Origin of the sequence: Sphingomonas sp. (assembly GCF_965227385.1) — a bacterium.
Taxonomy (GTDB): Bacteria; Pseudomonadota; Alphaproteobacteria; order Sphingomonadales; family Sphingomonadaceae; genus Sphingomonas.
Map to the genome: position 1 here is coordinate 457,323 of NZ_OZ245750.1, position 112,483 is coordinate 569,805.

Annotated in this window: 105 protein-coding genes and 2 tRNA genes (2 of these 107 only partly in view); 66 read left to right on the forward strand and 41 right to left on the reverse strand. The window is 66.7% G+C overall.

What is annotated here, in order from left to right:
* On the reverse strand, positions 1 to 678 hold the start of the coding sequence (locus ACO05N_RS02150) for an alpha-2-macroglobulin family protein (RefSeq protein ID WP_422055560.1). The gene continues 5,079 nt to the left of window position 1, outside the view; only the first 678 of its 5,757 coding nucleotides appear in the window; its start codon is at positions 676 to 678; the stop codon falls past the left edge of the window.
* 176 nt (positions 679 to 854) lie between these two features.
* Here ACO05N_RS02150 and ACO05N_RS02155 point away from each other — a divergent pair, with 176 nt between their 5' ends.
* Positions 855 to 1,391: an outer membrane protein gene (locus ACO05N_RS02155; RefSeq protein ID WP_422055561.1), complete on the forward strand. Its 537-nt coding sequence runs from the start codon at positions 855 to 857 to the stop codon at positions 1,389 to 1,391.
* 128 nt (positions 1,392 to 1,519) lie between these two features.
* Here ACO05N_RS02155 and phbB read toward each other — a convergent pair whose 3' ends face one another.
* The 4 genes from phbB to ACO05N_RS02175 all read right to left on the reverse strand — a co-directional run bounded on the left by phbB (position 1,520) and on the right by ACO05N_RS02175 (position 6,531).
* Positions 1,520 to 2,242, reverse strand: coding sequence for an acetoacetyl-CoA reductase (gene phbB / locus ACO05N_RS02160; protein WP_422055562.1), 723 nt, complete (start codon positions 2,240 to 2,242; stop codon positions 1,520 to 1,522).
* A 111-nt stretch (positions 2,243 to 2,353) separates the two neighbouring features.
* On the reverse strand, positions 2,354 to 3,358 hold the full coding sequence (gene hemH, locus ACO05N_RS02165; RefSeq protein ID WP_422055563.1) for a ferrochelatase: 1,005 nt from the start codon (positions 3,356 to 3,358) through the stop codon (positions 2,354 to 2,356).
* Positions 3,358 to 5,583, reverse strand: a complete 2,226-nt coding sequence (locus ACO05N_RS02170) for a molybdopterin cofactor-binding domain-containing protein (protein WP_422055564.1) — start codon at positions 5,581 to 5,583, stop codon at positions 3,358 to 3,360. The genes hemH and ACO05N_RS02170 overlap by 1 nt, the downstream gene beginning before the upstream one ends.
* Positions 5,584 to 5,739: 156 nt before the next feature.
* The gene (locus tag ACO05N_RS02175) at positions 5,740 to 6,531 is read right to left on the reverse strand and encodes an SEL1-like repeat protein (RefSeq protein ID WP_422055565.1); all 792 of its coding nucleotides are present in this window, start codon (positions 6,529 to 6,531) and stop codon (positions 5,740 to 5,742) included.
* Positions 6,532 to 6,664: 133 nt separating this feature from the next.
* Here ACO05N_RS02175 and ACO05N_RS02180 point away from each other — a divergent pair, with 133 nt between their 5' ends.
* The 6 genes from ACO05N_RS02180 to ACO05N_RS02205 all read left to right on the forward strand — a co-directional run bounded on the left by ACO05N_RS02180 (position 6,665) and on the right by ACO05N_RS02205 (position 12,184).
* Entirely contained in the window at positions 6,665 to 7,318 is a 654-nt protein-coding gene (locus tag ACO05N_RS02180; RefSeq protein WP_422055566.1) for a hypothetical protein, read from the forward strand.
* Between the two features lie 153 nt (positions 7,319 to 7,471).
* Positions 7,472 to 8,362: a prolipoprotein diacylglyceryl transferase gene (gene lgt / locus ACO05N_RS02185; RefSeq protein ID WP_422055567.1), complete on the forward strand. Its 891-nt coding sequence runs from the start codon at positions 7,472 to 7,474 to the stop codon at positions 8,360 to 8,362.
* Positions 8,363 to 8,451: 89 nt separating this feature from the next.
* A complete protein-coding gene (locus ACO05N_RS02190) occupies positions 8,452 to 9,516 on the forward strand; it encodes a class I SAM-dependent methyltransferase (protein ID WP_422055568.1) in 1,065 nt (354 codons plus the stop codon).
* Positions 9,513 to 10,037, forward strand: coding sequence for a GNAT family N-acetyltransferase (locus tag ACO05N_RS02195; RefSeq protein WP_422055569.1), 525 nt, complete (start codon positions 9,513 to 9,515; stop codon positions 10,035 to 10,037). Before ACO05N_RS02190 ends, ACO05N_RS02195 begins: the two co-directional genes overlap by 4 nt.
* Positions 10,034 to 10,801 (forward strand): peptidoglycan editing factor PgeF, encoded by a 768-nt coding sequence (gene pgeF, locus ACO05N_RS02200; protein ID WP_422055570.1) that lies wholly within the window; start codon positions 10,034 to 10,036, stop codon positions 10,799 to 10,801. The genes ACO05N_RS02195 and pgeF overlap by 4 nt, the downstream gene beginning before the upstream one ends.
* A gap of 57 nt (positions 10,802 to 10,858) precedes the next feature.
* Complete coding sequence (locus tag ACO05N_RS02205; RefSeq protein WP_422055571.1) at positions 10,859 to 12,184, forward strand: cystathionine gamma-synthase family protein; 1,326 nt, start codon at positions 10,859 to 10,861, stop codon at positions 12,182 to 12,184.
* Positions 12,185 to 12,314: 130 nt separating this feature from the next.
* Here ACO05N_RS02205 and ACO05N_RS02210 read toward each other — a convergent pair whose 3' ends face one another.
* Positions 12,315 to 13,250 carry an alpha/beta hydrolase gene (locus tag ACO05N_RS02210; RefSeq protein WP_422055572.1) on the reverse strand — a complete coding sequence of 312 codons (936 nt, stop codon included), beginning with the start codon at positions 13,248 to 13,250 and terminating at the stop codon, positions 12,315 to 12,317.
* A 135-nt stretch (positions 13,251 to 13,385) separates the two neighbouring features.
* On the opposite strand from ACO05N_RS02210, the gene ACO05N_RS02215 reads away from it, so the two are divergent.
* The 3 genes from ACO05N_RS02215 to ACO05N_RS02225 all read left to right on the forward strand — a co-directional run bounded on the left by ACO05N_RS02215 (position 13,386) and on the right by ACO05N_RS02225 (position 18,015).
* Positions 13,386 to 14,540: a tetratricopeptide repeat protein gene (locus ACO05N_RS02215; RefSeq protein ID WP_422055573.1), complete on the forward strand. Its 1,155-nt coding sequence runs from the start codon at positions 13,386 to 13,388 to the stop codon at positions 14,538 to 14,540.
* Positions 14,541 to 14,587: 47 nt separating this feature from the next.
* On the forward strand, positions 14,588 to 15,463 hold the full coding sequence (gene thiL / locus ACO05N_RS02220) for a thiamine-phosphate kinase (RefSeq protein ID WP_422055574.1): 876 nt from the start codon (positions 14,588 to 14,590) through the stop codon (positions 15,461 to 15,463).
* A gap of 458 nt (positions 15,464 to 15,921) precedes the next feature.
* Positions 15,922 to 18,015: a sodium-translocating pyrophosphatase gene (locus ACO05N_RS02225; RefSeq protein ID WP_422055575.1), complete on the forward strand. Its 2,094-nt coding sequence runs from the start codon at positions 15,922 to 15,924 to the stop codon at positions 18,013 to 18,015.
* A gap of 52 nt (positions 18,016 to 18,067) precedes the next feature.
* Here the strand turns inward: ACO05N_RS02225 and ACO05N_RS02230 are convergent, their stop codons facing one another.
* Positions 18,068 to 18,910 (reverse strand): endonuclease/exonuclease/phosphatase family protein, encoded by an 843-nt coding sequence (locus ACO05N_RS02230; RefSeq protein WP_422055576.1) that lies wholly within the window; start codon positions 18,908 to 18,910, stop codon positions 18,068 to 18,070.
* A 66-nt stretch (positions 18,911 to 18,976) separates the two neighbouring features.
* Between ACO05N_RS02230 and ACO05N_RS02235 the strand changes: the two genes are divergently transcribed.
* Positions 18,977 to 19,987, forward strand: a complete 1,011-nt coding sequence (locus tag ACO05N_RS02235) for a LacI family DNA-binding transcriptional regulator (RefSeq protein WP_422055577.1) — start codon at positions 18,977 to 18,979, stop codon at positions 19,985 to 19,987.
* A gap of 171 nt (positions 19,988 to 20,158) precedes the next feature.
* Complete coding sequence (locus ACO05N_RS02240) at positions 20,159 to 22,762, forward strand: TonB-dependent receptor (RefSeq protein ID WP_422055578.1); 2,604 nt, start codon at positions 20,159 to 20,161, stop codon at positions 22,760 to 22,762.
* Positions 22,763 to 22,783: 21 nt separating this feature from the next.
* Here the strand turns inward: ACO05N_RS02240 and ACO05N_RS02245 are convergent, their stop codons facing one another.
* Entirely contained in the window at positions 22,784 to 23,470 is a 687-nt protein-coding gene (locus tag ACO05N_RS02245; RefSeq protein ID WP_422055579.1) for an aspartyl/asparaginyl beta-hydroxylase domain-containing protein, read from the reverse strand.
* A 171-nt stretch (positions 23,471 to 23,641) separates the two neighbouring features.
* On the opposite strand from ACO05N_RS02245, the gene ACO05N_RS02250 reads away from it, so the two are divergent.
* A complete protein-coding gene (locus ACO05N_RS02250; RefSeq protein ID WP_422055580.1) occupies positions 23,642 to 26,545 on the forward strand; it encodes a M16 family metallopeptidase in 2,904 nt (967 codons plus the stop codon).
* 46 nt (positions 26,546 to 26,591) lie between these two features.
* On the opposite strand, the gene ACO05N_RS02255 is transcribed toward ACO05N_RS02250, so the two are convergent.
* Entirely contained in the window at positions 26,592 to 28,391 is a 1,800-nt protein-coding gene (locus ACO05N_RS02255; protein ID WP_422055581.1) for an AMP-dependent synthetase/ligase, read from the reverse strand.
* Between the two features lie 92 nt (positions 28,392 to 28,483).
* Entirely contained in the window at positions 28,484 to 29,455 is a 972-nt protein-coding gene (locus tag ACO05N_RS02260; protein WP_422055582.1) for a quinone-dependent dihydroorotate dehydrogenase, read from the reverse strand.
* Positions 29,456 to 29,562: 107 nt separating this feature from the next.
* Here ACO05N_RS02260 and ACO05N_RS02265 point away from each other — a divergent pair, with 107 nt between their 5' ends.
* From ACO05N_RS02265 to ACO05N_RS02300, 8 genes are read left to right on the forward strand one after another with little or no spacing between them, the layout of a single operon-like run.
* Positions 29,563 to 29,982 carry an SUF system Fe-S cluster assembly regulator gene (locus tag ACO05N_RS02265; RefSeq protein ID WP_422055583.1) on the forward strand — a complete coding sequence of 140 codons (420 nt, stop codon included), beginning with the start codon at positions 29,563 to 29,565 and terminating at the stop codon, positions 29,980 to 29,982.
* Positions 29,982 to 31,445 carry a Fe-S cluster assembly protein SufB gene (gene sufB / locus ACO05N_RS02270; protein ID WP_422055584.1) on the forward strand — a complete coding sequence of 488 codons (1,464 nt, stop codon included), beginning with the start codon at positions 29,982 to 29,984 and terminating at the stop codon, positions 31,443 to 31,445. Before ACO05N_RS02265 ends, sufB begins: the two co-directional genes overlap by 1 nt.
* Positions 31,442 to 31,927, forward strand: coding sequence for a hypothetical protein (locus tag ACO05N_RS02275; RefSeq protein ID WP_422055585.1), 486 nt, complete (start codon positions 31,442 to 31,444; stop codon positions 31,925 to 31,927). Before sufB ends, ACO05N_RS02275 begins: the two co-directional genes overlap by 4 nt.
* Positions 31,928 to 31,978: 51 nt before the next feature.
* On the forward strand, positions 31,979 to 32,722 hold the full coding sequence (sufC, locus tag ACO05N_RS02280) for a Fe-S cluster assembly ATPase SufC (RefSeq protein ID WP_422055586.1): 744 nt from the start codon (positions 31,979 to 31,981) through the stop codon (positions 32,720 to 32,722).
* On the forward strand, positions 32,719 to 33,864 hold the full coding sequence (locus ACO05N_RS02285) for a SufD family Fe-S cluster assembly protein (protein ID WP_422055587.1): 1,146 nt from the start codon (positions 32,719 to 32,721) through the stop codon (positions 33,862 to 33,864). Before sufC ends, ACO05N_RS02285 begins: the two co-directional genes overlap by 4 nt.
* Positions 33,865 to 33,920: 56 nt before the next feature.
* Complete coding sequence (locus tag ACO05N_RS02290) at positions 33,921 to 35,114, forward strand: cysteine desulfurase (RefSeq protein WP_422055588.1); 1,194 nt, start codon at positions 33,921 to 33,923, stop codon at positions 35,112 to 35,114.
* Positions 35,111 to 35,575: an SUF system Fe-S cluster assembly protein gene (locus ACO05N_RS02295; protein ID WP_422055589.1), complete on the forward strand. Its 465-nt coding sequence runs from the start codon at positions 35,111 to 35,113 to the stop codon at positions 35,573 to 35,575. The genes ACO05N_RS02290 and ACO05N_RS02295 overlap by 4 nt, the downstream gene beginning before the upstream one ends.
* Positions 35,575 to 35,931: a HesB/IscA family protein gene (locus ACO05N_RS02300; RefSeq protein ID WP_422055590.1), complete on the forward strand. Its 357-nt coding sequence runs from the start codon at positions 35,575 to 35,577 to the stop codon at positions 35,929 to 35,931. Before ACO05N_RS02295 ends, ACO05N_RS02300 begins: the two co-directional genes overlap by 1 nt.
* Before the next feature lie 144 nt (positions 35,932 to 36,075).
* Here the strand turns inward: ACO05N_RS02300 and ACO05N_RS02305 are convergent, their stop codons facing one another.
* Positions 36,076 to 36,495: a VOC family protein gene (locus ACO05N_RS02305; protein WP_422055591.1), complete on the reverse strand. Its 420-nt coding sequence runs from the start codon at positions 36,493 to 36,495 to the stop codon at positions 36,076 to 36,078.
* Entirely contained in the window at positions 36,495 to 37,490 is a 996-nt protein-coding gene (locus tag ACO05N_RS02310; RefSeq protein WP_422055592.1) for a 2-hydroxyacid dehydrogenase, read from the reverse strand. The genes ACO05N_RS02305 and ACO05N_RS02310 overlap by 1 nt, the downstream gene beginning before the upstream one ends.
* 98 nt (positions 37,491 to 37,588) lie before the next feature.
* Between ACO05N_RS02310 and ACO05N_RS02315 the strand changes: the two genes are divergently transcribed.
* Complete coding sequence (locus ACO05N_RS02315) at positions 37,589 to 38,077, forward strand: SH3 domain-containing protein (RefSeq protein WP_422055593.1); 489 nt, start codon at positions 37,589 to 37,591, stop codon at positions 38,075 to 38,077.
* Here the strand turns inward: ACO05N_RS02315 and ACO05N_RS02320 are convergent.
* Both ACO05N_RS02320 and ACO05N_RS02325 read right to left on the reverse strand, forming a co-directional pair.
* A complete protein-coding gene (locus ACO05N_RS02320) occupies positions 38,074 to 38,760 on the reverse strand; it encodes an RlmE family RNA methyltransferase (protein WP_422055594.1) in 687 nt (228 codons plus the stop codon). The two genes, ACO05N_RS02315 and ACO05N_RS02320, sit on opposite strands and share 4 nt — an antisense overlap.
* Positions 38,757 to 39,794: a Ppx/GppA phosphatase family protein gene (locus tag ACO05N_RS02325; RefSeq protein ID WP_422055595.1), complete on the reverse strand. Its 1,038-nt coding sequence runs from the start codon at positions 39,792 to 39,794 to the stop codon at positions 38,757 to 38,759. Before ACO05N_RS02325 ends, ACO05N_RS02320 begins: the two co-directional genes overlap by 4 nt.
* Positions 39,795 to 39,984: 190 nt before the next feature.
* Between ACO05N_RS02325 and ACO05N_RS02330 the strand changes: the two genes are divergently transcribed.
* Both ACO05N_RS02330 and ACO05N_RS02335 read left to right on the forward strand, forming a co-directional pair.
* Positions 39,985 to 40,058: transfer RNA gene (locus ACO05N_RS02330), tRNA-Gln, on the forward strand.
* Positions 40,059 to 40,307: 249 nt separating this feature from the next.
* The gene (locus ACO05N_RS02335) at positions 40,308 to 42,263 is read left to right on the forward strand and encodes a putative bifunctional diguanylate cyclase/phosphodiesterase (RefSeq protein ID WP_422055596.1); all 1,956 of its coding nucleotides are present in this window, start codon (positions 40,308 to 40,310) and stop codon (positions 42,261 to 42,263) included.
* A gap of 20 nt (positions 42,264 to 42,283) precedes the next feature.
* Here the strand turns inward: ACO05N_RS02335 and ACO05N_RS02340 are convergent, their stop codons facing one another.
* Positions 42,284 to 43,471, reverse strand: a complete 1,188-nt coding sequence (locus tag ACO05N_RS02340; protein WP_422055597.1) for an acetyl-CoA C-acyltransferase — start codon at positions 43,469 to 43,471, stop codon at positions 42,284 to 42,286.
* A gap of 54 nt (positions 43,472 to 43,525) precedes the next feature.
* Here ACO05N_RS02340 and ACO05N_RS02345 point away from each other — a divergent pair, with 54 nt between their 5' ends.
* From ACO05N_RS02345 to ACO05N_RS02355, 3 genes are read left to right on the forward strand one after another with little or no spacing between them, the layout of a single operon-like run.
* On the forward strand, positions 43,526 to 43,798 hold the full coding sequence (locus ACO05N_RS02345; protein ID WP_422055598.1) for a hypothetical protein: 273 nt from the start codon (positions 43,526 to 43,528) through the stop codon (positions 43,796 to 43,798).
* The gene (locus ACO05N_RS02350) at positions 43,791 to 44,534 is read left to right on the forward strand and encodes a prepilin peptidase (protein ID WP_422055599.1); all 744 of its coding nucleotides are present in this window, start codon (positions 43,791 to 43,793) and stop codon (positions 44,532 to 44,534) included. The genes ACO05N_RS02345 and ACO05N_RS02350 overlap by 8 nt, the downstream gene beginning before the upstream one ends.
* Positions 44,535 to 44,536: 2 nt before the next feature.
* Entirely contained in the window at positions 44,537 to 45,943 is a 1,407-nt protein-coding gene (locus ACO05N_RS02355; RefSeq protein WP_422055600.1) for a coniferyl aldehyde dehydrogenase, read from the forward strand.
* On the opposite strand, the gene ACO05N_RS02360 is transcribed toward ACO05N_RS02355, so the two are convergent.
* From ACO05N_RS02360 to ACO05N_RS02375, 4 genes are all read right to left on the reverse strand, one after another.
* Positions 45,940 to 46,632 (reverse strand): glutamine amidotransferase, encoded by a 693-nt coding sequence (locus tag ACO05N_RS02360; protein ID WP_422055601.1) that lies wholly within the window; start codon positions 46,630 to 46,632, stop codon positions 45,940 to 45,942. The genes ACO05N_RS02355 and ACO05N_RS02360 overlap by 4 nt on opposite strands.
* A gap of 82 nt (positions 46,633 to 46,714) precedes the next feature.
* Entirely contained in the window at positions 46,715 to 48,118 is a 1,404-nt protein-coding gene (locus ACO05N_RS02365) for an NAD(P)H-dependent flavin oxidoreductase (RefSeq protein ID WP_422055602.1), read from the reverse strand.
* Between the two features lie 60 nt (positions 48,119 to 48,178).
* Positions 48,179 to 49,309 carry a glycosyltransferase gene (locus ACO05N_RS02370; protein WP_422055603.1) on the reverse strand — a complete coding sequence of 377 codons (1,131 nt, stop codon included), beginning with the start codon at positions 49,307 to 49,309 and terminating at the stop codon, positions 48,179 to 48,181.
* Between the two features lie 405 nt (positions 49,310 to 49,714).
* Positions 49,715 to 50,590 (reverse strand): alpha/beta fold hydrolase, encoded by an 876-nt coding sequence (locus tag ACO05N_RS02375; RefSeq protein WP_422055604.1) that lies wholly within the window; start codon positions 50,588 to 50,590, stop codon positions 49,715 to 49,717.
* Between the two features lie 18 nt (positions 50,591 to 50,608).
* Here ACO05N_RS02375 and ACO05N_RS02380 point away from each other — a divergent pair, with 18 nt between their 5' ends.
* The 8 genes from ACO05N_RS02380 (at position 50,609) to ACO05N_RS02415 (ending at position 57,762) form a co-directional block, all read left to right on the forward strand.
* Complete coding sequence (locus ACO05N_RS02380) at positions 50,609 to 52,045, forward strand: protein adenylyltransferase SelO family protein (protein ID WP_422055605.1); 1,437 nt, start codon at positions 50,609 to 50,611, stop codon at positions 52,043 to 52,045.
* Positions 52,046 to 52,115: 70 nt separating this feature from the next.
* Positions 52,116 to 53,531, forward strand: coding sequence for a succinylglutamate-semialdehyde dehydrogenase (gene astD, locus ACO05N_RS02385; RefSeq protein ID WP_422055606.1), 1,416 nt, complete (start codon positions 52,116 to 52,118; stop codon positions 53,529 to 53,531).
* A 101-nt stretch (positions 53,532 to 53,632) separates the two neighbouring features.
* On the forward strand, positions 53,633 to 53,806 hold the full coding sequence (locus tag ACO05N_RS02390) for a hypothetical protein (RefSeq protein WP_422055607.1): 174 nt from the start codon (positions 53,633 to 53,635) through the stop codon (positions 53,804 to 53,806).
* Between the two features lie 66 nt (positions 53,807 to 53,872).
* Entirely contained in the window at positions 53,873 to 54,658 is a 786-nt protein-coding gene (gene cobA / locus ACO05N_RS02395; protein WP_422055608.1) for a uroporphyrinogen-III C-methyltransferase, read from the forward strand.
* Positions 54,655 to 54,951, forward strand: coding sequence for a DUF2849 domain-containing protein (locus ACO05N_RS02400; RefSeq protein WP_422055609.1), 297 nt, complete (start codon positions 54,655 to 54,657; stop codon positions 54,949 to 54,951). The genes cobA and ACO05N_RS02400 overlap by 4 nt, the downstream gene beginning before the upstream one ends.
* Before the next feature lies 1 nt (position 54,952).
* Positions 54,953 to 56,584, forward strand: a complete 1,632-nt coding sequence (locus tag ACO05N_RS02405) for a nitrite/sulfite reductase (protein ID WP_422055610.1) — start codon at positions 54,953 to 54,955, stop codon at positions 56,582 to 56,584.
* Positions 56,577 to 56,999, forward strand: a complete 423-nt coding sequence (locus ACO05N_RS02410; RefSeq protein WP_422055611.1) for a DUF934 domain-containing protein — start codon at positions 56,577 to 56,579, stop codon at positions 56,997 to 56,999. The genes ACO05N_RS02405 and ACO05N_RS02410 overlap by 8 nt, the downstream gene beginning before the upstream one ends.
* Positions 56,992 to 57,762 carry a phosphoadenylyl-sulfate reductase gene (locus ACO05N_RS02415; RefSeq protein ID WP_422055612.1) on the forward strand — a complete coding sequence of 257 codons (771 nt, stop codon included), beginning with the start codon at positions 56,992 to 56,994 and terminating at the stop codon, positions 57,760 to 57,762. Before ACO05N_RS02410 ends, ACO05N_RS02415 begins: the two co-directional genes overlap by 8 nt.
* Positions 57,763 to 57,766: 4 nt before the next feature.
* Here the strand turns inward: ACO05N_RS02415 and ACO05N_RS02420 are convergent, their stop codons facing one another.
* The gene (locus ACO05N_RS02420; RefSeq protein WP_422055613.1) at positions 57,767 to 58,438 is read right to left on the reverse strand and encodes a hypothetical protein; all 672 of its coding nucleotides are present in this window, start codon (positions 58,436 to 58,438) and stop codon (positions 57,767 to 57,769) included.
* Between the two features lie 109 nt (positions 58,439 to 58,547).
* Between ACO05N_RS02420 and ACO05N_RS02425 the strand changes: the two genes are divergently transcribed.
* A complete protein-coding gene (locus ACO05N_RS02425) occupies positions 58,548 to 59,399 on the forward strand; it encodes a hypothetical protein (RefSeq protein WP_422055614.1) in 852 nt (283 codons plus the stop codon).
* Positions 59,400 to 59,445: 46 nt separating this feature from the next.
* Here the strand turns inward: ACO05N_RS02425 and ACO05N_RS02430 are convergent, their stop codons facing one another.
* Entirely contained in the window at positions 59,446 to 60,972 is a 1,527-nt protein-coding gene (locus tag ACO05N_RS02430) for a replicative DNA helicase (protein WP_422055615.1), read from the reverse strand.
* A gap of 96 nt (positions 60,973 to 61,068) precedes the next feature.
* Between ACO05N_RS02430 and ACO05N_RS02435 the strand changes: the two genes are divergently transcribed.
* The 4 genes from ACO05N_RS02435 to dcd are packed head-to-tail and all read left to right on the forward strand — an operon-like array spanning position 61,069 to position 63,261.
* Positions 61,069 to 61,551 carry a UPF0262 family protein gene (locus tag ACO05N_RS02435; protein WP_066655590.1) on the forward strand — a complete coding sequence of 161 codons (483 nt, stop codon included), beginning with the start codon at positions 61,069 to 61,071 and terminating at the stop codon, positions 61,549 to 61,551.
* Positions 61,548 to 62,222, forward strand: coding sequence for a GH25 family lysozyme (locus ACO05N_RS02440; RefSeq protein ID WP_422055616.1), 675 nt, complete (start codon positions 61,548 to 61,550; stop codon positions 62,220 to 62,222). Before ACO05N_RS02435 ends, ACO05N_RS02440 begins: the two co-directional genes overlap by 4 nt.
* Positions 62,219 to 62,668 (forward strand): cytidine deaminase, encoded by a 450-nt coding sequence (locus tag ACO05N_RS02445; protein WP_422055617.1) that lies wholly within the window; start codon positions 62,219 to 62,221, stop codon positions 62,666 to 62,668. The genes ACO05N_RS02440 and ACO05N_RS02445 overlap by 4 nt, the downstream gene beginning before the upstream one ends.
* A 38-nt stretch (positions 62,669 to 62,706) precedes the next feature.
* Positions 62,707 to 63,261: a dCTP deaminase gene (gene dcd / locus ACO05N_RS02450; protein WP_422055618.1), complete on the forward strand. Its 555-nt coding sequence runs from the start codon at positions 62,707 to 62,709 to the stop codon at positions 63,259 to 63,261.
* 174 nt (positions 63,262 to 63,435) lie between these two features.
* Here the strand turns inward: dcd and ACO05N_RS02455 are convergent, their stop codons facing one another.
* The 5 genes from ACO05N_RS02455 to ACO05N_RS02475 all read right to left on the reverse strand — a co-directional run bounded on the left by ACO05N_RS02455 (position 63,436) and on the right by ACO05N_RS02475 (position 66,475).
* Positions 63,436 to 63,798, reverse strand: coding sequence for a tetratricopeptide repeat protein (locus ACO05N_RS02455; protein WP_422055619.1), 363 nt, complete (start codon positions 63,796 to 63,798; stop codon positions 63,436 to 63,438).
* Between the two features lie 170 nt (positions 63,799 to 63,968).
* Positions 63,969 to 64,397, reverse strand: coding sequence for an ExbD/TolR family protein (locus tag ACO05N_RS02460; RefSeq protein WP_422055620.1), 429 nt, complete (start codon positions 64,395 to 64,397; stop codon positions 63,969 to 63,971).
* Positions 64,398 to 64,421: 24 nt separating this feature from the next.
* On the reverse strand, positions 64,422 to 64,895 hold the full coding sequence (locus ACO05N_RS02465; RefSeq protein ID WP_422055621.1) for an ExbD/TolR family protein: 474 nt from the start codon (positions 64,893 to 64,895) through the stop codon (positions 64,422 to 64,424).
* A 102-nt stretch (positions 64,896 to 64,997) separates the two neighbouring features.
* Positions 64,998 to 65,762 carry a MotA/TolQ/ExbB proton channel family protein gene (locus tag ACO05N_RS02470; protein WP_422055622.1) on the reverse strand — a complete coding sequence of 255 codons (765 nt, stop codon included), beginning with the start codon at positions 65,760 to 65,762 and terminating at the stop codon, positions 64,998 to 65,000.
* 74 nt (positions 65,763 to 65,836) lie between these two features.
* A complete protein-coding gene (locus tag ACO05N_RS02475; protein ID WP_422055623.1) occupies positions 65,837 to 66,475 on the reverse strand; it encodes an energy transducer TonB in 639 nt (212 codons plus the stop codon).
* Between the two features lie 319 nt (positions 66,476 to 66,794).
* Here ACO05N_RS02475 and ACO05N_RS02480 point away from each other — a divergent pair, with 319 nt between their 5' ends.
* Positions 66,795 to 67,580, forward strand: a complete 786-nt coding sequence (locus ACO05N_RS02480; RefSeq protein ID WP_422055624.1) for a hypothetical protein — start codon at positions 66,795 to 66,797, stop codon at positions 67,578 to 67,580.
* 51 nt (positions 67,581 to 67,631) lie between these two features.
* Here ACO05N_RS02480 and ACO05N_RS02485 read toward each other — a convergent pair whose 3' ends face one another.
* The gene (locus ACO05N_RS02485) at positions 67,632 to 68,003 is read right to left on the reverse strand and encodes a dihydroneopterin aldolase (protein ID WP_422055625.1); all 372 of its coding nucleotides are present in this window, start codon (positions 68,001 to 68,003) and stop codon (positions 67,632 to 67,634) included.
* A gap of 67 nt (positions 68,004 to 68,070) precedes the next feature.
* Entirely contained in the window at positions 68,071 to 68,703 is a 633-nt protein-coding gene (locus ACO05N_RS02490; protein WP_422055626.1) for a glutathione S-transferase family protein, read from the reverse strand.
* A 93-nt stretch (positions 68,704 to 68,796) separates the two neighbouring features.
* Between ACO05N_RS02490 and ACO05N_RS02495 the strand changes: the two genes are divergently transcribed.
* From ACO05N_RS02495 to ACO05N_RS02510, 4 genes are read left to right on the forward strand one after another with little or no spacing between them, the layout of a single operon-like run.
* Positions 68,797 to 69,279 (forward strand): GNAT family N-acetyltransferase, encoded by a 483-nt coding sequence (locus tag ACO05N_RS02495; protein ID WP_422058689.1) that lies wholly within the window; start codon positions 68,797 to 68,799, stop codon positions 69,277 to 69,279.
* Between the two features lie 40 nt (positions 69,280 to 69,319).
* A complete protein-coding gene (locus ACO05N_RS02500) occupies positions 69,320 to 69,883 on the forward strand; it encodes a DUF1285 domain-containing protein (RefSeq protein WP_422055627.1) in 564 nt (187 codons plus the stop codon).
* Complete coding sequence (locus ACO05N_RS02505; RefSeq protein WP_422055628.1) at positions 69,880 to 70,482, forward strand: CoA pyrophosphatase; 603 nt, start codon at positions 69,880 to 69,882, stop codon at positions 70,480 to 70,482. Before ACO05N_RS02500 ends, ACO05N_RS02505 begins: the two co-directional genes overlap by 4 nt.
* Positions 70,470 to 71,675: a CCA tRNA nucleotidyltransferase gene (locus tag ACO05N_RS02510; protein ID WP_422058690.1), complete on the forward strand. Its 1,206-nt coding sequence runs from the start codon at positions 70,470 to 70,472 to the stop codon at positions 71,673 to 71,675. The genes ACO05N_RS02505 and ACO05N_RS02510 overlap by 13 nt, the downstream gene beginning before the upstream one ends.
* Here ACO05N_RS02510 and ACO05N_RS02515 read toward each other — a convergent pair.
* Together ACO05N_RS02515 and parC are read right to left on the reverse strand one after the other, a co-directional pair.
* On the reverse strand, positions 71,645 to 73,360 hold the full coding sequence (locus ACO05N_RS02515; RefSeq protein ID WP_422055629.1) for a putative bifunctional diguanylate cyclase/phosphodiesterase: 1,716 nt from the start codon (positions 73,358 to 73,360) through the stop codon (positions 71,645 to 71,647). The two genes, ACO05N_RS02510 and ACO05N_RS02515, sit on opposite strands and share 31 nt — an antisense overlap.
* A gap of 86 nt (positions 73,361 to 73,446) precedes the next feature.
* The gene (gene parC, locus ACO05N_RS02520) at positions 73,447 to 75,696 is read right to left on the reverse strand and encodes a DNA topoisomerase IV subunit A (protein WP_422055630.1); all 2,250 of its coding nucleotides are present in this window, start codon (positions 75,694 to 75,696) and stop codon (positions 73,447 to 73,449) included.
* A gap of 70 nt (positions 75,697 to 75,766) precedes the next feature.
* On the opposite strand from parC, the gene ACO05N_RS02525 reads away from it, so the two are divergent.
* From ACO05N_RS02525 to purC, 4 genes are all read left to right on the forward strand, one after another.
* A complete protein-coding gene (locus ACO05N_RS02525) occupies positions 75,767 to 77,047 on the forward strand; it encodes a tetratricopeptide repeat protein (protein ID WP_422055631.1) in 1,281 nt (426 codons plus the stop codon).
* A gap of 70 nt (positions 77,048 to 77,117) precedes the next feature.
* Positions 77,118 to 77,987, forward strand: coding sequence for a hypothetical protein (locus ACO05N_RS02530; RefSeq protein ID WP_422055632.1), 870 nt, complete (start codon positions 77,118 to 77,120; stop codon positions 77,985 to 77,987).
* Between the two features lie 335 nt (positions 77,988 to 78,322).
* A complete protein-coding gene (locus ACO05N_RS02535; RefSeq protein ID WP_422055633.1) occupies positions 78,323 to 79,093 on the forward strand; it encodes a hypothetical protein in 771 nt (256 codons plus the stop codon).
* 96 nt (positions 79,094 to 79,189) lie between these two features.
* A complete protein-coding gene (gene purC, locus ACO05N_RS02540) occupies positions 79,190 to 79,972 on the forward strand; it encodes a phosphoribosylaminoimidazolesuccinocarboxamide synthase (protein WP_257843451.1) in 783 nt (260 codons plus the stop codon).
* A 43-nt stretch (positions 79,973 to 80,015) separates the two neighbouring features.
* On the opposite strand, the gene ACO05N_RS02545 is transcribed toward purC, so the two are convergent.
* A complete protein-coding gene (locus ACO05N_RS02545; protein ID WP_422055634.1) occupies positions 80,016 to 80,180 on the reverse strand; it encodes a hypothetical protein in 165 nt (54 codons plus the stop codon).
* 133 nt (positions 80,181 to 80,313) lie between these two features.
* Between ACO05N_RS02545 and purS the strand changes: the two genes are divergently transcribed.
* Genes purS through ACO05N_RS02560 form a run of 3 tightly spaced genes read left to right on the forward strand, consistent with a single transcriptional unit; the run spans position 80,314 to position 81,912 of the window.
* Positions 80,314 to 80,544: a phosphoribosylformylglycinamidine synthase subunit PurS gene (purS, locus tag ACO05N_RS02550; RefSeq protein ID WP_066662225.1), complete on the forward strand. Its 231-nt coding sequence runs from the start codon at positions 80,314 to 80,316 to the stop codon at positions 80,542 to 80,544.
* A complete protein-coding gene (gene purQ / locus ACO05N_RS02555) occupies positions 80,541 to 81,206 on the forward strand; it encodes a phosphoribosylformylglycinamidine synthase subunit PurQ (RefSeq protein WP_422055635.1) in 666 nt (221 codons plus the stop codon). Before purS ends, purQ begins: the two co-directional genes overlap by 4 nt.
* Positions 81,151 to 81,912 (forward strand): Crp/Fnr family transcriptional regulator, encoded by a 762-nt coding sequence (locus tag ACO05N_RS02560; RefSeq protein ID WP_422055636.1) that lies wholly within the window; start codon positions 81,151 to 81,153, stop codon positions 81,910 to 81,912. Before purQ ends, ACO05N_RS02560 begins: the two co-directional genes overlap by 56 nt.
* Before the next feature lie 57 nt (positions 81,913 to 81,969).
* Here ACO05N_RS02560 and ACO05N_RS02565 read toward each other — a convergent pair whose 3' ends face one another.
* The 3 genes from ACO05N_RS02565 to ACO05N_RS02575 all read right to left on the reverse strand — a co-directional run bounded on the left by ACO05N_RS02565 (position 81,970) and on the right by ACO05N_RS02575 (position 83,541).
* On the reverse strand, positions 81,970 to 82,374 hold the full coding sequence (locus tag ACO05N_RS02565; RefSeq protein WP_422055637.1) for a hypothetical protein: 405 nt from the start codon (positions 82,372 to 82,374) through the stop codon (positions 81,970 to 81,972).
* A gap of 66 nt (positions 82,375 to 82,440) precedes the next feature.
* Positions 82,441 to 82,791 (reverse strand): hypothetical protein, encoded by a 351-nt coding sequence (locus tag ACO05N_RS02570; RefSeq protein ID WP_422055638.1) that lies wholly within the window; start codon positions 82,789 to 82,791, stop codon positions 82,441 to 82,443.
* A gap of 3 nt (positions 82,792 to 82,794) precedes the next feature.
* A complete protein-coding gene (locus ACO05N_RS02575; protein ID WP_422055639.1) occupies positions 82,795 to 83,541 on the reverse strand; it encodes a queuosine precursor transporter in 747 nt (248 codons plus the stop codon).
* A gap of 122 nt (positions 83,542 to 83,663) precedes the next feature.
* Between ACO05N_RS02575 and ACO05N_RS02580 the strand changes: the two genes are divergently transcribed.
* The 6 genes from ACO05N_RS02580 (at position 83,664) to ACO05N_RS02605 (ending at position 89,478) form a co-directional block, all read left to right on the forward strand.
* Positions 83,664 to 83,740, forward strand: a tRNA-Arg gene (locus ACO05N_RS02580).
* 40 nt (positions 83,741 to 83,780) lie between these two features.
* A complete protein-coding gene (locus tag ACO05N_RS02585) occupies positions 83,781 to 84,944 on the forward strand; it encodes an alpha-hydroxy-acid oxidizing protein (protein WP_422055640.1) in 1,164 nt (387 codons plus the stop codon).
* 109 nt (positions 84,945 to 85,053) lie between these two features.
* Positions 85,054 to 86,043, forward strand: coding sequence for a glycoside hydrolase family 5 protein (locus ACO05N_RS02590; protein ID WP_422055641.1), 990 nt, complete (start codon positions 85,054 to 85,056; stop codon positions 86,041 to 86,043).
* Positions 86,040 to 87,167, forward strand: coding sequence for a hypothetical protein (locus ACO05N_RS02595; RefSeq protein WP_422055642.1), 1,128 nt, complete (start codon positions 86,040 to 86,042; stop codon positions 87,165 to 87,167). Before ACO05N_RS02590 ends, ACO05N_RS02595 begins: the two co-directional genes overlap by 4 nt.
* 53 nt (positions 87,168 to 87,220) lie before the next feature.
* Complete coding sequence (locus tag ACO05N_RS02600; protein ID WP_422058691.1) at positions 87,221 to 87,994, forward strand: aldose 1-epimerase; 774 nt, start codon at positions 87,221 to 87,223, stop codon at positions 87,992 to 87,994.
* On the forward strand, positions 87,991 to 89,478 hold the full coding sequence (locus ACO05N_RS02605) for a tryptophan halogenase family protein (RefSeq protein ID WP_422055643.1): 1,488 nt from the start codon (positions 87,991 to 87,993) through the stop codon (positions 89,476 to 89,478). Before ACO05N_RS02600 ends, ACO05N_RS02605 begins: the two co-directional genes overlap by 4 nt.
* Before the next feature lies 1 nt (position 89,479).
* On the opposite strand, the gene ACO05N_RS02610 is transcribed toward ACO05N_RS02605, so the two are convergent.
* The 4 genes from ACO05N_RS02610 to ACO05N_RS02625 are packed head-to-tail and all read right to left on the reverse strand — an operon-like array spanning position 89,480 to position 96,169.
* Entirely contained in the window at positions 89,480 to 91,939 is a 2,460-nt protein-coding gene (locus tag ACO05N_RS02610; RefSeq protein WP_422055644.1) for a glycoside hydrolase family 3 N-terminal domain-containing protein, read from the reverse strand.
* The gene (locus ACO05N_RS02615; RefSeq protein WP_422055645.1) at positions 91,936 to 93,036 is read right to left on the reverse strand and encodes a tryptophan 7-halogenase; all 1,101 of its coding nucleotides are present in this window, start codon (positions 93,034 to 93,036) and stop codon (positions 91,936 to 91,938) included. The genes ACO05N_RS02610 and ACO05N_RS02615 overlap by 4 nt, the downstream gene beginning before the upstream one ends.
* Entirely contained in the window at positions 93,033 to 94,538 is a 1,506-nt protein-coding gene (locus tag ACO05N_RS02620; protein ID WP_422055646.1) for a tryptophan halogenase family protein, read from the reverse strand. The genes ACO05N_RS02615 and ACO05N_RS02620 overlap by 4 nt, the downstream gene beginning before the upstream one ends.
* Positions 94,535 to 96,169, reverse strand: a complete 1,635-nt coding sequence (locus tag ACO05N_RS02625) for a glycoside hydrolase family 43 protein (RefSeq protein ID WP_422055647.1) — start codon at positions 96,167 to 96,169, stop codon at positions 94,535 to 94,537. The genes ACO05N_RS02620 and ACO05N_RS02625 overlap by 4 nt, the downstream gene beginning before the upstream one ends.
* Positions 96,170 to 96,303: 134 nt before the next feature.
* Between ACO05N_RS02625 and ACO05N_RS02630 the strand changes: the two genes are divergently transcribed.
* Genes ACO05N_RS02630 through ACO05N_RS02650 form a run of 5 tightly spaced genes read left to right on the forward strand, consistent with a single transcriptional unit; the run spans position 96,304 to position 102,444 of the window.
* The gene (locus ACO05N_RS02630) at positions 96,304 to 97,443 is read left to right on the forward strand and encodes a fumarylacetoacetate hydrolase family protein (RefSeq protein WP_422055648.1); all 1,140 of its coding nucleotides are present in this window, start codon (positions 96,304 to 96,306) and stop codon (positions 97,441 to 97,443) included.
* 26 nt (positions 97,444 to 97,469) lie between these two features.
* On the forward strand, positions 97,470 to 98,903 hold the full coding sequence (locus tag ACO05N_RS02635; RefSeq protein WP_422055649.1) for an aldehyde dehydrogenase family protein: 1,434 nt from the start codon (positions 97,470 to 97,472) through the stop codon (positions 98,901 to 98,903).
* 33 nt (positions 98,904 to 98,936) lie between these two features.
* Complete coding sequence (locus ACO05N_RS02640; RefSeq protein ID WP_422055650.1) at positions 98,937 to 99,695, forward strand: SDR family NAD(P)-dependent oxidoreductase; 759 nt, start codon at positions 98,937 to 98,939, stop codon at positions 99,693 to 99,695.
* A complete protein-coding gene (locus ACO05N_RS02645) occupies positions 99,686 to 100,564 on the forward strand; it encodes an SMP-30/gluconolactonase/LRE family protein (protein ID WP_422055651.1) in 879 nt (292 codons plus the stop codon). Before ACO05N_RS02640 ends, ACO05N_RS02645 begins: the two co-directional genes overlap by 10 nt.
* Positions 100,561 to 102,444: a sialate O-acetylesterase gene (locus tag ACO05N_RS02650; protein WP_422055652.1), complete on the forward strand. Its 1,884-nt coding sequence runs from the start codon at positions 100,561 to 100,563 to the stop codon at positions 102,442 to 102,444. The genes ACO05N_RS02645 and ACO05N_RS02650 overlap by 4 nt, the downstream gene beginning before the upstream one ends.
* Before the next feature lie 41 nt (positions 102,445 to 102,485).
* Here the strand turns inward: ACO05N_RS02650 and ACO05N_RS02655 are convergent, their stop codons facing one another.
* The 3 genes from ACO05N_RS02655 to ACO05N_RS02665 form a co-directional block, all read right to left on the reverse strand.
* Positions 102,486 to 104,264 (reverse strand): IlvD/Edd family dehydratase, encoded by a 1,779-nt coding sequence (locus tag ACO05N_RS02655; protein WP_422055653.1) that lies wholly within the window; start codon positions 104,262 to 104,264, stop codon positions 102,486 to 102,488.
* Positions 104,257 to 105,360 carry a LacI family DNA-binding transcriptional regulator gene (locus ACO05N_RS02660; protein WP_422055655.1) on the reverse strand — a complete coding sequence of 368 codons (1,104 nt, stop codon included), beginning with the start codon at positions 105,358 to 105,360 and terminating at the stop codon, positions 104,257 to 104,259. The genes ACO05N_RS02655 and ACO05N_RS02660 overlap by 8 nt, the downstream gene beginning before the upstream one ends.
* 67 nt (positions 105,361 to 105,427) lie before the next feature.
* Complete coding sequence (locus ACO05N_RS02665; protein ID WP_422055656.1) at positions 105,428 to 107,440, reverse strand: alpha-glucuronidase; 2,013 nt, start codon at positions 107,438 to 107,440, stop codon at positions 105,428 to 105,430.
* Between the two features lie 125 nt (positions 107,441 to 107,565).
* Between ACO05N_RS02665 and ACO05N_RS02670 the strand changes: the two genes are divergently transcribed.
* The 3 genes in view from ACO05N_RS02670 to ACO05N_RS02680 are tightly spaced (at most 41 nt apart) and all read left to right on the forward strand, a layout consistent with a single transcriptional unit that may run on beyond the window.
* Positions 107,566 to 109,968 (forward strand): glycoside hydrolase family 3 N-terminal domain-containing protein, encoded by a 2,403-nt coding sequence (locus ACO05N_RS02670; RefSeq protein WP_422055657.1) that lies wholly within the window; start codon positions 107,566 to 107,568, stop codon positions 109,966 to 109,968.
* The gene (locus tag ACO05N_RS02675; RefSeq protein ID WP_422055658.1) at positions 109,965 to 112,346 is read left to right on the forward strand and encodes a glycoside hydrolase family 3 N-terminal domain-containing protein; all 2,382 of its coding nucleotides are present in this window, start codon (positions 109,965 to 109,967) and stop codon (positions 112,344 to 112,346) included. The genes ACO05N_RS02670 and ACO05N_RS02675 overlap by 4 nt, the downstream gene beginning before the upstream one ends.
* 41 nt (positions 112,347 to 112,387) lie before the next feature.
* Positions 112,388 to 112,483: the 5' end (the start) of an endo-1,4-beta-xylanase gene (locus tag ACO05N_RS02680; RefSeq protein WP_422055659.1), read on the forward strand. It continues 1,050 nt past the right edge of the window; only the first 96 of its 1,146 coding nucleotides appear in the window; it begins with the start codon at positions 112,388 to 112,390; the stop codon falls past the right edge of the window.

Below are 112,483 nucleotides of genomic sequence, written 5' to 3' on the forward strand. Positions count from 1 at the left end.
CAGCGCGACGACGTTCGACAGCACCCGCGCGCGATCCTCCGCCTTTTCCGGCAGTTCCTCGGCCATCCCGGCCTCGCTCAGGAAATTGCGCACTTCCCAGCGCTTGGGGTTCAAATCCTGCAGCAACTTGCCCGGCACTTCGGGCGCAAGCAGCTCGACCGGAATCTTCTCGCCGATCCCCTCGACCGCGCAATAGGCGTTGGCGGCGACCGACTGGCGCGTGGCGGGCATGTTGGTGCCGATCAGGAAGACCTGATCCTCCTCGATCTCCCCGCCCCAGCGCTGCGGCAGCATGGCCTTGACCGTCGGCCCACCGGCATCGATCATGAATTCACGCTTGCCCGCCACGGCATAGCCGGCAAGGCTCTTGAGCTTCTGTTCCAGCGCGACGGTACAGGTCGTCCCACCCGGCAACGGGCTGGCGAACTCCCAGACATAGGTCTGCTGATCGACCCAGCGCCCCTCGCCGCCCACGGCGCAGGTCACCTTGATCGGAGCGGCCGCGCGCGGATCGCCCAGCGGTACCATCGGCTGGCTGAAGCGCACGGTATAGCGCTCGATCGCGCCATCGCCCATGCCGGGGGTGGCCAGCACCACCTGCGGGCTCGAGTCGCCCCATGCCGCGATCGGCGTCAGTGCCAGTGCCAGAACCGCGGCAGCGCGTGCGAAATGCTTCATCGAACCCATTCCCCCTGACAGGTGCCCGGAACCTACGCCCCTCGTCGCGTGAGTCCAGTGTCAGCGGCCACGCATTCTCAGTTTCTGTCAGTGGTTCGGACGCGGCCGCTCCAGCACATCGATCTCACCGCGGCACGACGCCGCGTCGACATTCGATTTTGCAAGGAACGCATGACATGAAGAAGATCGCTCTGGCCCTCGCCGCCGCCCTCGCCACCGTCGCCACCCCCGCGCTGGCGCAGGACACCGAAGACTTCAGCGGTGCCAAGGCGACCGTGATCACCGGCTATGACGTGGTCGATCTCAACACCCCGGGCGTGCGCAACCCCGACGGCCTGATCTACGGCTTCGGCCTTGGCTATGACGTGCAAAAGGGCAGCACGGTGTTCGGGGTCGAAGCCGAAGTGTCTGACTCGACCGCGCGGCTCAAGGCCGGTGCCGCAACCGTCGCCGAAACCAGCCGCGACCTGTACATCGGCGGCCGCGTCGGCGTGGTGGCCGGCAAGACGCTGATCTACGCCAAGGCGGGCTATTCCAACTTCCGCCTGCTCACCGTCGCCGGCAACGGCAACGCCGACGGCTTCCGCCTCGGCGCGGGCGTCGAACACAAGCTGGGCGAGAAGGTCTTTGCCAAGGTCGAATATCGCTACAGCGATTACGAAGCCGGCATGACCCGCCACCAGGGCGTCGCCGGGATCGGCCTGCGGTTCTGATAGGGCTGTGATGAAGAAAAGGGCCGCTCTCGGATGCGAGAGCGGCCCTTTTTCTGTGTCAGCACGGGCAAAGCCCGTGCTCGGCGTCGGACAGGTTCCGCTTGCACGGCCCCGCCGCCCCTGCGCCCTTAGTACATATGCTGCCCGCCATTGATCGACAGCGTCGACCCGGTGACGAACCCACCCTCTTCGGAGCACAGAAACGCCACGCCGCGCGCGATCTCGTTCGCCTGGCCCAGCCGTCCGACCGGGATCTTCGCCACGATCTTCTCCAGCACTTCCGCCGGGACTGCCGCCACCATGTCGGTGTCGATATAGCCCGGCGCGATCGCGTTGACCGTCACCCCAGCGCGCGCGCCTTCCTGCGCCAGCGCCTTGGTAAAGCCGTGGATGCCGCTCTTCGCCGCAGCATAATTGACCTGACCGTACTGGCCGGCCTGGCCGTTGATCGACCCGATATTGACGATGCGCCCCCATTTGCGGTCGCGCATGCCCGGGAACACGCCCTTGGCCATGTTGAAACACCCGCCAAGGTTGGTGTCCATGACTTCCTTCCACATCTGGTAGGTCATTTTCAGGATCGTGCCGTCGCGGGTGATACCGGCATTGTTGACCAGCACATCGACCGGCCCCAGCGCCGCCTCGACCTCCGCGATTCCCGCCTGACACGCGTCATAATCGGCGACGTCCCATTTGAACGCCTTGATCCCGGTCCGCTCGGTAAACTCGGCTGCGCGCTGGTCATTGCCGGCATAGTTGGCGGCGACGGTCATCCCCAGATCCTTCAGCGCGACGCTGATCGCCTCGCCAATCCCGCGCGTGCCGCCCGTAACGATCGCTACCCGTGCCATAATCTCTCCGTACCTTTCGTGTGTCGCGGCACCGGCCCGCTCCCCCACCCGGCCACCCATAGGATACTGGCGTTGGGTGGCCGGGTGGGGGAGCGGGCTGGTGCCGTCAGCCTAGGCAAGGGCCACCCAGCCCGCAAGTTCCGATGCAACAATGCTGCGCAACATCGCGATGCCCGGCGCACTGTCGTTGAGGCACGACAGATAGGCAAAATGCGTGCCCCCCGCCGCTTCGAAGCTTTCCCGCCCGCGGATCGCCAGTTCCTCCAGCGTCTCGAGGCAGTCGGCCGAAAACCCCGGCGCGACGATGGCGATCTTCTTGACGCCCTTGCCCGGCAGCCCCTCCAGCACCGTATCGGTCGCCGGCTCCAGCCACTTCGCCCGCCCGAACCGCGACTGGAACGTCACCGTCAGTTCACGCCCCAGCGCCTCGCCCAGCAGCCGCGCGGTCTTGCGGCAATGGCAGTGATAAGGATCGCCGAGCTCCAGTGTCCGCTGCGGCATCCCGTGAAAGCTCGCCAGCACCGCGTCCGGCTCGAACTCCAGCGCAGCCAATTGCGTCCGCACCGACTCAGCCAGCGCCGCGATGTAACGCGGATCGTCAAAATAGGGCGGCAGCGTGCGCAGCGCGGGCTGCCAGCGCATCGCGGCCAGCGTCTCGAACGCCTTGTCCACCACCGTCGCGCTCGTCGCCGCGCAATATTGCGGGTAGAGCGGCGCGATCAGGATGCGCTCGCACCCGGCATCCTTCATCGCCTTCAGCTTCGCCGGGATCGACGGATTGCCGTAACGCATCGCCCAATCGACCGTCACATCGGGCCATGCTGCCTGCAACGCCACTGCCTGCCGCCTGGTGATCGCGGCGAGCGGCGATCCGTCATCGGTCCACACCTGTTGATAGGCGTGCGCCGACTTGGCCGGCCGCGTGCGCAGGATAATCCCGCGCAGGATCGGCTGCCAGATCAGCGCCGGAATCTCGACCACGCGCCGATCCGACAGAAACTCGCCCAGATAGCGCCGCACCGCACCCGCATCGGGCGCGTCGGGCGTGCCCAGATTGACCAGCAGCACGCCAATCCGCCGCGGCGCAACCGCGGGGTGGCCTTGCGGTAACGCCATCATTCGCCTCCGGGGATCAAAGGAAGTTGCCGCAACCGCACGCCGGTCGCGGCATGAATCGCGTTGGCGATGGCCGGCGCGACCGGCGGCACCGCCAGCTCGCTCACCCCGCCCGGCTCGGCCTCGCTCGCGATCAGTTCGATCATGATCTCGGGCGTGTCGGCCAGCCGCGGCAGGTCGAGATCGGCGAACCCACGCGCCTCCGCCATGTTGCCGGTAAAGCCGGTGGTCGCGCCCAACGCCCCGGCCATGCCGAAAATCAGCCCACCCTCGATCTGCTGCTGCACCACATCGGGGTTGACCACGCGCCCGCAGTCGACCGCCGCGACGATGCGATCGACCTTGATCCGCTGGTCGCCGCCGACCGACGCCTCGACCATTACCGCGATGTACGATCCGGCAAAGGCATGGCACGCCAGCCCCTGCCCGCTACCCGCAAGCCCGCCCTGCCACCCGCCCAGCGTCGCAACGGTCGACAGACACCGCGCCAGTCGCGGCTCGCCCCCCAGCATCGCGATGCGGAAACTATGCGCCTCGATCTGCGCGACATGCGCCAGTTCGTCGATGAAGCTTTCGGTAAAAAACGCCGTCGCGCCATGCGCGCCCGACCGCCAGTAGCCGGTTGGAATGCCGATATTGGCGGGGTGGTGATCGACCGCCAGATTGGCGATGCGATAGGGCGGCCGCGCCCCCGCCACTGCTGCCGGATCGCCGCTGCCGGCGAGCTTCAGCCCCGCCGCAATCGCACCGTCCCCGGCCATCAGCCGCGCCGCCAGCTCATGCGCGCTCGCGGGAGCTGCTATCTTGGCGAGCCAGCCCGCCACCGCACCATTGCTGCCCAGCCGCGCGGTCATGCGCGCCGCGGCGGGTGCGCGATAGCGGTCGTGCAGGCACGTTTCGCCGCGCGACCAGGTCAGTTGCACCGGCTTGCCCACTTCGCGCGCGATCAGCGCCGCCTGCCGTGCGACGTCATGCTCCAGATTCTGTCCGAACGATCCGCCCGCGAACACCGGATGGATCACGACATTGCCTTCGCTCATCCCCAGCACATCCGCCACCGCCGCGCGCGCAAGCCCGGGTGCCTGCGTCGCCATCCAGATGCGGCAGCGCCCGTCGGCAAAGCTCGCCGTCGCCGCCATCGGCTCGACCGCCGCGTGCAGCGCCACGCCGACGCGATACTCGGCGGTCACCACGCGCGCGCCCTTGAACGTCGCCGACAGGTCGCCCTCCGACTCCATCCGCGTACCATCGCCATCCAGCGCGGCGTCGAGCGCCGCCTGAATCGACGCGCTGTCGACCTTGGTCGCCACCTCGAACCGCGGCTTCATCGCGTCGAGCGCGCGCTGCGCCGCCCAGCTGTTATTGGCGACCGCCGCGACCCAGCGTTCGTCCTTGACGATCTGCAGCACGCCCGGAACCTTGCGCGCCGCAGCCTCGTCCACCGAATGCAGCTTCACCGTGCCGACCGGCCCTTGCCGGATCGCGGCGAACACCATGTCGGGCAGGCGGATATCGGCGGCGAAATTCGCGCTGCCCGTGACCTTGCCCGGCGCGTCGAGCCGTGGCGCGGGCTCGCCCATCAACCGCGCGCCATCGCCCTCGCGCAGCGGCAGCTCGGCCGGCACCTGCTCGCCCGCCGCCTCCGCCGCAATCTCGCCGAACCCGATCTTCTGCTTGTCATGCACGACAAAGCCGTTCGCGGTGTCGCACGCGGTCCATTCGACGCCCCAGCGCCGCGCCGCCGCCTGGCACAGCATCGCCCGCGCCGCCGCCCCGGCTTCGCGCAGCGGCTCGGCAAACTGCCGCATCGATGTCGACGCACCGGTCAGCACCAGCGCGTTGCGCTGCGCATGCGTCGCGCGCAGCCGGTCGGGCAGCACGCCGGGGAACAGCTCGCTTGCTGCCAGCGCGTTGGCATAGAGCGGGTTCAGCGGCGCCTGCTCGACCCCGACCCGCCGCCAGTCGGCGCCCAGCTCGTCGGCCACGATCTGCGGCAGCGTCGTGAACACGCCCTGCCCATATTCGCATTGCGGCACCGCGACGGTGACCTGGCCGTCGGGCGCGATCTTCAGCCACGCCCCGAACGCCGCCTCGCCTTCCCGCACCGGCAGATTGGGCAGATAGGTGCGCGGCCACGCCGCCCATGCGACGATCAGCCCGATCCCCGCACCGCCACCGATCAGCAGCGTGCGCCGGTCGATCCCCTTGATGCCCTTGCGCTCCATCCCCGCCGCTCTAGCGGGGCGCAAAGCAGGGCGCCACACTCAATGCTTGCCGTCCATCACGGTCAGAGGGGAACGCGGACAGAGCGCTGCCGTCCGAACCGGCACGCATCGCGACCCTGCGCCTGATCTGGGGGATTCAGCGCATGCGCTTTCCGCTTAGCCGGCATAATCGGTGGCACGATGAAACACCCGTACCATGGCACGGCGGAACGCTTGGCGCGCTTCATAATCGTCCACGGACGCGGAACGGACCATGTCTTGGCATCCTTTCCATGCCACCGCCTCCGCGTCCTCGGTGCAACGCGCAAGCCATCCGGCCGACTGCGCGACGGCGCGTTGGTATATCACCGTCGCCTGATTGCACTGCGCCGGCATGTCGTCACTGCACCCCATCGCGAACGCGAGATAGGCGATATAGGCCGGGTGCCAGACCTCATCGGCAACCTCGATCGCATCCGCATCGGGAACATGCTTGGCCAGCAGCTCGCAGCCGCCGCCGTCGATGAGCGGCTCGCCGTTCGGAAAGCACGACCGCGCAAGATAGCTGAAGGCCTGAGCGGGCTGCGGCTTCACCGAAAGCCCCTTCTGATAGATGATCCCCAGATATTTGCAGGCATAGGGTGCGATGCCAGCATCATCGGACTGGCAGACCCGCAACATCCTGTCCTTCGACCTGCCATAGTTGCGCAGTGTCGCATTCAGGAAATAGATCTTGCCCGCTTCGTAGCAGCCGCCCGCCTGAAATCCCGCCGCGCAGGACGCTTCATATGCGGCAAGCGCTGCCGCCGCATCGCCGCGTTTCTCCGCCTGGACCCCGGCCCGCCAGCAACTATCGACATTGGCGTCGCGGGTGCAGCCTAAACCGGCCTGGATAGCCGTGGCTTTTGCGCCACCGCGCGCTGACCCCGCGATCGCCGGATCCGACCCTGCCGACGTGGCGATCAACATGACCAACACTGCCCATATCATCCGCATCTCTTTCTCCCCGGCTTCGCTGGACACGTCCATGGCGGTTGAACGACACGACCGCACCCCTATACAAACGGCGATGTCGATGTTCAGATGCATTGCCCAACTCTGTATGGCGGCGGCGCTCCTGGCACAGCCTGCACGCGCGCAGGATATCGCCGAGGCCGCTCCACCGATCGCCGTCGATCCAGCCGTCGGGGACTATTCCTCCACACAGATGGAGCTGGCGGCAGGGCTGCGCCTCAACCGCGACGGCACATTCGAATATGGCCTGACCGTCGGATCGCTGGATGAACGAGCGCGGGGCCGCTGGACACGGGTGGGTGACCGGATCGAACTGGTCAGCGATCCCCGGCCGGTGGCGCCGACCATTACCGCCAGTCGGGTCGAACAGGGGCCCGACGACGCCTTTGCGATCCGTCTCGTCGCACCGAACGGGCGCGACATTCCCGGCATCGACCTACGCATCGATTTCGACATCGGACAGCCGCTGGAGTCCTATGTGGCCGGCGAGCCGTGGACACTCCCAGCCGATGAGACGCGACGTCCGCGCTTCGTGACGTTCAGCAAGGAAAGCTATCGGATCGATTCCGGGCCGTTACCGCTGCGCGCCGATGCCGGAACGGTCGCGATCTTTCTGTTGACGCCCAACGATTTCGGCGTTGTCGACCTGACCGGCGCGTATCTTGAACCCCGGGGCGACGGCCTTGTGCTGACGCGACCGGACGGAACCATCCGGTTCGCGCGCGCCATCGCGTCCGATTGATCCAGTCGAATTGGAGCACAGAATGGCCGCAAAGACCCCCACTGGGTCTATACAGGTTCATTTGTAGGAAAGCTGTGCGCGGTCCGATCCACTGTCTTGGCGTTGCCGTCATATCTCGATAGGACAGCGCCGAACCCCCGGGGAGCCCGAACCGTGATCCTGACCGCCGCCGCGCAAGCGACATCCCATATCCAGTTCAGCGACCTCGGCCTGCATTCGGTCGCGCTCGACCTCGGCTTCTTCCAGCTCAAATGGTATTCGCTCGCCTATATCGCGGGCATCCTGATCGGCTGGTGGTGTCTGCTCAAATTGCTGGCCCAGCCGGGTGCGCCGATGGCGCGCCGCCATGCCGACGACATGGTGTTCTACGCCACGATCGGGATCATCGTCGGCGGGCGGCTCGGCTATGTGATTTTCTACCAGCCCGCGCTGTTCCTCGAACCGCTCAAGCTGCTGCAGCTGTGGGAAGGCGGCATGTCCTTCCATGGCGGTACGATCGGGGTGATGCTGGCAATCCTGTGGCTGTGCCGCAAGGAACAGCTCAACTGGCTGCGCGTCCATGATTATGTCGCCTGCTGTGTCCCCTTCGGCCTGTTCTTCGGGCGCATCGCCAATTTCGTGAATGGCGAGCTGTGGGGCCACCCCACCACCGTCCCCTGGGGCATCGTCCACGACATGAACGACCGCCAGCAGCTGACCGGCGAAACCTTCGCCCGCCACCCCAGCCAGCTCTACGAAGCCGGCCTTGAAGGTCTGCTCGTCGGCATTATCCTGTGGCTGCTGTTCTGGAAGACCGATGCCCGTTATCAGCCGGGCAAGCTCGTCGGCACCTTCATCCTCGGCTATGGCCTGTCGCGCTGGTTCGTCGAATTCTTCCGCGAACATGACGCGCAGTTCGACGGCACGATCTTCGCGACGCCCGGCCTGCACATGGGCCAGCTGCTGACGCTCCCGATGATCTTCGGCGGCATCTACCTCATCGCCACCGCCAAGAAACGCCGCGAGCGCGTCGAGCCGTTTGCAGGCGACCAGACGATTGCATAACAGCCGTTCGCACTGAGCCTGTCGAAGTGCCTTCTGCGCACCCCGTGCGCGCACCTTTGACAGCCTCACGCCAAACGGATGGGGGGACGATGACCGACGCGCCGAATACCGAAGGCCCACTCCCCGAGCGGATCGCCCGCGCGATCACGCTCGCCGGGCCGATCCCGCTGTCGCAGTTCATGGGCGCCGCCAACACCCATTATTACGCGACGCGCGACCCGCTCGGCACGCGCGGCGACTTCACCACCGCGCCCGAAATCAGCCAGATGTTCGGCGAGCTGGTCGGCCTCGCGCTTGCCGATCTGTGGGACCGCGCCGGTCGCCCCGACTGCCATTATGTCGAGCTTGGCCCGGGCCGCGGCACGCTCGCCGCCGACGCGCTGCGCGCCATGCGCAGCGCCGGCCTCACCCCGCCGGTCCACTTCGTCGAAAACAGCCCGACGCTGCGCTCCGAACAGGCCAAGGCGGTACCGCACGCCGAATGGTCGCTCGATCTCGTCGGCATTCCCGATGACAAGCCGCTGCTGGTCGTCGCCAACGAATTCTTCGACGCGCTCCCGATCCGGCAACTGGTCAAGACGCCGCAAGGGTGGCGCGAGCGGCTGGTCGCTTGTCAGGACACCTTGTTCCTGCCGGTGATCGGCAACACCATTTTCGATCCGATCATCCCGCCGCACTTCCGCGACGCGCCCGACGGGTCGATCCTCGAAACCTCGCCCCCCAGCGTCGCGATCCTGCGTGCCCTCGCCGCGCGCTTGCTGCACCAGGGCGGCGCGGCGATCGTCATCGACTATGGCTATGAAGGCCCCGCCATCGGCGACACGCTTCAGGCGGTGCGCGGCCACGCCTATGTCAATCCGTTCGAGGATCCGGGCGAGGCCGACCTGACCGCCCATGTCGATTTCGGCACCCTGATCGAAGCCGCACGGGTCGAAGGGCTGGAGGCGTATGGCCCCGTCTCGCAGGGCGATTGGCTGCGCGAACTCGGCATCGAACCGCGCGCCGACGCGCTGACCCGCGCCGCGCCCGACCGCGCCGACGACATCGCCGCCGCCCGCGACCGACTGATCGGGGACGACGCGATGGGCGAATTGTTCAAGGCCGTCGCGCTTACTGCGCCGGGCTGGCCGGTCCCGGCGGGGTTTGGAGAATGACGATCACGGCCACCCTCGCCATCGATACCCCCACCCCCGCCGACGCCGCCGCGCTCGATGCGATGGCAGAGGCCAGCTGGCGCGATACCTTCGCCCATTTCTACCGGCCCGAGGATCTCGCCGCCTTTCTCGACGAGAATTGCGGCGAGGATGGCCGCCTGCGCCGAGACCTCGCCAATCCAGCGATCACCTGGGCCGTCGTTCGCGCAGACGGAGCCATTGTCGGCTATGCCAAGATGGTCCCGCCCAGCCTCGAACAGGCCGGCCCCGCCGACGCGCAACTGGCGCAGCTTTACGTCGCGACCGACTGGCACGGGCGCGGCGTCGCCCAGGCGCTGATGGACTGGGCCATGACCACCGCCCGCGCCCGCCGCGCCCCCGCGCTGCTGCTGACGGTGTTCGAGGAGAACCACCGCGCAATTGCCTTTTATGCCAAATATGGCTTCGTCCATGTCGGCGACTATGCCTTCCCGGTCGGCCGCCAGATCGACCGCGATCTCGTGATGCGGCTGGCGCTGTGAGCGACCTCACGATCCTGCGTGCAGCAGCGCTGAACGGCGTCGCGCACGGCTTTATCGGCCGCACCGGCGGCGTCACCACCGGCCCCACCGCCAGCCTCGACATGGGTCGCCGCGGCCTGCCCCCCACGCCCGAACTGCAGGAAAACCAGCGCCGCGTCATCGCCGCCATCGCGCCCGGCAGCCGCTTCGCCACCGTGCATCAGGTCCACTCCCCCGACGCGGTGATCGTCGCGGACGAGTGGGACGAGGATAACCGCCCGCACGCCGACGCGCTCGTCACCGACCGCCCCGGCATCTTGCTCGGCATCCTCACCGCCGACTGCGCCCCCGTGCTGTTCGCCGACCGTGAGGTCGGCGTGGTCGCCGCCGCCCATGCCGGGTGGAAAGGGGCGCTGTATGGCGTCACCGACGCGACCATCGCCCGCATGGAAGAGCTCGGCGCCGACCGCAGCCGTATCGCCGCCGCGGTCGGCCCGTGCATCGCGCGCGCCAGCTACGAGGTCGACGACGCCTTCCTCGCCCGCTTCGCCGCCGCCGACCCGGCCAATGACCGCTTCTTCACCCCCGGCAAGCCCGGCCACCACCAGTTCGACCTTGAGGCCTATGTCGTCCACCGCCTGGCGCTCGCCGGCCTCCGCCGGATCGCGGCACTTGGCGCGGACACCTATGCCGACCCCGCGCGTTTCTTCAGCTATCGCCGCGCCACCCATGAGGGGGCACCCGATTACGGCCGTCAGATCAGCGTGATTGGATTGACGGGGTAAGCGTTCGGTGCGACGGCTGCGGTAACTAGTTTCACTTGATACCAGGAGCGGCCCGCAATGACCGACAGCCCCGACCAGACCCCCGACGAAGCCGCCCTGACCGGTACCACCCCGCGCCGCCGTCCCAAGCCGTCCGCCGACACGATCGGCAGCCGCAAGCTCAGCCCCAGCACGCTGATGATGGGTCACGGCTATGACCCGATGCTGTCGGAAGGGTCATTGAAGCCCCCGATCTTCGCCACCTCGACCTTCGTCTTCCCCAATGCCGCCGCGGGCAAGCGCCATTTCGAAGGCGTCACCGGCAAGCGTCCCGGCGGGGCCGAGGGCCTGGTCTATTCACGCTTCAACGGCCCCAACCAGGAAATCCTCGAGGATCGCCTGGGCGTGTGGGAAGAGGCCGAAGACGCGCTCGCCTTCTCCTCCGGCATGTCCGCCATCGCCACATTGTTCCTCGCGATGGTCAAGCCGGGCGACACCATCGTCCACTCCGGCCCGCTCTATGCCGCCACCGAAACGCTGATCGCGCGCATCCTCGGCAAGTTCGGCGTCCACTGGCTCGACTTCCCCGCCGGCGCCACGCGCGAAGAGATCGACGCGGTGCTTGGCAAGGCCGCATCGGGCAATGTCGCGCTGATCTATCTGGAAAGCCCCGCCAACCCGACCAACGTGCTGGTCGATGTCGAGGCCGTCGCCGCCAGCCGCGACGCGATCTTCACCGGCGCCAACAAGCCGCCGATCGCGATCGACAACACCTTCCTCGGCCCGCTCTGGGCCCAGCCGCTCAAGCAGGGGGCGGACCTCGTCGTCTATTCGCTGACCAAATATGCCGGCGGGCATAGCGACCTCGTCGCCGGCGGCGTGCTCGGCTCGAAGGAGCTGATCAACACCATCCGCCTGATGCGCAATACCATCGGCACGATCTGCGACCCCAACACCGCGTGGATGCTGCTGCGGTCGTTGGAGACGCTCGAACTGCGCATGTCGCGCGCAGGCGAAAACGCCGCCAAGGTCTGCGAATATCTGCGCACCCATCCCAAGGTCGAAAGCGTCGGCTATCTCGGCTTCCTCCCCGAAGGCAGCCGCCAGCGCGACATTTACGACCGCCATTGCACCGGCGCCGGATCGACCTTCTCGCTCTACCTCAAGGGCGGCGAGAAGGAGGCGTTCGCCTTCCTCGATTCGCTCAGGATCGCCAAGCTCGCGGTCAGCCTCGGCGGCACCGAAACCCTCGCCAGCGCCCCCGCCGCAATGACCCACCTCTCGGTCCCCGACGCGCGCAAACAGGCACTCGGCATCACCGACAACCTGGTGCGCATCTCGATCGGCGTCGAAAATGCCGACGACCTGATCGCGGACTTCGAGGAGGCGCTGAAGGCCGTCTGAGAGTCCGTTTTCGAAAGGCGGCACCGGCCCGCTCCCCCGCCCGACCACCCAACGACAGTGTATTCTATGGGTGGCCGGGTGGGGGAGCGGGCCGGTGCCGGTTCAGTGCAGCTGAACACGGTCGCCGCGCTCAGCGGCGGCGGTCAAGAAATCCGAGCGGAATATCGATCCGCTCGCGCCACGCCCGTTCGTTATGCTCGGTACCGGTAAAGCTGCGCAGCTCGAATGTGCGCCCCGGCACCCAGCCCAGTGTCGGCAGTATCGCCTCGACCGCCTTGGCGAATGGCGGATACGCCGCGTCCAGCGTCATCGTGCCATGATCGAGATAGACGCGGTTGCGCGCGGGATCGAACGCGCTCCCGACCAGCCAGGCGCGCAGCGCCCGCGCCACCGCCTCTGGCCCCTCGGGCGGACGGCTATAGGGCGCCATCGGCGCCGCCAGCGGCAAATGGATCGACAGGCACGCCGCCTGCCCGAACACGCGCGGATACTCCCCGATCGCATAGAGCGAAATCAGCCCACCCATCGACGATCCCATCACCGACGTGTCCGCTGATCCCGCCAGCGTGCGGAACTGCCGATCGATCGCCGGCTTCAGTTCCTCGACCATGAAGCGCAGATAGGCGTCGCCCAGCAACGGCCCGCCCGCCATCTCCAGCACCGCCGCACGATACGCCTCGGGCAGATGCGCTGCGACCTTCTCCGGAAAATATTCGCGGTAGCGCGCCGCCGTGTTCACGATCCCAACCACGATCGTGTCGCGCAGGTCGCCGCGCGCCGCCATTCGCGCGATCGCCTCGTCCACGCCCCATTCGCCGGCGAACGCCGACTTGCCGTCGAACAGATTCTGCCCGTCATGCATGTACAGCACCGGAAACCGCGCCGACCGCCGCGCGTCATAGGCCGCGGGCAGCCACACCAGCACCTTGCGCGCCGCGACATGGCGCGACGGAAAGGCATCCAGCGTCACGATCCGCCCGCCCGTCACCTGCGCCGTAGCCGGTAACGCCGCCAGCCCCAGCCCCGCCACGGCTCCACCCAGTACCTCGCGCCGCGTCCAGTCCATCCGCTCCTCCCGCATGCTTTTGCTCCAGCCTATCACCCCGGCGCGCCGGAACGATGCTGCATACGAATGCGCCCCCGCGCAACACGCCCGCATTCGTCTGTTGCCCGACGCGCGGCGGCGGCGCACATCTTCGCCATGCGCCGCCTCGCCCTGCTGCTCGCCCTGATCGCCACCCCCGCCGCCGCGGACGAGTTCAAATTCGGCCTCCAGCTCGACGAAAGCGGCTCCGCCTTGCCCCGCGAAGCCGTGCTTCAGGCGACGGCGGAGTCGCGCACCAACTGCACCCCCGCCACCCCATCCAGCGAAGACTGCGCCCTCGGCCTTGTCGCCGCTGCCGAACTGCTCGCCACCGCCGGCCTGTTCGACGAGGCCGAACGCGCCGCCCGCACCGCCCTTGGCATGATGGAAACGCTCCGCGGCCCGGCGCATGAGGATACCAGCATCGTGCGCGGCACGCTCGGCGCGGTGCTGTTGCGCGGCGGCCGCTATGGCGAAGCCGAACCGGTGCTGCGCGTCGCGGCGCAGACGCTTCAGGCCAGCGCGAATGGCGATCCCGAACTGCTCGCCGATCACCTGATGAACCTCGGCATCGTGCTCGCCGAACAGCGCCGCTACGGCGAGGCCGAACCCGCGCTCCGCCGCGCGGTCGCGGTGCGGCAGGACAGGCTGCCCGACAACCTCCTCGCCATCGCCACCGCGCGCTCGAACCTCGGCGTGCTGCTCGCCCGAACCGGGCGGGACAAGGACGCGCTGGCCGAGCACCAGGCCGCGTTCGCGATCCGGCGCGATCGGCTGAAGGCCAGCCATTACGACCTCGGTACCTCGATGCTCAACCTCGCCGAGCTGCTCGCGCGTCAGCCCGACGCCGCGCGGCTGATCGCCGAACCCTATCTGCGCGCCGGATTGATGACACGCGAAGCGGTGCTACCCCCCGGCGACCCGCGCACCACGCTCGCCCAGACGATGTTGGCGGAAAATCTCGATGCGCAGGGCAAGCGCAGCGGCGCACTCGAACTCTATCTGCTCGCTTATGCCGGCGCGCGCGCAGGCCTCAGCCCCGACACCCCGCTACGCATCCGCGCCGCCCACAACCTCGCCCGCTTCCTCGCCGCCAACAACACCGGCCTCCCCGTCGCCCGCACCCTGATCCGCGAAGCGAGCCAAGGCGTCCTCACCCGCGCCGCCCGGGCGCAGGAGTTCGACGAGTCCAGCCGCGCCGACCTGTCGCAATGGCGGGGGGTGTTCACAGGCAATGTCGCGCTTGCGTGGCAATTGGCGCCCCTGCGCTGAAGGCTCCGGCCTTTCCTCGCTCCGTGTCCTCGCCTACCCCTGCACCGATGTCCGACGAGTTCACCTTCCTCACCGCCCTGCGCGCCATCGCGACGCATCCTGCGGCGGCGAGCCTCGCGGACGATACCGCCCAGCTCGATGTCGCGGCGGGTCGCCTGATCCTTACCAGCGACACGATGGTTGAGTCGGTCCATTACCGCCCGCACGACCCGCCACAATCGGTCGGCTGGCGGCTCGCGGCGGTGAACCTCTCCGACCTTGCGGCCAAGGGCGCGACGCCGCTCGCGTGCCTGCTCAACTACAGCCTGTCGGGCGATGCGCAGTGGGACCGCGCGTTTCTCGACGGCCTCAACCAGGCGCTTACCACCTACGCCATGCCGCTGATCGGCGGCGACACGGTGGCGATGCCCGCCGACGCCCCGCGCAGCCTGACGCTCACCGCCATCGGCACCGCGCCGCCCCGGGTCCCCCTGCGCACCGGCGCGCAGCCGGGCGATACGCTCTGGGTCACCGGCACGATCGGCGGCGCGGCGTTCGGCGTGGACGGGAACCCGCGCGATCTCGCCCGCTATCTTCACCCCGGCCCGCGCGTCGCGGAGGGACAGGCGCTCGCCCCGCTCGCCACCGCGATGATGGACGTGTCCGACGGCCTGCTGATCGATGCCCAGCGGCTCGCCACAGCCAGCGGCATCGCCCTCACCATCGACCTCGACGCCCTCCCGCTTGCGCTCCCCGGCCCCGTCCTCGACGCAGCCTGCGCAGGCGATGATTACGAACTGCTCTTCACCTTACCCGAAGGCGTCGCCCCCCCGGTCGCCGCAACGCGCATCGGCACTGCGAGCACCGGCAATGGCCTAACCCTCACGGCGAACGGCGCGCCCGTCCCCCTGCCCGCCAGGCTCGGCTACCGCCACGGCGGCTGAACATTGATGATCCTCCCCCTTTTTGGGGGAGGATTGAGAAGCCCCCCAAACCCCTTCAAATGTTGGATTTCTTCTGATCTACCCTGATCGATGAAGCCGACCGCAACCGACTCACCTACCCCCGCACCGCCGACCCGGCGCGCTTCGGTCGCGTGCCTGTTGTCAGCCAGTCGCTTTCCGATCGCGCCCGTGTTGTCAGCCCGTCGCGCGCATGTCGCCCCACTGTCGCGTCCTCGTCGCGCAGCGGTCGCCAACGCGCCCCTTCCCGGTCGCCACCCTGGCGCGTCCCCGTCCCCCGCGCAGGATACCCCGTTTTTTTGTCAGCATCGTCGGACGATCCGCCGATCCACCACGCCGCTTGACAGCCCCCCGCCCCTCTCTACGCTCCACCCCGACGCGGTTTGTACCGGGCAGCAAGATCCGGACGACCTGCGGGATTCACAGGGGAAGGATACCAGATGACGATTGTCTATATCGCCATCGTGTGCGGCCTGATTGCCGTGCTCTATGGCCTGGTGACGTCGCAACAGGTGCTGCGCGCACCGGCAGGCGACCAGAAGATGCAGGATATCGCAGCCGCCATTCAGGAAGGCGCCAAGGCCTATCTCGGCCGCCAATACACCACCATCGCCATTGTCGGCGTCGTCGTTGCCGCCGTGATGTTCTTCACGCTCGGCGCGCTGTCGACCGTCGCATTCCTGATCGGCGCGATCCTGTCGGGCGTCGCCGGCTATGTCGGCATGAACATCTCGGTCCGCGCCAATGTCCGCACGGCTGAGGCGGCACGCGGTTCGCTGCAGGGTGGCCTCACCCTCGCCTTCCGCGCTGGCGCAGTCACCGGCATGCTCGTTGCCGGGCTCGGCCTGCTCTCAATCGCCGGGCTGTTCTGGTATCTGGTCGGCCCCGCCAATGAAGCCGCGAATGGCGAGGATATCATCAAGGCGCTGACCGCACTGGCGTTCGGTGCGTCGCTGATCTCGATCTTCGCCCGGCTCGGCGGCGGCATCTTCACCAAGGCTGCGGACGTCGGCGCCGACCTGGTCGGCAAGGTCGAGGCCGGAATCCCGGAGGATGATCCCCGCAACCCCGCCGTGATCGCCGACAACGTGGGCGACAATGTCGGCGACTGCGCCGGCATGGCCGCCGACCTGTTCGAAACCTATGTCGTCACCATCGGCCTCACCATGGTCTCGATCGCGCTGCTCGTCGGTGGTCTCGCCGACGATGCGATGCTCGCGCTGATGGCACTCCCGCTGATCGTCGGCGGCGTGTGCATCATCACCTCGATCATCGGTACCTATATGGTCCGGCTCGGCAGCAGCCAGTCGATCATGGGCGCATTGTACAAGGGGTTCTGGACCACAGCGATCCTCGCCATCCCGGCGATCTGGTTCGCGACCGAGTACACGCTGGGCGACCTCGACGTCGCGATCGGCGATCAGGCGTTCACCGGCATGGACCTGTTCTGGTGCATGATGATCGGCCTGGGCGTCACCGGGGCGCTGGTGTGGATCACCGAATATTATACCGGCACGCAATACCGCCCGGTCCGTTCGATCGCCAAGGCATCGGAAACCGGCCATGGCACCAACGTCATTCAGGGGCTGGCGATCAGCCTTGAATCGACCGCGCTGCCGACGCTGGTGATCGTCGTCGCGGTGATCGCATCGTTCCAGCTGGCCGGGATCATCGGCGTGGCGTTCGCCGCCACCTCGCTGCTCGCGCTCGCCGGCATGGTGGTCGCGCTCGACGCCTATGGCCCCGTCACCGACAATGCCGGCGGCATCGCCGAAATGGCCGGGCTGCCCGATGACGTCCGCACCCGCACCGACGCGCTCGATGCCGTGGGCAACACGACCAAGGCGGTGACCAAGGGCTATGCCATCGGCTCGGCGGCGCTCGCCGCGCTGGTGCTGTTCGGCGCCTATACGGAGGATCTGACGCGCTACTTCCCCGACATCGTCGTGGACTTCTCGCTCAGCAATCCGTTCGTCATCGTCGGCCTGCTGCTCGGCGCGCTGCTGCCCTATCTGTTCGGCGCGTTCGGCATGACTGCCGTGGGCCGTGCAGCCGGCGCGGTGGTCGAGGATGTCCGCGCCCAGTTCCGCGACAATCCCGGCATCATGGCGGGAACCAGCCGCCCGAACTATGGCCGGACGGTGGACATCGTGACCAAGGCGGCGATCAAGGAAATGATCGTCCCCAGCCTGCTCCCGGTGCTGTCGCCGATCGTCCTCTACTTCGTGATCCTGGCCGTCGACAGCCAGGCCAACGCCTTCGCGTCGGTCGGCGCGATGCTGCTCGGCGTGATCGTGTCGGGCCTGTTCGTCGCCATCTCGATGACCTCGGGCGGCGGCGCATGGGACAATGCGAAGAAGTATATCGAAGACGGCAATCATGGCGGCAAGGGCTCGGAAGCCCATAAGGCCGCGGTGACCGGCGACACCGTCGGCGATCCCTACAAGGATACGGCCGGTCCGGCGGTCAATCCGATGATCAAGATCACTAACATCGTCGCCCTGCTGCTCCTCGCGGCACTGGCGGCGGGCTGATCGCGAACAGCCTCATGGCCCCGCCCGGCACGTCCGGGCGGGGCCTTTATTTTCAGGGCCAGCGGTAATCGGCCACCACCGGAAAGTGATCCGACGGAAACCGCCCGCCCCGCCCGAAATCGATCGTCTCGACCGCCGCCGGCGTCATCCCCCGGGCCATCACCCAGTCGATCCGCTTCCCCGGCGTTCCCGAAAAACCATGGAACGTCCCCTCCGGCCCCGTCCGCTGTGGTGCCGCGACCCAGGCATCCCTCAGCCCGGCACTTAGCAGGCGATGGGCCTCGCTCTCCGGCCCGGTGTTGAAGTCCCCGGTCAGCACGACCATCTCGCCAGCAGGCCGCCTGGCGACCCAATCCGCAATCGCTACCGCACATTTGCTGCGCGCCGCTTCATCCTCGGCACGATACGGAAAATGCGTGTTGATCAGCCAGAAGCGCTGACCTGCGTTGGTCTCGAACTGCCCCCAGGTCGCCATCCGCGGATAGGGATGCCCCCAGCTGATGCTCCCCGGCACAGCCGGCGTATCCGACAGCCAGAAATTGCCGAGATCGACGACCTTCATCCGGTCGCGGCGAAAGAACACCCCCATATGCTCGTCGCCATGCCCGCCGCGCCGATCGACCCCGAGCCAACTGAACTGCGGCAGCCGCTCGACCACATAATCGCCCTGGATCTTCCACAATTCCTGCGTGCCGATGGCGTCCGGGTCGGCGCGACGAAGCGTCTCGATGAACAGGTCGCGCCGCGCCTGCCACCGGTTCGGCCCGTCCGACTCGAGCGGCAGGCGGACATTGAAGCTCATCACCCGGAGCCCGATCCGCCGCGCTGCGGCATGGGTCAATCCGGGCATCAGCCCCAGTCCAGCCGCTGCAGCGACAAATCCGCGCCGATCCATACGCACAACTCCACTCTTGCCTGTTGCCAACGCTGTCACCTATGCCTGACCCGTCAGGGGAGGCAAATGGCGCGACGGCCGACGATCAAGGAAGTTTCGAAACTCGCGGGCGTGTCGTTCAAGACCGTCTCGCGCGTGCTGAACAATGAGAAGAACGTCAGCGAGGAAACCCGCCGCCGCGTCGAGCAGGTCGTTGCCGAACTCAACTTCCGCCCCAGCCTCGCCGCACGCACGCTGGCCGGACGCAAGTCGTTCCAGGTCGGGCTGCTCTACGACAACCCCAGCCCCTATTATGTCTATCACCTGCTCGCCGGTGCGCAGGAGGGGTGCGCGGAACATGGCTATCGCCTGCTCACCCAGCCGGTGGACAGCTCCGCGTCGGGGCTCGTGGCCGACGTCGCTGCTCTGGTCGATGAAACGCATCTCGATGGCCTCATCCTCTCTCCCCCGGTGACCGAGAACGAAGCCCTGCTCGACGAACTCGACCGGCGCGGCCTGCCCTATGTGCGGATCGAGCCGGGGCTGCGGCGCGACGTCGGGCGATCGGTAACGATCGACGACGCCAGCGCGGCGCAGGAGGCGACCGCCCATCTGCTGGCCCACGGCCACCGCGCGATCGCGTTCATCAAGGGGCCCGATACGCACGTCTCTTCGATCGAGCGCCTCAAGGGCTACCGCGCCGCACTCGACGCACAAGGCGTGGGGTTCGACGACACGCTGGTCGTCGCGGGCGATTACAGCATCGAATCGGGTCGCCACGCCGCCCGGTTGCTGCTCGACCGCACGAACCCGCCTACCGCGTTATTTGCCGGCAACGACGATATGGCGGCGGGCGCGCTCGCGATCGCGCATGAACGCGGCATCAACGTGCCAGATCAGCTCTCGATCGTCGGATTCGACGATTCCGACCTGGCAGCGGCAGTGTGGCCGCCGCTCACGACCGTGCGCCAGCCCGTGCACGAGCTTGCCCGCAGCGCCGCCGACCTGCTGCTCGACGCAAAGAGCCAGCGCGACCGCATGACGTTCGACACCCGACTGATCGCCCGCGCCAGTTCCGGCCCCGCTCCGGCCCGCTAGCGGAAGTTGTCCGACATCTCGATTGACTCGCCAAATCATTTGTAGGACAACCCTTGCTGACACCGGTGTCTAAGCCGGGTCGATCGGCGCATGGCGCGGGAGAGGGAACCATTGGGGTGAGAGGTGCACCCGCCCCCTGTCCGTGCCGTGCGGATAGAGGGAGGGAATATGGTGAGCAGCACATCCACCGCCTGGGGCATCGCCGTCGGCGCACTCGCAACCGCACTCGCATTCAGCACACCGGCGCTGGCACAGGACGCCGCGCCGGAGGGCGACGCCGCGGCAAAGGACGAAATCGTCGTGACCGGGATCCGCGCATCGCTCGAGCGTGCGGCCGACATCAAGCGTGAGGCCGATCAAGTCCTCGACGTCATCACCGCCGAGGATGTCGGCAAGCTGCCCGACGCCAATGTCGCCGAGGCGCTGCAACGCGTGACCGGCGTCCAGATCACCCGCGTGTTCGGCGAAGGCCAGTCGGTGTCGGTGCGCGGCCTTCAGCAGGTCCGGGTCGAGGTCGATGGCCGCACCCTGCTCGGCTGGTCGGCGCGCCTGTCGCCACCCGAAAACGATCAGCTCGGCCGGTCGTCCGGGCTCGACTCGGTTCCCTCCAGCCTGTTCGGGCGGCTCGAGGTGCGCAAATCGCCGCTCGCCAGCCAGGCCGAGGGCGGACTGGGCGGCACCGTCAACCTCGTCACGCCCAAGCCGCTGGACTTCCGCGACCCCACCGTCTCATTGCGCGCGACCGGCGTCTATTCGGAGAATAGCGAAACCTTCGAGCCGGTGCTGACCGGCTTCGCCACCACCAAATTCGCGGATGGCAAGATCGGCGTGATGCTGGCGGCGGAATATCAAAAGCGTACCTCGACCACCCAGGCATTCGAGCGCAACAATTTCCTAAACCGCACCTATACCGGCACTGGGGGCGGCGCGATCCCGACCCCGGCGCTGCTGCAATATGAGAATTTCGTGGTGGATCGCTCGCGCGTTGGCCTCAACGGCGCGGTGCAGGTCGAAGTGACGCCCGAACTGGTGCTGACCGCCGACGCGCTCTTCTCGCGCCTCACCACCGGGCGTACGCAGGACTTCTTCTCCTTCCGCCTGCCCACGGGCAGCAACCCGGTCAGCAACCGCGTCGTCGAAAATGGCGTGGTCGTCGCGGGGGACGCCAACGGTACCGTTACGACTGCGGGCCAGATCCGCAACGAACCGACCGAAAGCTATCTCTACGGCCTGAACGGCAAATATGAGAGCGGCGGGCTGACCATCGAAGCCGATGGCTATTACAGCAAGGGTACGATCGACCAGACGATCCAGATCATCACGCTTCAGGCCACGGCGCTGGTTCCCGGCGCCTTCGATTTCCGCAACGGCACGATCCCCACCCTCAATCTCGGCACCTGGGACCCGACGGTCTATGCGTCCTACAACCCGGCCAACAATGGCGTGCGCAGCAACCGCCTGCTCGGCCTGCTCGAGGAATGGACCGGCAAGCTCGACCTGTCCTACGAATTCGACAGCGGCGTCACGCTTTCGGCGGGCGTCCGCTACACCGATCTCCACGCGCGGTCGAACGCCTATCGCAGCCAGGTGACCCCGACCCGCGCCGAGATCGAACCCTATCTGCGCCAGATCAGCGCGGGATCCTTCCTGCCCGATATCCCGGGCAGTTTCCCGCGCGCCTTCCTCAGCACCGCGCCGACCTATGACTATGTCTTCGCCCGCGCCCAGGCGGCGCAGCCCAACCCCAATCCCAACGACCGCTCCACATTGCTGCCCAATTCACAGCGCGACTATGATTTCAGCGAACGGACGCTGGCGGGCTATGTGATGGTCTCGGCCAAGGGCGATATCGGCAGCATCCCCTTCTCCGCCAATGCCGGCGTGCGCATCGCGCGGACGAAGCTGTCGGTCGACACCTTCCTCAATGTCGGGACCACCAGCACGCTGGTGACCGACAAGAATGACTATACCAACGTGCTGCCCAGCGCGAACATCGTGTTCAACGTCACCGACAATTTCCTCGTCCGCCTGTCAGGGTCACAGACGATGCAGCGCGCATCGATCGCCGATCTCGCCCCGTCGACTTTCTTCAACGCGACCAACCTGTCCGTGACCGGCGGCAACGCAGCGCTCGATCCGCCGATCTCGACCCAGGCGGACATCAGCTTCGAATATTATACCGGCAAGAGCTCGCTGATCTCGGGCGCGTTCTTCTACAAGGACGTCAAGGACTTCATCGCCAGCTTCGTCACCACCGGCGTCGACACCGGCCTCGACCCCGCCGGGCGCGAGCTGACCTTCTCGCGCCCCGAAAACCTCGCCAGCGCGAAGATCAAGGGGTTCGAAATCGGCGTCCAGCAGTTCTTCGACTTCCTCCCCGCCCCGCTCGACGGGCTGGGCATCATCGCCAACTACACCTTCTCGGACTCGAAGGATAATGCCGGCTTCCCGCTCGTCGCGGTGTCCAAGCACAGCTACAATCTGGTCGGGCTCTATGAAAAGGGGCCGTTCTCCGCGCGCATCGCGTACAATTACCGTGACGAGGCGGTGTTCGAATTCTCCGAAGGCCGTCCCAGCTTCATCGGTCCGCGCTCGCAGCTCGACGCCCAGATCGGCGTCGACCTTGCCAGGGGGATCGCGCTGTCGCTCCAGGCACAGAATCTGATCCCGACGGATTCGGCAACGAGCGAATATAGCGCCGCCGGGCCGATCGCGCTCAACAGCTATGCCCTGTCCGAACGGCGCTTCTCGATCGGCGTGCGGGCCAAGTTCTGACGCGGCAAGACGGTCGGCGCTTCAGCGATGAAGCGCCGACCGCAATCGCAACAGCGTGTCCGCGAACCACCGTCCGGGCTGACGCAGCGGTCGCCGCACGCGGAGGCGCAGCACCACCCCGGTACCGCCGCTGTCGTTCCACACCTCATGATCATAGGTATCGTCGAACACCAAGGTCTCACCCTCGGCCCAGCGGACCATGCGGTCTCCCACGCGCATCCGCGCATCGCCGTCACGCGGGACGATCAGGCCGAGATGACAGGTCAGCAAGCCCCGGGTCGGGCCGCGCTGCACCGGCAGATGCGCGCCCGGCGGGAGCACAGCAAAGCCTGCACTGTCGAGGCCGGGGATCGCCGCCACGGCGGCCGCCGTTGCCGGGCAGCGCGCAGCGTTGACCGACTCCCGGCCAGCCCCGGGCCACGCTGTAAAGCGCGCATCGTCCTGCGCCTGCTCAACGCCGAGCGCGGCGGCGCGCGCCTCATCCCGGATCGCGCGCCAATTGTCGCGCAGCCCCCGCGTCCAGCCAAAGGCGCGCACATCGAGCACCGGGGCAACCGGGACCAGCGAGAATTCGCCGATCACGCGGTCGGCGATGCGGTTGAACCGGGCGCGGCGTACCGCGCGACCTCGGGCAGCGAGAGCAGGCTGCGTCGCGGACGGCAGTGCCGCCTGCTCGCCTTCGCCCCGACCGATCGACCGCTGATACACCTGACGCCCCGCCCAAATTTCCGTCGACGTCCGTGTCCGTCGCGGCTTCGACTCCGCGACTAGGCGGACTCTGGGTCCAAAACATGGCCGAACCCGCGCCAAACTGGCACGCGGCAAAGCGTTTGCGCGGCGTCTGGCACGCCGCCCCTATCCAAGCTAAGCTCTCGCGCGATGGCATTGTTCTCGCGCGTAAGGCCGCTCGCCCTTCCCCTCCTGCTGATCGCCGCGGCGCTGCCCGCGCTCGGCCAGTCCAGCGCTCCGGCGGCTCAGACCGCCCCTGCGCCGGTCACGGTCGACAAGACACCGTGGCTCTACAAGGGCAGCGACATTGCCCATGACCCGGCATGGCGGTTCGGCACGCTGCCCAACGGCCTGCGCTATGCGGTGCGCAAGAATGGCGTGCCCCCCGGCCAGGTCGCGGTGCGGCTGCACATCGCGGTCGGATCGCTGATGGAGCAGGAGAGCGAAAAGGGCTTCGCGCACCTGCTCGAACATCTCTCGTTCCGCGGATCGTCCAAAATCCCTGACGGCGAATCGAAGCGCGTGTGGCAGCGGCTGGGCGTCACCTTCGGCTCGGACAGCAACGCCAGCACCACCCCGGTCTCGACCACCTACAAGCTCGACCTGCCCGATGCGACGGAGGCGAGCCTCGACCAGTCGATGATGATCCTCGCCGACATGATGGCGGCGCCGAACATCACTACCGAATCGCTGACGCTGGAACGCCCCGTGGTGCTCGCCGAACAGCGTGAGGCGCTGGGGCCGGCGGAGCGGTTCGACGAGATGCAACGTCGCCTGCTGTTCGCGGGGCAGCGCTTCGCCGACCGTCCGGTGATCGGCACGGTCCAGACCCTGACCGGCGCCACCGCCGAGTCGGTGCGCGCCTTCCACCAGCGCTGGTACCGGCCGGAACGCGCCACGCTGGTGATCGTCGGAGACCTCGATCCCGACCTGTTCGAGGCCCAGATCGCCAAGCATTTCGCCGCATGGCAGGGGGTCGGCGCCAATCCCGCCACCCCCGATTTCGGCACGCCCAGCGATGCGCATCCCAAGAGCGCCGCCCTGGTCGAACCGACCCTGCCCCCCGTCGTCGTGCTGGCCACGCTGCGCCCATGGACCGTGCTCGAGGACACGGTGAAGTTCAATCAGGAGCGCTGGGTCGATTTCGTCGCGGTGCGCATCATCAACCGCCGCCTCGAACGCCGCGCACGTGCCGGGTCGAGCTATCTTCAGGCGAGCGCCGACCTCTCCGACGCGGTGCGCTCGGCCAACGTCACCTCGATCCAGGTGATCCCGATCGGCGAGGATTGGGAGAGCGCGCTCAAGGAAGTGCGCGGTGTCGTCGCCGATGCGCTCACCACCGCGCCGACCCAGGCGGAGATCGACCGCGAGGTGAACGAAATCGTCTCGGAGATGCGCAACGCGATCGACACCGCGCGCGTGACCGCCGGATCGATCCGCGCCGATACGTTGATCGCCGCCATCGACATCAACGAGGTGACGACCAGCGAACAGACGAGCTTCGGCATCTTCCAGGGCGCGATCGACCAGAAGATGTTCACGCCCGATCGGGTGCTGGCATCGACCCGGCGGGTGCTTCAGGGTGTCGCCACGCGTGCGATCATCAACACGCGTACCGCCGATGCCAATATCCAGGCCAAGCTGGCTTCCGCGCTGCAGGCCGATGTCAGCGGGCTTGCCGGCTCGCGCACTGCGCTGCGCAATGTCAGCTTCGCATCCCTGCCCAAACTCGGCACGCCCGGCACCGTCGCGGCGCGTTCGATCGCCGTGACCGATCCGAAGATCGAACAGGTCCGCTATTCCAACGGCGTCACCGGCCTGTTCTTCCAGAACCCGGGCGAGGTCGGCCGGATCTATGTCTCGGTCCGCTTCGGCCGGGGCATGCAGGCGCTGCCGTCGAAGCGCCAGACTCCAGCCTGGGCCGCCAACCTTGCCCTTCTGGAGAGCGGAATTGGCAACTTGGGGCAGGAGGAGATCGATCAGATCACCGGCAACCGGCGCATCTCCATGCAGTTCGGCGTGAGCGATGACGCCTTCGTCATCGCGGGCCAGACCTCGCCCGCCGACCTCGCCGACCAGCTCCGTCTGATCGCGACCAAGCTGGAGGTCCCGGGTTGGGATCCCAAGCCGATCGCCCGCGCCCGCGCGCTCGCGATCGCCGGCGATGCGGCGCGCAACGCCTCGCCCGACGCGGTGATCGGCAACAGCCTGGAAAAGCTGCTGCATGCCGGCGATCCGCGCTGGGGCATGCCCGAACGCGCCGACATCGAAAAGCTGACCGCGAGGGATTTCCGCACCTTCTGGGAGCCGCTGCTGGCCAGCGGCCCGATCGAGGTGCAGGTGTTCGGCGATATCGACGTCGACAAGGCGGTCGAGGCGGTGCGCACGACCTTCGGCGCGATGAAGCCGCGCCGCGCATCGGCGATCGTCTCGGCGGCGGTGCGCTTCCCCACCCCTGTCGACAGTCCGGTGGTGCTGCGCCACACCGGCGAGCCCGATCAGGCGGCGGCGGTGATCGCGTGGCAGGCGGGCGGCGGCGCGGCCAACATCTCCGAAGGGCGCAAGCTGGAGATTCTGGCGGCGGTGATGCGCGACCGCATTCTCGACCGCATCCGCTCGACCGAGGGGGTCAGCTATTCGCCCACCGTCATCAGCCAATGGCCGGTCGGCCAGCCCGGCGGCGGGCGGGTGATCGCGCTGACCCTGCTCCCGCCCGACAAGACCGACCTGTTCCTGAAGGTCGCGCGGGAGATCGCCGCCGACCTGATCGCGAAGCCGATCGAACTCGACGAACTGCGCCGCGCCCTGGTTCCGACCGCGCAGATGATCTCGCGCCGGGCCAGCGGCAACCCGTTCTGGATGCAGCAGACCGAGGGCGGCACCTATGACCCGCGCCGCCTCGCCGCGGTGAACACGCTCGCCAGCGACTATGGCCGCACCGGTCCGGAAGAGCTTCAGGCGCTCGCGATCAAATATCTGGCGCAGGACAAGGACTGGTCGATGGTGGTTCTGCCCGAGGAGAAAGCAGCGGCGCCAGCGGCTGGAGGGCGCTGAACACATCCCGTCGTCGCTCCGGGTCACGCCCGGGGCGACGCAACGACTACCCCTTGTACAACCCGTCCAGCCGCTCGCCATACACGCCCTTCAGGATGTGTCGGCGGATCTTCAGGCTCGGGGTCAGCTGCTGGTTCTCGATCGTGAACGGTTCGTCCGCCAGGATGAAGCGGCGTACGCGCTCGATCACCGACAGATCCTTGTTCACCCGGTCGACCGCGGCGCTGATCGCCGCGCGATAATCGGGGTTCTCGCGCAGCGCCTTGAGGTCGCACTTGGTGGCCGTCTTCGCGCAATACTCTTGCGTCCATTCTGGGTCGGGTACCAGCACGGCGGTCATGTACGGCTTGCGGTCGCCCGCGATCATCGCCTGCATGATTTCGGGCTGCAGCGTCAGCATGCCCTCAACCTTTTGCGGCGCGACATTGTCGCCCTTGTCGTTGACGATGATGTCCTTCTTGCGGTCGGTGATCTTGATCCGGCCCTGCTCGTCGATCAGCCCGATGTCGCCGGTATGCAGCCATCCGTCCTTGAGCACACGGGCAGTCTCCGCCTCGTTGCGCCAATAGCCGTGCATCACCAGCTCGCCGCGCACCAGAATCTCGCCATCCTCGGCGATCCTGACCTCGACCCCCTCCAGCGGCGGGCCGACCGTATCGTGCTTCAGCCCGGCCTTGGGCCGGTTGCAGCTGATCACGGGCGCCGCCTCGGTCTGGCCATAGCCTTGCAGGAAGGTGATGCCGAGGCTTTCGAAGAACACGCCGACTTCGGGGTTGAGCGGCGCGCCGCCCGAGACCATCGCCTTGATCCGCCCGCCGAACTTCTTCGACAATTTGGGCTTGAGCGTGCGGTCGAGGAACAGGCTCATCGGCAGGTCGAGCAACGTGTTCCGGCCTGCGGCCTTCTTGCCGCCGATGCTAACCGCGCGGTCGAGCAGATAATTGGCGAACTTGCCCTGTTTCTCGACCTGCTTGGAAATCCGCGTGCGCAGCACTTCGAACAGGCGCGGGACGACGACCATCAGCGTCGGGCGCACCTCCTCGATATTCGACGCGAGCTTGTCGAGCCCTTCGGAATAATAGATCTGCGCGCCCAGCCCGATCGGGAAATGCTGCCCGCCGGTATGCTCATAAGCGTGGCTCAATGGCAGGAACGACAGGAAAATCTCGTCGTCCCAGCCGAAATCCTCGCTAATGACGGTGCAGCAGCCCTCGACATTGGTCAGGATCGCGCCGTGATGCTGCATCACGCCGCGCGGGGACCCGCCGGTGCCGCTGGTGTAGATGATGCAGGCGAGATCCGCCCGCTGCATCCGCGCTGCCACCTGCTCGGCCTCCGCGACGTCGACCGGGTTGGCGGCGATCAGCGCGTTCCAGTCATGAAAGTCGATCGCGCCCGGCTGGCTGAGCTTCAGCTCCTCCATCCCGATCACGACATGCCCGGCGCTGCCTGCCGTGCGCAGGATTGCCGGAAGCAGCGTCTTGGCCAGCTTGGCGTCGGACACGATCGTCATCGTCGCGCCCGAATTGTCGATGATATGCTGGTGGTCGCGCTCGGTATTGGTCGCGTAGGTCGGCACCGTGACGCCGCCTGCCGCCATGATCGCCAGATCGCTCAGGCACCATTCGGGGCGGTTTTCGCTGACCAGCATGACGCGGTCGCCGGGTTTCAGCCCCAGTTTCTTGAGCGCGGCGGCGAGGCTCGCGACCTTGCGCGCGGAGTCGGCCCAGCTGGTCGCGTGCCATTTGCCGCCCGATTTCGCCCACAGAAACGGCGCATCGCCCTTCTCGCGGGCGCGCGTGAAGAACATCGAAACCAGATTGTCGAACTTCTCGAGCTTGCGCATCCTGTCCCCAACTCCTGCGGCGCGAGTTCGTGCCCGCGCTCGATCTGAGCCCGAACCCTAACGCGGCTGCCGCCAATCGCAATGCCGCTACGTCAAAGCGCTTTGAGGATTCGCCGCACCAGTCCCGGCCCTTCGAACACCAAAGCTGAGTAGATCTGCACCATCACCGCCCCGGCATCGAGCCGCGCCAGCGCCTCCTGCGGCGAATCGATCCCGCCCACCGCGATCACCGGCATCGCGCCGTCGGCAATCTCCAGCGCCAGCGCCAGTTTCTCACGGGCAAGCACCGCCAGCGGACGCCCCGACAGCCCGCCCGCCTCCCGCGCCAGCGGCGACCGCAACGTATCGGGACGCGAAATCGTGGTATTCCCCACGATCAGCGCGTCGATGCTCGCATTCGCCGCAGCCGCGACCACTCCCGCCATCCCGTCGCGATCCAGATCAGGCGCAACCTTTAAAAATAACGGCACCCGCCGCCCCTCCAGCACGCGCGCCGCGCTCGCCGCGTTCAACAGCTCGTCCAGCGCCGGCCGCGACTGCAGGTCGCGCAGCCCGGGCGTATTGGGCGAGCTGACATTGATCGTCACATAGTCCGCATGCAGCGCGACCTTCGCCACCCCCAGCGCGTAGTCGGCCACCCGATCATCGCTGTCCTTGTTCGCCCCGACATTGATGCCCAACATGCCCGGCCGCTTCGCCCGCTGGACCCGCTCCAGCGCCGCATCGATCCCGCCGTTGTTGAAGCCCATGCGGTTCACCACCGCGCGATCCTCGACCAGCCGGAACAGCCGCGGCTTGGGATTGCCCGCCTGCGGTCGCGGGGTTAGCGACCCGATCTCGACGCTGCCAAAGCCCAGCCCCATAAGCCCGTCGATCGCCTCGCCATCCTTGTCGAGCCCCGCCGCGAGGCCCACCGGATTGGGGAACTCGACCCCGCCGATCGTCACCGGCCGCACCCGCGGGATCGCGCCGCCGGACGACAGCGCCGCCGCCCGGATCGCGAGCCGGTGCGCGCGTTCGGCATCGAGGGTATAGATCAGCGGCTTGAGCAGGTCGTAGAGCATGCCCTTCCCTTAAAAGCATGGGTTGACGAAGGCGACCCCCAAGCCCATCTGCGTAATCGGACGGAATCAATCCGATTTAAGAATCGCTCGCAATTGCGAAGGACCCCATGCGGCTTTCCGCTCAAACCGATTATGCAGTGGTGATGCTCTCCGCCGCCGCGCGCCATTGCGGCGTGAGCGGGCGGCTGAACGCGACCCTGCTGGCGGATGAGACCGGGCTGCCGCTTCCCACGGTGCAAAAACTGGTCAGCCGCCTGTCCTCGGCCGGCCTCATCGAAAGCACGCGCGGCACCGGTGGCGGCTTCCGCCTCGCCCGCCCGCCCGCTGCAATCAGCCTTGCCGATATCGTCGAGGCGATCGAGGGGCCGATCGCGCTCACCGGCTGCATCGACGCAGCCAAGCAGGATTGCGTGATCGTCGCCACCTGTCGCGTGAAGCCACACTGGAACAGCGTCAACGCCTCGGTCCGCGACGCACTCGCGGGCGTCACCCTCGCCTCCCTCTCCTCCCAGTCGGTACCCGGATAATGGCCACGAAGAACGCAGAGGCGATCGCCGCCGCCAACAAGAAGTATGAGTGGGGCTTCTCCTCCGACATCGAACAGGACTTCGCGCCCAAGGGGTTGAGCGAGGATACCGTCCGCTTCATCTCGGCCAAGAAGAACGAGCCCGAATGGATGCTGGAGTGGCGGCTGAAGGCCTATCGCCACTGGCTGACGATGACGGCGCCGGACTGGGCGAAGCTCGACATCGACCCGATCGACTATCAGGACGCCTATTATTACGCCGAGCCCAAGGCGAAGCCCAAGCTCGGCTCGCTGGACGAGGTCGATCCCGAAATCCTGCGCGTCTATGAAAAGCTCGGCATCCCGATCGAGGAGCAGAAAGTGCTCGCCGGGGTCGAAGGCGCGCGCAAGGTCGCGGTCGACGCGGTATTCGACAGCGTCAGCGTCGCCACCACCTTCCGCAAGGAACTCGAAGCCGCCGGCGTCATCTTCCGATCGATCAGCGAAGCGATCCGCGAATATCCCGAGCTGGTGAAGAAGTGGCTGGGGAAGGTCGTGCCGATGCACGACAACTACTTCGCCGCTTTGAACTGCGCGGTCTTTTCCGACGGTACCTTCGTCTACATCCCTGAGGGCGTGCGCTGCCCGATGGAGCTGTCGACCTATTTCCGAATCAATGCCGAAAATACCGGCCAGTTCGAACGCACGCTGATCGTCGCCGACAAGGGCGCGTACGTGTCCTACCTCGAAGGCTGCACCGCGCCGATGCGCGACGAGAATCAGCTCCACGCCGCCGTGGTCGAACTGGTCGCGCTCGACGATGCCGAGATCAAATACTCGACCGTCCAGAACTGGTATCCGGGCGACGAGAATGGCAAGGGCGGCATCTACAATTTCGTGACCAAGCGTGCGCTGTGCCAGGGCCGCAACTCCAAGGTCAGCTGGACCCAGGTAGAAACCGGCAGCGCGATCACCTGGAAATACCCCAGCTGCGTGCTCAACGGCGAAAACAGCGTCGGTGAATTCTATTCGGTCGCGGTCACCAACAACCGCCAACAGGCCGATACCGGCACGAAGATGATCCACAATGGCAAGGGATCGCGCTCGACGATCATCTCCAAGGGGATCAGCGCGGGCCGCAGCAACAACACCTATCGCGGCCTGGTCCGCGTCGCCCCGGGCGCAGAGGGCGTGCGCAACTTCACCCAGTGCGACAGCCTGCTGCTCGGATCGGAATGCGGCGCGCACACCGTGCCGTACATCGAAGTCAGGAATCCTTCAGCCCAGATCGAGCACGAAGCGACCACGAGCAAGATCAGCGAGGACCAGATGTTCTACGCCATGCAACGTGGGTTGGATCAGGAGGCGGCGGTCGCGCTGATCGTCAACGGCTTCGCCAAGGAGGTGCTCCAGCAGCTCCCGATGGAATTCGCGGTCGAGGCGCAGAAGCTGCTCGGCATCAGCCTTGAGGGATCGGTGGGGTGATTGCCGCGCTCGCCCTTCTGGCCGTCGTGCCGCAGGACGCGGCCGCCGCGCCCGAGCCCGAATATGAGGAAGTGGTCATCACCGCCCGGGTCGGCCGCGTCGCATTGGTGTTCGACCGCGCACCCGACGGCCGGCTGGTGAACTGCCGCGTGTTCAAATCGTCGGGCACCAGGCGGATCGATGACTCCGCCTGCGCGTCGCTGCCCGACTGCGTCACTTCGACCAAGGGTCAGGAGTTTTGCGGCGGCACCGGCGCCGGCCTGACCGCGACCGCGCCGAAAATCCTGACGACCCAGCCCCAGCTTGGCCTCGGCGTCTCGCTCAAGCCCGAAGCGCCGAAAGTGCCTGCGGTGGGCCCGGTGGTCGGCGGCACCAAGGACGAAGACCCTAACCGCCTCGGCAAACTCCCGCCCCCGCCCAAGGACGAAAGCGGCACCCCCGCGATCACGCTGGGCACGATGAAGCAGGACGAGCCGCGGTGACCCCTACCCACCGTCATGCTGACGATTTTCAGATTCTGCACGCAGGATAACATGCTCCACATCAATAATCTCCACGCCGAAATCGACGGCAAGCCGATCCTCAAGGGCCTGACCCTCAGCCTCAACGCGGGTGAGGTGCATGCGATCATGGGCCCCAACGGTGCGGGCAAGTCGACGCTCGGCTATGTGCTGGGCGGCCGACCCGGCTACGAGGTGACCGAGGGGAGCGTGACCTTCAACGGGACCGACCTGCTCGAACTCGAACCGCATGAGCGCGCCGCCGCGGGCCTGTTTCTCGGCTTCCAGTATCCGGTCGAAATCCCCGGCGTGTCGAACGTCCAGTTCCTGCGCGAAAGCCTCAACAGCCAGCGCCGTGCGCGTGACGAGGCCCCGCTGTCGGGCGCCGAGTTCCTGAAGCTCGCCCGCGCCCAGGCCGCCGCGCTGGAGATGGATGCCGAAATGCTCAAGCGCCCGGTCAATGTCGGCTTTTCCGGCGGTGAGAAGAAGCGCAACGAGATGGTGCAGATGGGGATCCTGAACCCCAGCCTCGCGATCCTCGACGAGACCGATAGCGGCCTCGACATCGACGCGCTGCGCATCGTCGGCGAAGGCATCAACCGCATCATGCGCGCGCCGGACAAGACGGTGCTGCTGATCACCCACTATCAGCGCCTGCTCGATTATGTGAAGCCGGACTTCGTTCACATCCTCGCCGATGGCCGCATCGTGAAGACCGGTGGCCCCGAACTCGCGCTCGAACTGGAGCGTGAGGGGTACGCGCAGGTGGCGGCGTGACCCACGGTCTCGCCCTCGACGCCCCGATCGCGGAGGACTGGCGCTGGTTCGACGCAGCGCCGCTCGACGCGCTTGCACAAACCCCGCGCGCCGCCGCGCCCGATGTCGCGCAGCTGTGGATCGACCAGCCCGGTCCGCGCCTGCTCTTCGTCGATGGCGCATTCGTCGCGGAAGCGAGCGCGCCCGGCCCGGTCGAGATTTCCGCCGCACCGATCATGACCCGCGCCAATCCCTATTCGGAAGCGGCATGTGCCCAGGCGACGGCCGGCTATGTCCTCGTTCTCAAGTCGCAAGCCGCACTGGACGGCCCGATCCAGGTCATCCACGCCACCAGCGGCGGCGTCGCGCATCTGTCGAACAAGATCGTGATGCAGGCCGATGCGGTGGCGTCGCTGGTCGAAACCCATGTCGGCCCCGGCTGGAGCAACGCCAATCTGTGGGTCGAACTGGGCGAGGGCGCACGGCTGATGCGCGCGGTTCGCGTGCTCAAGGACGATGGCGCGCACACCGACTATGCCGATGCCACCATCGGCAAGGCGGGCAGTTTCGTCAGCACCGCTTTGGTCACCGGATGCCGCACCGCGCGGGTCGAGGCACGGCTGACGCTGACCGGCGAAGGCGCCTTTGGCGAAGCGGGCGGAGCATTGCTGACGCGCGGAGGCGAGAAGGCCGATTCCGCGACCGTCGCCGATCATGCCGCACCCGAAGGGACCAGCCGCCAGATCTGGCGTGCGGTCGCCGCCGACACCTCGACCGCCAGCATTGCTTCTCGCGCCGCAGTCCGCCGCGATGCGCAGAAGACCGATGGCGAGCAATCGCTGCGCGGCCTGCTGCTCAAGCGCACCGCGACGGTGAATTTGAAGCCCGAGCTCGAGATCTTCGCCGACGACGTGAAGTGCGCGCACGGCGCGACGGTGGGCGAACTTGACGCCAAGGCGCTGTTCTACATGCAGTCGCGCGGCATCCCGGAGGCTCAGGCCAAGGCGCTGCTCACCCGTGCATTTGTCGCCGACGCGCTCGACCGGATCGGCGACGAAGCCGTGCGCGATGCGTTCGCGGCGGATGCGGATGCGTGGCTGGAGGCGGCTCTTCAGTCCCCCTCCCGCTTGCGGGAGGGGTTAGGGGAGGGCATGTCCACATGACCGCCCACCCGATCGAACAGGCCCTCCCCCGGCCCCTCCCGCAAGCGGGAGGGGAGATGCGCCCGCTCGACGTCCTCGCCGATTTCCCGGCGATCCCGGCGGGCTGGGCGTATCTCGACACCGCCGCGACCTCGCAAAAGCCGCAGGCGGTGATCGACGCGATCACGCGCGGCTACCGCCAAGACTATGCCACCGTCCATCGCGGTGTGTACCAGCGGTCGGCCGACATGACGCTCGCTTATGAAGCCGCACGCCGCCGCGTTGCGACCTTCATCGGCGGCCGCGAGGAGGAAGTGGTTTTCGTGCGCGGCGCGACCGAGGGGATCAACCTCGTCGCGCAAAGCTGGGCGATCCCGAACCTCCAGTCCGGCGACCGCATCCTGCTCAGCCAGCTTGAGCATCACAGCAATATCGTGCCGTGGCAGATGGCGGCGGAGCGTACCGGCGCGGTCATCGACGTGGTGCCGTTGACGCACGACCACCGCATCGACCTCGACGCGATGGCGGCGATGCTGACCGACCGGCACAGACTGGTCGCGCTCGCGCATGTCTCCAACGTCATGGGCTCGATCCTCGACGTGCAGCGCGCCACGCAGCTGGCGCACTCGGTCGGCGCAAAAATCCTCATCGACGGCTGTCAGGCGGTGCCGCGCCTGCCGGTCGACGTCGCCAATCTCGGCTGCGACTTCTACGTCTTTTCGGGCCACAAGCTCTACGGCCCGACCGGCATCGGCGTGCTGTGGGGCCGCCACGATCTGCTCGACGCGATGCCGCCCTGGCAGGGTGGCGGGTCGATGATCGATCGGGTGACGTTCGAGAAGACGACCTACGCCCCTGCGCCGGGCCGGTTCGAGGCGGGGACGCCGCATATCATCGGCGTGACCGGCCTTCACGCGGCGATCGACTATGTCGACGGTATCGGCCTCGACCGCATCCACGCGCATGAAAGCGCATTGGTCCGCCAAGCGCGCGGCGCCCTGTCCGGCCTCAACAGCGTCCGGCTGCTCGGTCCTGACGACAGCGCCGGAATCGTCAGTTTCGTCGTGGAGGGGGTGCATCCGCACGACGTCGCCACCATCTTGGACGAAGGCAATGTCGCAATCCGCGCCGGGCATCATTGCGCCCAGCCGCTGATGGACAGCCTCGGGCTGCCGGCAACCGCACGCGCCAGTTTCGGCGTCTATAATAGCGCAGGCGACATCGCTGCGCTGATCAAGGGAATCGAGCGAGTGACGAGGATCTTCGGATGAACGAAGAACGCAGGATCGAAGTCGAGGAAGTGGACGCCGTCGCGCCGCCGCCGCGCGCACGTGTGGAAGATGCGCGGGAGACATTCGAACGCAAGCGCGACTATCTCGAAGGCTTCCTTTCACAAAAGCCCACAGATGTCCCCAATGGCGAACCCGGCGGCGCGACCTATGACGCGATCATCGACGCCTTGAAGGACATTTACGACCCCGAAATCCCGGTCAACATCTACGACCTCGGCCTGATCTATAACGTCGAAGTCACCGATGCCGGGCATGCCGTGGTGACGATGACGCTCACCACGCCGCACTGCCCGGTCGCCGAATCGATGCCGGGCGAAGTCGAACTGCGCGTCGGCGCGGTGCCCGGCGTGGGCCATGCCGAAGTGAACCTGGTGTGGGATCCGCCCTGGGACCCGGCCAAGATGAGCGACGAGGCCCGGCTCGAACTGGGGATGTTGTGATGAGCGAAGTCAAAACCCGCGCCCGCCCCGCCGCGATTCTACTGACCCCGGCATCGGAAGCCCGTATCGCCGATCTGATGGCGAAGGCACCCGACGGCGCGATCGGCGTCAAGCTGTCGACCCCGCGCCGCGGTTGCTCGGGCCTCGCCTATTCGGTCGATTACGTCACCGCCGCCAACCCGATGGACGAACGGATCGACACGCCCGGTGGCACGCTGTTCGTCGATGGCGGATCGGTGCTGTACCTGATCGGATCGACGATGGATTGGGTCGAGGATGATTTCACCGCCGGTTTCGTATTCAACAACCCCAATGCCAAGGGCGCCTGCGGCTGCGGCGAGAGCTTCACTGTCTGACGAAGCCCCCAAGTCGAACACCGCCCGCAACGCCGCCATCGCGGCGACGGTGCTGCTCGCACCCGGCGGATTCATCCTCGGCAGCATCCTGATCGCCCGCACGCTCAAGAAGCGGCGCGCGGCGAAGAAAGCGAACGGCGCGGACTAAACCGCGAACAGCTGCCCGATATCCTTGAACGCCTTGAATTCCAGCGCATTGCCGGCGGGGTCGAAGAAAAACATCGTCGCCTGCTCGCCCGGCTGCCCCACGAAGCGGATATGCGGTTGAATCACGAACTCCGTCCCCGCCGCCTTCACCCGATCGGCGAGCGCGTGCCATTCGTCCCAGTCGAGCACCAGCCCGAAATGCGGCACCGGCACCGCATCGCCATCGACCGCGTTGCGCAGCCGTACCCCGGCGCCCTCGCCCTTGTGCAGCACCAGCTGATGCCCGCGCAGGTCGAAATCGATCCAGTGACCGGGATCCTCGCGTCCCTGCGGACAACCGAGCAGGTCGCCGTAAAAGGTACGCCCCGCCTCCAGATCGTCGACCGGAATCGCCAGATGAAAGCGCGGCATCGTCATCACATCCATCCTTCCAGCACCTGATCGGGCGGACGATGGCCGTCGGCCCAGAAACGGATATTGGCGACCACCTTCTCGCCAGTCGCCTGTCGCCCTTCGAACGTAGCGGAGCCCATATGCGGCGTCATCACGACATTGGGCAAGGCGAGCAGGCGCGGATCGATCTGCGGCTCGAACTGCCACACGTCCAGTCCCGCGCCAGCAAGCCGTCCCGCCTCCAGCGCATCGATCAGCGCTTCCTCATCGACGATTCCGCCGCGTGAAGCGTTGATAAGATAGACATGCTGCCCGAGCAGGCCGATCCGCCGCGCATCGATCAGGCCGCGGCTCTGGTCATTCAGCGGCGTGTGGATCGTCAGAATGTCGATCTCGCCCAGCATCGCGTCGAAATCGGCGTGGAATGTCGCGCTCAGCTCGACCTCGACCGCTTCGGGCAAGCGGTGGCGATTATGATAGTGGATCGACAGGCCAAATGCCCGCGCGCGCCGTGCGACGGCCTGGCCGATCCGCCCCATTCCGACAATGCCCAGCTTCTTTCCGCCGATCCGATGGCCCAGCATTCCACCGGGCGACCAGCCTTTCCACTGGCCCGACCGGACCAACTTCTCGCCCTCGGCCAGCCGACGCGGTACGGTCAGGATTAGCGCCATGGTCATGTCGGCGGTGTCTTCGGTCAGCACACCGGGCGTATTGGTCACGACGATGCCGCGCGCCCGCGCCGCGCGCAGATCGATATGGTTCACCCCCGCGCCGAAATTGGCGATCAGCTTCAGCCGCTCGCCGGCTGCCGCGATCAGCTCGGCATCTATCGTGTCGGTGACGCTGGGAACCAGCACATCGCAATGCTGCACCGCCGCGACCAGCGCGGCACGGTCGATCCCCTCCTCCACAGGGTGCAGTACGGTATCGAACAGCTCAACCATCCGCTGCTCGACCGCGTCGGGGAGCTTGCGGGTGACGACCACACGGGGGCGGGAGACGCGCGGTTGTGCCATGCCGGTTCGCTTGGCCTCACGGCGCGCGCCAGTCAACGGTTGATGCCGATAGCCGTCCGCCCCTAAGATGGGGCCGACAGGTGTTCGCGGGGGAAATAATGCAATTGCGGGTGGTTCTTGCCGCGCTGGTCACGGTCGCACTGGGGATTTGCGCGATCGGCGACGCTTGGGCGCAGCAGCGCAAGCCGCCCTATTTCGCGTCGATCGCGGCGAGCAAGGCGCGGATGCGCACCGGCCCGGGGCGTAACTATCCCGCCAGCTGGCTGTATGTCCGCGCCGACCTGCCGATCAAAGTGATCGAAGTGTATAACGACTGGCGCAAGGTCGAGGACCCGGACGGGACGCAGGGCTGGATGCTGGTGTCACTGCTTTCGAGCACGCGCACCGCGATCGTCGTCGGATCGGTGCTGGAGATGCGCGACGAGCCGCGTTTTGGCGCGCGCGTGAACTGGCGGGCCGCCCCCGGCGTCGTCGGCAAGATCAGCAAATGCCGCCGTGGCTGGTGCTGGCTCGATGTGCACGGGCGCGGCGGTTATGTCGAACAGAACCGCATCTGGGGCACCGAACCGGGCGAGGAAGTGCCCTAGACCTCTTCCTCCGGGCTATCCGCCCGCCCCTTGAACCCTTGCGCCACGACGAACCACTCGACCGATCCCTTGCGGCTCGACGGCGGCTTGGCGTGTTTGACGCTGATGAAGTTGCGCTTCATCTCCGCGACCAGCGCACTGTCGGCGCCGCCGGCAAAAACCTTGGACACGAACGCTCCGCCCGGCGCTAGATTCCGGATTGCGAAATCGAGCGCGGTTTCCACCAGTCCCATGGTGCGCAGCGCATCGGTCTGAGCATGACCGACCGTGTTTGCAGCCATGTCCGACAGGACCAGGTCCGGCGCGCCGCCCAGCGCTTCTACCAGCCGTTCGGGCGCCTCATCGTCCATGAAATCCATCTGAAAGATCGTGACCCCCTCGATCGGATCGACTGGCAACAGGTCGATCCCAACGACTGCAGCCTTCGGGATCTTGCGCCGCACCACCTGGCTCCAACCACCAGGTGCGATGCCGAGATCGACGACGCGCTTCGCGCCCTTGAGCATGTCGAACTTCTCGTCGAGTTCGAGGAGTTTATACGCAGCCCGACTGCGATACCCCTCCGCCTTGGCGCGCTTGACATAAGGGTCGTTGAGCTGACGCTCGAGCCAGCGGATCGACTGGCTGGTGCGCCCGCGCCCGGTGCGCACGCGCGTGTGGCCCCGTGTCCCGCCGCGGCTCACAGCGTGCGCCCGTCGATCAACCGGCGCAAAATGCCTTCACGAATGCCGCGGTCGGCGATGCCAAGCCGTTCGGCGGGCCAGATGTCCATGATCGTCTCCAATATCGCACAGCCCGCAACCACCAGATCGGCCCGCTCGGCACCGATGCACGGAATCGCCGACCGGCCGCTCAGGTCGAGTTCGGCAATGCGCCGGCTGACCGCCCGCATCGACGCGGCCGGCACGATCAGCCCATCGACGGCATTGCGGTCATAGGACGGCAGGCCAAGATGCACGCTCGCCAACGTCGTAACGGTACCGCTCGTGCCGAGCAGGCGCGGCGTACCGGTGATCTTTGTCAGACGGGCGACAAAGGGCGCAAATGCCTCCACCACCGCCGCGCGCATCCGGGCGTAAGCGGCGGCGCGCGTTCCGGCATCCTGCTCGCCCACGATGCCGCGCGCCTCGGTCAGCGACACGACGCCCCACGGCGCGCTATGCCAGTCGAGGATGCGGGGCTGCTCTCCCGTCGAGTCGACCACCACCAGCTCGGTCGACCCACCGCCAATGTCGAACACCAGCGCCGGACCATCGCCCGGTTCCAGAAGCGCATGGCAACCCAGGACGGCAAGCCGCGCTTCTTCCTCTGCGGTGATGATGTCGAGCACGATCCCGGTTTCGCGATAGACGCGCTGGATGAATTCCGGCCCGTTCGTCGCCTGTCGGCATGCTTCGGTCGCCACCGACCGCGACAGTGCAACGTTGCGGCGGCGAAGCTTTTCGGCACAGATACGCAATGCCGCGATCGTCCGATCGATCGCCGCATCCGACAGCCGCCCGCTCGATGCCAGCCCTTCGCCCAGCCGCACGATCCGCGAAAAGGCGTCGACCACGGTGAAGCCGCCGCCCGTGGGTCGCGCGATCAGCAGCCGACAGTTATTCGTACCCAGATCCAGCGCGGCGTAATGGCGCGCCTCTGGCCAGCGCGCGCGCCCCGAATTCGGGGCAAGTTCAGGGGCCGGGCGGGCCGGTCTCTTCGCCGGCGGGCGCGGCATCCTGGCGGAGCCATCCCCCATGCAACTACTCACTTATGTTCTTCCGTCACGGCCGAACTCGACCGCCGGTGCTTGGGAGGCAAGCTAGCGCAAGGACTTGGGGCCGGCAAGTGGCGCACGGGCGCATCCGTGACGTTACCCTATTGACCCGAACGCCAAGCCCGCATAGATGCGCGCGCTCCAAGCGCGATGCCCTGTCGTCTAATGGTAAGACCACGGACTCTGACTCCGTTAATTGTGGTTCGAATCCACACGGGGCATCCAATTTACCGACAGGCGCCGACCTTGTCGGCAGGCATTTCGGTCCAGCGAAATCTGAAATCGGTGCGCGCCACGGACGCGGTTTGCGCGTGAGCGGACGATTTCCGTCTGCGCCGCCCGAAAACCCCGACGTTCCGCTAGAATATGAAGTTGCAGCGGCCTGAGATCGGCTGGGTGTTTGGATCCGGCCATCCCTCGGCCCTGTGCGACGATTGAGGCGGAGCCGGGCACGGGATGACTTTCCTTCGCGCGATGAACGGATTGTGGGCCATCGGCACTTCTGGCGAGTTGGTGGCGGCGCAATATCGTGCGCTGCGCAAGCAGATACCGCTGATGTACGCGCTGATGATCGTCGACGCGGGGTTCCTGGCGGCTGCGACATTCCGTGAGGTGCCGTTGCTGCTCAGCGTCGGGGCGCCCATGTTGCTGGCGCTCATGGCGGCGGGCCGTGCGCTGATCTGGCTCAAGCGCCCTGGCGGAATCGCTGACATCGCCGACATCCGGCGCTATCTTCGCGGTACGGTCATCGTCGCCGCGGTCCTCGGCACCGCATTTGGCGGATGGGGCTTTGCGTTGATGAATTTTGCGACCGCGCAGCAAGTTTTTGCGATCGCGCTCTATATCTTTGTCGGTGCGATCGGATGTTGCTACTGTCTTCAGGCGCTTCCCGCGGCGGCACGGCTGGTCCTGCTGCTCGGCGCGGCGCCCGTCACCGCGCGTCTGCTGCTGTCCAATGATTGGTATCTGTTCGGCATCGGGGTGAACTTCGTGCTTGTCGCGGCACTGATCGCCAAGATGCTGTCGAGCTATCACGACGGCTATATCGACATGCTCAATTCACGCTCGGAAATGCTGGTCGAGCAGGCGCGCGCGCAATCAGCGGAGCGCCGGGCGCAGCAGCTGGCCTATCAGGATGTGCTGACCGAGCTCCCGAACCGTCGCGCGCTCAGCGAGAATCTCGCCGGCCTGCGCTTCCTCGCCCCGCAACGTGCCCTCGCTCTGCTGGTGCTCGATCTCGACCATTTCAAGGCGGTCAACGACGTGCATGGCCACCATGCAGGCGACGAACTGCTGCAACGCGTGGCCGAGTGCCTGACCGACACGCTGGAAGAAACCGGGACGGCCTACCGGCTTGGCGGTGACGAATTCGCCATCACGCTCGACCTCGACCGCGGCGACTCCGACCTTGCCGAAGTCACCGCGCACCGGATCGTGACCAAGCTTGCCGCGCCGTTCTGGATCGACGGGCTCGTCCATCATATCGGCGGCAGCATCGGCATTTCGCTTTATCCGCGCGATGCGACGGACAGCGAAACGTTGATGCGCCGCGCCGATATCGCGCTGTATCAGGCCAAGTCATGCGGAAGATCGCAATTTCGCATGTTCGAAGGGGCAATGGACGCGGAAATCGTCCGCCGCTCGGTGCTGGAACAGGAGTTTCGGCGGGATCTGGAACAGGGTGCTTTCCGGCCATATTATCAGCCGATCGTGCACCTTGAGTCCGAGACGGTCACCGGGTTTGAGATGCTCGCGCGGTGGAAGCGCGACGATGGCACCGATGTCGGGCCCAGCGAATTCATCCCGATCGCCGAGGAATGCGGCCTGGTCGGCGAGTTGATGCTCAACCTGCTCGAACAGGCCTGCGTCGACGCGACGGCATGGGGGCAGGACCTGACGCTGTCGATCAACGTGTCGCCGACCCAGCTCAAGGATCGTTGGCTCAGCGAAAAGATTCTTCGGGTGCTGACCAAGGCGGGGCTTCCCCCGCAGCGGCTGAAGCTGGAAATCACCGAAAACGCGCTGATCGCCGAACCCGCCCATGCCAAATCGATTATCGAGAGCCTGAAGAATCAGGGCGTGCTGCTCGCGCTCGACGATTTCGGAACCGGCTATTCGTCGATCCAGCACCTGCGCATCCTGCCGTTCGACAATGTGAAGATCGACCGCTCGTTCATCAGCGGCATCGAACATGACGTCGAGGCGCATCGCATGGCGGTGTCAATGATCCACCTCGCCTTCAACCTCGGCCTGTCGGTGGTGGCCGAGGGGGTCGAAAGCGACGGTGTCCTCGCAATTCTGAAGGAAATCGGCTGCGCCGAGGGGCAGGGCTATTTCTTCGGCCGCCCGGTCAACCAGGCCAGCGCCCTCGCCCTGCTCGACGGAGCGCGCACGGTATCCGCCGCGCGCGAACGCCGCGCCGCTCGATAACCGCCGGCGTCGCGAACCGGTCAGTCGATCAGTTCCAGCGCCACGGCAGTCGCCTCGCCGCCGCCGATGCACAAGGATGCCATCCCGCGCTTCTGACCATTGTTCTGCAGCGCGGCGATCAGTGTCGCCATGATCCGCGCGCCGCTCGCCCCGATCGGGTGCCCCATCGCGCACGCACCGCCATTGATGTTGAGCACGTCGTGAGGGATCGACAGGTCGCGCATCGCGATCATCGCGACCACGGCGAACGCCTCATTCACCTCGAACAGGTCGACATCGCCGACGCCCCAGCCGGCCTTAGCCAGCGCCTTTTGCATGGCGAACACCGGCGCGGTCGTGAAACGCGCCGGGGCATGGGCGTGCCCCGCATGCGCCACCAGCCGCGCGACCGGGGTCAGGCCCAGCCGCTCCGCCACCGACGCCCGGGTCATCACGAGTGCCGCCGCGCCATCCGAGATGGACGAGGCATTGGCGGCGGTCACCGTGCCATCCTTGGCAAAGGCAGGCTTGAGCGTCGGGATCTTGGCGGGATCGCCCTTGGCGGGCTGTTCGTCGAGCGCGACGGTGACCACGCCCTTGCGCGTCTTGACCTCGACCGGCACGATCTCGCGGTCGAACCCGCCGGACCGCTGCGCTGCCTGAGCGCGGGTCAGGCTGGCGATGGCATAGTCGTCCTGCGCCTCGCGCGTGAACTGATATTCGGTCGCAATCTCCTCGGCATAGGTGCCCATCGCGCGGCCGGGCTCATAGGCATCCTCCAGCCCGTCGAGGAACATGTGATCGAACAGCCGGTCATGCCCGATCCGCGCGCCGTTGCGGTGCTTGAGCGACAGATACGGCGCGTTGGTCATGCTCTCCAGCCCACCCGCGATGATCAGGTCGGCTGACCCCGCCACGAGCGCGTCCGACGCCATGATCGCGGCCTGCATGCCCGATCCGCACATCTTGTTGACCGTCGTCGCCTCGATATGCTGCGGTAGACCCGCGCGGATCGCCGCCTGGCGCGCGGGGGCCTGACCAAGACCGGCCGGCAGGACACAGCCCATATAGATGCGCTCGATCGCCTCACCCTTCAGGCCCGCACGCTCGACCGCCGCGCCAACCGCCGCCGCGCCCAGTTCGGTCGCGGTCACATCGGCCAGCGCGCCCTGCATGCTGCCCATCGGCGTGCGGGCATAGGAAACGATGACGACGGGATCGGTGGACATGTTGGCCTCTCCGGGAGTTTGCTTGTCGGGCGATCTAGGCTTGCGCCCCCACAAATGCAAAAGGGAGCGACGATGGAACTGCTCGACATCCTCAAATGGTTCGCCTCGATCAGCGGCATCATCGCCGCGTTCATGGTCAGCCTCGACAATGGCCGCCGCGTCACCGGATGGGGCTTTGCGCTGTTCGTCGCGTCGAGCATCGCGTGGATCAGCGGGGCGCTCATCCAAGGCGAGGAAGCGCTGTTGTCGCAGAACGCGGTGCTGTTCGGGATCAATATCTTCGGCGTCTATCGCTATCTGATCCGCAAGAAGGCTGTCGATGGCTGACCTTTACTGGCCGATCCTGCTTGGCATCCTTGGTGCGGTGTTCGGCAGTTTCATCGCCACCGTCGCCATCCGCTGGCCGCAGGGGCGGAGCGCGTTGCAGGGGCGGTCGGCATGCGACGGATGTGGCAAGGCACTGGCAGCGCATGAACTGATCCCGCTGGTCAGCTTCGTGCTGCAGCGCGGGCAGTGCCGGGCGTGCGGACAGCGCATCCACCCCGCCCACCCGGCTACCGAAGTTGCGGGGCTGGCGATCGGGACCGCTGCCGGGCTGGTCGCCCCGGGATGGGAGGGCGTGGCGGGTGCGGTATTCGGCTTGTTGCTGCTGGCACTGGCCGCGCTCGACCTTGCCGCCTTCTGGCTGCCCAATGTGCTGACCGGTGCGCTTGCAGTAACCGGCGTAGTGGACGGCATCTTTTTCGAACCCGGATGGATCGACCGCATTCTGGGCGGGCTGATCGGGTTCGGCCTGCTCTATCTGGTCGCCTTCACCTATCGCCACGTCCGCAAACGCGAGGGACTGGGCGGGGGCGATCCCAAGCTGTTCGGGGCGATCGGCCTGTGGCTGGGCGCATCGATGCTTGCGCCCGTTTTGCTCGGTGCGAGCGTCACTGGCCTTGCCGTCGCATTGGCGATGAAGCTGTCGGGACGCGAAATCGGGATGACGAGTCGGCTTCCACTCGGCACATTGCTTGCCATCGCCGCATTCCCGGCGTGGCTCTATTCGGTTGGAGTGTGACGATGCGCGAGATTCTGGACGCCCAGCGGGCAGCGTTCATGGCGGAACTGCCGGTCGGGCTGGACGTGCGCAAGGATCGGTTGAAGCGCGCCGCCGCGATGATCCGCGACAATGCCGCGCGCTTCTGCGACGCGCTGAGCGAGGATTTCGGGCATCGCAGCCGTCAGCAATCGATGATCACCGATATCGCGGCATCGGTGTCCCCGCTCGACCATGCGCGCAAATCGCTCGACCGTTGGGCGCGGCGCGAAAAGAAGCCGGTGATGTTCCCGCTAGGCCTGCTCGGCGCAAAGGCGTGGGTGGAGTATCAGCCCAAGGGCGTGGTCGGGATCATCTCGCCGTGGAATTTCCCGGTCAATCTGGTGATGAGCCCGCTCGCCGGCGTATTCGCGGCCGGCAACCGCGCGATGGTCAAGACGAGCGAATTCACCCCGGTCACCGCCGCATTGTTCGAAGAGCTGGCGCCCAGATATTTCGACCCGACCGAACTGGCGTTCATCAGCGGCGGTCCGGATGTCGGCAAGGCGTTCGCGTCCCTGCCCTTCGACCATCTGCTGTTCACCGGCGCGACGGGCGTTGGCCGGCATATCCTCCACGCCGCCGCGGACAATCTGACGCCGGTGACGCTGGAGCTGGGCGGCAAATCGCCCGCGATCCTCGGCCGCTCCGCCAATCTGGCGCAGGCGACCGAGCGGGTGGCGCTGGGCAAGATGCTCAACGCCGGGCAGATCTGCATCGCGCCGGACTATCTGATGGTCGCGGCGGAACAGGAGGCGGCTGCGGTCGACGGCATCGTCGCGGCGGCTTCGGCGATGTATCCGACGTTGCTGACCAACCCCGACTATACCTCGGTCGTCAACGACCGGCACTATGCCCGTCTGACCGCTGCCCTTGCCGATGCGCGCGAAAAGGGCGCGGAGGTGATCGCGGTCAACCCGGCGAACGAGGATTTCGCCGCGTCGAACAGCCGCAAACTCCCGCTGCACATCGTGCGCAACCCGACCGACGACATGATCGTGATGCAGGAAGAGATTTTCGGCCCGATCCTGCCGGTGCGAAAGTACGACAGCATCGACGGCGCGATTGCCGAGGTGAACCGGCGCGATCGTCCGCTCGCGCTTTATTATTTCGGAACGGATGAGGGCGAGCGCCGCCGCGTGCTCGACCGGACGATCTCGGGCGGGGTCAGCCTCGACGACACGATCTTCCATGTCTCGATGGAGGAGCTTCCGTTCGGCGGGATCGGGCCGTCGGGCATGGGCGCCTACCATGGCGAGCCGGGCTTTCGCACCTTCAGCCATGCCAAGTCGGTATTCAAACAGTCGAAGCTCAACGTCGCCAAGCTCGGCGGGCTGATGCCGCCTTATGGCAAGACCACCGACACGGCGATCAAGCGGCAGATCGGCTAGAGTCCGCGCAGCCACTCGGCGATCATTGCCCGCCCTGCCGTCACGGCGTCGCGGCCGTGGCGGTCATGCTGGGCGCGCAGTTCGGAGATGGTCAAGCCAGCTTCTGCAACATAGTCGTCCGACCCGTCCAGCCACTGTTCGAAGCGCGGATCCTGGCCCATTTCGGCGTGAAATTGCAGCGCGAGGATCTCCGGGCCGCGGCGGAACGCCTGATGGTGATAGGCGTCGGTGGAGGCGAGCAGTTCCGCGCCCTGCGGCAGCGCAAACGTGTCGCCATGCCAGTGCAGCATCGGCACATCGGCGACGTGGCGTAGCGGCGAATCGGAAATATCGTGCAGTTTTACCGGAGCGAAGCCGACTTCCTTGACCGGCCCGGCATGGACGTTCGCCTCCATCGCCGCGGCGATCATCTGTGCGCCGAGACAGACCCCCAATGTCGGCAACCCCAGCGAGACACGGCTGGCCAGCCGGTCGATCTCGCAGTCGATCCACGGATGCTCCTCGCGCTCATACACCCCCATCGGTCCGCCCATCAGGATCAGCAGATCGGGGGTGTTGAAGTTAGTCCGCGAAAATTCGGGATCGGATACGTCGATCCGTGCGAGTTCATAGCCCGCGGCCTCGATAGGTTCGCGGAACCCGGCGATGCCTTCGAACGGGACGTGACGGACGATCAGGGCGCGCTTCATACCGGAATTATAGGAAGCGCTGCCGCCGGTGCGAACAAGCGATCCTTGAATGCGGCAAAGCCAAGAGCCCAGCCCCGGCCCGTCAGTCCCCCGTCAGGATGCGATCGACCAGCTGCTTCACCGTTGGCACGAAGCCGTTGGAGTAGAAGGGGTCGCGCTTGAAATTATAGGCGGCGTGGCCGGCGAACATCAGGTTCTGGTCGGTCGGGCCGCCATGGGCGATGTCCTGCAGCGTCTTCTGGATGCAGAAGCTGCGCGGGTCGGCAAGGCGGCCGGTCGAGTTGGTCTCGCTATCCGCCCAGCTCGAGAAGCTGCACTGGCTGAGGCAGCCCATGCAGTCGGCCTGATCCTTGCGGATCAGCTGCTTTTCGACCGGATCGACGAAGATCAGCGTGTTGTCCGGCGTCTTGAGCGCATCGGTAAAGCCAAGGCCAACCCATTCGCGCGCGCGCAGCAGATCGTTACGGGTGACCCAGAAATTGCGGCCCTTCACCCCGGCGTCGAGCTGGAAGGTGTGGTCGCCCGCCTGCTCGGTCGAATAGGGGATCTGGCGTTCCGAACGCGCCTCGAGATTGCGCAGGAACGGGTTGCGAACCGCCGAGGAATAGAAGCCGGTCGGCGAGAAGCGGTGGAGCAGGACGTCGCCCTCCTCGATCTCCATCAGCTTTGCCTTCCACTCGGCGGGAATCGGCGATTCCTGAGTCAGCAGCGGACGGGTGCCGAACTGGAAGGCGATGGTGCCCAGCTCGGGATTGTCGATCCAGTCGGACCAGTCGCGCAGATACCAGACGCCGCCAGCCATCACGATCGGCACATCGTCCGAAATGCCGCCTTCACGCATCACGTCGCGCAGTTCCTTGACGCGCGGATAGGGGTCCTGCGGCGCGCGCGGGTCTTCGGCGTTGGACAGGCCGTTATGTCCGCCGGCGAGCCAGGGATCTTCATAGACCACCGCCGCCAGCCACTCGCTCGCCTTGGAATAGGCGCGCTTCCACAGGGCGCGGAAGGCGCGGCCGGAGCTGACGATGGGCAGATAGTTGACGCCGTAGGAGGCGGTGATCTCCGACAGCTTGTAGGGCATGCCCGCGCCGCAGGTGACGCCGGCGACCATGCCGCGGGTCCGTTCCAGCACGCCGTGCAGGATGCGCTGGGCGCCGCCCATTTCCCACAGAACGTTGATATTGATCGCGCCCTTGCCGCCCGAGATTTCGAACGCGCGCTTGACCTGCTGGACCGCGCCTTCGATCGCATAGGCGATCAGCTCTTCATGGCGTTCGCGACGGGTCAGCGCCTTGTAGATCTGGGGGATGATCTTGCCATCGGCGTCATAGCTGTCGGCGTTGACCGCGCTGACCGTGCCGATGCCGCCTGCTGCGGCCCAGGCCCCCGCCGAAGCGTGATTGGTCGCCGCGACGCCCTTACCGCCCTCTACCAGCGGCCAGACTTCCTGGCCGTTATAGACGATCGGCTTCAAACCCTTGAACAAGACTTCCTCCGGAAAATTTCGCGCGACCCTAGCCGCGATCCTTGATTTTGGCGAGGGGAATCACCCCAGCGCACCCGGGCGACCTACCGCTTCTGAATAGAGCTTTGCATAGGACGCGATCATCGTCTCTTCGTCGAACAACGCACGGGCGCGTTGCTGGTTCGCCTTGCCCACCGTCCGCCGCGCGTCGGGATGGGCGGCGAGCACCTCGATGCGGTCGCGCAGATGGACCGGATTCCAGTCCTTGCTGATCGTCGCGACATTGTCGGGGTGAACCATCTTGGCGACGTCGCCGACCGGGGTCGAGGCGATCGGAAGGCCCGCCGCCATCGCCTCCATCACCGCGATCGGCTGTTGCTCGCTCTTCGATGAAAGCGCGAAAATGTCGAACAGACCCATGTACTTATGCGGATCGGGTAGGAAGCCGGCGAGCAGCACCTGTTTCTCCATACCCATATTCGCAATCGTATCCTCGATCGCCTCGCGGTCGGGGCCTTCGCCGACGATCACCAGTTGCGCCTTGGTCCTCATGCCGCCGACCGCGCGGACCAGCATCGGAATATCCTTGACCGGCCGCAGCCCGGCCAGCGTGCCGACCACGACATGGCCGGGCAGGCGCTTGAAGCCGGGAATCGCCTTGGGATCGGGCTTGCGGCCATAAGCGGCGACGTCGATGCCGTTGGAGATGCGGTGGATGCGCGCCCGGGGCTGCTTCCACACATGATAGGCGATACTCTCCAGCGCGTGCGACGGTACGACCAGGCCATGCGCCGCGGTGAGCGCGATGCGGCGATACATGTTGCGGACGCGGTTGAGGCGGAACGCCTCGTCGGAGTTGAAGCCGTCCTCATGGTGGATCACCGGCGGCATGTTCTTGCCGAAGACGCGCCGCGCCATCACCCCGTCGATCGCGCCCCAATTATAGGTGAGGACCAGGTCGAACCGCGCCATGAACCTGGCAATCGCCTCGTACCGGGCGACCGAGGGCTTGCCGGTCAGTGGCGGCGGATTCTGCGCGATTTCGTAGCGAACGCCCTTCGCGATCGCGTCGCGGGCGCCATAAGCCCCCTCGACCCCGGAGACGATCACATGCTTCGCCCGGTCACCGAATGCGTTCATCAGGCGGACGGCGCGGGCTTCCTTGCCGCCCAGGTCGAAGCTGGAGTGGAGGTGCAGGATGTTGAGCATCATCGGCGCCTTGCAGTCCTGATTTCCCGGGCGGTGTCAACCGGGGTGTCCGACGAAGCTGACGTAAATGCGGGGGTATCGGGCGGAAGCGACTGCGAGGCGACTGCGAGGCGACCCGTTTTGGACTGGGGCGCGACAGATGGGCGGCGGCTGCGCGACGGGCGCGCGACAAGATGACAATTGGGGCGGGACCGCGACGCGACACCTGCGCGACTGCCAAGCGGCGGGTGCGCGACCGTGTCAGGCGAGGTGATTTGCGGGAGGGGGAGTCGGATCGTGTCCACCCCAAGGGTAGATCAGAATAAATCCAACATTGGAAGGGGATTGGAGGGGCGGATAGTTACGCGCGCTTCTTAGCCCTCTCCCGCGAGCGGGAGAGGGCTAAGAAGCAGAAGCGGATTGAGTTGGTTAAGCGACCCGCGCCAGCAGCCGGTCGATTGCGGCTTCCGCTTCGGGTTCGTCCAGCGTGGGGGTGTGGCCGGTGTCGGGCACCGTGACCAGTTCGCTCCCTGCGACCGCGCGATGCATCCGCTCCGCGACTGCAGCGGGGAGGATATCCGATGTCCCGCCGCGCACGATCAGCAGCGGTTTGTCCGCCAGCCCGTCAAACGCGCGCCACATGTCGGGGCCGGCTTCGTTGCCGGGGACGCGGAATGGTTCGGCGATCTTCATGTCATAGTCGAGCACGATCCGGCCCGCGCTGGTCAGGCGGTGCGTGCGCTTGGCCATGTCGAGCCATTCGGTGGTGCCCCAATTGGGGTAAACATGCGCGTTCGCCTCCGCCACTGCGCGGGCGGCGTGCATCCAGGTGGGGTGCCAGGTCGATTTGCCGACATAGCCGCGGATGCGCCCCAACCCTGCGGGATCGATCTCGGGCCCGACATCGTTAAGCACCGCGCCGGCAATCCGTTCGGGATGGGTCGAGGCCATCAGCATCGTCAGGATGCCGCCCAGCGACGTGCCGACCGCGACGAAGCGGTCGAGCTTCAGCTCCGTGACCAGCGCCTCAAGATCCTGGAGATAGGTGAGCGGGACATAGCTCATCGGATCCTTGGCATAGCCGCTCTCGCCGCGCCCGCGCAGTTCGACCGCAATCACGCGCCATTCGCCCGACAGCCGCTCGGCCAGCTTTTCATAGTCGCGCGCGTTGCGGGTCAGCCCGGGGATGCAGAGCAGCGGCGGACGGTCCGCACGACCCGAATAGTCGCGATAATGCAGGCGCAGGCCGTCGCCGGACCACCAATAGCCATCGGTATAACGGGGCAGGTTGCGCGCGGTCGCCATCGCCCCCCATATCGCCGCATGGCCGATTTCCCGCAAGCGCCCGAATTGCCCGACCAACCCCCTTTGCGCTGGTACACGCCCGATCCGGCGGTGCTGAAGCTGGGCGATGCGTTCTACGATCCCGTCGCGGCGGCGGACTTTCCGCAGACCATCCTGCGATTCCGTAACGATCGTGCGGCGGCAGAGGTCGGGCTGGACCCGCTCACCGACGAGCAATGGATCGCGCATTTCGGGCGGTTCGCGCCGTTGCCGGGCAACCTGCCCCAGCCGCTGGCGATGCGCTATCACGGCCATCAGTTCCGCGTGTACAACCCCGATCTGGGCGACGGGCGCGGCTTCACCTTTGCCCAGATGCGCAGCCATGACCGGTTCGACCTGATGGAGCTGGGCACCAAGGGTTCAGGGCAGACGCCGTGGAGCCGGTTCGGCGACGGGCGGCTCACGCTGAAGGGCGGCGTGCGCGAGTTGCTGGCGACCGAGATGCTCGAAGCGCTGGGCGTGCGCACCTCCCGCAGCTTCTCATTGATCGAGACCGGCGAGGCGCTGGAGCGCAACGACGAGCCCTCCCCCACCCGCTCCGCCGTGCTGGTGCGGATGAGCCTGGGGCAGATCCGCATCGGCACCTTCCAGCGTCTCGCCTATCACGGCGATACCGAGAATATGCGGCGGCTGGTCGACTGGTGTCTCGACGAGATGATCGGCGTCGAGAAGGATGAAGACCCGGTTGCGCAATTCTTCGGGCTGGTGGTCGCGCGCGTCGCGAGCCTCGCCGCGAGCTATATGGTCGCCGGGTTCGTGCATGGCGTGCTCAACACCGATAATATCAACGTGATGGGCGAGAGTTTCGACTATGGTCCGTGGCGGTTCGCGCCGACATTCGACCCCGGCTTCACCGCCGCCTATTTCGACCATGCCGGGCTCTATGCCTTCGGCCGCCAGCCCGACGCGATCCTGTGGAATGTCGCGCAGTTGGCGGTGTCGCTGCGGGTGATCAGCGAGGCGCCGCCGCTGATTGCCAAGCTGGAGGAGTTCGAGACCTATTACCGGCTATTCTATCAGGACCCGTTGCAGCGGCGGCTGGGCGTGCTGACGCGCGACCGCAAGAGCGATACCGAGCTGGGCTGGCGGCTCAAGGAGGCGGTCGAGCGCGCGCTGATGGCAACCGGGCATGGCATCGACCGGTTCTTCTTCGATGCCTATGGCGGCACGCTGCCCGACAGCTATGGCGCGGAATGGGACGCGGTGCGTGGCGTTCTGGCCGAATATGAGCCGATCCCGCAGGGCCGCTCGCACCCCTATTTCGCGGGCGGCGAGCCCTGTTCGATGCTGATCGACGAGGTCGAGACGATCTGGGCCGCAATAGACCGCGACGACGATTGGCGACCGTTCCACGCAAAGGTCGCGGCGATCCGACAGATGGGCGAAGCGCTCGACGCGGGCGGGCGATACTGGTGAGGTGGCAACGCGTCCAATAGCTGCTAGAGAACAGCCCATAGTCAGGGCCACAAGCACATAGAAAGACCGAATGCCCGCCACGGAAATCATTTCGACCGAACCCGCCACCGGCGCCGTCCTGTGGCGGCACAAGATCGGCGACGTCGACGGAGAGGTTGCCAAGGCCCGCGCGAGCTGGGCCGAATGGGCCGCGCGTCCGCTTGCCTTTCGGATCGAGGCGCTGCGCCGCTTCGCCAATGTTGTGCGGCAGAAGAGCGATGCCTTTACCGACCTGATCGCGCGCGAGACCGGCAAGCCGCTCTGGGAAGCGCGGACCGAGGTCGAAACGGTGATCGCCAAGGTCGATATCTCGATCGCCGCCTTTTCCGAGCGCACCGGACAGCGGCGGATCGATGCGGCGATGAACACGCGCCTCGCGCTGCGGCACAAGCCGCACGGCGTGCTGGCGGTGCTGGGGCCGTACAATTTCCCGGCGCATCTGCCCAATGGCCATATCGTCCCGGCGCTGCTGGCGGGCAATGCGGTGGTGTTCAAACCATCGGAAAAGACCCCCGCGACCGGCTCGTTCCTGGTCGAATGCTTCCATGCGGCCGGGGTGCCCGAGGGGTGCATCCGCCTGCTGATCGGCGGGCCGGACGAGGGCAAGGCGCTGGCCGGCCATGACGGGATCGACGGGCTGTTGTTCACCGGCTCTGCCCGCACCGGCATCGCGCTCAACCGCGCATTCGCGTCGAAGCCCGAGAAGATCCTGGCGCTGGAGATGGGCGGCAACAACCCGATTCTGGTGTGGGACACGCCCGACATCTATTCCGCCGCGGTGCTGGTGGTGCAGTCGGCGTTCACCAGCGCGGGGCAGCGCTGCACCGCCGCGCGCCGACTGATCGTCGACGAGAAATTGTTCGACCCGCTGGTGGGCGAGGTCAACCGGTTGATCGGGCGGCTGATCATCGGCGAGCCGCATGCCGACCCGGCGCCGTTCATGGGACCGGTGATCGACAACGACACCGCCGATTTGCTGACCGAAAGCTTCCTCGAGCTGACCTTCCTGGGCGGCAAGCCGCTGCGGCATATGGAGCGGCCGATCGAGGGCCGGCCCTTCGTCACCCCGGCGATGATCGACATGACCGATGCGCGCGAAAAGCCCGATGTCGAGCTGTTCGGCCCGATCCTGCAGGTCATCCGGGTCAAGACGTTCGAAGAGGCGATCGCCGAGGCGAACAACACCCGCTATGGCCTGTCGGCGAGCCTGGTGAGCCAGAATCCCCAACTGTACGACCAGTTCTGGGCGAATATCCGCGCGGGCATCGTCAACTGGAACAAGCCGACCAATGGCGCCAGTTCGTCGGCGCCGTTCGGCGGCATCGGCTGGTCGGGCAACCATCGGCCCAGCGCCTTCTACGCCGCCGACTATTGCGCCTATCCGGTAGTATCGTCCGAATCGGAACAGGCGCGGGTGTCGATTGGGATCGGGTTGCGCGAAGGCTGACACCACGCCCACGCCATCCGACCTTGGCGCGAATCGCGAATTTATTCAGGTAGATGCGATGAGTTGCGGAACAGGCGCCGCGCCTGTGGATTGAGCGCGCCGTGAAACCGCTCGTCCTTGCGTCGCCCGCCCCGCCCCGTGCCCAGCGTCTGGCCCAGGAGGCCCGCAATTGCCTGACCATCGCGGTCGGGCATGGCGATGTCGCGTTCACCGCGGAGCTGATCGACGAGGCGCTGAAACTGGCCCAGCGCGCCCGCGAGCTTGCCAAGACATAGATTCGCTAGCCCATCCCCAAGCAACCCTCGGTTGTGGCTTGGCCGCCCGGCATCCATCTGGGTGGCATGGTTTCCCTGCTCGATCCCACTGCGCGTGGTCGCGTCATCCTGGTCGGTGCCGGCCCCGGCGATCCCGGCCTGCTGACCGTCCGCGCGGTCGAAGCGCTCAAGTCCGCCGATGTGCTGGTCCATGACGGGCTGGTCGATCCGCGCGTGCTCGACCTCGCCCCGCACGCGCACCGCATCTGCGTCGCCAAGAAGCGGTCGAAGCATACGGTGCCGCAGGACGGCATCAACGCGCTGATCATCGCGCATGTGAAGACCGGCGCGATCGTCGTTCGGCTGAAGGGCGGCGATCCGTTCATCTTTGGCCGGGGCGGCGAAGAGGTCGAGGCGGTGCGCGCCGCCGGGCTGCCGGTCGAGGTGATTCCGGGCGTCAGCGCGGCGCTGGGCGCTGCGGCTGAGGCGATGCTGCCGCTGACCCATCGCGACTGGTCGAGCGCGGTCAGCTTCGTCGCGGGCCAGTGCAAGGGGCTGAAGGATCAGGACTGGTCCGGCCTTGCCGGCAAAGGCCGTACGCTGGTGATTTACATGGGCGTCGCGACCTGCCCCGACATTGCCGAAAAATTGATGGGCGACGGCGTTGCCCCGGACATGCCGGTCGCGGTGCTCGAGCGCGCGACGCTGCCGGGCAGCCGCGCGATCCAGACATTGCTCGCCGACCTCGGCCCGATGGTCGAGCGCGAGAAGGTGCAGAGCCCGGCGATCATCGTGGTCGGCGAAGTGGTCGCGCTGTCGGATGCGCAGGACAAGCTCGCCAGCTGGGCGAAAGCGGCGGAGGCACTCGCATGAAATTGCTGACCGGAAACGATCTTGCCACCGGCGACGTGACCTGGTGGACCGGCAATGGCTGGTCGCGCCATGTCGAGGATGCGGTCGATGTCGGCGAGACCGGCGAGGCGATCGCGCAGGCGGAGGAAGGCGCACGGCGCGTCAACGGTCCCTATGTGATCGACGCCACCGCAACGCCCGAGGGGCCACGCCCCGCGCATATCAAGGACCGCATCCGCGCGCTCGGCCCGACCGTGCGCCCGGACCTGACGCTCAAACCCGCCGATCCCAATGCCGGCAGCTGGGTGATCTGACATGTACAAGTACGACGAATATGATCATTCCATCGTCGCGGCCCGCGTCGAGGAGTTTCGCGATCAGGTGCAGCGCCGCCTGGCGGGGCAGATTACCGAGGATCAGTTCAAGCCGCTGCGGCTGATGAACGGCCTGTATCTGCAGCTGCACGCGTACATGCTGCGCGTCGCGGTGCCCTATGGCACACTGGACAGCCGGCAGATGCGGATGCTGGCGCATATCGCGCGCAAGTACGACCGCGATTACGGCCATTTCACCACGCGCCAGAACATCCAGTATAACTGGATCAAGCTGGAGGACGCGCCCGACATCCTCGCCGAACTGGCGACGGTGGAGATGCATGCGATCCAGACCAGCGGCAATTGCATCCGCAACATCAGTTCCGACCAATATGCGGGCGCGGCGGCGGACGAGTTGACCGATCCGCGCCCCTGGGCCGAATTGCTGCGCCAGTGGAGCACGTTCCACCCCGAGTTCAGCTACTTGCCCCGCAAGTTCAAGATCGCGGTGATCGCGGCGGACGAGGATCGTGCGGCGATGCGGCTGCACGATATCGGGCTGCAGATCGTCGAGCGCGACGGGCGCCATGGCGTGGCCGTCTATGTCGGCGGGGGCATGGGGCGTACCCCCATGATCGCGCCGCTGATCAACGAATTCGTGCCGTTCGAGGACTTCCTGTCCTACATGGAAGCGTGCCTGCGCGTGTACAACCGCTATGGCCGCCGCGACAATATGTACAAGGCGCGGATCAAGATCCTGGTCCATGAGATCGGCGCGGACAAATACCGTGACGAGGTCGCGGCCGAGTTCATCGAGGTCAAGAAGCTGGGCATCGACCCGCCGCGCGCGGAGTTCGACCGGATCGCCGCGCATTTCGCCGATCCGGCGTTCGAAAGCGGCCTCAGCGACGAACTCGACCGCAGCGATCCCGACTTTGCCGTCTGGCTCGACCAGCAGGTCGTGGCGCACAAGCAGCCCGGCTATGCCATCGTCAACATCAGCCTGAAGCCGGTCGGCGGCATCCCGGGCGATGCGTCGTCTGCGCAGATCGACGCGATGGCGGACCTGGCCGAGCGCTACAGCTTCGACGAACTGCGCGTCACGCACGCCCAGAACATCGTGTTGCCGCATGTGCGCAAGGCGGACCTCTATGCGGTGTGGCAGAAGCTGGTCGAAGTCGAGCTGGCCGACGCCAATCTCGACCTGATCAGCGACATCATCGCCTGCCCCGGTCTGGATTATTGCAGCCTTGCCAATGCACGGTCGATTCCCGTGGCGCAGAAGATCGCGACGCGCTTCGCCGATCTCGGGCGGCAGCGCGAACTGGGCGAGCTGAAGCTCAAGATCAGCGGCTGCATCAACGCCTGCGGCCACCATCATGCCGGGCATATCGGCATCCTGGGCGTCGACAAGAAGGGCGTCGAAAACTACCAGCTGTCGTTCGGCGGATCGGGGGCGGAGGATGTCTCGCTCGGCCAGATCACCGGTCCCGGCTTCAGCGAGGACGGCGTGGTCGACGCGGTCGAAAAGGCGACCGACGTCTATCTCGCCCAGCGTCAGGATGGCGAGCGGTTCGTCGACACCTATCGCCGGATCGGCATGGCCCCATTCAAGGAGGCGATTTATGGGTGACTTGCGCTATCGCGACGACGCCGCGCATGACGAGCCGGCGGTGACGCTCGACGCGTTCCTCGGCCAGTCCAACGCCACCGCCGTTCGGCTGGAATCGGGCGACGACGCGCGCGCGCTGCTGCCGCATCTCGAACGCCTCGCGCTGGTCGAGGTGAGCTTCCCCAAGTTCCGCGACGGGCGCGGTTATTCGGCGGGCCGCATCCTGCGCGAGGCGGGCTATACCGGCGAATTGCGCGCGCAGGGCGATGTGCTGGTCGACCAGATCCCGCTGATGCGCCGCTGCGGTTTCGACAGTTTTGCGCCCGAAGCGCCGGTCGACGAGGCGGTGCTGGCCGCGGCGCTGGCGCGCTACGATCATGTCTATCAGATCGCGGCGGACGGCCAGGTGCCGGTCTGGAAACGGCGGCATGGCTAACGTGGCTGCCCGCAAGATCGACCGGATCGACCTGACGCCGCGTTTCGGCGAGCGCGACGCGATCCGGCTGAACAATCTGTTCCGTGGCGTCCCGACGGAGGAGATGCTGCGCACCGTGCTGACCGAAGCGATGGTCGGCGATGTCGCGCTGGTGTCGTCCTTCGGCGCGGAGAGCGCGGCGCTGTTGCATCTGGTGGCGTCGATCGATCCGGCGGTGCCGGTGCTGTTCCTCGACACCGGCAAGCATTTCCCGGAGACGCTTGCCTATCGCGACACGCTGGTCGAACGGCTGGGGCTGACCGGGCTGCGCGTGCTGACGCCCGATCCTGCAGTGCTGGAGAAGAAGGACGGAAGCGGATTGCGCTGGTCCTATGACCCCGATGGCTGCTGCGAGATCCGCAAGGTGCTCCCGCTCGATGCCGCGATGGCGGGGTTCGACGCGAGCATCACCGGGCGCAAGGCGTTCCAGGCGAGTACACGCAACGCGCTGCCGCGGTTCGAGGTGGACGCGGCGGGCAAGCTGAAGGTCAACCCGCTCGCCGACTGGACCAAGGACGATATCGAAGCCTATTTCGCCACCCATGACCTGCCGCGCCACCCGCTGGAGGCGCAGGGATACCTGTCGATCGGCTGCGCGCCGTGCACCAGCAAGGTCAAGCCCGGCGAAGACCCGCGATCGGGCCGCTGGGTCGGATGGGACAAGACCGAGTGCGGGATCCATACGCCGGTGACGGATGGGGACCCGGATCTGCCGGTGTTCTGATCGCTCAGGCGAACAGCGGCGCGACCAGAAAGATCATCACGAGACTGGCGCCCATCGCGATCGCCGCCTGACCCAAACCAGCGATCAGCGAGCGCTTGAGATGTTCGGCGAACCACCGCGCCTGCACCATGAGGTAGATGAGTAACGTTGCTGCGGTGATCCCCAGACCTAGCGGCAATGCCCAGTCGACGCGATGCACGGTCGTCAGCAACGTGCCGATCCCGATCAGCAGTGCGAACGGCGCGGCGGCGTAGCATTGCGCATAGAAGGCCGGGCGCAACGAATCCCGGGTCAGACGCTTGCGCTGGGCCCGTACCAGTCGCACCGCGAACATCAGCGGAAACACGCTGAACACAATAAGGCGCAGGATGACGAGGCTGGTATCGTCCTTCACCAGCGCGGCCAGGCCGTGGTTGCTGCGTACCAGAATGTTGTCACCGACAAAGGCGAGTTCGAGAGCGTGCGAGAGCAGCAGGGAGACCAGCAGGAACAGCGGCGGGGTCAGCGTATCCGTATATTGTTCGCCCGCGCTCTGGTTCAGTTCGCGATCGGAATAGTCCATCATCACCAGCGGACGACGCAGCACCCTCCACAGGGTTAGCGGATAGAACACCAGCCACGACATCACTTCGTAAAGGAGATCGTCCAAGGATTTGAGCAGGCTCATGAAATGCATCGACGGCACCTTTCCGGGAGCCCGGTGTGCTCCTAGCCTGAACATGCGCCCGATCGGCGCGACTCGACAAGGTTGAAGCATTCGTCCCCGTTCATTGAGGAGATTTTCGATGCGAAGGACCACCCCGATAACCGCCGCGGCATTGGTCGCAACCTTTTCGCTGAGCAGCGCGGCCCATGCCCAGAACACCCCCTATGACCTGCGCGACATGGTCGGTGCGCGCGCCGGACAGGCGGAGGGCGAGTTGCAGCGGCGCGGCTATAGCTTCGTCCGAAGCCAGACCGGCGACGACCGCAAATGGACCTATTGGTGGAATGCCGATCGCCGCCTCTGCGTGTCGATCGCCACGGTGAATGGGCGGTATGACTCGATTGTCACTGCGCCTGCACCCGATTGCCGCCAGCAGGCGGACGGCGGGCGACCCGACCGGCCTGACCGGCCGGGCCGGCCCGGCTGGGATGACGACCGCCCCGGTCGTCCGGATCGTCCGGGTGCAGGCGGCCCCGGTGGCCCCGGCGGCTGGCCCGGCGGACGCCCGATCTCGCTCGGCCTCGTGTGCTTTGGAGAGGGACAAAAGCCCGCCGTGGCAACCCGCTATGGCTGGCAGTGGAACTGGGACAGCGGACGCTATGATTTCGGCAACCGCACCGAGCTGACCCGGCAGCAGTTCGACGCATCGCTGATGATCCAGCTATGGGACGGCGGCGGGCGCATCCGCCTGCCCCGGTCGCTGATCCCGCCGATCCATTCGGGCGGCACCAACCGCGACGGGTGGTGGGACCTCAACGACGTCTACACCGATCGCGACCAGATCCGCGCGACCTATCGCCTCAATGGCCTCAACAAGCCGCGCGTGACCATCGATCGGCGAAGCGGGCGGATCAACATCCAGGGCCTGTCCAGCTACCGCTTCCGCGGCGATTGCGACACGATCGACGGGGCGCGGCACCAGCGGTTTTAGAGGTCTGAACGTAGCTCCCCTCCCGCTTGCGGGGGGGGGGCTTGGGTTACTCGTACGGCTCGGCCACCATGTCGCCGGCATAATCGCTGAAGCGCGTGAAGCTCGATTCGAAGCTCAGCAGCACCTTGCCGGTCGCGCCGTGGCGCTGTTTCGCGATGATCAGTTCGGCGAGGCCGAAGACGCGCTCCATTTCGAGCGCCCACTTTGCGTGATCCTCGAACGTCTTGGGATCGTCGCCTTCGCGCGGGCGCTTGGGTTCACGGGCGGCGACGTAATAATCCTCGCGGAACACGAACCACACCATATCGGCGTCCTGCTCGATCGAGCCGGATTCGCGCAGGTCCGACAGCATCGGGCGTTTGTCCTCGCGGCTTTCGACCGCGCGGCTGAGCTGCGACAGGGCGATCACGGGGACGTTGATGTCCTTGGCCAGCGTCTTGAGGCCGCGGCTGATTTCCGAGATTTCCTGGACGCGGTTGCCGTCGCGGTTGTTGCCGCTGCCCTGAAGCAGCTGGAGATAGTCGACGATGACGAGGCCGAGTTCGCCGTCATGCTTGGACTGGAGGCGGCGTACGCGGCTGTGCAGCGAACTGATCGTCAGGCCGGCGGTGTCGTCGATGTAGAGTGGCAGCTGCTCGAGGTCAGCGGCGGCCTGTGCCAGCTGGGCGAACTCGGCCTTGCTGATATTGCCCATGCGCAGCGCTTCGGACGCGATGCGCGAGCTTTCGGACAGGATACGCAGCGCCAGCTGGTCCGCCGACATTTCGAGGCTGAAGAACGCGACCTTGGCGCCGATCGATTCCTTCGGGCTGATGCCAAGCCGGATATCGTCCATCATCCGGCGCGCGGCGTTGTAGGCAATGTTGGTGGCGAGCGAGGTCTTGCCCATGCCGGGACGGCCGGCAAGAATGATGAGATCGCTGTGGTGCAGACCGCCGATGCGGCCGTTGACCGAATCGAAGCCGGTGGTGACGCCAGCGACCCCGCCGCCCGCGCTCTGCGCACGCTTGGCGTTTTCGAGCGCGATCTTGGTCGCTTCGTTGAAGGATTTGACGGTGTTGGCGGTACCGCCATCGGCCGCGACCTTGAACAACGCCTCTTCGGCGCGGTCGATCTGTTCGCGCGGGTTGACGTCCTCGCTGGTGTCGAGCGCCTTTTCAACCATGTTGCGGCCGACCGTCACCAGTTCGCGCAGCAAAGCGAGGTCGTAGATCTGGCGCGCGAATTGCCGCGCGCCGATCAGGCCCGCGCCCGATCCGGTGAGCTGGGCGAGGTAGCCGGGACCGCCCAGCTGGGCCATGCCCTCGTCCTTTTCGAACAGAGGCTTGAGCGTCACCGGGGTCGCCAGCATGTCCTGTTTACGCAGCGTCTTGATCGCGCGGAAGATGCGGCCATGGACGGGCTCGAAGAAATGCTGGTCCTGCAACACTTCGACGATGTCGTCGGCTAGGCGATTGTCGATCATCATCGCGCCGAGCAACGCCGCCTCCGCCTCCACATTCTGGGGCAGGCGCGGGGCGGCATCCGCCGGGGCGGCCGAAGAAGCCGGGGGAATCGTTGCTAGCGTGGCCATAGGCCCCCTTTCCCACTCCCGCCGCGATCGCTCAACCCGCCACGGCCTGTTTATCCTGTGGACGAAACCGGGTCGCGCCCCGTAAGTGGCGGGACCATGGCCGACCCCCGGATCATCGACGTCACGCTGGACGAGCGCACGATCCTGTGGCGCTCGGCGGATATCGAGCAGGAACGGCGAATCGCGATCTTCGATTTGATCGAGGAGAACAGCTTCGCGCCGCAGCGTGCCTATCCCGATGGCTATGCCGGGCCATACCGCATCGCGCTGTCGGTGCCGGAAGGGCGGTTGCAGCTGGACATCAAGCGCGCGGATGACAGCGCGCTGGAAACGCTGATCCTGAGCCTGGCCGCATTCCGCCGTCCGATCCGCGATTATTTCGCGATCTGCGACAGTTATTTCCAGGCGATCCGCAGCGCGACCCCGGCGCAGATCGAGACGATCGACATGGCGCGGCGCGGCATCCATGACGATGCGGCACGGCTGTTGATGGAACGGCTCGACGGCAAGATCGCGGTCGATCACGCGACCGCGAGGCGGCTGTTCACGCTCATTTGTGTTCTCCACATCAAGGCATGAAGACGCTGCGCATCTGGGCCGGGGTGATCCTCGCGCTGGCGCTGGTCGGCGTGTGCGCTTGGATGTGGGCGATCGCCTGGGCACCGGCGCGCAGCGACTATGCGCAGCAGGGCATCGACGTGTCGGACGAGGCGGGGAAGATCGACTGGTTCACCGCGCGCAGCAGCAATCTCGACTTCGCCTATGCCCGCGCGACCGTCGGCGCCGATGTGCGCGATGCGCTGTTCGCGGAGAATTGGGCCGGGATTTACGAGGCGGGCATCCGGCGCGGGGCGCTGCACGCCTTTTCGCTGTGCCAGCTGGCGAGCGATCAGGCGGGCAATTTCACCGCGACGGTGCCGCGCGATGCCGATGCGCTGCCGGTCGCGATCGACCTAGCGTTCCGCGACGACTGCCCCGCCCGGCCCGAACGCGACGTGGTGCTGGTCGAGCTGCGCCAGCTCGCTGCGACGATCGAGACGCATAGCGGCAAGCCGGTGATCCTGCGCATCAGCCCGGACTTCGAAGCGCATTATCAGGTAAGCGGCGCGATCGAGCGGCCGTTGTGGAGCACCGGCATGTTCTTTCCGCCCGCCTATTCCGCCCGCCCGTGGCGGCTGTGGCAGGCCAGCACCGTTCGCCGCATCGAGGGGGCCGAGCGCCCCGTAAACTGGAACGTGATCGCCCCATGAGTGACATCGACGCCCCCGCCCTGATCGCCGCCGCGCGGGAGGCCGCGCGCAACGCGCATGCGCCCTATTCGAACTTCGCGGTCGGCGCGGCACTGCTGATGACCGACGGCAGCATCGTGACGGGCTGTAATTTCGAGAATGCGAGCTACGGCCTGTCGCTCTGCGCCGAGACGGTCGCGACGGCGCGCGCCAACGCCGAAGGGCGGCTGCGCGAGGTGGTCGCGGTCGGGATCATCGGGGGCATGATGACCGACGGCGTGGCGCATGGCAGCGACCCGATCCGGCCGTGCGGGCGATGCCGGCAGGTGCTGAACGAGGCAGCGCAACTGGGGGGCCGTGACCTTGCGGTGTTCTGCGCCGGGGCCGAGGGTGAGGCGTATGAGACGCATCGGCTGAGCGAGCTGTTGCCGCACGCATTCGGGCCGGGGGATTTGGGGATCGGATGAGCTTGCCGCTACGCCGCTTGCTCGCCTAGACCAGCCGCATGAGCATTCTCTCCGACATCTGGATTCGCGAACAGGCACAGAAGCACGGCATGATCGAGCCGTTTGTCGAGGCGCAGCGGCGGGAGGGGTGTATCTCCTATGGGCTGTCCTCTTACGGCTATGATGCCCGGGTGGCGGACGAGTTCAAGATCTTCACCAATATCGACAGCGCCGTGGTGGACCCGAAGGATTTTTCGTCGACCAGCTTTGTCGACCGCCAGACCGATGTCTGCATCATCCCGCCCAACAGCTTCGCGCTGGCGCGCACGGTCGAGTATTTCCGGGTGCCGCGCGACGTGCTGGTGATCTGCCTCGGCAAATCGACCTATGCGCGCTGCGGGATCATCGTGAATGTGACCCCGCTCGAGCCCGAATGGGAGGGGCATGTCACGCTGGAGTTTTCGAACACCACGCCGCTGCCCGCGAAGATTTATGCAAATGAGGGCGCGTGCCAGTTCCTGTTCCTCAAGGGGAACGAGCCGTGCGAGACGAGCTATGCCGATCGCGCGGGCAAATATATGGGGCAACGCGGCGTTACGCTGCCGCGGCTGTAGCAAGGGTGAGGGCGTTCGACGGCGCCTCCCCGCAGAGGCAGCGCCTCGGCGCGGCTCAACCATCACCCATCGGGAAGAACGGGCTGGCGGGGAATCGAGCCCGGCGCGCCGCTTGACCGTGACCTGCCCGCTCCCGTTTCGGGGAGCGGAAGGACGTTCGGTCGCCCGCAGGCTTTAGCGACCCGCCATCCGGCCCGCGTCGAGCAAGCGGATGCCGCGCTGGGCGACGGCGTGCGACGCGATCGTCTGGCCGTCGACGACGTCCATCGCCACAGGCTTCAACGCGAGCACGCGGTGATAGAGCGCGCGCGCCTCGGCCGCGCGACCGGTGCGGGCATGGACCGCAGCAAGGTTCAGCAGAATTTCGGGACGCGCGGGGAAGATGCGCTGTTCGGCGAGCAGCACGCGCTCGGCCTGGTCGTAATCGCCCGCCGCAATCGCAAGATGCGCATTGGGCTGTTCTGCGGACTGGGCCTGCACCGCCGGGACCGCCGCCAACGGTGCAGCCAGGACAATCGAGGCAAGGACCTTATGCATTGCACGCCCTCCTAATATGACAGTTCAATGACACATTGGTGTCACTAATGTTTCAGGAGTGCAAATGCGTTGATTGCAATCGCGGGTGGAGACGCCAGGCCGTCATTCACAGGACAAAAAAAGGGCGACCCGAGGGCCGCCCTTGATCATTGTCCGGATCCCCGGAGCGATCAGAAATCGTTGCGATACTGTTCGTTGCCGACGAAGCCGAGCTTCGTGACCGCCGACCGCTTGATGATCGCCAGCACCTCGTCGACGCGCTCATAGCGTGCCTGCGGGTTGGGCTGGAAATGCAGTTCCGGTTCCGGCGTGATCTGAAGGCTGGCATCCAGATACTGGCGCAGCGTCACATCGTTGATCTCGCTGCCGTTCCAGTAGATGCGGCCATCGGGCTCGATCGTGATCTTGTTCTTCTGCGGTTCGATCACCTGCGGCGGCGGGGTGCCGGTATTCTGGGGAAGGTCGACCTTCACCGCGTGCGACTGGGGCGGGATGGTGACGATCAGCATGATGAGGAGCACGAGCATGACGTCGATCAACGGCGTCGTGTTCATCTCCATCATCGGCTCGCCGTCGTCTTTACCGGCGCTCATTGCCATGACGTATACTCCTGAATTTCGGGCTTACTGCGCGATGGCGCCCGGCTGCGAGATGAAGCCGACCTTCACAAAGCCCGCATTCTGCATCGTATAGACCACGCCGCCGATGCACTTGTACGGCGTGTTGATGTCGCCGCGGATGTGCACTTCGGGAATGTCATCCGGCTTGATGTTATCCGCACCGACCCGATCGACCACCGCCTTGAGATTGTCGCTGGCGCGCTTCAGCAATTCGGTGCTGGTGATCGGGGTCATCTGCCAGAACACCTGGCAGGTGCCGTTTGCGTCCGCACGCACCGCGAGCAGCACATTCTCCGGCTTGGTCACGGTCGGTTCGAACTGCGTCTTGGGCAGCTCAAGCTCGACCGACTGAATCGCGACGGGGATCGCGATCAGGAAGATGATGAGCAGAACCAGCATGACGTCCACCAGGGGCGTCGTGTTGATGTCCGACATCGGCTTTTCTTCGGCGGAGTCGCCGCCTACACTCATCGCCATTGGCGCAATCCTATCTTTCGCATCCTGTCCCCGGGCCGATCTGTCCCGGCGGGTGACCGTGCGGAGCGGCGAGCCGCCACCACACGGTCGTCAGTCGAATCTTCAGGCCTTGGCAGTGGTCGCGACCGGCGGCGCCTTCGGCGCAACCTTCGCACCCTTCACGGTCGGGCGCACGCGACCGTCCGAAGCCAGGTAGCCGAGCACGTCGTTCGAGAAACCGCCGAGCTGTTCGGCGATCGTCTTGTTACGACGCTGCAGCCAGTTGTAGGCAAGCACGGCCGGAACCGCGACGACGAGGCCGAGCGCGGTCATGATGAGCGCTTCACCGACCGGGCCGGCGACGGTGCCGATCGACGCGTCACCCGCCGCACCGATCTTGATCAGCGCGCGGAAGATGCCGACGACGGTACCGAACAGACCGATGAACGGAGCGGTCGAACCGACGGTCGCGAGGAAGGCGAGACCGCCACCCAGCTGCGAGTTGATCGAATCTTCCGAACGCTTGAGCGAGCCGTGCAGCCAATCATGCGCTTCGATCGGATCGGTCAGGTCCTTGTACTGCTCCTGTGCGAGCAGCGCGTCGTCGACGATCTGGCGATAGGCCGAGTTCTTCTCGAGCTTCGCGGCGCCTTCACGCAGGCTGCCGGCCTGCCAGAACTGGGCGCGAACGCGCTTGTACTGGTTCAGCACCTTCTGCTGCTCGAACACCTTGGTGAACAGGATGTAGAGCGAGAAGAAGAGCATGCCGGTCAGGATGATCGCGGTACCCCAGGCGATCACGCCGCCTTCGTTCATGGCGTGCAGGATGTCGAAGTTCGCGGCGGGGGCCGGTGCGGCAGCGGCTCCGGCGAGGATGGTGGTGAACATGTGCGGTTCTTTCCCTATGAAATAACGATTGTGATGTCGGTATCCGGGTCAGGCGTGCGTGGCACGCCCGCCCATCAGTCTTCGAGCTGCCACCGGAAGCGCAGCGACTTGGTTCCGCCAGCGACCGGGTTCCCGGCCGCGTCGAGCGCAGGCGAGTAACGTCCGCGACGAGTCACCAGGCTGCAGGTCGCAGCATCCAGCGCGGACGAACCCGACGACGCACTCACCCGGCAATTTTCGATCCGCCCTTGGGCGTTGATCGAAAAGGTGATGCCGACCGAGCCCTCGTCGCCGGCGCGACGCGCGGCGGGCGGATAGTCGTCCGGCGTGACCCACGAAGCCGGGTTGCCGCGTGCGGCCGCTGCCTTGCTGATTGCAGGCGGTGGCGGCGGCGGCGGCGGTGCCGGCGGAGCGGGCGGCGCCGGCGGCGTCGGCGGCTGGCTGGGCGGGATCACGTTCGACACGGCCACTGGCGGCGGCGGGGCAGGAACCTGAACAATCGGCTTCTGCACGACCACGGTGGTGGGCGGCGGCGGGACCGGCGAATCCGGCGGTGGAGGAGGAGGAGGAACCTCCTCGGGCGGGGGCGGCGGTTCCTGGACGTCGAAGACTTCCATCTCCTCCGCTTTTTCCCGGATATACTTGTAGGCGAGCCCGGTCACGAACACGTATCCGAGAATGGCGAGGATGATCGAGACGACCACGATCGCCACGACACGACTGCCTCCTACATCACGATCTGCGTAGGCCATTCAGCAACTAAACTCCTTCGTTCGCCGCGCCGTTGCCCGGCACCTTGGCATCATTGTCGGCGTGGCTCTCCCGGTCGGGCAATCGTAAGACCGACCGGCGGCGGCGCGAGTCCTATCGCGGCGTTTTGCGCGACGCAAACGCTTTGTCGGACGTAATAAACGTATAATCCGCACGTGGCAGAAATATTTCTGTATGCCGCTGGGACATTCACGTAGAATGAACGGTATGTTCCGTATCCGTATCGTACCGCTTTGTGCCGCATTTTTCGCGGCTTCTCCGATGCTCCCGGCACCCGCCGCGGCACAGCTCGTTGCCGAATCTGGGGTGGTGCTGCCGCCCTATGCGCAGGTTGCGGACCGCGTGATCGGCGCGCCCGCGATCCTTGATGCGCGGATCCGCAGCGCGGCGCGAATCAAGGGAGCCGAGGCCGCGGGGGTGGCCCCGGGGCATCAGCGATTCTATGTCGAGGCCGATGTTCTGGCGCTGATTCGCGCCGATGCGGCGATGGCGACGCGGGTCGGCTATGTCGTCGACGTCCCGCTCGACGCCCGCGGGCGCGCGCCCAAGCTCAACAAGCGCCGCGTCCTGCTGTTCGCGCGGCCGGTGGCCGGTCAGCCAACGATGATCCAGCTCACCACGCTCGACGGGCAGCGCGACTGGAGCGCCGAACTCGACGCGCTGGTTCGCCGGATCGCGCGCGAGGTGGTTGCCCCCGACGCACCGCCGGCGATCACCGGGCTGGGCAATGCCTTTCACGTTCCGGGCGCGCTGCCCGGTGAGGGCGAGACCCAGATTTTCGTGCAGACCGCCAATGGCGCGCCGATCTCGCTGTCGATCCTGCGGCGTCCGGGCGAGCAGAAGCGCTGGGCAGTGGCGCTGGGCGAGATCGTCGACGATGCCGCTGCGGCGCCGGCGCGCGACACGTTGCTATGGTATCGCTTGGCCTGTGGCCTGCCGCGCACATTGCCGGCGACCAGCCTGGCGGACGAGGATCCGGCAAATGTGGCGGCGGCGCGCGAGGATTATCGCTTCGTGCTGGACCAACTGGGGCCGTGCAAGCGGTGAGGTCGGCGCACCGCCCCTGAATCCTTCCCCGCCAGGGGAAGGTGTCAGCCCCTACCTGCGATACCGGACCAATGTGATGCCGATGCGCTCGTCCGCCTCGGCGATGGCAAGCTTGACGATCTCCACCTCGACGCGCCGGATGCGCGCATCGCCGGTCATCAGCGTTTCGACGATATGGTCGGCCACGCCTTCGATCAGGGTGAAATGGACGCCCTGGGGCAGCGCACCGGTCGCGGCATGCTTGAGATCGAGATAGGATTTCGAGGCGCTGAGCGGCGTGTCGGGGCGGAACGGATCGCCCGGAGCCATGTCGACGGTGATCGAGATGCGCAGCGGCTGGGGCAAATGCGTCTCTTCGGAATAGACGCCGGTAAGGACCTGGACCTCGAGATCGCGAACCTGAAGCTGAAGAAGATCGTGCAACGCAAAGCCCCTCGGGGAAAATGATCGCGCGCCAATAGGCCGCGCCCCCACAAACGGCAATGGCTGTTCAGGCGCTCGCGCTGGGCCGGCCGCTTGCCGCGCTGTGCCAGCGACGCAGATGGGCAAGATGCTCGGGCACGGCCAGCTTTGCCGCGCGGGCGAAATCGAGCGTGACCAGCGCGGTGATGTCAGCGAAGCTATAATCTCCTCCCGCAATCCATGGCCGGTCGGACAGGCGGTGGTCGAGCGCTTCGACAAAGGCGTCCCACATGATCGCGCCGCGCGCCGCGAGTTCGGGAATCTGCGCGATACGCAACCCCGCATCGGGGATCGCGCGATCCTTGAACGCGGTGGCGGTGTTGCGCAGCACATAGACCACCGCCGCATAGCCATCGCCCTCGATCCGGCGGGTCCAGCTTTCGATCCGGCCGATTTCGATCGGCGTGCGCCCGAACAGCGGCGGTTCGGGATGCAGCGCTTCGAAATAGCGGCAGATCGCGGCCGATTCGCACAGCACTTCGCCATCGTCGAATTTGAGCGCGGGCACCGCTCCTCGCGGGTTGATGCGCAGATAGGCGTCGGCGAGATGCTCGCCCGAGCGCAGATCGATCGCCTCGCGCGGCACCTCCACGCCCTTTTCGGCGAGGAAGATGCGCACGCGGCGCGGGCTGGGCGCCCAGGGTGCGTCATAGAGCTTCATCGCGGGCCTCCCCTATTCCGCTATGCGCGGACCGGATTCGGGGCTAAAGGCGCGCGCCCCCGGCGTCCATCCCCCGGGCCGCTGGAGATTGCCCTGTTCGAGCTGGTTCCCCTGGGCGAGGTGTATCGCGATGCGGTCGAGCAGTTGCTCGACCGGGTGTTCGGTGCCGACCGGCATGGCCGCACCGCCTATCGCCTGCGCGAGGGCGTCGCGGCGGTGCCGGCGCTGAGCTTTGCCGCTGTCGAGGCGGGGACCCTGGTCGGGAGCATCCAGTGCTGGCCGATCCAGCTGACAGGCGATGACGGCAGCGTGACGCCGATGATTCTGGTGGGTCCGGTCGCGGTGTCGCCCGAGCGGCAGAATGTCGGGATTGGCCGCGCGCTGATGTGGAAGGCGATCGAGGGCGCGGGCGACGCTGTCCTGATGCTGATCGGCGACCATGAGTATTATGCGCAGTTCGGGTTCGACGCGGCGCGGACCGGCGTGTGGCGACTGCCGGGGCCGTTCGAGCGGGAGCGGCTGCTGGCGCGGGGGCCTGCGCCGGATATGCCCGGCATGGTCGGTCCGCGCCGCTGACACTTTACCGGGGCGGGCAAATGCGCCTAACGGCAATGAAATGCCGATGACGCCCCCCCCCGACCTCGCCAGCCTGTCGCTCGCCGAGATCGCGCGCCTGGCCGATGAACAGAAGCTGCCCCCGGTCGACAGCTGGAACCCGGCGCATTGCGGGCATAGCGACATGCGCATCGCGCGCGATGGGACGTGGTTCCATCAGGGGTCGCCGATCGGCCGCCCGGCGATGGTGCGGCTGTTCGCGTCGATCCTGCGCCGCGAGCCCGATGGCCGCCATGTCCTGGTCACCCCGGTCGAGAAGCTCGACATCGAGGTCGAGGATGCACCGTTCGTCGCAGTCGAGATGAAGGTCGAGGGCGCGGGTGAAGCGGCGCGCATCGCGTTCCGGCTGAACACCGGCGACCTGGTTCCGGCCGGGCCGGAGCATGGCCTGCGCTTCGCGGAGCATGACGACGGCCCCCACCCCTATCTGCACGTCCGGCGCGGGCTGGAGGCGTTGGTTGCGCGACCGGTCTATTATGAGCTGGCAGCACTCGCGCTGGAGAATGGATCGAACCCGCCCGGCGTGTGGAGCGACGGCGCGTTCTTTGCGATGGCTCCGGCATGACGCTGGCGGCGCGGCTCCGCGCGGCACTCGACGCGGATCATGACGATGCGCCCGAGCTGATCGTCGGCGATGTGCTGGACGAAGCCATTGCGGCGGATGGCGTGCCGATGCCGGCCGCGGTGCTGGTCGCGGTGACCGACCGCCCCCGCCCCGGCCTGATCCTGACGCAACGCACCGACACGCTGCGCCGCCATGCCGGGCAGGTCGCCTTTCCGGGCGGGCGGATCGACGCGGACGATGCCGACGCCACCGCAGCGGCATTGCGCGAGGCGCGCGAGGAGATCGGCCTGGAGCCGGATGCCGTCGAGCTGGTGGGACTTGCCGACCGCTATCGCACCGTCACCGGCTTCGAAGTGCAGCCGGTCGTCGCGGTGATCCCGCCCGACCTTACCCTGACGCCGCAGCCGGGCGAGGTCGCGGCGATCTTCGAAGCGCCGCTCGACTATGTGCTCGATCCCGCCAACCAGCTGCAGTCCAGCGTCGAGTGGCAGGGCCGCGACCGGCATTATTACGAGATCCTGTGGCAGGATTTCCGGATCTGGGGCGCGACCGCAGCGATGCTGGTCAATCTGTCGCGGCGGTTGAAGTGGTCGGCGTAACCCTGCCTGATGCGCCGTGGCGCCATTGGCCCGGGCTCGACCGGCTGACGGCCGCACTGGGCGAAGGAAATGCCCGCGTGGTCGGCGGCGCGGTGCGCGACACGCTGCTCGGCATCCCCGTGTCCGATGTCGACATCGCCACGCCGCTCGACCCGCAGGATGTGATGCAGCGGCTGGAGCGCGCCGGGATCAAGGTCATTCCGACCGGCCTGGCCCATGGCACCGTGACCGCGGTGAGCAGCGGCACGGTGGTCGAGGTGACGACGCTGCGCCGCGACCTCGAAACCGATGGGCGTCGCGCAACCGTGGCGTTCACCGACGATTGGCGCGAGGATGCCGCGCGGCGCGATTTCACGATCAATGCGCTGTACGCCGATCCCGCCACCGGCGCGATATTCGACTATTTCGGCGGGCTGGCCGATCTGGATGCGCGGCATGTACGCTTCATCGGCGACCCGTTGCGCCGCATTGCGGAGGATCATCTGCGCATCCTGCGCTTCTTCCGCTTTCTGGCGCGATTCGGCGACAGTCCGGATGCGGCGTCGCTGGACGCCTGTACCGCGCGCGCCAACGACTTGATGGCGTTGTCGCGCGAGCGGATCGCCGACGAGTTGCTCAAGCTGGTTGTGGCGAAGGACGCGGTGCGGGTGATCGCAATGATGCTGGAGCGCGGAATTTTCCGCCCCGTGATCCCGGAAATCACGTCGGTCGAACGACTCGCGCGGGTCGTGTCGCTGGAGGCCGAGGCAGGATTGGAGCCGGACCCGGTGCGCCGCCTCGCCGCGCTGTTGCCCGCCGATGCGGCGATCGCCGAGTCGGTCGGGGCGCGGCTCAAGCTGTCGAATGTACAGCGCAAGCGGCTGATCGCTGCGACCGAGGCCGAGTTGTTCGGTGCGCCGCGCGCTGCTGCCTATCGCCTGGGCCGCGACGAGGCGATCGATCGATTGTTCCTGTTCGATCGCCCGACCGCCTTGGTGGACGCACGCGACCTGACCGGGTGGGAGATTCCGCGGCTGCCGATCAGCGGCGGAGCCTTGATCCAGCGCGGGCTGTCGAAAGGCCCCGATGTCGCCCGCGCCCTGCGGACGGTAGAGAGTCAGTGGATCGCCGAGGGCTTTCCCGGCGAAGACCGGGTCGCGCAGATCGCCGACGCGGTCGCGGATCAGGCGTTGCGTTCGCGCAGCAGCGCATAGGCCGCGTCGATGCAGAGCGGCCGCGAATAGAGGAAGCCCTGTCCGTAATTGCAGCCCAGCGCGGCGAGCGTCTGGGCAAGTTCGTTGGTTTCGATCCCTTCTGCCGTCGTCTGCATGCCGAGCGCCTGGGCGAGGCTGAGGATCGCGCGCACGATCGCCACCTTGTCGCGATCGGCGAGCATGCCGGAAACGAAGCTGCGGTCGATCTTGAGCACGTCGATCGGCAGTTTCTGAAGATAGGCGAGGTTGGAATAGCCGGTACCGAAATCGTCCATTGCGAGCGTGGTGCCGAGCGCCTTGAGCGCCTGCATCGTCTGGGCGATGCGGTCGGGATCGGTGACCAGCGCGCTTTCGGTGAGCTCCAGCGTGATCTTGCGCCCGTCGACGCCATTCGCTTCGAGCGCGGCCTGCACCATCGGCGCGATCTGGTCGCGCTGCAGCTGGATCGCCGACAAATTGACCGCGACCTTGACACCGCAATCGCCACCCGCGCGCGCATCCCACAGGGCGACGGCGCGCGCCGCTTCATGCATCGCCCAGCGGCCGAGCGGGACGATCAGGCCCGATTCCTCGGCAACCGGGATGAACTCGACCGGCGACAATGCGATGCCGCTTTCGGTGGTCCAGCGCGCCAGTGCTTCGAACGACACGATCTTGCCCGAGGCGAGATCGCAGATCGGCTGGAAATTGAGCGCCAGGGAACCATTGTCGATCGCGCGGCGCAGCTCGGTCTCGATGCTGAATTCCTGGCGGACGACGTCGAAGGCGCGGGTTTGATAGACTTCGGTACGGCCCGATTTCTTGGCCCGTTTCATCGCGAACTGGGCGTGGCGGATCAGCTCTTCGGCGTCGCCGCGCTCGCCCTCGCCGATCGCAATGCCGATCGCGCAATCGACGCGGATTTCGAAGTCCGACAGCCGGAACGGCGTGGTCAGTGCGTTCTGGATGCGCTTGGCGACGTGCAGCGCGTCCTGCAGCCCTTCATCCAGTTCGAGGCGAATGGCGAATTCGTCGCCGCCGGTGCGCGCCAGCATGTCATGGCCGCGCAGCGCACCCTTGACCCGGCGCGCGACCGAAATCAGCAGCTCGTCGCCGGCAAGGCCGCCCATGCATGCATTGATGCGGCTGAACCGGTCGAGGTTGATGACGAGGATGGCGAATCGCTCAATCCCGACGCGCTCGATCTCGGTTTCCAGATCCTCGCCGAAGCCGGCGCGGTTGGAGAGGCCGGTCAGGCTGTCGGTCAGCATTTCGCGGCGCAGGCTGCGCTGGGTCCGCAATTCCGACGTATGGTCGATCAGCGTGACGAGGCATTGGCCAAGATGGCGGTCCATGCTGCGCCGGGAGGTGCGGACGCGGAAGAAGCGCGCGTCGACCGCGTCGCCCAACTCCCAGTCAAACTCGCTCTCGGTCGCGTCCGACTCGAGGAAGGCGATGATGCGTGCGCCAAGATGGCGGATCACCGGCGACTGCTCTGCGGTCGTACCAAGCCCCGAGAGCCGGAACGGGCGGTTGACCGATTCGAACACCAGTCCCCCGGCCCTGCGTTCGACCAGCGCAGCGGGGATCGGCAGCAGATTGAGCAGTTGCGCCGATTGCGCCGGGCCGAGCACGCGCGGGTCCTGCCCCGTCACGGGGACGGGCGCGGGGACTGGCTTGTCCTTCCGGCGGCGCGATAACAACATCACCAAAGCGGGTTAGAGGCATTTGGTTAAGCGGTGCTGAAGACCGCTCCCCGTTACGCCCGCTGACCTGAACCGACGTGCCGTGATTAGAAGCGGTTATCGCGCGGAAAGCCGACCGGCGGCATTCGCCCCGCCGCCCCGCGCGCCGCCCGCCACGGGGCCAGGTCCGCTTCGGTCCGCGTCCGCCCCTGTTCGCCGCCCATCCGCCAGCTGAGGCCATCGGCGAAGCGGAAGGTGACCGCGTCCGACAGGCCGCCGTCGCGATAGCGCTGGAGCTGAACCCCCTGCCCACGCGCCAGCTCCACCAGCTCGGCCATCGGGAAGACGAGCAATTTGCGATTGTCGCCGATCACCGCGACATAATCGTCCGCGGCACCCACCGGCTTGATCAATTTGAGCGCGGCGCCGGTGCGCGGGGTGACGACCTGCTTGCCCTTGCGGGTTTCGGCGATCACATCCTCGGCCTTGACCAGGAAGCCGCGGCCGTCGGTCGCTGCGACCAGCAGCTTTGGCGCGGCACTCGCCGGGAACAGCCCGACAATCCCCGTTCCGCCGTCCAGATCGATCATCAGCCGAACCGGTTCGCCAAAGCCGCGCCCGCCCGGCAGCTTGTCGGCCGCCAGCGTGTAGAATCGGCCATTTTCGGCGGCGAGCAGCAATTTGTCGGTCGTCTGCGCGTGGAAGGCGATGAACGGGCCGTCGCCGTCCTTGAACTTCGCCGTTTCCGCGCTGGCCAGATCGGCATGCCCCTTCAGCGCGCGGATCCAGCCGCGTTGCGAGAGGATGACGGTGATCGGCTCACGCTCGATCATCGCCTCGAGCGGGATCTCGCGCGCCGGGGCGGCTTCGGCCACCAGCGTGCGCCGTGCGCCGAGCGCGGTTTCGGGGCCGTAGCGGTCGCGCACCTTGGTCAGGTCGCGCTTCATCCGCGTGCGCTGCCGCGCCTCGCTCGAGAGCAGTGCCTGAAGCTCCCCCTGCTCCTTGGCCAGTGCGTCGCGCTCCTTGCGCAGCTCCATTTCCTCGAGCTTGCGCAGCGCGCGCAGCCGCATGTTGAGGATCGCTTCGGCCTGGCGGTCGGTCAGTTCGAACTCCGCCATCATCACCGGCTTGGGCTCATCCTCGGTCCGGATGATCGCGATCACGCGGTCGAGGTTGAGGAAGGCGATGATATAGCCCTCGAGCAGCTCCATCCGGTCGATGATCTTTTGCAGCCGATGTTCGCTACGCCGCCGCAGGACGATGAACTGGTGATCGACCCAGGCGGCGATCGCCTGCCGCAGGCTCATCACTCGCGGAGTGCGGGTGTGGTCGAGAACGTTGAGGTTGAGCGACACGCGCGTTTCGAGGTCCGACAGGCGGAACAGGCTTTCGATCAGCGTGTCGGGATCGACGGTACGTGCGCGCGGTTCGAGCACGATGCGGATTTCCGCGTCGGATTCGTCGCGGACGTCGGCGAGGATCGGCAGCTTCTTGTCATTGATCAGGCCCGCGATCTGCTCGATCAGCTTCCCCTTCTGGATGCCGTAGGGAATTTCGGTGACGACGATCTGCCAGGTGCCGCGCCCCTGGTCCTCAAGCGACCATTTGGCGCGGACGCGGAAGCTGCCGCGCCCGGTGGCATAGGATTCGGCGATCGACGCCGGGCTGTCGACGACGATCCCGCCGGTCGGGAAATCGGGGCCGCGGACATGCTCCAGGATCTGCGCATCGCCGGCGGTCGGCTGGTCGATCAGCAGGATCGCGGCGTCGATCAGTTCGGCGGCGTTGTGCGGCGGAATGCTGGTCGCCATGCCGACGGCGATGCCGCTGGCGCCATTGGCGAGAAGATTGGGGAACAGGCCGGGGAACAGCTCCGGCTCATGATCCTCGCCATTATAGGTCGGGCGGAATTCGACCGCATCCTCGTCCAGCCCGTCCATCAGGTCGATCGCGACCTGGGTCAGCCGGGCCTCGGTGTAACGGTAGGCGGCGGCGTTATCGCCGTCGATATTGCCGAAATTGCCCTGGCCGTCGACCAGCGGATATCGCAGCGCGAAGGTCTGGGCCAGGCGGACCATCGCATCATAAACCGACTGGTCGCCATGCGGGTGGTATTTGCCGATCACGTCGCCGACGACGCGCGCGCATTTCTTGTACGCTTCGTTCGGGTTGAGCCGCAGCCCGCGCATCGCCCACAGCAACCGGCGGTGCACCGGCTTCAGACCATCGCGCACGTCGGGCAGCGAGCGCGCGGTGATGGTGGACATCGCGTAGACGAGATAACGTTCGCTGAGTGCGGAGTCGAAAGGGGCATCGACGATGGTGTCGAAGGGATCGGGATCGCGGGTGTCGCTCATGACCATGCTTGTTAGAGGCGCCGTGGGGGGAGGCAAGCCCTGCGCCGCGCTTTTGGCGCTCGCGCTGCCTGTGGCCGCCGCGGCCCAATCCCCGGCACCGGCCACCCCCGTGCAACGCTGGCGACTGCCGCCCGACGTACGCATGCTCGCGCAGATGGGCGGCAATCGCGAAGCGCTGCGCCTGATCGAGGCCGAAATAGGCAAATGCGACGCGGCGCGCACCGCCAATGCAGTGCCGGACGATAATTGCCTCGATCTGCTGATCACGGCGACGACGCTGGCGCAACGCGTGCGGGACGGGGTCAGGGCGACCGAACTGGCCCGGCGCGCAGTGGCGGCCGCGGAACGCGCGCTGCCGCCCGGCCATCTCGACCGCGCACTGGCCCGGCGGCTGCTGGCGAGCACGTTGGTCCAGACGCCGGACGCAGCGCTGGTCGAGTATCGCGCGGCGCTCGCCTTGTACCGCGCGGCAGACAGCAACGCGCAGGACAATGTCATCGACGACATGGTAAACCTGCTCAACGCCCACGCACGCTATGGCGAGGCCGAGCCGCTGCTGCGCGACATGCTCGACCGCACGCTCGCCCGGCGCGGGGCGGCGCATCCCGAGGTCGGCGCGGCGCTGACCAATTTGGCGATCAACCTGTCGGCACAGCGGCGCGAGGATGAGGCGCATCCGCTGCTGGTGCGCGCGCTGGCAATCTATGAGGGCGCGCTGCCGCCCAATCATCCGCATATCGCGGTGTTGCTGGTCAATGTCGGGGCCTCGCTGATCGCGCTGCGACGGCCACAAGAGGCGGTTCCGGTGCTGCGCCGTGCGCTCGCATTGCGGGAAGCCAATCTGCGCACGGGCCATCCTGACATTGCGGTGGCGCTGGGCGCGCTCGCCAACGCGCTGACGGCAGCGGGCGACGTGACGGGAGCCGAAGGGGCATTGCGGCGTGCGCTCGACATTCGCCGGGCGGCCTATCGCACCGGATCGCCGGCCATCGCCAACGGCATCGTCAGCCTGGCCTATAATCTGGGAAAACAGGGCCGCGATGCCGAGGCGGTGGCGCTGTATCGGGAAGCGCGCACGATCTATGCGGCGGCGTATCCGCCCGGCCATCCCTATCGCATCAATGGGGACTGGTCGCTGGCCGCAGCCTTGCTGAAGGCCGGCACGGACCTGGCGGAGGCGCGCAGCCATTTCCGCGAGGCGGGACGCAATGCCGCCGCGCGGATCGCCACCCATCGCGACTATGGCGCAGGCGCGGTGCGCGAGGCGGAAAGCTGGCGCAACATCTTTGCCGGACAGGCAAAGGTGGCGTGGGTGCTGACACCGCGACAGCTTCCCGATTCGGCACAGTAGCACACACGCGCCCTTCCGGCGGTTAACCATCTGCCCTATCGTTCCGGCCACGGACCGCAGGGGGACTCGAATGCGAATCGTGGCGGCATTGCTGGCAATCGTTGCGCTGGCCGGGTGCGAAAGCGCGCCCAAGAAGGATCAGGACAAGATCAGCAACGAAGCCGTCGCGGCGCTGACCGCGACCGGCGGGGCGTTCGACTATCGCTATGCGTACAAGGTGCCGGGCAACCATGTGAAGGCGGTGGTCGAATCGCACGCCGCCGGCTGCGACAAGCTTGGCCCGGCGCGGTGCCGCATCCTGTCGCTGCGCTATCGCGTCGACGAGGCGAACCGGATCGCCGCGACGCTGACCTTCCGCATCGACCCGTCGATCGCGCGCAATTTCGGCGAGGCCGCAACCAAGGTCGTGGTCGGCGGCGGTGGTGCGCTGGTCGAGACCGAGATTGCCGGAGCCGATGCGACGGCGAGCGCACGATCGAACGCGCTGGTCGGGCGGCTGCGCGACCAGCTCGCCAATGCCAGGGCAGGCAACGATCCGGTGCAGCAGGACCGGGCGCGGCGATTGCAGACCGCGCTCGACGTCATCGCGGAATCGGAGGCCGATGGCGGAGAGACGATGGCGACTGCGCCGGTGCTGATCACCTATGCCTCCGGCACGCCCGCGCCGGGCCTCAACGGATCGGCGGATGCCAGCTTTCGCGACGCGGGGAACAAGCTGGTGACGTCGGCCGCGGGGATCGCGCAGGTACTGGCACCGGTCGGCCCGTGGCTGTTGCTGATGGTGGTCGCGGTGCTGGTGCTGCGCCTGCTGATCCACGGCACGGGCGGCGCGCCGGCCCCTGCGGGGATCGCGAGCGAGGACGACTATCGCGAGCAGGGCGAGCCCGATCGACCCAATGCGATCCAGCGCTGGTTCAATCGGGACGACAATCCGGGCTGAGGCACTTCACTGGCTGGACACATGCGGCGCGGCCACCGGCTGCGACGCATTTTGTCGTTTTTGGGGCAAAGATCAATTGTAGTTCGATCAAGCTACTGATTCCAGGCGATATATGACGCAGCCGGAATATGGCGAAAAAGTGGCATTGCTCAAACCCCTGTGATGTGATGTGTTATCACGGCACGTCCGGATGTGCCGCAGCGGCGTCAAACGGAGCCGCGAACAGGAGGTTGCCTATGCATTGGAAATCGGGTTCCGCGCTCCTCATGCTATCGGTTGCTGTTGCCGCGTGTTCCGCGCCGCAATCGAGCGCCCCGTCGTCCGAGAGCGCCGGGATGGAAACGTCCGATGCCGCCGAGCCACCCGCCGGCGTCGCGGTTACCGCCGCGCCGGGCGTTGCCTTCAACTATCGCTATGCCTTCAGCCTGCCCGCCCAGCGCGTTGCCGCCGCGCAGGAGACGCATGCCGCCGCGTGCGAGAAGCTGGGCGTCGCGCGGTGCCGGATCACCGGGATGCGCTATCGCCTGACCGGCGAAAATGCGGTCGAGGCGATGCTGGCGTTCAAGCTCGATCCCACGCTCGCTCGCGCGTTCGGAAAGGACGGGATCGCGGCGATCCAGCAGGCCGAAGGGCGGCTGGTCGATGCCGAGATCACCGGGACCGATGCCGGCGGAGAGATCGCGCGGCTGGCCGGTGAGCGCGCGCGGGCAAGCGACTCGCTCGCGCGGATCGACCGCGAGCTGGCGCGCACCAACCTGTCGGCCAGCGAGCGCGCCGAACTGCAGCGCCAGCGTGCCGATCTGGTGGCACAGATCGAGCAGGTGCAGAGCGCTTCCGGGGCTCAGCGCGAGTCGCTCGCCAACACGCCGATGACCTTCGATTATCGCTCGGGGCCGGCGGTGCGCGGGTTCGACGCCAGCGCGCCGCTCAGCAGCGCGCTCGACCTGCTCGCTGGATCGGCACAGGCGACGCTGGCGTTCGTCCTGGGTGCGCTCGCGATCCTCGCGCCGCCGGGGCTGGTGCTCGGGCTCGGCCTGCTGATCTGGCGCTGGCTGCGCCCGCGCATCCGCCGCGCGACGCCCGCCGCCATTCCGCCCAGCGATTGATTGCACGGCGGGTCGGCTTTCGATATAGGCCCGCCCCTACAGCCCCGGCGACGCGCGACCGTGCCGCCGGGGCACCGCGTTTCTGAAGGACCCCCTATGGCACGCCGCCGCCAGATCTACGAGGGCAAGGCCAAGATCCTCTACGAAGGCCCCGAACCCGGCACGCTGATCCAGTATTTCAAGGACGATGCGACCGCGTTCAACGCCCAGAAAAAGGGCACGATCAACGGCAAGGGCGTGCTCAACAACCGGATTTCCGAGCATATCTTCACGTTGCTCGGCAATATCGGCATTCCGACGCACTTCATCCGCCGCCTCAACATGCGCGAGCAGCTGATCCGCCAGGTCGAGATCGTCCCGATCGAAGTGGTGGTGCGCAACGTCGTCGCCGGATCGCTGGCCAAGAAGCTTGGGATCGAGGAAGGCACGCCGCTGCCGCGCACGATCATCGAATATTATTTCAAGGACGATGCGCTGGGCGACCCGCTGGTCACCGACGAGCATATCCTGTGCTTTGGCTGGGCGGCTCAGGAAGAACTGCACGACATGGCCGACATGGCCATTCGCGTGAACGATTTCATGTCGGGCCTGTTCGCCGGGATCGGCATCCGCCTGGTCGACTTCAAGCTCGAATTCGGGCGGATCTTCGACGAGAACGGCTATGCCCGCATCATCCTGGCCGACGAAATCAGCCCCGATGGCTGTCGCCTGTGGGACATGGCCAGCGGCGAAAAGCTGGACAAGGACCGGTTCCGCCGCGACCTGGGCGGCGAAGTCGAGGCCTATCAGGAAGTCGCGCGTCGCCTCGGGCTGCTTCCGGAGGGCGCCGATTCGGCGGTGCTGGACCTTGAGACCCACCGCAAGAAGCGCGGGAAATAATGATTGGTGATCGGCCCCGCTGCGGCGGGGCCGGCCCCTACCCCTACCCCTTTGCCTTCAAGCCCGCGATGATGCCGAAGATGAAGGAACAGATCAGCGCGATCTGAACCTGCCCGCTCGGGTCGCTCCACCCGAAAAATTCTCTGCCGAACGCGGCCAACGCGACGAACAGGGTAATCGCCAGAAATGCCATCACGCCCAACTCCATGGCACCGGGTTCCGCCCCCGCGGCGGCGACTCGGCAAGGCCGAGTGTCGCGCGCGACGGTAAATGGGCGATGAAATCTTGAACCCGGGCGCGCATCGGCCCATAGGGCGCGGCAAATCCCCGGAGGAATTCCCATGAAGCTGCGCATCGTCGTCACCCTCAAGAACGGCGTGCTGGACCCGCAGGGCAAGGCGATCGAACACGCGCTCGGCTCGCTCGGCTTTGCGGGCGTGGGCGAGGCGCGGGTCGGCAAGCTGATCGAACTGGACGTCGCCGACGATACCAGCGACGCGGACATCGACGCGATGTGCCAGAAGCTGCTCGCGAACACCGTGATCGAAAACTATCGGGTGGAAAAGCAGTGAAGACCGCCGTCATCGTCTTTCCCGGATCGAACTGCGACCGCGACCTGGCGGTGGCGATCGAGAGCGTGACCGGGTCCAAGCCGGCGATGGTCTGGCATGGCGAGAGCGAGTTGCCCGACGGCCTTGGCCTGATCGCGCTGCCCGGCGGCTTTTCCTATGGCGATTATCTGCGCTGCGGCGCGATTGCGGCGCGCTCGCCGGTGGTGCGCGCGGTGGTCGATGCGGCGAATCGCGGCGTGCCGGTGATCGGCATCTGCAACGGGTTCCAGGTGCTGACCGAAACCGGCCTGCTGCCCGGCGCGCTGATGCGCAATTCCGGCCTCAACTTCGTATGCCGCGACGTCGCGCTGACGGTCGAGAACAGCCAGTCGATCTTCACCAGCCGCTATGATGCGGGCGAGACGATCTCGATCCCGGTCGCGCATCATGACGGCAATTATTTCGCCGATGCCGCGACGCTCGACCAGCTTGAGGGCGAGGGGCGCGTGGCGTTCCGCTACGCCAGCGACGTCAATGGCAGCGCGCGGCAGATCGCGGGCATCGTCAATGCCGGCGGCAATGTGCTGGGCATGATGCCGCATCCCGAACGCAAGATTGAAGCCGCGCATGGCGGCAGCGACGGCCGCCGCTTGTTCGAAGGGCTGCTCGAAGCAGTGGCGTGAGGCGATGAGCAGCCCGGCCCCGATCGTTTGCGACACCTGTCCGGTCGCCGATCGCGCCGTCTGCTCCGCCTTGTCGCCCGACGATCGCGGCGAGCTCGCGCGGATCGGGCATCACCGCCGCTATGCGCGCGGGGAGACGATCGTTGCGGCGGGCGATAGTGCAACGGTGTGCGCGACCCTCACGCGCGGCGCGGCGAAGATGTCGACCATCGACCGCGACGGGACCGAGCGAATCGTCGCCTTGGTCCACCCGGCAGGCATGCTCGGCCAGCTGTTCGCACCGACCGCGACGCTTCACGTCACCGCGCTGACCGACAGCGAGGCATGCCTGTTTCCCGCGTCGCATGTCGCCGCATTGAGCGACGCGCGCCCGGCGCTGGCCCGACGCCTGCTCGCTGAAGTCAGCCGCGAGCTGGACGAAAGCCGCGCGCTGATCGACCTGATTTCGAAACGTCAGGCCAAGGGGCGTGTCGCCGCGTTGATCCTGGCCTTTGCGCGCGCGGCGAGCCCCGCACCGTGCCACGCTGCCGACAGCTTCGACCTGCCGCTGACGCGTGGGGAGATGGCGCAGCTGCTGGGTATCACGATCGAGACGGTAAGCCGCACGCTGACGGCGCTGGAGGACGGCGGCATCATCGCGCGGCAGGGCAGCCACGGCATTGCGATCTTGGACCGTACTGCGCTGGACGACCTCGCCGCGGCCTGAACGCCAAAAAGCGCGGGCGAGCCATCGGCTCGCCCGCTGTGAGGTGAGGGTTCGTATTCAGACCGAGAAGCGGATCACGGCGACGATCAGGCCCCAGATCATCAGCATGACCGGCATGATCATCACCTGCACGGTCGCGCCGCCAGCGCCGAGATGGCCCGATCCGGTCGGCAGCCCCTGCGCTACGAAATCGGCGAAGCTCGGCGCGCGTCCCTCGCCCGGCGCGATGCGCGCCCACCAGCCGGGGACAACGAACGCGGCGGCAAGGAACACGCCGAAGATCACGAACGGGATCGCCAGCCCTTTTTCTCCGAACGCCGCCCACATGATGCCGAGATAGGCGAAGAAGCCCGCAAACACGCCGACATGCAGCGCGGGGTGCAGGTCGAACACGTGCGCGCCACGGGTGCGCGGCATCGACGTCGCCTGAACGAATGCGGTCTGGTGCAGCGGCATGTTCATCGTCGGTCTCCTTTGTCGGGAGCACGATGCGCGGACTGAGGCCGGTCCGCTTTGCGATATGTCAAATCAGGCGGGATCGGATGGCGCCGCGTCCATGCTGGGGTGCCCGAGCAGACGCGTCGTGCGCGCGAGGATCACGATCGCGGTCGGCCACAGCATCGTGTTCCAGAGATCCTGCCAGTAATAGGCGAGGCGCAGTCGACGGCCGGAGGCGAGGGTGTCGCGGATGTCCCAGGCCTCGCCCACCAGCGTGATCGCGATTGCCACGGCCCAGGGCTTCCAGCTGCGCAGTGGCCAGCGGAAGATGAGCGCGGCGGCGAAAAAGACGATCAGCCCGACATGAATGTGCAAGCCGTCGCGGGCGAGCCCGGTCCAATCGACCAGCCATGATTTCGTATCCTGAAATATGCTGAGCACCGCTTACACGCGCGTGCGGAACGGGGTGAAATCGGTACCCTCGTCGAACACGTCCACGCCCTCGCGCCGCTTCAGGAAACCGACCACGGCATAGGTGACGGGGGTCAGGATCACTTCCCAGCTGACCTTGAGCACCCATTGCGTCACCAGCACCTTGAGCACCAGATCGTTGGTCCAGCCCGCCGCGCCCCAGAAGGCGAGCGGGTAGAAGATCAGGCTGTCCACCCCCTGCCCGACAAAGGTCGATCCGATCGTGCGCGCCCACAGATGCTTGCCCCGGGTCCAGATCTTCATCTTGGCCAGCACGAAGGAATTGACGAACTCCCCCGCCCAGAAGGCGACGACCGAGGCGAGCACGATGCGCGGCACCTGGCCAAAGATCGCTTCATAGGCGGGCTGGTTGGTCCAGTCCGGCGCGGGCGGGAGCGCGACGACAACCCACGACATGAATGCCATGAACAGGGTCGCGACGAAGCCGGTCCAGATCACGCGGCGCGCACGGGCGTAGCCATAGACCTCGGTCAGCACGTCGCCGATGATGTAGGAAATCGGGAAGAACAGGATGCCGGCGCCGAACGGCCACCACACCTCCCAGAACGGAATCCAGATCTGCGCCACCTTGCCCGCGCCGAGGACGTTGGACAGCAGCAGGATCGCGACGAACGCCGCCATCACATAATCATAATAGCGGAACTGTCCGCCCGCGACCTGCGCCGCGTTGATCCGTGCCGGTCCTGCCCCGTCGCTCATCGCATTCCCCCGGTTGCCGCCGCGAACTATGATCGCGGTTTTCGCGCCGCGCAATCCGCGGCGGTTTGAGGCACCGAAGCTGTTTAAGCGCGCCGAAACATGCGCTAACGGGTCCTGCATGCGCGCCCGTAGCTCAGTTGGATAGAGCACGAGCCTTCTAAGCTTGGGGCCGCAGGTTCGAATCCTGCCGGGCGCGCCAGCCATTCCGCACAAGGCGGAAGGACCGGGAGGGGGACGCGATGGCGCATTTCGGCGACTATCAGCATGCGATCTATGGCGCAGGACTGCAGGGTGTGCTGCCGACGATCCCGGTCGATTTCGCCAGCCTGGAGAAGCGCGCCGAGGCGGCGATGGCGCCCTCGCTGCTGTCCTATGTCCAGGGCGGGTGCGGGGACGAGCAGACGCAGCGGGCCAATGCCGATGCCTTCCGCCACTGGGGCATCGTGCCGCGGATGATGGTCGATTGCTCGACCCGCGACCTGTCGGTCGATCTGTTCGGGATGAAGCTTCCCTCCCCGCTGTTCATGGCCCCGGTCGGGGTCGCCGGCATGTGCACGCAGGACGGGCATGGCGACATCGCCGCCGCGCGCGCCGCCGCGGTGACCGGCGTGCCGCTGACCGTCTCGACGCTGACCAACGATCCGCTGGAGGACGTTGCCGCCGCGATGGGCGACACACCGGGGATGTTCCAGCTCTATACGCCCAAGGACCCCGAACTTGCCGCCAGTCTGGTCAGCCGCGCAGAGGCGGCGGGGTACAAGGCGATCGTGGTTACGCTCGACACCTGGGTCACCGGCTGGCGGCCGCGCGACCTCAACACCGCGAATTTCCCGCAGTTGCGTGGGCATGTCCTGTCCAACTATTGGTCCGACCCGCGCTTTCAGAAGATGCTGGACAAGCCCGTGGCGGAGGATCCGCGCGCGGCGGTGATGACCTGGGCCGCGACGTTCGGGCGCGTGCTGACCTGGACCGACATGCCGTGGCTGCGGTCGCTGACCAAATTGCCGATCGTGCTAAAGGGGATCTGCCACCCCGACGATGCGCGCCGCGCGATCGATGCGGGGGCGGACGGCATCTATTGCTCCAACCATGGTGGGCGTCAGGCCAATGGCGGAATCGCCGCGATCGACCTGTTGCCCGATGTCGTCGCAGCGGCGGGCGATGTGCCGGTACTGTTCGATTCGGGCATTCGGTCGGGCAGCGACGTCGCCAAGGCGCTGGCGCTGGGCGCGACCGCGGTCGGCGTCGGCCGCCCCTATTGCTACGGCCTCGCGCTCGGTGGTGCCGAGGGCGCGGCGCATGTGCTGCGGTCGATCCTTGCCGAGGCCGACCTGCTGATGGCGGTCGATGGCTTTCCAACGATCGCGGCGTTGCGCGAAGCTGGCGCAAAGCGGCTGGGCTAGGCGCCAAACGACGCGCACAAAAGCCCGATTGACCAGCGTTGTCTGATAGCGCTACCAATCATCCACCAAACGGCCCGTCAGTGGTCGGAATCGTTGAGGAGAGATGCGCATGATCGGCCCATTGGCGCTTGCCGCCCTGTTGTCCGCGACGCCGCAAGCGGTGCCGGCGCGTACCGACAAATTGCCGGTCGGCATCTGCATCAACATCGGCAACACGTTCGAGCCGCCGGCCGAGTCCGCCTGGGGTGGCAAGCCGCTGGCCGATGACGACATGGCGATCATCGCCAAGGCGGGGTTCAAGACCGTGCGCCTGCCCGTCCGCTGGGACACGCATGCCGGGCCGGGGCCGGACTTCAAGATCGACGAAGCCTATATGAAGCGCATCCGCACCGCCGTGGAACAGGCGCGCGCAGCGGGGCTCAACGTCATCCTCAACAGCCATCATTTCGAGGCGATCCACAAGGATCCGCTGGGCAGCGCGCCGCAGTTGGCGGCGATGTGGCGGCAGATCGCGGCACGCTTTGCCGACATGCCCCGCGACCATGTCTGGTTCGAGGTCGAGAATGAGCCGCACGAGAAGTTCGACAACAAGAACCTGATCGCGGTGATCACCCCGGCGCTGAAGGCGATCCGCGAGACCAATCCCGATCGCCCGGTCATCGTCGGCGGCGAATTCTGGAGCGGGATCGACAGCCTGGCGACGCTGCAGTTACCCGACGATCCCCATGTCGTCCCGACCTTTCACTATTACGAGCCGTTCGACTTCACCCATCAGGGCGCGACCTGGGTCAATCCCGCGCCACCGCTGGGGCGCACCTATGGCACCGCCGAGGATGTGCTGCGCCTGAAGCGCGATGTCGAGAAGATCCGCACCTATATCGCGCGCACCGGCAAGACGCCGTTCATGGGCGAGACCGGCGCACACACGACGACCAGCCTGGAGCAGCGCGTCGCCTATCACCGTGCGGTTACCGCCGCATTCGGCCCGATGGACATCGGCATGTGCACATGGGCGTACAGCAACACCTTCCCATTCTACGACAAGGAGAAGAAGCAATGGCTTCCGGGTCTGCGCGGCGCGATGGGGCTGCCGGAATGAAGCTTGGTTTGATCGCGGCGATGGCGCTGACCGCGCTGACTCCCGCTGTCGTGGTGGCACAGGACCAGCCGACCGCCGAGCTTCAGGCGCTCGACGATGCGCTGCCCGGGACGCTCATCAACGATCCCTCGCGGATGGACTGGGCCTTTTACGGCGCCGAGCAGAAGACGAAGAACGTCCAGGACCCGTCGATCCCCGGCGGCGGTGCCGCTGTACGGGTCGATGTGCCGCGCGCGGGCGCCAATATCTATGACAGCGGCGCGAACGTGCCGATCCGACGCGGCATCGCGGTCGGGCGCGACGTGACGGTCGCCTTCTATGCCAGGACCGTGAAGTCCGAGGCGCCGGGCGGCAAGGGCAAGATCGGCGTACGCTTTCAGCAGAATGCCGCGCCCTATGCCGGCTTTGGCGATACCGTGCTCGACATCGGCAGCGAATGGGCGCTGTACGAAGTCACCGCGCGGTCGGACAAGGCACTGCCGAACGGCCAGGCGGTGGTCGGCCTGCAGCTGGCCGGGGCGAAACAGGTGATCGAGATCGGCCAGGTCATCGTGGTCGAAGGCGCGACCAGCATCCGCACGACGAAGCGTGTCGAGGCCGCCGCCGCGCCCGACCCCGAGCTGCCGCCTCAGCTGAAGGACAAGGGCAAGCTGCTCAACGATCCGGCAAATCGCGACTGGGGCTTTTACGGCGCGGAGCAGACGACCAAGGCGACTGTGACCAATGTCTATGGTCGCGTCGGTACGTTGTTCAGCGTCGCCAATGCCGGAGCCGCGGCCTATGCGTCGGGCGCGAGCGTGACGCTGAACGAGGAGATCAAGGAGGGCGATATCCTGCTGGTCGCGGTGCTCGCGCGCACGCTGTCGGCGGCGACCCCGGATGGCCAAGGGATGCTGTCGGTGCGCATCCAGAAGAACGCTGCACCCTATGATGGCTTCCTCGACAAGCCGGTGCAGGTCGGGCCGAACTGGCGGCTCTATCAGTTCCGCACCCAGGCCCCGATGGACATCGCCAAGGGCGCGGGCCAGCTGTCGATCCACACCGGCGCCGCGCGGCAGGAGATCGAGATCGGCCCGGTCTATGTCATTCGCGAAGAAGCGGTGCTGACATCGTCGCGCAACTGACCCTTATTGCCGGGGCAGCGCGCGCGGCGGTTGCCCCGGCGCTGGGCGGCGCGCTGACCCTATGGACCATCGACGGCCAGCCGATGCTGCGCACGGCATCGGCGGAGGCGATCGCGGCGCACGATCCCCTGGGCATGGCGAGCTTTCCGCTGGTGCCCTATTCCAACCGGATCGCCGATGCGCGGTTCGGCTGGGCGGGACAGACCCACGCGATCACGCCGAATTTCCCGCCCGAGCCGCATGCGATCCATGGCATCGGCTGGACATCGGAATGGGCCGTGCGGGAGGCGCGCGATGATCGCGTCGTGCTGACGCTCGACCATCATGGCGATGCGCGCTGGCCCTTTGCCTTTGCGGCCGAGCAGGTCGTCGACCTGACCCCGGACACACTGACCGTGACGCTGAGCGCGCAGAATCGGGAGGCGTTCGACGCGCCGCTGGCGTGCGGACATCACCCCTATTTTCCGGCAGCGGGTGCGCGGTTGCGCTTTGCCGCGGAGCGGCGCTGGCCGCCCGATGCGCGCATGCTGCCCCGCGATCCGGTCGAGATCGCCGATCGGGAGGTCGATTTCGCGGTGGCCGAACGCACGCTCGACTGCGCCTTTTCCGGATGGGACGGGATCGCGAGGATCGTCTGGTCGGAGCGCATGCTGCAGATCGAGTCCGACGTCGATCATGCGGTGGTCTACACCCCGGCTGGCGCCCCGCATTTCTGTATCGAGCCGGTCGCGCACCTGCCCAACGCGCTGAGCGTCAGGGTCGCGCCCGGTGAGAGCCATCGCGCGACGATGCGCCTGATCGCGCAAGCTGCTAGTTTCGGCGCATGACCGCCGCGCCCGTATCCAGCATCGTCATCGTCGGCGGCGGCACCGCCGGGTGGATGGCCGCCGCCGCCGCCGCGCGCTTCTTAAGCGATGGCCAGCGCCGCATCACGCTGATCGAGTCCGATGCGATCGGCACGGTCGGGGTGGGCGAGGCGACGATCCCGCCGATCCGCGAGTTCAACCACCGGCTGGGCATCGACGAGCGTGATTTCGTCCGCGAGACCGGCGCGACGATCAAGCTGGGCATCGAATTCGTCAACTGGGGGCAGGTCGGTGACCGGTATCTGCACCCGTTCGGCGAACTGGGGCATGATTTTCAGGGCGTCGCCTTTCACCAATATTGGCTGAAGCATCGTATCGGCGCGCTGGAGGATTACTGGATCGCGGCGCAGGCGGCGCGGCGCGACCGCTTCGCCCACCCCGCCGCCGACCCGCGCTCGCCGCTGGGCGGGATGGCCTATGCCTATCATTTCGATGCTGGCCTCTATGCCGCGTTCCTGCGCCGTCGTGCCGAAGCCGGGGGCGTTGCGCGGGTCGAGGGCAGGATCGGCTCGGTCGAGCGCGATCCCGCAACCGGCCATGTCGCCGCTGTGCTGCTCGACGACGGGCGCCGCATCGCGGGTGACTTTTTCATCGACTGTTCGGGGTTCCGCAGCCTGCTGCTGGGCGACGCGCTGGGGGTCGGCTATCGCGACTGGTCGCACTGGCTGCCGTGCGATCGCGCGATCGCGGTACCGTGTGAGCGCGTCGATCCGCTGACCCCGCTGACGCGCGCCACGGCGCATGAGTTCGGCTGGCAGTGGCGCATCCCGCTGCAGCATCGCACCGGCAACGGCATCGTCTATGCCAGCGCCTTCGCGAGCGAGGAGCGTGCGCGCGAGACCTTGCTCGCCCATCTCGACGCACCGGCGACGGCGGAACCGCGCGGTCTTTCCTTCACCGCCGGGGTGCGGGAGCAGCAATGGGTCGGAAATGTCGTCGCGCTGGGCCTGTCGGCCGGCTTCATCGAGCCGCTCGAATCGACCAGCATCCACCTGATCCAGACCGGCATATCGAAGCTGATGTGGCTCTTCCCCGATCGCAGCATGGGCGCTGCCGGGCGCGATGAATATAACCGGCTGATGCACGAAGCGTACGAATATGTGCGCGACTTCATCGTGCTGCATTACAAGGCGACGCAGCGGCGCGACGGCGAACTGTGGCGTCATGTCGGCGCAATGACGGTGCCGGACAGCCTGGCCGCCAAGCTGGAATTGTGGCGCGAGCGCGGGCGGATCCGGCGGTACGACCATGACCTGTTCGGCGTGCCGAGCTGGGTCGCGGTGCTGCTGGGCCAGCATATCATGCCGGAGGGCTATGACCCGCTGGTCGATTCGATGGACGATGCGCGCGTGACCGCAGCGATGCGCCAGATCGCCGCGACCTATGCCGATGTGGCCGGGAAGCTTCCCGGCCATGCCGACCAGATCGCGGCGATGCTGCGTTAGGTTACGGGCAGGCGATCACGCGGTCGGCCGCCGTTCCCAGCGCGACGCGCGACAGGCTGAAGGTGAATGCCCCTGCGCTGCGCAGCATGAACGGTGCCTCGACGCGGCCGAGATTCGCGCCGCCCTTGGCGAAGCATTTGAGCGGGACGCCATAGCTGACCCATTCGCCGGGTTTCGCGCTCTCGACCGGGGTCGCGCGTACTGCGGCATTGCCCAGGCGGAAGCTGAGCGCGCCGGCAGGCTTGGCGTCGACCCGCATCGTCGCGACCAGCATCACGTCGCCATTGGTTTCGCGCGTCAGGTCGAGCGGGGCCTGGGTCGCGATCGCGACATCGGCGTTCCCCGATGCGATGGCGAAGCGGCGCGCGCCTTCCTGCACGACATGATCGACCGCGGTCACGCGAACGCGCCCGCTCGCCGCGACGGCCGGGACCGTGGTGATGCGCGTCGAATCCGCCGGATCGCCGTAGACGAGCAGCGACCAGGATGCGGCGGGCACGCCGCCCGCGAAATAGACGTTGCCCGCGTCTTCCGCCGGAACCTCGCTATCCTCCGACAGCGACTTCCAAGGCACCGCCCCACCCGCCAGCGTCAGGCCGTAGCCGAACGGGAAGAGCGTCGGGCCATCGGCGCGCGCGGTGGCGGGCCAGGCGACGGGCAGCTTGCCGGTGAAGTCATAGGGCGCCCGGCGATCCTTGCGCTGGACCAGCAGGTCGGCGATTCCTGCCCCTTCCGACCCCGGCAGCCATGCGACGACGAAGGCGTCGGCGACGTTGAGCTCCGGGTTCATGAACAGCGGGCGGCCAGTGACCATCACCGCGACGACCGGGATCCCCTGTGCCTTGAGCTTCTTCATCGTCTCATAGGGCTTGCGCAGTTCGGGGCGCAGCTGGAGCGTTTTCAGGTCGCCCTGGAACTCGGCATAGGGGGTTTCGCCGAACACCACGATCGCGACATCCGGCTTCTTCGCGAACGCGCCGTCCGCAACCAGCTCGGCGCTGCCTCCGGTCGCAGTGACGGCATCCTGCAGTCCCTTCCAGATCGAGGTCGCGCCGGGAAACTGCTCGTTCTTCACGCCGGTGCCCTGCCAGGTCAGCGTCCAGCCGCCCGACTGGCGGCCGATATCATCGGCGGCATCGCCCGCGACCAGCACATGCGCGCCCGCCTTCACCGGCAGCAGCGAACCGTTGTTCTTGAGCAGCACCAGCGACTTGCGCACCGCGTCGCGCGCCACCGCGCGGTGATCGGCATGGCCGAGCAGCGACCAGTCGCCCGAATATTTGCGCGCCGAGGGCTTGCCGGCCTCGAACAGGCCGAGCCGCATCTTGACCCGCAGGATGCGCGCGACCGCATCGTCGAGCCGCGCCATCGGGACTTCGCCCGACTTCACCTGCGCGACCAGCGAATGCCACAGCGGCTTCCAGCTGTCGGGTGCCATATACATGTCGAGCCCGGCATTGACCGCCTTGGGGCAGGAGGCGTTGGTGCAGCCTTCGACCTGGCCGTGCGCGTTCCAGTCGGAGACGAGGAAGCCGCCGAAATTCATTCGGTTCTTGAGCACATCGGTCAGCATCCCCTTGTGCCCAGTCATCTTGGTGCCGTTCCAGCTGGAGAAGCTGACCATCACCGTCGCCACGCCCTGTTCGATCGCGGGGACATAGGGGGCGCCGTGGATGTCGCGCAGTTCGGTCTCGGTGATCCGCGCATCGCCCTGATCGCGCCCCTCATGCGTGCCGCCATCGGCGAGGAAATGCTTGGTCGAGGCGATGACATAGGGGCCGGAGAGCAGGTTCGTTCCAGCACCCGGCCCCTGCAGCCCGCGCACCATCCGCTCCACATAGGAAGCGACGAGCTTGGGGTCGGACGAATAACCCTCATAGGCGCGGCCCCAGCGGAAATCGCGCGGGACGGTGACGGTCGGGGCGAAGGTCCATTCCTGCCCGGTCGCCCGGATCTCGAGCGCGGTGGCCTGCGCGATCTTCTCGATCAGGTCGGGATCGCGCATCGCGCCGAGACCGATATTGTGCGGGAACAGCGTCGCGCCGATGATGTTGCTGTGGCCATGCACAGCATCGGTGCCCCAGATGATCGGGATGCCGACGCGCCCGCCGCTCTTGTCGACCGAAGCTTCGTAGAACTCGTCGGCCAGCTGCAGCCATTTCGGCGCAGCGGCAAAATCGTCGCCATAGGGACCGCTGCTGCCGCCGTTGAGGACCGAGCCGAGATGATAGGTGCGGACGTCCGCCGGGGTGACGCTGGCGATGTCCGCCTGGACAATCTGGCCGACCTTTTCCTCGACGCTCATCTTCGCGATCAGCGCCTTGATCTTCGCTTCGACAGCGTTGTCCGTCTGCTGCGGCCAGGCCGGGCTTGGCCAGATTTCGGGGTTCACCGGGCTTTCCTGCGCAGCCAGCGGCGCGGCCAGCGCGGCGCCGAGCGCCAGGAGCATCAAACGCTTCATCTATTCTTCTCCATGATGCGAATCATTTGGTCGTGCGGAACGGCGCGGGCGGTCGGGTCGATGCGCGCGGGGCGAACCCCGCGCGCGAACCACCAGCCCACCCATTCGCCTGGGGTAACGGGATCGCCGTCGCGATAGGGAATGCGCCCGCGCGCGGCAAATCCGGCGCGCAAGGCAGCGAGATCGTCGCTCGCCAAAACGCACCAGCGTTCGCTCGCCCAGTCGACCAGGCGCCGGTGCGCGATTGCGGTACGCCGGTTATACTCGGCCGCCTCGCGCGCGCTTGGCTCGGCATGCGGCATGAATTCGATCGCGCGCAGGATATCGGCATGCGCTGCCGAAAGCGCATGGCCGTCGAAACTTTCAGCGACAAGCGCCGCATCGCCGAGCGCAATGGTCCGGCCGAAGCGTGGCGCGGGATGGCGGCCGGGCGGCAGCCCTGTTCCGCGCGTCAGCCGCCAGCCCCAGGGCGGTGTCTGCCAGTCCACCGCGCCGTCGACGATCGTCACGGACTCGCCCTCGGGAGCACCTGCCGCGATCGGCTCGGCAACGAGGTTTGGCAGTGGAGCGCTCAGCCAGTCGGCTCCCGGCACCGTGCAATCGAGCAGCAGGTCGGCCGCATCTGCCTCACCCCGGACGATGCCCAGCGCCGCCGCCATTTCGGCAAGCAGCGCGGCATAAGCGGGCATGTCGAAGCGCACACCGAACGGCGCGGCCCCGGGCCCGGTGAGCACAGCCCAGCCGGGCGTCGTCTCCGGCCGCTCGGTCAGGCTGCGGAGCCATAGCTGGTGCAGCGCAACACCCTCGACATGCGGGATCGCGCCCGGCGCGCCCAGTTGTTCGCCGTTCAGCGTCACGCGATGGATCGCAACCGCGCCCGTGCGGCGGATGAACAGCTGGCGGTCCAGCCCGATTGCGCGGTGAAAGCCATCGATCGCCAGCGTCGCCGCGCCGATCCGGTCGAGCAGCGAGCGGGGATCGGCCGGCCGCTCGACCAGGGTGATCCGCGCGGCGGGCAGTGCGCGACGAAAGGCGATGGCGGCGGACAGCGCGACCACGCCGCCGCCCAGCACCGCAACGCCGGCCGGGCCGCTCACGCCGCCCCCCATGCGCCTTGTGCGCGCAGTGCCGCTTCATGGTCGGGCATCGCAGCAACCCGGCTGCGGATCGTGTCCGCGATATCGTCGAGCGCGCGCCTGAGCGCCGGAGGTGCGGGGTTGTCGGCGCGCGGATCGTGGCGCTGCGGTATCATCCCCTGCCCCAGATAGACCGCGACCCAGCTGGGTTCGAGGAACAGGCCCTCGCCATATTTCTCGATCCGTCCGGCTTCACGCCACAGCTCCAGCTTGCCGGCGAGGGTGTCGGGCAGGTCCATCGTGCGGACATGGTTCCAGAAGTCCGAATCGTCGCGTGTCGTGGCGTGATAATGGAGGATCAGGAAGTCGCGGACGCGGTCATATTCATAATCGACCGTGGCGTTGAACGCGGCGCGATCGGCGGGGTCGATCCGCCGCTCCGGGAACAGCTCGATCAGCCGCATCACCGCCACTTGCGCCAGATGGATGCTGGTCGATTCGAGCGGTTCAAGGAACCCGCTGGCGAGGCCGATGCTCACCACATTGCCGACCCAGCTTTCGCGCCGCCGTCCGGCACGGAAGCGCAGGATGCGCGGATCGGCGAGCGGCGTTCCCTCGACCGCGCCGAGAATCGCATCGCAGGCCGCGTCGTCCGACAGGAAATTGCTGGAGAAGACGTAGCCGTTGCCGACGCGATGCTGGAGCGGGATGCGCCAGCGCCAGCCAGCTTCCATCGCGGTGGCGCGGGTATAGGGTTCGATCGGCCCGGCAGGCGAGGTCGCGGGCAGCGCCGCGGCGCGATCGCACGGCAGCCAGTGCGACCAGTCCTCCCACGCCGCATCCATCGCCCCGCCGATCAGCAGCCCGCGAAAGCCCGAGCAGTCGATGAACAGATCGCCCGCAACGCGCTCCCCGCTGTCGAGCACCAGCTCGATAACGTCTCCGCTCTCCCCGTCGCGCTCGACCCCGGTGACGCGCCCCTCGGTCCGGGTGACGCCGCGCGCCTCGGAATAGCCGCGCAACATGGGGGCAAGCCGGGTGGCATCGAACTGATAGGCCCAGCCATAGCTGGTCGACAGAAAGTCGCCGTCGGCCGGGGGCAGCGCAAAGCGGTTGGCGCGCGCGGCGACGATCGGGAGCGAATACGCCTCGATCGAACGCGCGCTGCCCTCGGCGCGGGCGCGTAGCCAATAATGGTGGAACCCCACTCCCGCGAGGTCGACGCCATAGGCGCCGAACGGGTGGATATAGCGGTCGCCGATCTTGCCGAAATCGCGGAAATCGATCCCCAATTTATAGGTCGCGTTGGTCGCGCGCATCATTTCCGCTTCGGGAATGCCGAGCCGCTGGAGAAAGGCGCGCAGGTGCGGGAGGGTCGCCTCCCCCACCCCGACGATGCCGATTTCCTCCGATTCGATCAGGCGCACGTCCGCAACGCCGGGCAGGAAGCGCGCGAGGGCGGATGCGGTCATCCACCCTGCGGTTCCGCCCCCGACGATAACGACGCGCACCGGATCGATCATGGCGTTCCCGACGCCGCGTGGGGCCCGACCACCAGCCCCATGAACAGGCCAGCATGGATCGTCGCGAGGCGCGAAACGTCGATTTCTCGGGCGATGCTGCGCCATGCGGTGTCACCGACCGGGCGCCATTCGGCCTGCGCGGTCCCCGCATCGAAGCTCAGCTTCAGCTCGACATTGGTCGCGCCGCCGCGCGGGACCGACGCGATCATGACGCCATTGTCGGGCTCGTCCTTGCCGGTGCGCCGCCGCACAATCAGCTTGTCGCCCTCAAGCCCCACGAACATCAGATGATGTTCGTTCGCGACGGCGAGCAGCCCCGCGCGCTCGGACGCGCTCTTGGGATCGAACGACACGCGCGTCGTCCAGCTCGCCTTGGCATGGCGCATACGCTTGCCGAGATAGCTTGGCTGGGCGAGCGCACCCGCCGCAATCGGGCGCGCGTCGAGCGTCAGCGCGCCATCGGCGATCCGCCACCACGGCGCTCCTTTGGGCGTGCGCAGCATCATCCAGTCATCGCCAAGCTTCGCCGCGTGGAATTCCTCGCGCCAGTCACGCGCTTCGCCGGGCGAGGCGGGCAGGTTCGGCCGCGCGACGCTGGCAGGCAGCGGAGTGCGCGCCGGCAGGATCGATGGCCAGCCATCCTTCCATGTCACAGGGAGTAGAAAGGTCTCGCGACCGATCAGTGTTTCCTGTCCCCGGAACGGCCGGGTGGCAAGGAACACCGCCCACCAACTGCCATCGTCGAGCTTCACGAAATCGGCGTGGCCGGTCGCCTGGACGGGGTTCGGGCGATCATCAGGCAGGTCGCGTTGCGTGAGGATCGGGTTGACCGGACCGGGCGTGTACGGGCCGGTCAGGGTGCGTGAGCGATAGATGGTCTGCGAATGCTGGTCCGCCGTACCGCCTTCGGCCGCCAGGAGATAATACCAGCCATCGACCTTGTAGATATGGGGCCCCTCCGCCCAGATCGGCTTGGTCGACGGGTCGACGCCCTTGTCGACCAGCAGGTGGCGCGGCCCCTTCATCTTGAAGGTGGCAAGGTCGATTTCCTGCATCCACAGTGCGCGGTGGCCGTCATATTCGGGCGGTCCCGGCGGCGCGTCATTGTTGACGATCCACGCGCGCCCGCCCTCGAAATAGATCGACGGATCGATCCCGCCGAAACTCAGCCAGTGCGGCCCGCTCCACGGCCCCGCCGGATTTTTCGCCGTCAGCATGAAATTGTCGCGGCATCCGACACAGGTGTTGAGGATGTAATAGGTGCCGTCATGATACTCGATCGTCGGCGCGAAGACACCGCGGTCGAGCGCCAGCCCGCTGAAATCCAGCATCTCGGGACGGTCGATCGCATTGCCGATCTGCCGCCAGTTGACGAGGTCCCGGCTGTGATAGACCGGGATGCCCGGGAACCAGGCAAAGGTCGAGGTGACAAGGTAGAAATCCTGCCCCACCTTCACGATCGACGGGTCGGGGCGGAAGCCGGGGAGCACCGGGTTCGCGAACGCCCCCGCGGGGAGCGCAGGTAGCGCTGACTCCGCCGCATAGCTGACGAAATCGAATCGCGCCGTACTCTGCTGCGCAACAGCAGGCGCAGCAAGCAGCATGGCCAGCAATGGGGCAAAACCCTTCATTTCGCTCCTCTCCTTACTTCATCGCACGGCATTCCCGCGCCTGCACCGACGTTTTTTCCGCGCGATGCTTGACACCTCCATAGGAGCATGATGTTAGCGCTATCAAGAGCAATGATGTCGGAGGGGTAAAAGCGATGGCGGTCTCGCTGGCTGGGATATTGCCGGACGATTGGCGGACTGGCCGCTTCCTCGGAAGGATCGATCTGGGCGATGGCCCGGTGCCGGTGCTGATCGCCGATGGCGCCCTGTTCGACCTTACCCCGCATGCCGCAACGGTTGCCGGCGCGATCGATCGTGGCCTGACCACACCCGAATTCGGGCGGCGGATCGCCGATCTGGACGGATCCGATCCGCATCTGCCGGAAGCCGCGACGCTGCTCGCGCCGATCGACCTGCAATGCATCAAGGCCGCCGGGGTAACCTTTGCGGTCTCGGCGATCGAGCGCGTGATCGAGGAGCGTGCACGCGGCGACGCCAGCCAGGCGGCGGCGATTCGCGGACGGCTGGAGGAGCGGATCGGGGGTGGCATCCGCTCGGTCGTTCCAGGTTCTGACGAAGCAGCGGCGCTCAAGGCCGCGCTGATCGAAGACGGCATGTGGTCGCAATATCTGGAAGTCGCGATCGGCCCGGATGCGGAGATCTTCACCAAGTCGCCGGTGCTCTCGGCCGTCGGCCATGACGCGCCAATCGGGGTGCGGTCGGATTCGAGCTGGAACAATCCCGAACCCGAAATCGTGCTCGCCATGTCGCGTCGTGGCGAAGCGGTCGGCGCGATGCTGGGCAACGACGTCAATCTGCGCGACTTCGAGGGACGATCGGCGCTGCTGCTGGGCAAGGCCAAGGACAATACCGCGTCCTGTTCGCTCGGTCCGTTTATCCGCCTGTTCGACGACGGATTTACCATCGACGATGTGCGCAGCGCCGATGTCGCGCTGACGATCGAAGGCACCGACGGCTTCAGGCTGGAGGGGACAAGCCGGATGAGCGAGATCAGCCGTGACCCGCTGGAAATTGCGCGTCAGGCAATGAGTGAGCATCATTATCCCGACGGTTTTGTCCTGTTCCTCGGCACCCTGTTTGCGCCGACCCAGGATCGCGACGTGCCGGGTGGCGGGTTCACGCACAAGGTGGGCGATCGTGTGACGATCTCGTCGACCCGGTTGGGCACGCTCGGAAATACGGTGACGACGTCGAAAAATGCCCCCATATGGGAAATTGGAATCAGCATTCTTGTTCGTGACCTAGTGCGTCGCGGACTCGCCGACCGGATTTGAACTTTGAACTGCAGGAATTGTCCATCATGAAGCTGACCCACCTGATCAATGGCGAGCGCGTCGCGGTCGACACTCCGCTGGAAAGCCGCAACCCGTCGAACACCGATGAAGTCGTCGCGACCTTTGCAGCGGGCGATGCGGCGGTGGTCGATCAAGCGGTGCAGGCCGCCCGCGCCGCGCAGCCGGGCTGGGCCGCCGCTTCGCCAGAGGTGCGCGCCGACCTGCTCGACAAGGTGGCCGCCACGATCATGGCGCGCGCCGCCGAGCTTGGCGAACTGCTCGCGCGCGAAGAGGGCAAGACCCGCGCCGAGGGCATGGGCGAAGTGATGCGCGCCGCGCGCATCTTCCGTTATTTCGGCGGGGAAGCGCTGCGCCGCCACGGCCTGACGCTCGAATCGACCCGGCCGGGTCTCGACGTCGCGACCTATCGCGAGGCGGTGGGCGTGGTCGGACTGATCACCCCGTGGAATTTCCCGATCGCGATTCCGGCATGGAAGGCCGCGCCGGCGCTCGCCTTTGGCAACACCGTCGTGATGAAGCCTGCCAATGTGACCCCAGCGATGGCGAGTGCACTCGCTGACATCATCCAGGAGTGCGGCGCGCCGGCGGGCGTGTTCAACCTTGTTCTGGGTCAGGGCGGCGTCGGTCAGGCGATCGTCGACCACCCGCAGGTCGACGCGATCAGCTTCACCGGGTCGCAGGGCGTCGGCGCCAAGGTCGGCATGGCCGCGATGATGCGGCAGGCGCGGGTGCAGTTGGAGATGGGCGGCAAGAACCCGCTCGTCGTGCTGGCGGACGCTGACCTCGACAAGGCGGTGGCGATCGCGCTGGACGGCGGGTTCTTCCAGACCGGGCAGCGCTGCACCGCGTCGAGCCGGGTGATCGTCGAGGACGCAATCCACGACCGCTTCGTCGCCGCACTCGCCGAGCGCGCCAAGGGGCTGAAGGTCGGCCCCGCGCTTGCCGCCGATACCCAGGTCGGCCCGGCATCGAGCGAAAGCCAGTTCGAACAGAATCTCCGCTATGTCCGCAAGGCGATCGAGGAAGGCGGCCGCGTCGCCAGCGGCGGGCCGGACCCGCTCAAGCTCGACACGCCGGGATATTTTATGGCGCCGACGCTGATCGCCGACACCGATCCCGACATGACGATCAACCGCGAGGAAGTGTTCGGTCCCGTCGTCTCGACCGTCCGCGCCAAGGATTACGAGCACGCGCTGGAGATCGCCAATCAGGGCGAGGTCGGCCTGTCGTCGGGCATCGTCACCACCAGCCACAAATATGCGCGCGATTTCCGCAAGCGCATCCGCGCCGGCATGGTGATGGTCAACCTGCCCACCGCAGGCGTCGATTATCATGTGCCGTTCGGGGGCACCCGCAAGTCGAGCTATGGCGCGCGCGAGCAAGGGTTCGCTGCGGTTGAATTCTACACGACCGTCAAAACGGTCTATTCGGGGGATTGAGGGTTGCTGCAGAAGTCGAGCGGAGCGGCCACGATGCGCGCCATCTATCCCAGCCTGCGTGACAAGCATATCCTGATCACCGGCGGCGCGTCGGGGATCGGCGAGGGGTTGGTCGAAGCGTTCGTGGCGCAGGGCGCGCGCGTCACGTTCGTCGACGTTCAGACCGCCGCAGGCGAAGCGTTGAGCGCGCGGCTGACACCGGGCGCAGTCCATGCACCGCAGTTCGCGCATTGCGACCTGACCGATGTCGCCGCGCTGCAGTCGTGCCTCGGTGCGATCATTGCGGAGCGTGGCGCGGTCGACGTGCTGCTCAACAATGCCGCCAGCGACGACCGGCACGGGATCGAGGAGGTGACCCCAGCCTATTGGGACGAGCGGATGGCGGTCAATCTGCGCCATTTGTTCTTCGCCGCGCAGGCGGTGATCCCGGGGATGAAGGAAGCCGGTCACGGCGTCATCATCAATTTCGGGTCGATCAGCTGGCATCTCGGCCTGCCCGACCTGACGCTGTACCAGACCGCCAAGGCGGCGATCGAAGGGCTGACCCGCAGCCTGGCGCGCGAACTCGGCCTGCACGGCATTCGCGCCTGCACCATCGTCCCCGGCAACGTCCAGACGCCGCGCCAGGAGAAATGGTACACGCCCGAGGGCGAGGCGGAGATCGTCGCGGCACAGGCGCTGAAGGGCCGGATCCAGCCCGCGGACATTGCCGCGATGGCGACCTTCCTCGCCTCCGACGACGCCCGCATGTGCACCGCGCATAACTATTGGGTGGATGCCGGATGGCGATAGACGAAGTGCGGGTAGCCGCGCGCCTTGGCGCGACGCTGGGCGAAGGCCCGGTGTGGGATGCGCAGCGCGGCTGCCTGTGGTTCGTCGATATAAAGGGGAAGAAGCTCCACCGCTTCGACCCCGCGTCTGGTGCGCTGACCAGCGCGGATGCGCCGGGCGAGATTGGCTGGGCGCTGCCCGCCGAGAATGGCCGATTGCTGTGCGGATTGCAGAGCGGGCTTCACTGGTTCGACCCCGACACGCGCACCTTCACCTTCTGGCGCGTGGTCGAGCCGGCGCTACCCGGCAACCGCCTCAACGATGCCTGCACCGACGCGCAGGGGCGCGTGTGGTTCGGGTCGATGGACAATAGCGAAGCCGCAGCGAGCGGCCATTTCTACCGCCTCGATGCCGGGCAGCTGGACCGAGTTGGCCCCGGCCCGGTGAGCATCACCAACGGCCCGGCGGTGTCGCCCGCAGGCGACCGCATCTATTTCACCGACACGATCGGGCGGCGCATCTGGGTCGCGCCGCTGCATGACGACGGATCGCTGGGCGCGGTCCAGCCTTTCCTGAGCTTCACCGGGGATGAGGGCTATCCCGACGGGTCGATCACCGATGCGGAGGGGAATGTCTGGGTCGGCTTTTTCGCCGGACATGGTGCGCGCCGTTTCGATCCGACCGGTCGCGAGATCGAGTTCATTCGCCTGCCCGTCGCCAATGTCACCAAGCTGGCGTTCGGCGGCGACGGGCTGACGACGCTCTATGCCACCACCGCCGCCAAGGGACTGAGCGCCGCAGAACGCGCCGCCCAGCCGCATGCCGGCGACCTGTTCGCGTTCGAGGCCAGCGTTCCCGGCCACCCCCTGGCACAGGTGCATATCGCATGAAGTTTGCAGCGGTGCTGCTCGGCGCAACCGTGCTCGCTCCCCTCCCCGCCGCAGCGCAGTTGAGCTTCGCTCCCGCCATCGGCGACCATGGCGTACTGCAGCGTGACAAGCCGATCATCGTCGAAGGCGAAGCCGCACCCGGCCTGTCCCTCACCGTCACGCTGGGCGACACGATCGCGCAGGCCAAGGCGGGCAAGGACGGCCAGTGGCGCGCGACCTTCCCGGCGATGAAGGCGGGCGGGCCTTATCAACTGCGCGCCGCGACGCTGGATGCCGCGATCGCGGCGAACGGGGTGATGGTCGGTGATGTCTGGCTCTGCTCGGGCCAGTCCAACATGGAATTGCCGGTGCGCCGCGCGCTCGATTTCGACAATCAGATGAACAGCGCCGCCGACCCGATGCTGCGCCTGCTGACCGTGCCCAAGGCGACGTCTGCGCGACCCCAGCGCCGATTTGTCGAGCCGGCCAGTTGGCAGGCATCGACGCGCGATACCGCGCCCGAATTCTCCGCCGCCTGCTGGTACATGGCGCGCGAACTGCGCAAGGCTGAGCCGGGCGTCGCGATCGGCCTGATCGATGCGACCTGGGGCGGCACCGCGATCCGCGCGTGGCTCGATCCGGTTGCGACGCGCAGCATCTATGGGGCGCAGGATGCCGCTTTGCTCGAAACCTATGACCGCGATCCGCTGGCCGCGAACACCGCATTTGCGCCGCGCTGGATCGACTGGTGGCGGACGCAGGACAAGGTCGAACCGTGGCGCACGCCCGACGCGGTCACATGGTCGCCGGTTGCGGGCGTTGGACCGTGGGACAGCCTGAACGAGCCCGCACTGCGCGGCTTTACCGGCTGGGTGTGGTTCCGCCGCACCGTCACGCTGACGGCGGAGCAGGCGCGCGGCGGCGCGACGGTGTCGCTCGGCATCATCGACGATGGCGATCAGGCGTTCGTGAACGGCAAGCCGGTCGGCAACAGCTTCGGTTGGTCCAACCCGCGCGATTACAAGGTGCCGGGGCATTACTGGAAGGCCGGGGCGAACGAGGTCGTGGTCGCGGTGTGGAATAGCTATGGCACCGGCGGCTTCATGGGTCCGGCCGAGCGGCTGAAGCTGACCCTATCCGATGGATCGAGCATCCCGCTGGGCGATCAGTGGCGCTACTGGATTTCGGCGGCCAAGGGCACGCCGCCGCGTCCGCCATGGGACAATATCGCCGGGCTGGGATTGATCGGCAATGCGATGGTCGCGCCGTTGGGCGGGATCGGGCTGCGCGGCGTCGCCTGGTATCAGGGCGAGAGCGATACCGGGCAGACCGGTTATGATGTGTGGCTGCGCGGCCTGATCGACGGCTATCGCCGCCAGTCGGGCGATCCCGCGCTGCAGGTGCTGGTCGTAGGCCTCGCCGACTATGGCGCGCCGGCGAGCGCGCCGGTCGAGAGTGGCTGGGGTCGGCTGCGCGATGAGCAGCGGCGCGCGGTCGCGGCGACGCCGGGGACGGCGCTGGTCTCGGCGATCGACCTGGGATCGCGGACCGACATCCACCCCGGCGACAAGAATGAGCTGGGCAAGCGCCTCGCGCGCGCAGCGCTGGGCAAGCCGGGACCGCAGGCGGTGTCGGCGCGGCGCGACGGCGGCGATGTGGTGGTGTCGTTCAGCGGCGTCGAGGGTGCGTTGGTGGGTTGGAGCGGCGCGCCGATCGGGTTCGAACTGTGCGCGCAGAGCTGCCGCTTTTCTGCGGCGATTGTCGAGGGCAGCAGCGTTCGCGTGAAGGGCGATGGCCAGCCGGTGACGCGGGTGCGCTATGCCTGGGCGGATACGCCGGCGGTCAATCTCTATGACGCGGCGAACATGACGCCGACCTCGTTCGAGCTGGTGGTGGAGTAGCAAGACGATCCTCCCCCGCCAGGGGGAGGATTGGCCAGCCCTCAATGATTATGCCGCGGAAGCGTCTTTGACGTCTGGCGATATTCCAGCGCGAACTCCAGCACCGCGCCCTCGCCCAGTTGCCCGGTCTTTTCGCGCGCGAGCTGTTCCCATGGCGTGTTGCTCGCCGGAACTTCGGGCAATCCGTCGCCCTTGCGCCGCTCGATCTCGTCCGGTTCGACCAGCATGTCACAGCGGCGGGTGTTGAGGTCGATGCGGATCGTGTCCCCCGTGCGCAGCCACGCCAGCCCGCCGCCCGCCGCACTTTCGGGCGAGGCGTTGAGGATCGACGGGCTGTCCGACGTTCCCGACTGACGTCCGTCCCCGAGCGTGGGCAGCCAGTTCACGCCAGCGCGGATCAGCGCATCGGGCGGCTGCATGTTCACGACTTCCGCAGAACCCGGCCAGCCGAGCACGCCCGCCGAGCGCATCACGAGGATGCAGTCGGCGTCGATGTTCAGGTTGGGATCGTTGATGCGGTGGTGATAATCGTCCGACCCGTCGAACACAATCGCGCGCGCCTCGAACACATTTTCGGCGCCCGGCCGCGAGAGATAGCGACGGCGGAATTCGGGCGAGATCACCGACGTCTTCATGATCGCGAAGTCGAACAGATTGCCGCTGAGCACCAGGAAGCCGGCATTCTCCTGCAGCGGATCGGCAAACGGACGGATCACTTCGCGGTCGTTGCTTTCGGTGCCGGCAAGATTCTCTGCGATCGTCCGCCCGGTAACGGTCAGGCAGTCGCCGTGCAGCTTCCCCGCCTGCAGCAATTCCCACATCGCCGCGGGCACGCCGCCGGCGCGGTGGAAGCGCTCGCCGAGATACTTGCCCGCCGGCTGCATGTTGACCAGCAGCGGCAAATGGTAGCCGTGATCGTACCAGACCTCAGGCTCCAGCTCGAGGCCGGCATGGCGCGCCATCGCGACGATGTGCGGCTGGGCATTGGACGATCCGCCGCACACGGTGACGGTGGCAATGGCGTTGAGGAACGCTTCGCGCGTCAGGATCTGCGACGGGCGCAGGTCGGCGCGCACCATTTCGACGATCCGCTGGCCGGTGCGATAGGCGATCTGCCCGCGCTCGCGATAGGGTGCCGGGATCGCCGCGCAGCCGGTGAGCGACAGGCCAAGTGCTTCGGCGACCGCGTTCATCGTCGATGCCGTGCCCATCGAATTGCAATGCCCGGCCGAGGGCGCGCTACTGGTTGCGCGGCGCAGGAACTCGGCCTCATCGATCTCGCCCGCCGCCAGCGCGCGGCGGCTGCGCCAGATTACGGTGCCGGAACCGACCAGCTCGCCCTCATGCCAGCCATCGAGCATCGGTCCGCCCGACAGGACGATCGCGGGGATGTCGACCGTGGTCGCCGCCATCACCTGGCTCGGCGTCGTCTTGTCGCAGCCGGTGGTCAGCACGACCCCGTCGATCGGATAGCCGTTGAGCAGTTCGACCAGGCCGAGATAGGCGAGGTTGCGGTCGAGCGCTGCCGTAGGCCGGCGGCAATTTTCGAAGATCGGATGGACCGGAAACTCGATCGGGATGCCTCCCGCATCTCGAATGCCGTCGCGCACGCGCTTCGCCAGGTCGAGATGGATGCGGTTGCATGGGGACAGGTCGCTGCCCGATTGCGCGATGCCGATGATCGGCTTGCCCGACTGCAGCTCTTCGGGCGTGACGCCATAGTTCATGAACCGCTCAAGGTAGAGCGCGGTCATGTCCCAGCGTTCGGGATTGTCGAACCAGTCGCGCGACCGCAGCCGCACGGGTGTATCGTCAGGCATTGGGGCTCCGTTTGGGAGAGGCGCGGCGGGCAAGAGTCGGCGCGGAATCCGAATCGCGACGCACCAACGTATAGGGCAAGGTCTTCTGTTCGACCTCGAGCGGCTCGCCGTTGCGCTTGGCCTTGAGGAAGCGCACCGCCGCCGACACCGCCCATGCCGTCATGCCGCGGATCGGCTGACGGATCGTGGTCAGTTCGGGCCAGATCGTGCTCGCCATCGCGGTATCGTCGAAGCCGCACACGGTAATGTCGTTGGGCACGTCGAGGTGCAGCCGGTGTGCGACCGCGACGGTTGCGGCGGCCATGTCGTCGTTCGATGCGAAGATCGCGGTCGGGCGCGGATCGACCGAGATCAGCCGCTCCGACGCCTGCATGCCCGAGCGATAGGTGAAGCGCCCCTGCGCGATCAGTTCCTCGCGGATCGGGATCCCGGCGGCTTCGAGCGCAGCCTTGTAGCCGTTGAGGCGGCGGCCGCTCGACACCTGTTCGGGGTTGCCGATGATGAAGCCGATACGGCTATGGCCAAGGTCGATGATGTGCCGCGTCATGTCGTACGCCGCCTGGAAATCGTCGATCAGCACCGCGGCGTGCGACCCGCTCGCCTTGCCCGGCCCGACCGCGATCGCAACGGCCCCGGCATCGGTGATCAGGTCGAGCACGCTCTGGTCGTCGCACAGCGGCGGCGGGAGAATGAAGCCCTTGATCCCGCCGTCGATCAGATGATGGACCAGCGATTTGGCTTCCGCGATATTCTCGCAATTCTGCACGACGAGGTGGATGTCGGCGCGGCTCGCCTCCTCCAGCGCGCCCATCAGAAACTCGCTGAGATAGGATGCCGAGGGGTTGTCGAACATCAGCGCGATGCGCAGCTGCTCCCCGCCAGCCAGGCTGCGCGCAGCGCGATTTGGCGCGAAATTGAGCTTGGCGATCGCCGCCAGCACCTGTTCACGCGTATTCTCGCGCACATTTCCCTCGCCTTTGATCACGCGGCTGACCGTCATCGGCGAGCAATGCGCCTCCGCAGCGACATCGGCGATGGTGGGAGCGCCACCACGACGGCGGGACGAGCGGGGCTTGGCAGGTGCGGGAGAGGCCATGATCACGGCACATACGCCCCGTTTGCCGGTTGCAGCAAGCGCAGCGTCACCTGAATTGGGAGCGCAATCATTCGCCGGGGGCCTCGGGAAAGCGTTGCGCCTGGTACCAGGCGAGCGGGTGCGCGGGCACAGCGTGACCGGCGGGGAGCGCGCGACCGGACTTAGCCGACCAATAGGCGAGGCTGGCGTCGCGCCACCATTGTGCCTCGTCCCGCTGAATTTCGAGAAAATCGGCGACTGCGCGGTGGCGCTGCGCATCGACATGCGGTTTGAGCGTCGCCCATGTCACCCGCATCCGATCGACCGCCGCGACGCCACGGTCGTAACGGCGCGAAAGTTCCTCCCACAGGGTCCGTCCATTGCCGAGCCGATAGTCCCACGGCACGCGGCGGAACCACAGCAGCAGTTCCTCGTCCGCCAAGAGGCGCTGCGCAACATCGGCTGCATATTGCGCCAGCGCGTCGCTCCCCGTCGGGGTCCGGTCGAACCCGATCCCGTCACGGTCGGCGCGGTGATAATAGACCGGATTCCACTCAGGCCGGGCGAGATCGGACACCCAGGGCGCGGGGCCGTAATGATGGCCGGTGCCCATGAGGTGCGCCAGGCCAAGCGGAGTCATGTAATCGACTACCGCCGCGCGGCTGCCCAGCATCATCGGCACCACAGCACCCAGAAACGCAGGATCGAGGCTGAAGGTCAGCGCCGCCCATTCGCGCGCGATCCGTGCGCTCGGCAGGCTCGGATCCCAGGCGAGGCGGCCAAAGGCATACCAGTTGGCCTGATCGAAATGCGATCCGGTCCAGTTGCGGTCGCTTCCGGTATTGGCAACGCCGGCGATCATGCTGACCGTCCGCGCGACGCTGCCGCTGCGCCCGGTATCGGCATCGAGCACCTCCTCGAACAACGGGGCCAAGAACGCCAGGTGCGAAGCGAAGCCGAGATATTCCTTGGTAATCTGCAGCTCCAGGCTCAGCCGCGTCTTCGGCATCGCGCCGAACAGCGGGTGGAACGGCTCGCGCGGCTGGAAGTCGATCGGTCCGTTCTTGACCTGCACCACCACATTCGGCGCGAACTTGCCGTCGAGCGGCTGGAATTCGGTGAACGCCTGCTTGGCACGATCCTCCTTGTTCTCGGCTGCATAGACGAAGGCGCGCCAGATCACCGTGCCGCGATCGCCGATCGCTGCGGCCAGCATGTTGGCGCCATCGGCATGGCTGCGGCCATAATCCTGCGGGCCGGGCTGGCCTTCGGAATTGGCCTTGACCAGGAAGCCGCCGAAATCGGGGATCGCGGCGTAAATCTCGTCGGCCTTCGCCTTCCACCAGGCGCGCACGGCGGGGTCGAGGGGGTCCGCCGTCGCGAGCCCGCCAATGTCGCGCGGCGCGGAGAAGCGAGCCGAGACATAGACGCGGATACCCCAGGGCCGGAACGTGTCGGCCAGCGCCTTGACCTTGGCGATGTAGCGCGGCTCCAGCATCATCGCGCGGGCATTGACGTTGTTGACGACGACGCCGTTGATCCCGACCGAGGCATTGGCGCGCGCATAATCAGTCATCCGCGCATCGACATGGCCGGGCAGATGCCACCAGTCGAAGATCGACCGTCCGGCATAGCCGCGTTCGACATGCCCGTCGGGATCGTCCCAATGGTTGAGCATGCGCAGCGTGTAAGCGGGGCTTTCGTCCAGTCGGATCGCGCCGAGTGCCTTGCCCTGTCCCAGTTCGCGCAGCAGCGCGAAGCTGCCATAGAGCAGGCCGGAATCGCTTGCGGAGGTGATTGTCGCTCCATCGATGCGAAACGCGCCATCGCGCTCACCCGCGCGCGCGCGCTTGCGGAGGGTGATCGCGGATCGCGATGCGATGCGCAGTTCGGTCAGCGCCTGCTGCAACTCGTCGCGCGCCAGCCGCGCGGTCGGCGAATCGCTCCCGATCAGCGTGACGGTGGGGCGACCATGCTGCGCAGCATGGCCGACCGGCGCGTTGCGTAGCCACAGGCGATAGCCATCCTCCGCACGCGCCCCGCCGCCCGTCGCGAACGACAGCGCAAGCAGCAACAGGGCACAAAGCCGCGCGATCACCATCCTCGTCCCCTTCGTGGCCCGCCGCCCGATTCCGGGTCTGGCGCGGGTTGACAAGATTGACGACCTCATATCATGGTAGCGCTAACAATAAAGACCGTTTTGCGGTTCGATTCAGGAGAATGAGGATGCGAAAGGCTTGGGTCGCCCTGTTGCTGGCGAGCGTATCGGCAACGCCCGCCGTGATGGCCAACACACCCGCGGTCCCGGCGACGACCGCCGCGCAGGAGACTTCGCAGCGCCCACCGGCGGACGCGCCCTATCGCAATGCCAAGCTGCCGCTGGAGGCGCGCGTCGCGGACCTGCTCGCACGCATGACGCTGGAGGAAAAGATCGCCCAGATCACATCGGTCTGGGATACCAAGGTCGAGATTCAGGACGCACAGGACCGGTTCGATCCGGCCAAGGCCAAAGCCAAGCATCCGCATGGGCTGGGCCAGCTCGCGCGCCCGTCCGACCGCAAGGGGCCTGTCTCGCCGCGCGTCACGCCGCCGCGCAGTATCGCCGACAGCATCGCCTATGTGAACGCGGTCCAGAAATGGGCGGTTGAGGATACGCGCCTGGGCATCCCTGTGCTGTTCCATGAGGAGGCGCTGCACGGGCTCGCGGCACAGGACGCGACCAGCTATCCGCAGTCGATCGGCCTGGCGTCGACCTGGGACCCCGATCTGATCCGCGACATCAACGCCGCGATCGCTCGCGAGGTTCGCGCGCGCGGTGTCCACCTCGTCCTCTCCCCCGTCGTCGATGTCGCGCGCGACCCGCGCTGGGGCCGGATCGAGGAGACGTTCGGCGAAGATCCGCACCTCGTCTCCGAAATGGGCGTCGCCGCGGTCGAGGGGCTACAGGGCACTAACCGCGCGCGCGTGCTCGGCCCGGGCAAGGTGTTCGCGACGCTCAAGCACATGACCGGCCATGGCCAGCCCGAAAGCGGCACCAATATCGGCCCGGCGCCGATCGCCGAGCGCACGCTGCGCGAAGTGTTTTTCCCGCCGTTCGAAGCTGTCGTCACCCGCACCGGGGTCGAGGCGGTGATGGCGAGCTATAACGAGATCGACGGCGTGCCGAGCCATGCCAATAAATGGCTGCTCGGCGACGTGCTGCGCGGCGAATGGAAATTCCCCGGCGCGGTGGTGAGCGACTATTATGCGATCGAGCAGATGGTTGGCATCCACCGCATCGCCGTGTCGAATGCCGATGCCGCCAAGCGCGCGCTCGCCGCGGGCGTCGATAGCGAACTGCCCAACGCCACCGCCTATTCAACGTTGCTCGACGCGGTGCGCAAGGGCGAGGTCAGCCAGAGCGCGATCGATACCGCCACGTCACGCATGCTGAGCATCAAGTTCCGCGCCGGACTGTTCGAAAACCCCTACGCGAAGCTCGCCGATACAAAGATCAACCACAGCCCGGAATCGGTCGCGCTGGCACGCAAGGCGGCGGCCAAGTCGTTCGTGCTGCTCAAGAATGAAGGCGCGGCGCTGCCGCTGTCGCTCGACACGCAGCAGACGATCGCGGTGATCGGCCCCAATTCCGACGTCGCGCGGCTCGGCGGCTATTATGGCATCCCGCCCGAGAAAGTGACCCCGCTGCAGGGCATCCGCGCGCTAGTCGGCGACAAGGCGAAGATCGTCCATGCCGAGGGCGTCAAGATCACCGAGAATGACGATTGGTGGGCGGATGAGGTCAAGCTCGCCGACCCGGCCGAGAACCGCAAGCGCATCGCCCAGGCCGTCGAAACCGCGCGCGGGGCGGACACGATCCTGTTGTTCATCGGCGATACCGAGCAGACCAGCCGCGAAGCATGGGCCGACGCGCATCTGGGCGACCGCGCCAGCCTCGACCTGGTCGGTGAGCAGCAGGAGCTGTTCGACGCGATGAAAAAGCTGGGCAAGAAGCTGGTCGTCGTCCTCGTCAACGGCCGCCCGCCATCCTATCCCAAGATCGCCGAGCAGGCCGATGCGATCCTCGAAACCTGGTATGCGGGCGAGCAGCAGGGCCATGCCATCGCCGACGCGCTGTTCGGCCGCGTCAATCCGGGCGGCAAGCTGCCGGTGACGGTCGCGCGCCATGTCGGCCAGCTACCGATGGTCTATAACGTCAAGCCGAGCGCACAGCGCGGTTACCTGTTCGACACGACCAAGCCGCTCTATCCGTTCGGCTACGGGCTCAGCTACACGCGCTTCACCTTGTCCGCGCCGCGCCTGTCCGCCCCGTCGGTCAAGGCGGGCGCCAGCGTCGACGTGCTGGTCGATGTGACCAATGCCGGCGCGCGCGAAGGCGACGAGGTGGTGCAGGTCTATGTTCGCGACAAGGTCGCGTCGGTGACCCGCCCGATCAAGGAGCTGAAGGCGTTCCGGCGCGTCACGCTCAAGCCCGGCGAGACGCGCACGGTGAAGCTCACCCTTGGGCCCGACGCGTTCCAGATGTGGAATATCGACATGAAGCGGGTGATCGAACCGGGTGAGTTCGACATCATGACCGGCGCCGATTCCGCGACGCTTCAGACCGTCACGCTCGCGGTGACGCCGTGAAGCGGCGCGCCGCGCTTCGTTTGCTGGCCGGTGCGTCGGTCGCGGCCGGTGGCGTTGCGCTGGCCCCCGCCGCGCACGCGCTCGCCGCGCCGCTCTACAAGGATGCACGCGCGCCGATCCCCGCGCGCGTCGCCGACCTGCTCGGCCGGATGACGCTGGACGAAAAGGTCGGCCAGATGATCGCGATCTGGGCGCGCAAGGACGAGGTCATGGACGGCCTCGACTTCAACGCGAAGAAGGCGTCGGCGGCCTATCCCAATGGCGTCGGCCATGTCACTCGCCCGTCGGACAAGCGCGGCGTGCCGGGGATTACCGGCGCGGCCGGCGGCACCGCCGCGCGCTGGCGCACCCCGCGCGAGACGGTCGCGTTCATCAACGCGATGCAGCGCTGGGCGCTGAATGACACGCGGCTCGGCATCCCGGTGCTGTTCCACGAAGAATCGCTGCACGGCTATATGGCGACCGAAGCGACGATGTTCCCACAGGCGATCGGCCTGGCGGGGGCGTTTGACCGCGATCTGATGCGGCGCGTCCAGTCGGTCATCGCACGGGAAACGCGGGCGCGCGGTGTCCCCTATGTCCTTTCCCCAGTGGTCGACATCGTGCGCGATCCCCGATGGGGGCGGATCGAGGAGACGTTCGGCGAATGCCCGTATCTCGTCGCCGAACTGGGCGTTGCAGCGGTCGAGGGGTTGCAGGGACCGGGCAAGTTCGACCGGCTCGCCGACGGCAAGGTCTATGCGACCCTCAAACACATGACCGGGCATGGCCAGCCCGAAAGCGGGGTCAATGTCGGCCCCGCGCAATTGTCCGAGCGCGAGCTGCGCGAATATTTCTTCCCGCCGTTCCGCGAGATCGTGAAGCGCACGTCGATCGGCGCGGTGATGCCGAGCTATAACGAGATCGACGGCGTTCCCAGCCATGCCAACACCTGGTTGCTGGGCGACATATTGCGCGGCGAATGGGGCTTCGATGGACTGATTTCCAGCGATTACGGTGCGGTCAACGAACTGGACAGCATCCACCATGTCGCGGCGAATCTGGAGGAAACCGCGCGGCTGGCGCTGGCGGCGGGCGTCGACAGCGAGTTGCCCGACGGCATGGCGTATCGCACGCTGGTCGATCAGGTGCGCGCGGGCAAGGTCGCGGTGAGCGCGATCGACCGCGCGGTCGCACGCATGCTCAGCTTCAAATTCCGCGCCGGCCTGTTCGAAAACCCCTATGGCGACGCCGCGCTGGCCGAGCGGATCACGGGTAACGCAGAAGCGCGCGCGCTGGCGCTGGAGGCGGCACGCAAGACGCTGTGCCTGCTCACCAATGACGGGACGCTGCCCTTTGCCGAGGGCAAGGTCCGCAAGCTCGCGGTGATCGGCCCCAACCACGCGATCGCGCGGCTGGGCGGCTATTCGAGCGTGCCCAAGCAGACCGTCAGCCTGATCGAGGGACTGCGTGCGCTGGTCGGCGACACGGTCGAATTGATCACTGCGCAGGGCGTGTTCATCACACAGAGCGAGGACCGGTCGGCGGACGAAGTGCTGCTCGCCGATCCGGCGAAGAACCGCCAGCTGATCGCCCGGGCGGTCGAGGTCGCGCGGGACGCCGACGCGATCGTGCTGGCGATCGGCGATACCGAACAGACCAGCCGCGAGGGCTTTGCCAAGACCCATCTCGGCGATCGCACCAGCGTCGATATCGTCGGCGAGCAGAATGAGCTGGTCGCGGCGATGGCGGCGCTGGGCAAGCCGTTGGTGATCGCAGCGATCAACGGGCGTCCGCCAAGCTGGCCGAACGTGGTGAGCAGGGCGAACGCGGTGCTCGAATGCTGGTATCCGGGACAGGAAGGGGGCACCGCGATGGCGGAGGCGCTGTTCGGCCGGGTCAATCCGGGCGCGAAGCTGCCGGTCACCGTGATCCGCGATGCGGGCCAGATCCCGTCCTTCTACAACCACAAGCCGTCGGCGCGCCGCGGCTACCTGTTCGCCGACAAGTCGCCCCTGTTCCCGTTCGGCCATGGGCTGAGCTACACCCAGTTCGAACTTGGTGAGCCCAGGCTGTCCACCGCGATCATGCGGCGTGACGACAGCGTCAGCGTGACGGTCACGGTGCGCAACACCGGCAAGCGCGCGGGCGATGAGGTGGTGCAGCTGTACATCAGCCGCCGCACGGCTTCGGTCACCCAGCCGGTTCTGCAGCTCAAGGGTTTTGAGCGGGTGACGCTCCAGCCCGGCGAGGCGCGCACCGTCCGCTTCGACCTGCCGGCGGAGACCTTTGCGATCTGGGACGCGAACATGCGCGAGATCGTCGAAGCGGGCGAGGTCGAACTTCGCGTCGGCAACAGCTCCGCGTCGCTCAAATCGACCTTGCTGACGATCGTCTGAGCCCTGCCACGATCCACAGCTGATCAATCCAAGGAGTCCCGATGAACCCGACCCGCCGCCAGACACTCGCCGGCATCGCCGCGCTTCCGCTCGTCGCCGCCACTGCGGCCGGTGCCAGCATTCCGCCGCCCGGCATC

Excerpts from the sequence above, each read along its gene's own strand:
- ACO05N_RS02155 (WP_422055561.1), top strand. The coding sequence starts at position 855 with ATGAAGAAGATCGCTCTGGCCCTCGCCGCCGCCCTCGCCACCGTCGCC.
- phbB (WP_422055562.1), bottom strand. The coding sequence starts at position 2,242 with ATGGCACGGGTAGCGATCGTTACGGGCGGCACGCGCGGGATTGGCGAG.
- hemH (WP_422055563.1), bottom strand. The coding sequence starts at position 3,358 with ATGGCGTTACCGCAAGGCCACCCCGCGGTTGCGCCGCGGCGGATTGGC.
- ACO05N_RS02170 (WP_422055564.1), bottom strand. The coding sequence starts at position 5,583 with ATGGAGCGCAAGGGCATCAAGGGGATCGACCGGCGCACGCTGCTGATC.
- ACO05N_RS02175 (WP_422055565.1), bottom strand. The coding sequence starts at position 6,531 with ATGTTGATCGCCACGTCGGCAGGGTCGGATCCGGCGATCGCGGGGTCA.
- ACO05N_RS02180 (WP_422055566.1), top strand. The coding sequence starts at position 6,665 with ATGGCGGCGGCGCTCCTGGCACAGCCTGCACGCGCGCAGGATATCGCC.
- ACO05N_RS02190 (WP_422055568.1), top strand. The coding sequence starts at position 8,452 with ATGACCGACGCGCCGAATACCGAAGGCCCACTCCCCGAGCGGATCGCC.
- ACO05N_RS02195 (WP_422055569.1), top strand. The coding sequence starts at position 9,513 with ATGACGATCACGGCCACCCTCGCCATCGATACCCCCACCCCCGCCGAC.
- ACO05N_RS02205 (WP_422055571.1), top strand. The coding sequence starts at position 10,859 with ATGACCGACAGCCCCGACCAGACCCCCGACGAAGCCGCCCTGACCGGT.
- ACO05N_RS02210 (WP_422055572.1), bottom strand. The coding sequence starts at position 13,250 with ATGGACTGGACGCGGCGCGAGGTACTGGGTGGAGCCGTGGCGGGGCTG.
- ACO05N_RS02215 (WP_422055573.1), top strand. The coding sequence starts at position 13,386 with ATGCGCCGCCTCGCCCTGCTGCTCGCCCTGATCGCCACCCCCGCCGCC.
- thiL (WP_422055574.1), top strand. The coding sequence starts at position 14,588 with ATGTCCGACGAGTTCACCTTCCTCACCGCCCTGCGCGCCATCGCGACG.
- ACO05N_RS02225 (WP_422055575.1), top strand. The coding sequence starts at position 15,922 with ATGACGATTGTCTATATCGCCATCGTGTGCGGCCTGATTGCCGTGCTC.
- ACO05N_RS02230 (WP_422055576.1), bottom strand. The coding sequence starts at position 18,910 with ATGGATCGGCGCGGATTTGTCGCTGCAGCGGCTGGACTGGGGCTGATG.
- ACO05N_RS02235 (WP_422055577.1), top strand. The coding sequence starts at position 18,977 with ATGGCGCGACGGCCGACGATCAAGGAAGTTTCGAAACTCGCGGGCGTG.
- ACO05N_RS02250 (WP_422055580.1), top strand. The coding sequence starts at position 23,642 with ATGGCATTGTTCTCGCGCGTAAGGCCGCTCGCCCTTCCCCTCCTGCTG.
- ACO05N_RS02255 (WP_422055581.1), bottom strand. The coding sequence starts at position 28,391 with ATGCGCAAGCTCGAGAAGTTCGACAATCTGGTTTCGATGTTCTTCACG.
- ACO05N_RS02260 (WP_422055582.1), bottom strand. The coding sequence starts at position 29,455 with ATGCTCTACGACCTGCTCAAGCCGCTGATCTATACCCTCGATGCCGAA.
- ACO05N_RS02265 (WP_422055583.1), top strand. The coding sequence starts at position 29,563 with ATGCGGCTTTCCGCTCAAACCGATTATGCAGTGGTGATGCTCTCCGCC.
- sufB (WP_422055584.1), top strand. The coding sequence starts at position 29,982 with ATGGCCACGAAGAACGCAGAGGCGATCGCCGCCGCCAACAAGAAGTAT.
- sufC (WP_422055586.1), top strand. The coding sequence starts at position 31,979 with ATGCTCCACATCAATAATCTCCACGCCGAAATCGACGGCAAGCCGATC.
- ACO05N_RS02290 (WP_422055588.1), top strand. The coding sequence starts at position 33,921 with ATGCGCCCGCTCGACGTCCTCGCCGATTTCCCGGCGATCCCGGCGGGC.
- ACO05N_RS02295 (WP_422055589.1), top strand. The coding sequence starts at position 35,111 with ATGAACGAAGAACGCAGGATCGAAGTCGAGGAAGTGGACGCCGTCGCG.
- ACO05N_RS02300 (WP_422055590.1), top strand. The coding sequence starts at position 35,575 with ATGAGCGAAGTCAAAACCCGCGCCCGCCCCGCCGCGATTCTACTGACC.
- ACO05N_RS02305 (WP_422055591.1), bottom strand. The coding sequence starts at position 36,495 with ATGACGATGCCGCGCTTTCATCTGGCGATTCCGGTCGACGATCTGGAG.
- ACO05N_RS02310 (WP_422055592.1), bottom strand. The coding sequence starts at position 37,490 with ATGGCACAACCGCGCGTCTCCCGCCCCCGTGTGGTCGTCACCCGCAAG.
- ACO05N_RS02315 (WP_422055593.1), top strand. The coding sequence starts at position 37,589 with ATGCAATTGCGGGTGGTTCTTGCCGCGCTGGTCACGGTCGCACTGGGG.
- ACO05N_RS02325 (WP_422055595.1), bottom strand. The coding sequence starts at position 39,794 with ATGCCGCGCCCGCCGGCGAAGAGACCGGCCCGCCCGGCCCCTGAACTT.
- ACO05N_RS02335 (WP_422055596.1), top strand. The coding sequence starts at position 40,308 with ATGAACGGATTGTGGGCCATCGGCACTTCTGGCGAGTTGGTGGCGGCG.
- ACO05N_RS02340 (WP_422055597.1), bottom strand. The coding sequence starts at position 43,471 with ATGTCCACCGATCCCGTCGTCATCGTTTCCTATGCCCGCACGCCGATG.
- ACO05N_RS02345 (WP_422055598.1), top strand. The coding sequence starts at position 43,526 with ATGCAAAAGGGAGCGACGATGGAACTGCTCGACATCCTCAAATGGTTC.
- ACO05N_RS02350 (WP_422055599.1), top strand. The coding sequence starts at position 43,791 with ATGGCTGACCTTTACTGGCCGATCCTGCTTGGCATCCTTGGTGCGGTG.
- ACO05N_RS02355 (WP_422055600.1), top strand. The coding sequence starts at position 44,537 with ATGCGCGAGATTCTGGACGCCCAGCGGGCAGCGTTCATGGCGGAACTG.
- ACO05N_RS02360 (WP_422055601.1), bottom strand. The coding sequence starts at position 46,632 with ATGAAGCGCGCCCTGATCGTCCGTCACGTCCCGTTCGAAGGCATCGCC.
- ACO05N_RS02370 (WP_422055603.1), bottom strand. The coding sequence starts at position 49,309 with ATGATGCTCAACATCCTGCACCTCCACTCCAGCTTCGACCTGGGCGGC.
- ACO05N_RS02375 (WP_422055604.1), bottom strand. The coding sequence starts at position 50,590 with ATGGCGACCGCGCGCAACCTGCCCCGTTATACCGATGGCTATTGGTGG.
- ACO05N_RS02380 (WP_422055605.1), top strand. The coding sequence starts at position 50,609 with ATGGCCGATTTCCCGCAAGCGCCCGAATTGCCCGACCAACCCCCTTTG.
- astD (WP_422055606.1), top strand. The coding sequence starts at position 52,116 with ATGCCCGCCACGGAAATCATTTCGACCGAACCCGCCACCGGCGCCGTC.
- cobA (WP_422055608.1), top strand. The coding sequence starts at position 53,873 with ATGGTTTCCCTGCTCGATCCCACTGCGCGTGGTCGCGTCATCCTGGTC.
- ACO05N_RS02400 (WP_422055609.1), top strand. The coding sequence starts at position 54,655 with ATGAAATTGCTGACCGGAAACGATCTTGCCACCGGCGACGTGACCTGG.
- ACO05N_RS02405 (WP_422055610.1), top strand. The coding sequence starts at position 54,953 with ATGTACAAGTACGACGAATATGATCATTCCATCGTCGCGGCCCGCGTC.
- ACO05N_RS02410 (WP_422055611.1), top strand. The coding sequence starts at position 56,577 with ATGGGTGACTTGCGCTATCGCGACGACGCCGCGCATGACGAGCCGGCG.
- ACO05N_RS02415 (WP_422055612.1), top strand. The coding sequence starts at position 56,992 with ATGGCTAACGTGGCTGCCCGCAAGATCGACCGGATCGACCTGACGCCG.
- ACO05N_RS02420 (WP_422055613.1), bottom strand. The coding sequence starts at position 58,438 with ATGCATTTCATGAGCCTGCTCAAATCCTTGGACGATCTCCTTTACGAA.
- ACO05N_RS02425 (WP_422055614.1), top strand. The coding sequence starts at position 58,548 with ATGCGAAGGACCACCCCGATAACCGCCGCGGCATTGGTCGCAACCTTT.
- ACO05N_RS02430 (WP_422055615.1), bottom strand. The coding sequence starts at position 60,972 with ATGGCCACGCTAGCAACGATTCCCCCGGCTTCTTCGGCCGCCCCGGCG.
- ACO05N_RS02435 (WP_066655590.1), top strand. The coding sequence starts at position 61,069 with ATGGCCGACCCCCGGATCATCGACGTCACGCTGGACGAGCGCACGATC.
- ACO05N_RS02440 (WP_422055616.1), top strand. The coding sequence starts at position 61,548 with ATGAAGACGCTGCGCATCTGGGCCGGGGTGATCCTCGCGCTGGCGCTG.
- ACO05N_RS02445 (WP_422055617.1), top strand. The coding sequence starts at position 62,219 with ATGAGTGACATCGACGCCCCCGCCCTGATCGCCGCCGCGCGGGAGGCC.
- dcd (WP_422055618.1), top strand. The coding sequence starts at position 62,707 with ATGAGCATTCTCTCCGACATCTGGATTCGCGAACAGGCACAGAAGCAC.
- ACO05N_RS02455 (WP_422055619.1), bottom strand. The coding sequence starts at position 63,798 with ATGCATAAGGTCCTTGCCTCGATTGTCCTGGCTGCACCGTTGGCGGCG.
- ACO05N_RS02460 (WP_422055620.1), bottom strand. The coding sequence starts at position 64,397 with ATGGCAATGAGCGCCGGTAAAGACGACGGCGAGCCGATGATGGAGATG.
- ACO05N_RS02465 (WP_422055621.1), bottom strand. The coding sequence starts at position 64,895 with ATGGCGATGAGTGTAGGCGGCGACTCCGCCGAAGAAAAGCCGATGTCG.
- ACO05N_RS02470 (WP_422055622.1), bottom strand. The coding sequence starts at position 65,762 with ATGTTCACCACCATCCTCGCCGGAGCCGCTGCCGCACCGGCCCCCGCC.
- ACO05N_RS02480 (WP_422055624.1), top strand. The coding sequence starts at position 66,795 with ATGCTCCCGGCACCCGCCGCGGCACAGCTCGTTGCCGAATCTGGGGTG.
- ACO05N_RS02490 (WP_422055626.1), bottom strand. The coding sequence starts at position 68,703 with ATGAAGCTCTATGACGCACCCTGGGCGCCCAGCCCGCGCCGCGTGCGC.
- ACO05N_RS02500 (WP_422055627.1), top strand. The coding sequence starts at position 69,320 with ATGCCGATGACGCCCCCCCCCGACCTCGCCAGCCTGTCGCTCGCCGAG.
- ACO05N_RS02505 (WP_422055628.1), top strand. The coding sequence starts at position 69,880 with ATGACGCTGGCGGCGCGGCTCCGCGCGGCACTCGACGCGGATCATGAC.
- ACO05N_RS02515 (WP_422055629.1), bottom strand. The coding sequence starts at position 73,360 with ATGTTGTTATCGCGCCGCCGGAAGGACAAGCCAGTCCCCGCGCCCGTC.
- parC (WP_422055630.1), bottom strand. The coding sequence starts at position 75,696 with ATGAGCGACACCCGCGATCCCGATCCCTTCGACACCATCGTCGATGCC.
- ACO05N_RS02530 (WP_422055632.1), top strand. The coding sequence starts at position 77,118 with ATGCGAATCGTGGCGGCATTGCTGGCAATCGTTGCGCTGGCCGGGTGC.
- ACO05N_RS02535 (WP_422055633.1), top strand. The coding sequence starts at position 78,323 with ATGGAAACGTCCGATGCCGCCGAGCCACCCGCCGGCGTCGCGGTTACC.
- purC (WP_257843451.1), top strand. The coding sequence starts at position 79,190 with ATGGCACGCCGCCGCCAGATCTACGAGGGCAAGGCCAAGATCCTCTAC.
- ACO05N_RS02545 (WP_422055634.1), bottom strand. The coding sequence starts at position 80,180 with ATGGAGTTGGGCGTGATGGCATTTCTGGCGATTACCCTGTTCGTCGCG.
- purS (WP_066662225.1), top strand. The coding sequence starts at position 80,314 with ATGAAGCTGCGCATCGTCGTCACCCTCAAGAACGGCGTGCTGGACCCG.
- ACO05N_RS02560 (WP_422055636.1), top strand. The coding sequence starts at position 81,151 with ATGGCGGCAGCGACGGCCGCCGCTTGTTCGAAGGGCTGCTCGAAGCAG.
- ACO05N_RS02565 (WP_422055637.1), bottom strand. The coding sequence starts at position 82,374 with ATGAACATGCCGCTGCACCAGACCGCATTCGTTCAGGCGACGTCGATG.
- ACO05N_RS02575 (WP_422055639.1), bottom strand. The coding sequence starts at position 83,541 with ATGAGCGACGGGGCAGGACCGGCACGGATCAACGCGGCGCAGGTCGCG.
- ACO05N_RS02585 (WP_422055640.1), top strand. The coding sequence starts at position 83,781 with ATGGCGCATTTCGGCGACTATCAGCATGCGATCTATGGCGCAGGACTG.
- ACO05N_RS02590 (WP_422055641.1), top strand. The coding sequence starts at position 85,054 with ATGATCGGCCCATTGGCGCTTGCCGCCCTGTTGTCCGCGACGCCGCAA.
- ACO05N_RS02595 (WP_422055642.1), top strand. The coding sequence starts at position 86,040 with ATGAAGCTTGGTTTGATCGCGGCGATGGCGCTGACCGCGCTGACTCCC.
- ACO05N_RS02605 (WP_422055643.1), top strand. The coding sequence starts at position 87,991 with ATGACCGCCGCGCCCGTATCCAGCATCGTCATCGTCGGCGGCGGCACC.
- ACO05N_RS02610 (WP_422055644.1), bottom strand. The coding sequence starts at position 91,939 with ATGAAGCGTTTGATGCTCCTGGCGCTCGGCGCCGCGCTGGCCGCGCCG.
- ACO05N_RS02620 (WP_422055646.1), bottom strand. The coding sequence starts at position 94,538 with ATGATCGATCCGGTGCGCGTCGTTATCGTCGGGGGCGGAACCGCAGGG.
- ACO05N_RS02625 (WP_422055647.1), bottom strand. The coding sequence starts at position 96,169 with ATGAAGGGTTTTGCCCCATTGCTGGCCATGCTGCTTGCTGCGCCTGCT.
- ACO05N_RS02630 (WP_422055648.1), top strand. The coding sequence starts at position 96,304 with ATGGCGGTCTCGCTGGCTGGGATATTGCCGGACGATTGGCGGACTGGC.
- ACO05N_RS02635 (WP_422055649.1), top strand. The coding sequence starts at position 97,470 with ATGAAGCTGACCCACCTGATCAATGGCGAGCGCGTCGCGGTCGACACT.
- ACO05N_RS02640 (WP_422055650.1), top strand. The coding sequence starts at position 98,937 with ATGCGCGCCATCTATCCCAGCCTGCGTGACAAGCATATCCTGATCACC.
- ACO05N_RS02645 (WP_422055651.1), top strand. The coding sequence starts at position 99,686 with ATGGCGATAGACGAAGTGCGGGTAGCCGCGCGCCTTGGCGCGACGCTG.
- ACO05N_RS02650 (WP_422055652.1), top strand. The coding sequence starts at position 100,561 with ATGAAGTTTGCAGCGGTGCTGCTCGGCGCAACCGTGCTCGCTCCCCTC.
- ACO05N_RS02655 (WP_422055653.1), bottom strand. The coding sequence starts at position 104,264 with ATGCCTGACGATACACCCGTGCGGCTGCGGTCGCGCGACTGGTTCGAC.
- ACO05N_RS02660 (WP_422055655.1), bottom strand. The coding sequence starts at position 105,360 with ATGGCCTCTCCCGCACCTGCCAAGCCCCGCTCGTCCCGCCGTCGTGGT.
- ACO05N_RS02665 (WP_422055656.1), bottom strand. The coding sequence starts at position 107,440 with ATGGTGATCGCGCGGCTTTGTGCCCTGTTGCTGCTTGCGCTGTCGTTC.
- ACO05N_RS02670 (WP_422055657.1), top strand. The coding sequence starts at position 107,566 with ATGCGAAAGGCTTGGGTCGCCCTGTTGCTGGCGAGCGTATCGGCAACG.